At 67.7% G+C, this 115,343-nt stretch carries 94 protein-coding genes and 3 tRNA genes (2 of these 97 running past the window's edge); 57 read left to right on the top strand and 40 right to left on the bottom strand.

Annotated features, from left to right (window positions below; all coding sequences use genetic code 11):
* Together D892_RS0111065 and D892_RS0111060 are read left to right on the top strand one after the other, a co-directional pair.
* On the top strand, positions 1 to 466 hold the 3' portion of the coding sequence (locus tag D892_RS0111065) for a 1-acyl-sn-glycerol-3-phosphate acyltransferase (RefSeq protein ID WP_024801298.1). Its footprint begins 284 nt before the window's first position; 466 of the gene's 750 nt are visible here — the last part of the coding sequence; its start codon lies off the left edge, out of view; the stop codon is at positions 464 to 466.
* Positions 467 to 608: 142 nt separating this feature from the next.
* The gene (locus D892_RS0111060; RefSeq protein ID WP_024801297.1) at positions 609 to 1,625 is read left to right on the top strand and encodes an agmatine deiminase family protein; all 1,017 of its coding nucleotides are present in this window, start codon (positions 609 to 611) and stop codon (positions 1,623 to 1,625) included.
* 4 nt (positions 1,626 to 1,629) lie between these two features.
* Here the strand turns inward: D892_RS0111060 and D892_RS0111055 are convergent, their stop codons facing one another.
* The 5 genes from D892_RS0111055 to D892_RS0111030 all read right to left on the bottom strand — a co-directional run bounded on the left by D892_RS0111055 (position 1,630) and on the right by D892_RS0111030 (position 7,960).
* Entirely contained in the window at positions 1,630 to 2,289 is a 660-nt protein-coding gene (locus tag D892_RS0111055; RefSeq protein WP_024801296.1) for a hypothetical protein, read from the bottom strand.
* Positions 2,286 to 3,959, bottom strand: a complete 1,674-nt coding sequence (locus tag D892_RS0111050) for an ABC transporter family substrate-binding protein (protein WP_024801295.1) — start codon at positions 3,957 to 3,959, stop codon at positions 2,286 to 2,288. Before D892_RS0111050 ends, D892_RS0111055 begins: the two co-directional genes overlap by 4 nt.
* Positions 3,960 to 4,101: 142 nt before the next feature.
* On the bottom strand, positions 4,102 to 5,985 hold the full coding sequence (locus D892_RS0111040; protein ID WP_051499606.1) for an ABC transporter ATP-binding protein: 1,884 nt from the start codon (positions 5,983 to 5,985) through the stop codon (positions 4,102 to 4,104).
* Positions 5,986 to 5,996: 11 nt separating this feature from the next.
* A complete protein-coding gene (locus D892_RS0111035) occupies positions 5,997 to 6,983 on the bottom strand; it encodes an ABC transporter permease (RefSeq protein ID WP_024801293.1) in 987 nt (328 codons plus the stop codon).
* Positions 6,980 to 7,960, bottom strand: a complete 981-nt coding sequence (locus D892_RS0111030) for an ABC transporter permease (RefSeq protein ID WP_024801292.1) — start codon at positions 7,958 to 7,960, stop codon at positions 6,980 to 6,982. Before D892_RS0111030 ends, D892_RS0111035 begins: the two co-directional genes overlap by 4 nt.
* A gap of 259 nt (positions 7,961 to 8,219) precedes the next feature.
* On the opposite strand from D892_RS0111030, the gene D892_RS0111025 reads away from it, so the two are divergent.
* Entirely contained in the window at positions 8,220 to 9,062 is an 843-nt protein-coding gene (locus D892_RS0111025) for a Cof-type HAD-IIB family hydrolase (protein WP_024801291.1), read from the top strand.
* 1 nt (position 9,063) lies between these two features.
* Here the strand turns inward: D892_RS0111025 and D892_RS0111020 are convergent, their stop codons facing one another.
* On the bottom strand, positions 9,064 to 9,531 hold the full coding sequence (locus tag D892_RS0111020) for an AAA family ATPase (RefSeq protein WP_024801290.1): 468 nt from the start codon (positions 9,529 to 9,531) through the stop codon (positions 9,064 to 9,066).
* A 60-nt stretch (positions 9,532 to 9,591) separates the two neighbouring features.
* Positions 9,592 to 11,799: an N-acetylmuramoyl-L-alanine amidase gene (locus D892_RS0111015; RefSeq protein WP_051499043.1), complete on the bottom strand. Its 2,208-nt coding sequence runs from the start codon at positions 11,797 to 11,799 to the stop codon at positions 9,592 to 9,594.
* Between the two features lie 219 nt (positions 11,800 to 12,018).
* On the opposite strand from D892_RS0111015, the gene D892_RS40915 reads away from it, so the two are divergent.
* From D892_RS40915 to D892_RS0110970, 9 genes are all read left to right on the top strand, one after another.
* Entirely contained in the window at positions 12,019 to 13,581 is a 1,563-nt protein-coding gene (locus D892_RS40915) for a SpoIID/LytB domain-containing protein (RefSeq protein ID WP_084161497.1), read from the top strand.
* Positions 13,582 to 14,100: 519 nt separating this feature from the next.
* Positions 14,101 to 14,637: a hypothetical protein gene (locus D892_RS47685; RefSeq protein ID WP_024801287.1), complete on the top strand. Its 537-nt coding sequence runs from the start codon at positions 14,101 to 14,103 to the stop codon at positions 14,635 to 14,637.
* Positions 14,638 to 14,722: 85 nt separating this feature from the next.
* On the top strand, positions 14,723 to 15,268 hold the full coding sequence (locus D892_RS0111000; RefSeq protein ID WP_024801286.1) for a hypothetical protein: 546 nt from the start codon (positions 14,723 to 14,725) through the stop codon (positions 15,266 to 15,268).
* A 66-nt stretch (positions 15,269 to 15,334) separates the two neighbouring features.
* The gene (glf, locus tag D892_RS0110995; protein ID WP_024801285.1) at positions 15,335 to 16,534 is read left to right on the top strand and encodes a UDP-galactopyranose mutase; all 1,200 of its coding nucleotides are present in this window, start codon (positions 15,335 to 15,337) and stop codon (positions 16,532 to 16,534) included.
* A 79-nt stretch (positions 16,535 to 16,613) separates the two neighbouring features.
* On the top strand, positions 16,614 to 18,587 hold the full coding sequence (locus D892_RS0110990; RefSeq protein WP_036568628.1) for a glycosyltransferase: 1,974 nt from the start codon (positions 16,614 to 16,616) through the stop codon (positions 18,585 to 18,587).
* Between the two features lie 44 nt (positions 18,588 to 18,631).
* On the top strand, positions 18,632 to 19,183 hold the full coding sequence (locus tag D892_RS0110985) for a phosphatase PAP2 family protein (RefSeq protein ID WP_036568625.1): 552 nt from the start codon (positions 18,632 to 18,634) through the stop codon (positions 19,181 to 19,183).
* 1 nt (position 19,184) lies between these two features.
* Positions 19,185 to 20,117, top strand: coding sequence for a decaprenyl-phosphate phosphoribosyltransferase (locus D892_RS0110980; protein WP_024801282.1), 933 nt, complete (start codon positions 19,185 to 19,187; stop codon positions 20,115 to 20,117).
* 49 nt (positions 20,118 to 20,166) lie between these two features.
* Positions 20,167 to 22,074, top strand: coding sequence for a flagellar motor control protein ZomB (gene zomB, locus D892_RS0110975; protein WP_036568623.1), 1,908 nt, complete (start codon positions 20,167 to 20,169; stop codon positions 22,072 to 22,074).
* 249 nt (positions 22,075 to 22,323) lie between these two features.
* Positions 22,324 to 23,340, top strand: a complete 1,017-nt coding sequence (locus D892_RS0110970; RefSeq protein ID WP_024801280.1) for an alpha/beta hydrolase family protein — start codon at positions 22,324 to 22,326, stop codon at positions 23,338 to 23,340.
* Positions 23,341 to 23,499: 159 nt separating this feature from the next.
* Here D892_RS0110970 and D892_RS47680 read toward each other — a convergent pair whose 3' ends face one another.
* The gene (locus D892_RS47680) at positions 23,500 to 23,760 is read right to left on the bottom strand and encodes a hypothetical protein (RefSeq protein WP_198037213.1); all 261 of its coding nucleotides are present in this window, start codon (positions 23,758 to 23,760) and stop codon (positions 23,500 to 23,502) included.
* Between D892_RS47680 and D892_RS0110965 the strand changes: the two genes are divergently transcribed.
* The 11 genes from D892_RS0110965 to D892_RS0110915 all read left to right on the top strand — a co-directional run bounded on the left by D892_RS0110965 (position 23,687) and on the right by D892_RS0110915 (position 41,897).
* Entirely contained in the window at positions 23,687 to 24,766 is a 1,080-nt protein-coding gene (locus D892_RS0110965) for an alpha/beta hydrolase family protein (protein ID WP_024801279.1), read from the top strand. The two genes, D892_RS47680 and D892_RS0110965, sit on opposite strands and share 74 nt — an antisense overlap.
* 187 nt (positions 24,767 to 24,953) lie before the next feature.
* On the top strand, positions 24,954 to 25,943 hold the full coding sequence (locus D892_RS0110960) for an alpha/beta hydrolase family protein (protein WP_024801278.1): 990 nt from the start codon (positions 24,954 to 24,956) through the stop codon (positions 25,941 to 25,943).
* A 267-nt stretch (positions 25,944 to 26,210) separates the two neighbouring features.
* Positions 26,211 to 27,272 (top strand): alpha/beta hydrolase family protein, encoded by a 1,062-nt coding sequence (locus D892_RS0110955; protein ID WP_024801277.1) that lies wholly within the window; start codon positions 26,211 to 26,213, stop codon positions 27,270 to 27,272.
* Between the two features lie 323 nt (positions 27,273 to 27,595).
* Positions 27,596 to 29,458 (top strand): alpha/beta hydrolase-fold protein, encoded by a 1,863-nt coding sequence (locus D892_RS0110950; protein ID WP_084161023.1) that lies wholly within the window; start codon positions 27,596 to 27,598, stop codon positions 29,456 to 29,458.
* 124 nt (positions 29,459 to 29,582) lie between these two features.
* On the top strand, positions 29,583 to 30,101 hold the full coding sequence (locus tag D892_RS0110945; protein ID WP_024801275.1) for a DUF732 domain-containing protein: 519 nt from the start codon (positions 29,583 to 29,585) through the stop codon (positions 30,099 to 30,101).
* Positions 30,098 to 31,090 (top strand): cutinase family protein, encoded by a 993-nt coding sequence (locus D892_RS0110940; RefSeq protein WP_024801274.1) that lies wholly within the window; start codon positions 30,098 to 30,100, stop codon positions 31,088 to 31,090. Before D892_RS0110945 ends, D892_RS0110940 begins: the two co-directional genes overlap by 4 nt.
* Before the next feature lie 141 nt (positions 31,091 to 31,231).
* The gene (locus D892_RS0110935; RefSeq protein ID WP_024801273.1) at positions 31,232 to 32,269 is read left to right on the top strand and encodes an LLM class F420-dependent oxidoreductase; all 1,038 of its coding nucleotides are present in this window, start codon (positions 31,232 to 31,234) and stop codon (positions 32,267 to 32,269) included.
* A gap of 257 nt (positions 32,270 to 32,526) precedes the next feature.
* Positions 32,527 to 34,449 carry a long-chain-fatty-acid--AMP ligase FadD32 gene (gene fadD32, locus D892_RS0110930; protein WP_024801272.1) on the top strand — a complete coding sequence of 641 codons (1,923 nt, stop codon included), beginning with the start codon at positions 32,527 to 32,529 and terminating at the stop codon, positions 34,447 to 34,449.
* A gap of 121 nt (positions 34,450 to 34,570) precedes the next feature.
* Positions 34,571 to 40,000 carry a polyketide synthase Pks13 gene (gene pks13 / locus D892_RS0110925; RefSeq protein ID WP_024801271.1) on the top strand — a complete coding sequence of 1,810 codons (5,430 nt, stop codon included), beginning with the start codon at positions 34,571 to 34,573 and terminating at the stop codon, positions 39,998 to 40,000.
* Positions 39,997 to 41,541 carry an acyl-CoA carboxylase subunit beta gene (locus D892_RS0110920; protein WP_024801270.1) on the top strand — a complete coding sequence of 515 codons (1,545 nt, stop codon included), beginning with the start codon at positions 39,997 to 39,999 and terminating at the stop codon, positions 41,539 to 41,541. Before pks13 ends, D892_RS0110920 begins: the two co-directional genes overlap by 4 nt.
* Positions 41,542 to 41,696: 155 nt before the next feature.
* Positions 41,697 to 41,897 carry a DUF5988 family protein gene (locus D892_RS0110915; protein WP_024801269.1) on the top strand — a complete coding sequence of 67 codons (201 nt, stop codon included), beginning with the start codon at positions 41,697 to 41,699 and terminating at the stop codon, positions 41,895 to 41,897.
* Positions 41,898 to 42,135: 238 nt separating this feature from the next.
* Here D892_RS0110915 and D892_RS0110910 read toward each other — a convergent pair whose 3' ends face one another.
* The 6 genes from D892_RS0110910 to D892_RS0110875 form a co-directional block, all read right to left on the bottom strand.
* A complete protein-coding gene (locus D892_RS0110910) occupies positions 42,136 to 45,513 on the bottom strand; it encodes an arabinosyltransferase domain-containing protein (RefSeq protein ID WP_024801268.1) in 3,378 nt (1,125 codons plus the stop codon).
* 273 nt (positions 45,514 to 45,786) lie between these two features.
* Positions 45,787 to 49,092, bottom strand: a complete 3,306-nt coding sequence (locus D892_RS0110900; protein ID WP_024801267.1) for an arabinosyltransferase domain-containing protein — start codon at positions 49,090 to 49,092, stop codon at positions 45,787 to 45,789.
* A 182-nt stretch (positions 49,093 to 49,274) separates the two neighbouring features.
* Positions 49,275 to 51,107, bottom strand: a complete 1,833-nt coding sequence (locus tag D892_RS0110895) for a DUF6541 family protein (protein WP_369801818.1) — start codon at positions 51,105 to 51,107, stop codon at positions 49,275 to 49,277.
* 221 nt (positions 51,108 to 51,328) lie between these two features.
* On the bottom strand, positions 51,329 to 53,290 hold the full coding sequence (locus tag D892_RS0110890; protein WP_051499604.1) for a galactan 5-O-arabinofuranosyltransferase: 1,962 nt from the start codon (positions 53,288 to 53,290) through the stop codon (positions 51,329 to 51,331).
* A gap of 411 nt (positions 53,291 to 53,701) precedes the next feature.
* Positions 53,702 to 54,463 (bottom strand): decaprenylphospho-beta-D-erythro-pentofuranosid-2-ulose 2-reductase, encoded by a 762-nt coding sequence (locus D892_RS0110880; RefSeq protein WP_024801264.1) that lies wholly within the window; start codon positions 54,461 to 54,463, stop codon positions 53,702 to 53,704.
* Positions 54,464 to 54,500: 37 nt separating this feature from the next.
* Entirely contained in the window at positions 54,501 to 56,015 is a 1,515-nt protein-coding gene (locus D892_RS0110875; protein ID WP_024801263.1) for an FAD-binding oxidoreductase, read from the bottom strand.
* 84 nt (positions 56,016 to 56,099) lie between these two features.
* On the opposite strand from D892_RS0110875, the gene D892_RS0110870 reads away from it, so the two are divergent.
* Complete coding sequence (locus D892_RS0110870; protein WP_024801262.1) at positions 56,100 to 56,555, top strand: GtrA family protein; 456 nt, start codon at positions 56,100 to 56,102, stop codon at positions 56,553 to 56,555.
* 694 nt (positions 56,556 to 57,249) lie between these two features.
* Here D892_RS0110870 and D892_RS0110865 read toward each other — a convergent pair.
* Together D892_RS0110865 and D892_RS0110860 are read right to left on the bottom strand one after the other, a co-directional pair.
* Positions 57,250 to 59,496 (bottom strand): molybdopterin oxidoreductase family protein, encoded by a 2,247-nt coding sequence (locus tag D892_RS0110865; protein WP_024801261.1) that lies wholly within the window; start codon positions 59,494 to 59,496, stop codon positions 57,250 to 57,252.
* 123 nt (positions 59,497 to 59,619) lie between these two features.
* The gene (locus D892_RS0110860; protein ID WP_036568611.1) at positions 59,620 to 60,105 is read right to left on the bottom strand and encodes a hypothetical protein; all 486 of its coding nucleotides are present in this window, start codon (positions 60,103 to 60,105) and stop codon (positions 59,620 to 59,622) included.
* A 298-nt stretch (positions 60,106 to 60,403) separates the two neighbouring features.
* Here D892_RS0110860 and D892_RS0110855 point away from each other — a divergent pair, with 298 nt between their 5' ends.
* Positions 60,404 to 60,964: a DUF4282 domain-containing protein gene (locus D892_RS0110855; RefSeq protein WP_024801259.1), complete on the top strand. Its 561-nt coding sequence runs from the start codon at positions 60,404 to 60,406 to the stop codon at positions 60,962 to 60,964.
* A 192-nt stretch (positions 60,965 to 61,156) separates the two neighbouring features.
* On the top strand, positions 61,157 to 62,029 hold the full coding sequence (locus D892_RS0110850) for a helix-turn-helix transcriptional regulator (RefSeq protein ID WP_024801258.1): 873 nt from the start codon (positions 61,157 to 61,159) through the stop codon (positions 62,027 to 62,029).
* A gap of 61 nt (positions 62,030 to 62,090) precedes the next feature.
* On the opposite strand, the gene D892_RS0110845 is transcribed toward D892_RS0110850, so the two are convergent.
* Both D892_RS0110845 and rfbA read right to left on the bottom strand, forming a co-directional pair.
* Positions 62,091 to 62,651, bottom strand: coding sequence for a dTDP-4-dehydrorhamnose 3,5-epimerase family protein (locus D892_RS0110845; protein WP_024801257.1), 561 nt, complete (start codon positions 62,649 to 62,651; stop codon positions 62,091 to 62,093).
* 2 nt (positions 62,652 to 62,653) lie between these two features.
* Positions 62,654 to 63,559, bottom strand: coding sequence for a glucose-1-phosphate thymidylyltransferase RfbA (gene rfbA / locus D892_RS0110840; RefSeq protein ID WP_024801256.1), 906 nt, complete (start codon positions 63,557 to 63,559; stop codon positions 62,654 to 62,656).
* 226 nt (positions 63,560 to 63,785) lie between these two features.
* Between rfbA and D892_RS0110835 the strand changes: the two genes are divergently transcribed.
* Complete coding sequence (locus tag D892_RS0110835) at positions 63,786 to 64,781, top strand: alpha/beta hydrolase (RefSeq protein ID WP_024801255.1); 996 nt, start codon at positions 63,786 to 63,788, stop codon at positions 64,779 to 64,781.
* A gap of 197 nt (positions 64,782 to 64,978) precedes the next feature.
* On the opposite strand, the gene D892_RS0110830 is transcribed toward D892_RS0110835, so the two are convergent.
* Positions 64,979 to 65,686: a hypothetical protein gene (locus D892_RS0110830; RefSeq protein WP_024801254.1), complete on the bottom strand. Its 708-nt coding sequence runs from the start codon at positions 65,684 to 65,686 to the stop codon at positions 64,979 to 64,981.
* A 411-nt stretch (positions 65,687 to 66,097) separates the two neighbouring features.
* Between D892_RS0110830 and rfbB the strand changes: the two genes are divergently transcribed.
* Positions 66,098 to 67,099 carry a dTDP-glucose 4,6-dehydratase gene (rfbB, locus tag D892_RS0110825; protein ID WP_024801253.1) on the top strand — a complete coding sequence of 334 codons (1,002 nt, stop codon included), beginning with the start codon at positions 66,098 to 66,100 and terminating at the stop codon, positions 67,097 to 67,099.
* 3 nt (positions 67,100 to 67,102) lie between these two features.
* On the opposite strand, the gene D892_RS0110820 is transcribed toward rfbB, so the two are convergent.
* Together D892_RS0110820 and D892_RS0110815 are read right to left on the bottom strand one after the other, a co-directional pair.
* Positions 67,103 to 68,656 (bottom strand): DUF2142 domain-containing protein, encoded by a 1,554-nt coding sequence (locus tag D892_RS0110820; RefSeq protein WP_024801252.1) that lies wholly within the window; start codon positions 68,654 to 68,656, stop codon positions 67,103 to 67,105.
* Positions 68,653 to 69,624, bottom strand: coding sequence for a glycosyltransferase (locus tag D892_RS0110815; RefSeq protein ID WP_024801251.1), 972 nt, complete (start codon positions 69,622 to 69,624; stop codon positions 68,653 to 68,655). The genes D892_RS0110820 and D892_RS0110815 overlap by 4 nt, the downstream gene beginning before the upstream one ends.
* A gap of 229 nt (positions 69,625 to 69,853) precedes the next feature.
* Here D892_RS0110815 and D892_RS0110810 point away from each other — a divergent pair, with 229 nt between their 5' ends.
* Both D892_RS0110810 and D892_RS0110805 read left to right on the top strand, forming a co-directional pair.
* The gene (locus D892_RS0110810) at positions 69,854 to 70,363 is read left to right on the top strand and encodes a GtrA family protein (RefSeq protein ID WP_024801250.1); all 510 of its coding nucleotides are present in this window, start codon (positions 69,854 to 69,856) and stop codon (positions 70,361 to 70,363) included.
* Between the two features lie 156 nt (positions 70,364 to 70,519).
* Positions 70,520 to 72,475 carry a glycosyltransferase gene (locus D892_RS0110805; RefSeq protein ID WP_024801249.1) on the top strand — a complete coding sequence of 652 codons (1,956 nt, stop codon included), beginning with the start codon at positions 70,520 to 70,522 and terminating at the stop codon, positions 72,473 to 72,475.
* Positions 72,476 to 72,710: 235 nt separating this feature from the next.
* Here D892_RS0110805 and D892_RS0110800 read toward each other — a convergent pair whose 3' ends face one another.
* From D892_RS0110800 to D892_RS0110765, 7 genes are all read right to left on the bottom strand, one after another.
* Positions 72,711 to 73,559 (bottom strand): NAD(P)-dependent oxidoreductase, encoded by an 849-nt coding sequence (locus D892_RS0110800; RefSeq protein WP_024801248.1) that lies wholly within the window; start codon positions 73,557 to 73,559, stop codon positions 72,711 to 72,713.
* A gap of 718 nt (positions 73,560 to 74,277) precedes the next feature.
* The gene (gene rsgA, locus D892_RS0110795) at positions 74,278 to 75,327 is read right to left on the bottom strand and encodes a ribosome small subunit-dependent GTPase A (RefSeq protein WP_024801247.1); all 1,050 of its coding nucleotides are present in this window, start codon (positions 75,325 to 75,327) and stop codon (positions 74,278 to 74,280) included.
* Positions 75,328 to 75,567: 240 nt separating this feature from the next.
* Positions 75,568 to 76,521 carry a hypothetical protein gene (locus D892_RS48465; protein ID WP_232236436.1) on the bottom strand — a complete coding sequence of 318 codons (954 nt, stop codon included), beginning with the start codon at positions 76,519 to 76,521 and terminating at the stop codon, positions 75,568 to 75,570.
* 32 nt (positions 76,522 to 76,553) lie between these two features.
* Entirely contained in the window at positions 76,554 to 77,480 is a 927-nt protein-coding gene (locus D892_RS0110780; RefSeq protein ID WP_024801245.1) for a glycosyltransferase, read from the bottom strand.
* Complete coding sequence (locus tag D892_RS0110775; protein WP_024801244.1) at positions 77,477 to 78,295, bottom strand: ABC transporter ATP-binding protein; 819 nt, start codon at positions 78,293 to 78,295, stop codon at positions 77,477 to 77,479. Before D892_RS0110775 ends, D892_RS0110780 begins: the two co-directional genes overlap by 4 nt.
* A gap of 7 nt (positions 78,296 to 78,302) precedes the next feature.
* Entirely contained in the window at positions 78,303 to 79,166 is an 864-nt protein-coding gene (locus D892_RS0110770; RefSeq protein ID WP_036568603.1) for an ABC transporter permease, read from the bottom strand.
* 150 nt (positions 79,167 to 79,316) lie between these two features.
* On the bottom strand, positions 79,317 to 79,913 hold the full coding sequence (locus D892_RS0110765; RefSeq protein WP_024801242.1) for a bacterial proteasome activator family protein: 597 nt from the start codon (positions 79,911 to 79,913) through the stop codon (positions 79,317 to 79,319).
* A 352-nt stretch (positions 79,914 to 80,265) separates the two neighbouring features.
* Here D892_RS0110765 and D892_RS0110760 point away from each other — a divergent pair, with 352 nt between their 5' ends.
* Positions 80,266 to 81,468 carry a cysteine desulfurase-like protein gene (locus D892_RS0110760; protein ID WP_024801241.1) on the top strand — a complete coding sequence of 401 codons (1,203 nt, stop codon included), beginning with the start codon at positions 80,266 to 80,268 and terminating at the stop codon, positions 81,466 to 81,468.
* Positions 81,469 to 81,538: 70 nt separating this feature from the next.
* On the opposite strand, the gene D892_RS0110755 is transcribed toward D892_RS0110760, so the two are convergent.
* Entirely contained in the window at positions 81,539 to 82,528 is a 990-nt protein-coding gene (locus D892_RS0110755; protein ID WP_024801240.1) for an NAD(P)H-quinone oxidoreductase, read from the bottom strand.
* A 69-nt stretch (positions 82,529 to 82,597) separates the two neighbouring features.
* Positions 82,598 to 82,780: a hypothetical protein gene (locus D892_RS0110750; protein ID WP_156959465.1), complete on the bottom strand. Its 183-nt coding sequence runs from the start codon at positions 82,778 to 82,780 to the stop codon at positions 82,598 to 82,600.
* A gap of 583 nt (positions 82,781 to 83,363) precedes the next feature.
* Between D892_RS0110750 and D892_RS0110745 the strand changes: the two genes are divergently transcribed.
* The 7 genes from D892_RS0110745 (at position 83,364) to D892_RS46550 (ending at position 90,713) form a co-directional block, all read left to right on the top strand.
* On the top strand, positions 83,364 to 84,539 hold the full coding sequence (locus D892_RS0110745) for an alpha-hydroxy-acid oxidizing protein (protein ID WP_024801238.1): 1,176 nt from the start codon (positions 83,364 to 83,366) through the stop codon (positions 84,537 to 84,539).
* A gap of 41 nt (positions 84,540 to 84,580) precedes the next feature.
* Positions 84,581 to 85,075 carry a MarR family winged helix-turn-helix transcriptional regulator gene (locus D892_RS0110740; RefSeq protein ID WP_024801237.1) on the top strand — a complete coding sequence of 165 codons (495 nt, stop codon included), beginning with the start codon at positions 84,581 to 84,583 and terminating at the stop codon, positions 85,073 to 85,075.
* Positions 85,076 to 85,495: 420 nt separating this feature from the next.
* Positions 85,496 to 86,449 (top strand): DNA-processing protein DprA, encoded by a 954-nt coding sequence (locus tag D892_RS45030; protein ID WP_156959464.1) that lies wholly within the window; start codon positions 85,496 to 85,498, stop codon positions 86,447 to 86,449.
* 608 nt (positions 86,450 to 87,057) lie between these two features.
* Entirely contained in the window at positions 87,058 to 87,375 is a 318-nt protein-coding gene (locus D892_RS46555; protein ID WP_156959463.1) for a phosphoribosyltransferase, read from the top strand.
* Positions 87,376 to 88,077: 702 nt separating this feature from the next.
* Entirely contained in the window at positions 88,078 to 88,284 is a 207-nt protein-coding gene (locus tag D892_RS47675) for a PASTA domain-containing protein (protein ID WP_024801236.1), read from the top strand.
* A 145-nt stretch (positions 88,285 to 88,429) separates the two neighbouring features.
* Positions 88,430 to 88,693 (top strand): type II toxin-antitoxin system Phd/YefM family antitoxin, encoded by a 264-nt coding sequence (locus tag D892_RS0110730; RefSeq protein ID WP_232236055.1) that lies wholly within the window; start codon positions 88,430 to 88,432, stop codon positions 88,691 to 88,693.
* 1,183 nt (positions 88,694 to 89,876) lie between these two features.
* Entirely contained in the window at positions 89,877 to 90,713 is an 837-nt protein-coding gene (locus D892_RS46550; RefSeq protein WP_156959462.1) for a hypothetical protein, read from the top strand.
* A 577-nt stretch (positions 90,714 to 91,290) separates the two neighbouring features.
* Here the strand turns inward: D892_RS46550 and D892_RS0110725 are convergent.
* The 3 genes from D892_RS0110725 to ltrA form a co-directional block, all read right to left on the bottom strand.
* On the bottom strand, positions 91,291 to 91,809 hold the full coding sequence (locus D892_RS0110725) for a GNAT family N-acetyltransferase (RefSeq protein ID WP_036566906.1): 519 nt from the start codon (positions 91,807 to 91,809) through the stop codon (positions 91,291 to 91,293).
* Positions 91,809 to 92,597: a GntR family transcriptional regulator gene (locus tag D892_RS0110720; RefSeq protein WP_024801233.1), complete on the bottom strand. Its 789-nt coding sequence runs from the start codon at positions 92,595 to 92,597 to the stop codon at positions 91,809 to 91,811. The genes D892_RS0110725 and D892_RS0110720 overlap by 1 nt, the downstream gene beginning before the upstream one ends.
* Before the next feature lie 390 nt (positions 92,598 to 92,987).
* Positions 92,988 to 94,475, bottom strand: a complete 1,488-nt coding sequence (gene ltrA, locus D892_RS0110715) for a group II intron reverse transcriptase/maturase (RefSeq protein WP_024801232.1) — start codon at positions 94,473 to 94,475, stop codon at positions 92,988 to 92,990.
* 1,196 nt (positions 94,476 to 95,671) lie between these two features.
* Here ltrA and D892_RS0110710 point away from each other — a divergent pair.
* From D892_RS0110710 to D892_RS0110665, 9 genes are all read left to right on the top strand, one after another.
* Positions 95,672 to 96,145: a hypothetical protein gene (locus D892_RS0110710; RefSeq protein WP_024801231.1), complete on the top strand. Its 474-nt coding sequence runs from the start codon at positions 95,672 to 95,674 to the stop codon at positions 96,143 to 96,145.
* On the top strand, positions 96,142 to 96,441 hold the full coding sequence (locus D892_RS0110705) for a hypothetical protein (RefSeq protein ID WP_024801230.1): 300 nt from the start codon (positions 96,142 to 96,144) through the stop codon (positions 96,439 to 96,441). The genes D892_RS0110710 and D892_RS0110705 overlap by 4 nt, the downstream gene beginning before the upstream one ends.
* On the top strand, positions 96,441 to 97,070 hold the full coding sequence (locus D892_RS43605; protein WP_024801229.1) for a DUF2637 domain-containing protein: 630 nt from the start codon (positions 96,441 to 96,443) through the stop codon (positions 97,068 to 97,070). Before D892_RS0110705 ends, D892_RS43605 begins: the two co-directional genes overlap by 1 nt.
* Before the next feature lie 413 nt (positions 97,071 to 97,483).
* Positions 97,484 to 98,686 (top strand): FtsK/SpoIIIE domain-containing protein, encoded by a 1,203-nt coding sequence (locus D892_RS40900; RefSeq protein WP_198036878.1) that lies wholly within the window; start codon positions 97,484 to 97,486, stop codon positions 98,684 to 98,686.
* Positions 98,683 to 99,000 (top strand): hypothetical protein, encoded by a 318-nt coding sequence (locus tag D892_RS0110685; protein ID WP_024801226.1) that lies wholly within the window; start codon positions 98,683 to 98,685, stop codon positions 98,998 to 99,000. The genes D892_RS40900 and D892_RS0110685 overlap by 4 nt, the downstream gene beginning before the upstream one ends.
* A gap of 2 nt (positions 99,001 to 99,002) precedes the next feature.
* Entirely contained in the window at positions 99,003 to 99,218 is a 216-nt protein-coding gene (locus tag D892_RS0110680; protein WP_024801225.1) for a hypothetical protein, read from the top strand.
* 163 nt (positions 99,219 to 99,381) lie between these two features.
* Positions 99,382 to 100,026, top strand: a complete 645-nt coding sequence (locus D892_RS40895; RefSeq protein WP_156959460.1) for a hypothetical protein — start codon at positions 99,382 to 99,384, stop codon at positions 100,024 to 100,026.
* On the top strand, positions 100,026 to 101,720 hold the full coding sequence (locus D892_RS0110670) for a replication initiator (protein ID WP_024801223.1): 1,695 nt from the start codon (positions 100,026 to 100,028) through the stop codon (positions 101,718 to 101,720). The genes D892_RS40895 and D892_RS0110670 overlap by 1 nt, the downstream gene beginning before the upstream one ends.
* A 217-nt stretch (positions 101,721 to 101,937) precedes the next feature.
* Positions 101,938 to 103,146 (top strand): site-specific integrase, encoded by a 1,209-nt coding sequence (locus D892_RS0110665; protein WP_024801222.1) that lies wholly within the window; start codon positions 101,938 to 101,940, stop codon positions 103,144 to 103,146.
* 32 nt (positions 103,147 to 103,178) lie between these two features.
* On the opposite strand, the gene D892_RS0110660 is transcribed toward D892_RS0110665, so the two are convergent.
* Positions 103,179 to 103,263, bottom strand: a tRNA-Ser gene (locus tag D892_RS0110660).
* A gap of 240 nt (positions 103,264 to 103,503) precedes the next feature.
* Between D892_RS0110660 and D892_RS0110655 the strand changes: the two genes are divergently transcribed.
* Positions 103,504 to 104,535: a HoxN/HupN/NixA family nickel/cobalt transporter gene (locus D892_RS0110655; protein WP_024801221.1), complete on the top strand. Its 1,032-nt coding sequence runs from the start codon at positions 103,504 to 103,506 to the stop codon at positions 104,533 to 104,535.
* A 101-nt stretch (positions 104,536 to 104,636) separates the two neighbouring features.
* Positions 104,637 to 105,707, top strand: coding sequence for an alpha/beta hydrolase family protein (locus tag D892_RS0110650; protein ID WP_024801220.1), 1,071 nt, complete (start codon positions 104,637 to 104,639; stop codon positions 105,705 to 105,707).
* A gap of 2 nt (positions 105,708 to 105,709) precedes the next feature.
* On the opposite strand, the gene hisC is transcribed toward D892_RS0110650, so the two are convergent.
* The gene (gene hisC / locus D892_RS0110645) at positions 105,710 to 106,789 is read right to left on the bottom strand and encodes a histidinol-phosphate transaminase (RefSeq protein ID WP_024801219.1); all 1,080 of its coding nucleotides are present in this window, start codon (positions 106,787 to 106,789) and stop codon (positions 105,710 to 105,712) included.
* A 125-nt stretch (positions 106,790 to 106,914) separates the two neighbouring features.
* On the opposite strand from hisC, the gene D892_RS0110640 reads away from it, so the two are divergent.
* From D892_RS0110640 to D892_RS0110630, 3 genes are all read left to right on the top strand, one after another.
* A complete protein-coding gene (locus D892_RS0110640; protein ID WP_024801218.1) occupies positions 106,915 to 107,640 on the top strand; it encodes a dienelactone hydrolase family protein in 726 nt (241 codons plus the stop codon).
* Positions 107,641 to 107,735: 95 nt separating this feature from the next.
* Positions 107,736 to 107,825: transfer RNA gene (locus D892_RS0110635), tRNA-Ser, on the top strand.
* 36 nt (positions 107,826 to 107,861) lie between these two features.
* A tRNA-Arg gene (locus D892_RS0110630) sits at positions 107,862 to 107,934 on the top strand.
* Between the two features lie 177 nt (positions 107,935 to 108,111).
* On the opposite strand, the gene D892_RS0110625 is transcribed toward D892_RS0110630, so the two are convergent.
* Positions 108,112 to 108,975, bottom strand: coding sequence for a helix-turn-helix transcriptional regulator (locus tag D892_RS0110625; protein ID WP_024801217.1), 864 nt, complete (start codon positions 108,973 to 108,975; stop codon positions 108,112 to 108,114).
* Positions 108,972 to 109,505: a DUF6879 family protein gene (locus tag D892_RS0110620; protein ID WP_024801216.1), complete on the bottom strand. Its 534-nt coding sequence runs from the start codon at positions 109,503 to 109,505 to the stop codon at positions 108,972 to 108,974. Before D892_RS0110620 ends, D892_RS0110625 begins: the two co-directional genes overlap by 4 nt.
* A 638-nt stretch (positions 109,506 to 110,143) precedes the next feature.
* Between D892_RS0110620 and D892_RS0110615 the strand changes: the two genes are divergently transcribed.
* From D892_RS0110615 to D892_RS40890, 5 genes are all read left to right on the top strand, one after another.
* Positions 110,144 to 110,524, top strand: coding sequence for a hypothetical protein (locus D892_RS0110615; RefSeq protein ID WP_024801215.1), 381 nt, complete (start codon positions 110,144 to 110,146; stop codon positions 110,522 to 110,524).
* Between the two features lie 7 nt (positions 110,525 to 110,531).
* Positions 110,532 to 110,660, top strand: coding sequence for a hypothetical protein (locus D892_RS49145; RefSeq protein WP_255360217.1), 129 nt, complete (start codon positions 110,532 to 110,534; stop codon positions 110,658 to 110,660).
* A 32-nt stretch (positions 110,661 to 110,692) separates the two neighbouring features.
* Entirely contained in the window at positions 110,693 to 111,571 is an 879-nt protein-coding gene (locus tag D892_RS0110605; RefSeq protein WP_024801214.1) for a nucleoside hydrolase, read from the top strand.
* Entirely contained in the window at positions 111,555 to 112,022 is a 468-nt protein-coding gene (locus D892_RS0110600; RefSeq protein ID WP_024801213.1) for a hypothetical protein, read from the top strand. Before D892_RS0110605 ends, D892_RS0110600 begins: the two co-directional genes overlap by 17 nt.
* 153 nt (positions 112,023 to 112,175) lie before the next feature.
* A complete protein-coding gene (locus D892_RS40890; protein ID WP_063629953.1) occupies positions 112,176 to 112,808 on the top strand; it encodes a GNAT family N-acetyltransferase in 633 nt (210 codons plus the stop codon).
* A 428-nt stretch (positions 112,809 to 113,236) separates the two neighbouring features.
* Here D892_RS40890 and D892_RS43600 read toward each other — a convergent pair whose 3' ends face one another.
* From D892_RS43600 to D892_RS0110575, 3 genes are all read right to left on the bottom strand, one after another.
* Entirely contained in the window at positions 113,237 to 113,584 is a 348-nt protein-coding gene (locus tag D892_RS43600; RefSeq protein ID WP_198036877.1) for a type II toxin-antitoxin system death-on-curing family toxin, read from the bottom strand.
* 26 nt (positions 113,585 to 113,610) lie between these two features.
* Entirely contained in the window at positions 113,611 to 114,180 is a 570-nt protein-coding gene (locus tag D892_RS0110580) for a Panacea domain-containing protein (protein WP_024801210.1), read from the bottom strand.
* 317 nt (positions 114,181 to 114,497) lie between these two features.
* Positions 114,498 to 115,343: the 3' portion of an IS1380 family transposase gene (locus tag D892_RS0110575; RefSeq protein ID WP_024801209.1), read on the bottom strand. It continues 537 nt past the right edge of the window; only the last 846 of its 1,383 coding nucleotides appear in the window; the start codon falls outside the window, past its right edge — the gene reads right to left on this strand; its stop codon occupies positions 114,498 to 114,500.

The raw sequence follows: 115,343 nt of genomic DNA, 5'->3' as shown, positions 1-115,343 counted from the left end.
CGCACAGTCGTTCGCGCGGGCGGTGACCGCCCTGCGCGACGGCGAGATCGTGGTGGTCTATCCGGAGGCGACCATCAGCCGCAGCTTCGAACTGAAGGAATTCAAGTCGGGCGCGGCCCGGATGTCGATCGAATCGGGCGTGCCGATCGTGCCGATGGTGATCTGGGGCGCGCAGCGGGTCTGGACCAAGGACATCCCGAAACGCCTGGGGCGACACCGGTTCCCGATCGCAATCCGGATCGGCGAGCCCATCCCGGTCCGCGATTCCGCGGACGCGCTCACCGCCGAATTGCGGGTGCGCATGGAGCGCCTGCTCGCCGACGCGCAGCGGGATTACGAGATGCCCGCGGGCGCGCGCTGGGTGCCGGCCCGGCTCGGCGGCGCCGCGCCGACACCGGAACAGGCGGCCGTCCTGGATCAGCGCGAACTCGAGCGCAGGCGGGCCGGGAAGACGAACCGCGAATAACGCGCGCGAAATCGATTCGTACCGCCGTCGGCGGGTAGTTGAAAACTGTCCTTTTTCACTGTCGGTGGCGCGAAAGTGCATCTGCAATGGATGGTCGCATTATTTCTTGGTGCGTCCGGAGAAAGTGGGTAGCGTCGTCCGCATGACGCGCTACGTGATGCCCGCGGAAACCGATCCGCATGCCCGGACCTGGCTGGCGTGGCCCGCCAAGGAATCGGTGTGGGAGGAGTTACTACCGCTGGTGCGCGCGGATGTGGCGCGGTTGGCGCGGGCGATTGCCGAGTACGAGCCGGTGACCCTGGTGGCCCGGCGCGAGCAGGTCGACGACGCGCGCCGGGCCTGCGGACCGGACGTGCAGGTGGTACCGGCGCCGATGGACGATATGTGGATTCGCGATACCGGGCCGATATTCGTCGGCGGTCCGGAGGGCGGCGCCGGCATCGATTTCAACTTCAACGGCTGGGGCCAGAAGTCGGAATACCACATGGATGCGAAGGTTGCTCGAAAGGTTCTCGAGCATGCCGGAATTCCACGGGTGGTCGCCCCGATAGTCGCCGAGGGCGGCGCATTGGAAGTGGACGGCGAAGGCACGCTACTGACAACCGAGAGTGCACTTGTCAATCCGAATCGGAATCCCGGATTCGACCACGGGGAGATCGAGAACGCACTGGCCGACATGCTGGGCGTCACCAAGGTGGTCTGGCTGCGCGGCGTTGCCGGTGAGGATGTCACCGACTGCCACGTCGACGCGGTGGCCCGGTTCGCCGAACCCGGTGTGGTGCTGGTGGATCGGCCGGTGCATCCCGACCCGGGCGACGTATTCGCCCGGGCGGCGGTCGAGGCCCGCGAGATCCTGCGCGAGTCCACGGATGCCGCGGGCCGCGGCTTCGAGATCATCGAGCTCCCGCAGCCCGACGTCACGGCGCTGCCCGGCGAGCGCGGACCCGACTTCCTGTACTCCTACGTGAACTTCTACGTCGGCAACGGCGCGGTGTACATGCCCGCCTACGGTGACCGGCACGGCGACGACCGCGCCGCCGGGATACTGGGCGACGCGTTCCCGGGCCGTGAGGTGGTGCGGGTCGAGTACAACGCCGTCGTGGAGGGCGGCGGCGGAATCCATTGTTCGACGCAGCAGCAGCCGCTGGTGACGGCGTAGCCGGCTAACTGGGGTCCGAGCCGCGGATCGCGGCGAACCAGGTGGCGACGGCGGCGGCGACCGTTGCCGCGCCGAGGAATACGAGGAATCCGCCGCCCGCCAGATAGATCCAGAACAGCGCGGCGAACGGCGCGACGACGGCGAACTGCGCGTCCAGCACCAGCCGTCGGCCGAACCGGGCCGACCGGGCCGCATGCGCCGGCCCGTCCGGATCGGGGCGGGTGGGGTTATCGATGAGGCGCCCGGGCGGTTCCGAATCCCGGAGCGGGCCCGACGGATACAGCCGCAGCTCTCCGACATGTACGGTACCGTGCCCCAGTCGGGCCGTGGCCGCCGGGAGCGTGACCAGGGCGGGATCGAAATACACCGGCAGCCGCCGGATTCGGCCGTCCACCTCCAGCTCCAGCCAGGACCGGCTGATCAGGCGATGCTGCTGCCGCACGCGCTTGCATTCCGCGACCCCGGGCGCTACCCGGCGCACCCGCAGCACCCCGAACGCCACGGTGAGCCGGAAGGCCGTGTACCCCAGCACGATCAGCCCCACCGTCGCCAGCATGCTCAGCTGCTCCAGATCGGCGAACGGCGCCCAGGCGAGGCAGGTCACCAGGGCGCCGATCGTCGTCAGGACCGGATAGGCCAGGGGATGGCCCGGGCCGGAGATCACTTCAGGAAGCCGACCTTCGTCCAGTCGTAGGTGGCCAGGCCGCGCGCGCCGTAGTTGGCGAGGTTGGCGCGCACCGCGACGATGCCCGGGGTCTGCAGCAGCGGCAGCGAGTGCCCCTCCTCGAAGACCTTGCGGTCGACCTGGTTGGCCAGCTGCACCGCCTTGTTCTCGTCCAGTTCGGACACCGTCTGCTCGATCAGGTCGTTGAGCTCCGGCGAGCCGATCCGGCCGTAGTTGCCCTGGATGTCGTTCGGGTTGTAGCCCCAGATCTGGTTGATGCTGCTCAGCGGGAAGGGATCACCCACCCAGCTGAACTGCGCGACATCGAAGTCACCGGGCTGGATCACATCGGTGAAGTAGCCCTTGCCGGGCTTGGTGTCGATGTTGAGCTTGACGCCGATGCGGGCCAGATTCTGCTGCATGATCTGTGCCATCTGCACCCAGGTGTCCTGGTTGTACATGACGTCGCGGATCTCGAGCCTGCGGCCGTCCTTCTCCCGGACGTCGCCGTTGAGCTTCCAGCCCAGCGCATCGAGTTCGCGGGCCGCGGCGTCGGGGTCGAAGCCGAGGCTGTTGTCCTGGTAGCCGGTCTGGCCCTCCAGATAGATGTGGTTGTTCAGGGGCTTGGGATCGGCGACGAGTCCGTTCTGCATGGCCGTGGCGATGCCCTGCCGGTCGATGGCCTTCGAGATCGCCACCCGCACACCGGGATCGGCCAGTATCGATCCGGGCGCGCCGTTGAAGGTCAGGTGCGACCACTGGGTGGCCGGTGAGCGGCGGATCGCCACGTCCGGAATGCTCTGCGCCGTCTTCAGCTCGTCGCGGCTGGCGACTCCGGCGGCGTCGATCTCGTTGTTCTGCAACGCCGGAATGGTCGCCGCGGCGTCGAGAACGCTGAAGGTGACGGTGTCGAGCTTCGGCGTCGCCCCCCACCATTTCGGATCGCGGCCGAGGACGATGCGGCCCTGTGCCCGATCAACGGACTGAATCGTGAACGGTCCGGCGGTCACGGGCAGGCCGTCGACGAGGCTCTTGTTGAATGCCTCCGGGGACGACGTGACCGACTTCGGATACAGCATTCCGTTGCCGGAGAACTGGCCCTTCCACTCGGCGTAGTGCTTGTCGAAGGTGATGACCGCCTGCCGGTCGTCGACGCCACGTTCGACCTTGGTGACGCGGTCGAAGCCCTGGTTGTTCGCGATCAGGTACGACTTGTCCCGACCGCTCAGCGCGTTCGCCTGGGATGCGATGTCCTCCCAGGTGATCGGGGTGCCGTCGGACCACATCGCCTTGGGGTTGATGGTGTAGGTCACCTGCTGCGGCTCGGTGCTGGTCAGCTCGACGCTGGTGAAGTAGTTGGTGTCGACCGCCGGGTTCCCCGCGGCATCGACGGTGAAGGCCTGCGGCATCATCGGGCGCTCGATGTTGGTGATCTGGGCGTCGTTGCCGTCGACGGTCAGCGTGTTCCAGTTCTCCGGCAGCGACGACACCGACACCCGCAGGTTGCCGCCGTCGCGCAGCTCGCTGACGTCGTGCGGGTTGATGTCGTTGGTGGTGCCGATCGAGGACGTCCCGGTGCCGGTGCTATCCGAACCCGCGCAGCCGGACAAGACCAATCCGAGCGCGACCGCGGGAATCGCGAACCGGGACACTGTCGAACGAATCCGCATGGACCGCTCCTTCCGTGGGGGCCGGGTGATCATTTCGTGCCGCCTTCCTCGAAGACCTTACGGTCCACGTCGTTCGCGAGTTCGACGCCTTTCCGGCGGGTCGATCGCCGCACCCGGATTCGCGGCGCCCGGATTCGCACGGTCATCTCCGTCCCGCGGCGATCGGCAGGGGGACCGCGTCGATCAGCGCCCGGGTGTACGCATGCTGCGGATCGGCGAAAATCTGCTCCGCCGGGCCGGATTCGACGATCTTGCCGCGATACATGACACCGATGTCGTGAGCGAGATTGCGGACCACCGAAAGATCGTGGGAGACGAACAGATACGACAGCCCGTGCTCGATCTGCAGATCCCGCAACAGGTTCAGCACACCGGCCTGGATGGAGACGTCGAGCGAGGACGCCGGTTCGTCGAGCACCAGCAGTTCGGGGTCCAGCGCCAGGGCGCGCGCTATGTTGATGCGCTGCTTCTGGCCACCGGAGAAGTCGCCGGGATAGCGGTCGGCGTGGTCGGGACTCAGGCCGACCTGCCTCAGCAGTTCCGGGATCCGGCGGCGGATCTCGTCGCGCGGGCGGCCGTCGATGCGCAGCGGCTCGGCCAGCGCGTCGAAGATCGGCAGCCGCGGATCCAGCGACCCCGAGGGATCCTGGAAGACGATCTGCACCTTGCGGCGGATCTCGCGCCGCCGCGCCTTGGTGAGGGTCGCGACATCGTCGCCGAGCACCTCGATGCTGCCGCCCTCCGGCCGCGCCAGGTCCATGACCTGGGTCAGCGTGGTGGATTTACCCGAACCGGACTCGCCGACCAGCGCGAAGGTGCGTCCCTTGCGCACCTCGAAGCTGATGCCGTCCACCGCCCGCACCTCACCCGTGCGGCGCTTGAAGACCACGCCCGAGGTGAGCGGGAACGTCTTCGTCAGATCCGAGACACGCAGCACCACACCGGGATCCGCGGCCGGCTCGGCGTCGGGTGTCTCGATCTCCCTGCGGTAGGCCGTGAACAGGTCGTCCGTGCCGACCTCCGCGGTGCGGATACAGGCGGCGGGATGCCCCGGACCGGTCTCGCGCAGCGGTGGTTCGGCGGTGCGGCACTCGTCGATCGACACCGGGCAGCGCGGCGCGAACGGGCAGCCCGGCGGCAGCGCGTGCATGATCGGCGGGGCGCCGGTGATCGGGATGAGCGGGGTGCGCGGCGGGCCGTCCATGCGCGGGATGGAGCCGAGCAGGCCGACCGTGTACGGCATCCGGGGAGCGTGGAAAAGGTCTGCGGCACCGGCGGTCTCGACGACCCGACCGGCATACATGACGGCGACCCGGTCGGCGAGGGTGGCCGCGATCCCCATGTCGTGGGTGATCATCACGACGCCGGCGCCGGTGATGTCGCGGGCCTTGCGCAGCAGATCCAGGATCTGCTTCTGCACCGTGACATCCAGTGCGGTGGTGGGCTCGTCGCAGATGATGAGCTCCGGATCGTTGGCGATCGCCGTCGCGATCACCACCCGCTGGCGCATGCCGCCGGAGAACTCGTGCGGAAAGCCCTGCGCGCGCGTCTTCGGATCGGGAATGCCGACCAGATCCAGCAGTTCGACGGCCCGGTCGGCGGCCTGGCGCCTGGTCATCTTCTTGTGCGTCAGCAGGGCTTCCGCGATCTGGTCGCCCACCCGGTAGACCGGCGTCAGCGCCGACAGCGGATCCTGGAAGACCATGCTGATCCGGCTGCCGCGCAGCGCCGACAGCCGCTTGTCGCTCATCCCGAGAAGTTCCTTGCCGCGCAACCGGATCGAGCCGCGCACCCGGGCCTGCTCGGGCAGCAGGCCCATCACGGCGAGCGACGACACCGACTTGCCCGACCCGGATTCGCCGACGATGGCCAGCACCTCGCCGTCGGACACCGTGTAGTTCACGCCGCGCACCGCGTCGACGCGGCCCTCCTCGCTGGGAAAGGACACGCGCAGATCCGAGACCTCCAGCAGCGGTGCGGTGGGCGGTTGCTCGTTCGCCTTCGCTGCCGTGCCCTCGTCGGTCATGCCGGGGCCGTTCATTCCGGGCCCTTTCCTGCTGGGGTCTCTCGTTCGGTCGCGTCGGAGTTCGGCGAGGCGGTGTCTCGGTCGCCCTTGCGCTTTCGCGCCCGCGCTCGCTTGGACGTGGGATCGAAGGCATCGCGCAGGCCGTCGCCGACCAGGTTCGCGCACAGCACCGTGACGATCAGCAGCCCACCGGCGAACAGGAACAACCACGGGTAGGTGAGTGCCGACTTGGTGCCGGTGGCGATCAGCGAGCCGAGCGAGATGTCCGGCGGCTGCACGCCGAAACCCAGGAAGCTCAGGCCGGTTTCGGCCATGATCGCCGCGCCGACCGCGAGCGTGGTGTCGATGATCAGGATGGAGGCGATGTTGGGCACGATGTGGGTGGTGATGATCGTCCACGTCGAGGCGCCCATATAGCGTGCCGCGCGCACGAATTCGCGTTCCTTCAGGCTCAGCGTCAGCCCGCGCACGATCCGGGCGCTGATCATCCAGCTGAACGCGGCGAGCAGGCCGATCAGCAGCAGGGTCGACCCGGTGCCCTTCATCCGCGGCGCGAAGATCGCCACGATGATGAAGCTCGGCACCACGAGCAGCAGGTCCACCAGCCACATGACGGCGCGGTCGGTCCAGCCGCCCAGCAGTCCGGCCACCGAGCCGGCCAGGGCGGCGATGAAGCCGGCGATGAGGGCGACGCTGAATCCGATGATCAGCGATTTCTGTAGCCCGCGCAGGGTCTGGGCGAGGACGTCCTGGCCGATCTGGTTGGTGCCGAACGGATGTGCGGGGCTCGGTGGTTGCAGCAGCGCCGCGTAGTCCAGTTCCTGGTAGTCGTAGGGCAGGAACGCGGGCAGCGCGAACGCCAGCACCAGCATGAGCAGCAGGACGATACCGCCGCCGACGGCCGGCTTGTTGCGGCGGAACCTGCGCCACACCAGTTTCCGGCGCCCGGCGGCCTGCGGCTCGGGAGCGCCCTGGATGATGATTTCGGTTTCGGTCATGCTCCCACTCGCACCCGTGGATCGAGGATCGCGTAGGCGATGTCGGACAATAGTCCCGATACCAGGATCACCAGACCGGCGAATGCCGTTACGGTGACCACGATGTAGAGGTCCTGTGCGTCGATTCCGTTGATCAGCCATTCGCCGACGCCGTGCCAGCCGAAGATCTTCTCGGTGAACGTCGCGCCCGTGATCAGGGCGCCCAGGCTGTAGGCGAACAGCGTCGCCATCGGGATCAACGCGGTCCGCAGGCCGTGCTTGTACAGTGCGCGGCTGCGGGTCAGCCCCTTCGCGCGGGCGGTGCGGATGAAGTCGCTCTGCAGCACGTCGAGCATCGCATTGCGTTGGTAGCGGCTGTAACTGGCCATCGCGGCGAGCGCCAGGCCCAGCGTGGGGACGATCATGTGCTGGACGCGGTCGACGATCTGGTTCCACAACCCGTGTACCGCGGTCGCCGAGGTCTCGCCGGTATAGAGGAATATCTGCTGCCCGGTGGCCGTATTGATTTCCAGCGCACCGTATTTCAACAGGGTCGCGAGCAGGAATACCGGCGTGCTGAGCACCAGCAGCGACACGATGGTGGTGAAGTAGTCGCTGAATCTGTATTGCCGGATCGCGCCCGCCGCGCCGATCAGCACGCCCAGCGCGGTGCCGACCAGCGAACCGATCACCAACAGCCGCAGGCTCACCCCGACCCGGCGGCCCAGTTCCTCGCTGACCGGTTGCCCCGCCAGCGTCTGGCCGAAGTCGCCGTGCGCGATGCCGCTCACCCAGGTGGCGTAGCGCTGTGGAATCGGCTCGTCGAGATGCAGTTCCTTGGCCTTCGCATCGATCACGGCCTGCGGTGGGCGCGGATTGCGCTGCTCCAGGCTGTCCAGCGGGCGGAAGGTGAGCGACGCGAGACTGAAGGTCAGGAAGGTCGCCAGCACCAGCAGCACGACATAGTTGAGCGCGCGTCGCAGCAGAAAGCCGGTCATCGGTCCCCTCGGGTTGGTTGCTAGCCCCCGATCATAAGGACAGGTGGCGAAAGAGGCGTGCCAAGGAGGGGTCGCGACATGCGCGGATCGCCGTCGGGCCGGACGCGGGCCTGGTGTGCGGCGGTCGCGGGCGGTACCCGCAGGTAAGGGGTCTGGATCCCGGACGACCGTCGGTGTGTCGGTCGGCGGACGGCGGCACCGCGGCGCGGGTGACCGCCGATCCGGTCGTGATTACGGCGGGCGACCGGTTTCGGGCAGGATGGACGAGGTGACGCGCCTGCACCTACCCGCACCGAAGATGGTGGCCACCGATGTCGACGGCACCCTGATCGACGAGCGTGAGCGCGTCAGCCCGCGCACCAAGACCGCGGTGGCCGCGCTGATCGCCGACGGTGTGCCGTTCGTGCTCGCCACCGGCCGGCCGCCGCGCTGGATCGATCCCGTCGTGGAGGGTCTCGGCTATGCGCCGCTGTGCGTATGCGGCAACGGCGCGGTGATCTACGACAGCGCCTCGGATCGCATCCTGCACACCAGCACCCTCGACGTCGAGAGCCTGGCCTGGATCGCCGATCTGGCCGAGTGGGTGCTGCCCGGCTGCGGCCTGGCCGCCGAGCGCGTCGGGGCGAGCGCGCAGGACGCGGCGACCCCGCAGTTCGTGAGTTCGCCGGAGTACGAGCACGCCTGGCTGAATCCCGACGACACCCAGGTCGCTCGCCGCGAGGTGACCGCGGCGCCGGCGATCAAGATGCTGATCCGATTGCCCGGCGCGACGAGCGCCGAGATGCGCACCGCACTGGAACCGAAACTGGCGGGACGGGCCGATATCACCTACTCGACCGACAACGGCCTGATCGAGCTGTCGGCCCCCGGCGTCACCAAGGCCTCCGGACTGGCCATCGTCGCCCAGCGGCTCGGGGTCCAGCACGGCACCGTGGTCGCCTTCGGCGATATGCCCAACGATGTCCCGATGCTGCGCATGGCCGGCCACGGCGTCGCCATGGCCAACGGTCACGCCGAGGCCCGCGCCGCCGCCGACGAGGTCACCGCCACCAACACGGCCGACGGCGTCGCCCAGGTTCTGGAACGCTGGTGGGCAAGCTGATTCAGCCCGTTCCCACCCGCTCCAGCACGATGTCGGCGACCCGTTCCACGGGCACGGTCGTCACCACCTCCAGCGTGGCGGACGCGCGCAGCAGCGGTTCCACCGCGGCGAGATTGTCCAGCGTCTCGGTGAGTTCGGCCGGATCCTTGCCGTAGGGGTTGTCGGTGCGGGTGCGCAGCCGTTCGACGAGAACGTCCGCCGGGGCGCTGAGCAGCACGATGTGGTCGAAGCGGGGATAGAACAGCGTCTGGTTGCGCGTGGTGCCCTGGACGAACAGCAACTCCGGTCCGTCCGGCGCGGTGTCCAGCAGGGCCGCGATCCTGTCGATACGCCACAACCGCTCGCCGTCGACGGTTTCGTAGTAGTCGCCGTAGTCGGTGTCGACAGTCCGGTGGCCGCGCCGGGCCAGCTCCCGCAGCAGCGCCGACTTGCCGACGCCGGACATGCCGGTGACCAGTACGCGCGTCATCCCGAAAGCCTATGGCGCGCAGCGGGCTCTGTGTTCGGGTGAACCTGTGCGGGACCGTCGTTACGGAGTTGCCGGGGCGGGCCGGTCGGCAGGCGCCTGCTCGACCGGCGGGACCGGGTCCGTCACGGGGGCGGGGTTCTCGGCGGGTGCCGGTTCCGCGACGGGGTCCGGGACGGTCGGGTGGCTCGGTGCCGGTGCGGTGACCGGGTTCTGCGGATCGGCATTGCTGTAGTTCTGCAGCAGGGTGGTGACGAGGCCCGAGACCTGGTTCAGGAGCAGGGAACCGTACTCGAAGTCGGCGCGCAGGCCGTCCGGAACCGGGTAGGCGGTGCGCAGCGGCAGGCCCAGCAGGCCGGATTCGGCGCCCAGCTGGAGGAAGCGGTCCAGGATGTGGCCGACCACCTCGACCACGTTGCCGTCCGGCGCCGCGTACACGTAGCCGTTGGCGAACTTGGCGTACTGCCCACCGCCCTTGGTGGGTTGCGGTTCGGAGGCGGCGGCGCCGAGATGCCCGTCCGCGCCGCCCTGTCCGGCCCAGTACTGGGCGATGACGTTGTCGCCGACCCGTTGCATCAACCGGCTCGTCTGATCGGCCAGGGCCGCGAGGTCGGTCTGGGGGCGTGGGGTTCCCGGCGCACCGTTGCCCGTCCGGGTGCCGCCCGCACCCGCCCGGGTGTTCGGCGTCCCGGCGGTGCTCGCGGCGATCTCGCGGATGCGATCCATCAGCGCGTACGCGGCGTCGCCCGGGCAGGTGGTGTTGCCGACGTCGCGGTGCGCGAACACGGTCGGCAGCTGCACCGCCTCGCCCTGCGCGTACGGCGTGAACTCGGTGCCCTCGGAATACATCGTGGTCTCGGCCGACGGGTCCAGGTTTCCGGCCCTGGCGCGCCAGCCGATGAACTGGCCGGTCGCCTGGATCGCGGCGTCGGTGGGCGGCTCGGATTCGAAGTCGCCCATCATCGCGACGCCCGAGGTGTTCTCGTTGAACCCGCCCGCGTGCGCGCCCTGCACCGGCCGGTCCAGCCCGCCGTAGCGGCCCTCGAAGATCTGCCCGTACTTGTCGACCAGGGCGTTGTACCCGATGTCGCACCAGCCCAGCGTCTTGGCGTGGTAGGCGTAGACGGCACGGACGATGCCTGCCGACTCGGCCTTCGAGTAGTCGTTGCGACCGGCGGTGTGGTGCACGGTGATACCGCCGAGGCCGTCGTCGTAGTGCGGTTCCTCGCAGCGGATCGATTCGTCGGCGCCCCACTGGGCGCGGGTGATCACCTTGGGCCCGCCGCCGGGCGCCGCCGCGGCCACCCTGGACAGGTTCTCGTCCACCGCGCCGCGGCCCGGGTCGATGAGCACCGCGGACAGGGCCGAGGCGGCCATCTGGGCCGGGTCGTCGGAGCGCCCGGGAATCGGCGCGGCGGCGTCCTTGCGGGTCGTCAGCACCTGGACGGAATTGGTATTCCCGACGTAGACCGGTTCGGTGCCGGTCACGCCGGCGGCGGCGTGGTCGTCGGCACGCGTGTCGACCCGTTCGGTGGAGAACCACGGCCCCCAGCTGCCGTCCGGCGTGCGCGCCCGGACCAGGGCGGTGGTGTCGCCGAGTTCCTTCGCGGTGAACGCCACCATGCTGAACGGGGTCTCGCGGGTGAGTTCCTTGACCTCCGCGCCGACCTGGTCGGCCAGTTCGGGTGCGACGGCGCCGGGCGAGAGGGCGGGGGCCGCGGGGTCGGAACCCGGGACGAGGGCCGGGTCGGCAGTGTCGGCGGGGGCGGGCGCGTCGGCAGTGTCGGCGGGAGCTGGCGCGTCGGAGGTGGGTGCGGGTGTGGCCGGCGCGGTCGCATCGGCCGGAACGGTCTCGTCGAGGGGAGCGTTGATGAATCCGGGCGCGCCGCCGGCGGTCGGCGTCGGCGGGCCGGCGGTCGGGCGATCGAACTGGGGCAGCGGGATCTCGCTGGGTAGTCGCACGCCCGGCGGCGTCGGGAGGCCGGGCGGTACGGGCAGTGCCCGGGGCAGCGGCAGCTTGCGCAGGTCGGACAGGTGCAGATCGGGCAGTTCGAGGCCGGTCAGTTCGCGCAGGGGCAGAACGACGTCGGGGGCGGAGGCGAGTCCCACCTCGGCCAGTTGCGCGGGGATAGCCGTCAGATCGCTCTCGGTGGTCGAATGGTACTCGGGCGTGTCGCGCAGAACGAGGGCCGCGAGTGGCGCGGTGACCGCGAGAGTCGTGACAACCGGGAGGATATACGGGCGTTTCGGTCTGCGGTACGGCACGAGCATCTCCCATTCAGGTAGAACCACCGGCCGTCAGTGCCCGAACGAGGGTTGATTCCTGACGGAACAATGGTCACACTAGTCCCAATCGTCACAAATCTAAACCTTTGGTTGAGGATTAGGGAAGATAACCCGAATGTAGCTTTCGGATAGCCGGACAGCGGGCAGGACATGCCGAGCGGAAATGTCACCGGTGCGTCGCCCGCGAAACCCGTGGGAGTGCACATGACAAGCACGAGAAGACGGCGGGCCGTGGTGGCGCGGCGGGGCGAGCTCGAGCGGCGTCGCCACCGGCGCCGCGCCGCGGTGGCGGGCCTGGCCGTGGCGGCGCTGACCGGCGGCACCGTCGTGGTGTGCCTGACCTGGCCGGAGGGGTCGCGCATCGACTCGTACCGCCCGCTGGCCGGTGTCGGCCACGGTCGCGGTATGAGCCAGGTCGGGGCCTTCGATCAGGCCACCGCGGGAGTCGCCGCCGACGGCATCCTCGCCCACTACTACCCGGGGGCGGTCGCGGGAGCGATCGGGCCCACCGAGGTGCGGGTGCGGCTGACGGTCGACGACAACGAGACCCTCGATGTCTTCTCCGACGCCGGGCTGACCGTCGCCGGACGGCGTGTCGTCCCCGGCCAGGTCGCCCACCTGACGCCGACGCCCGACGGCGGTGCGGACGTCGTGATCACGAACGGGTGCGCCGGCGACGTGCTCTGGCAGGGCGCCACCGACGACCCGTGGGCGTATCCGGTCGCCGCCGGAACCGACCGCCCGCCGGCCGAACATCTGAAGGTGTGCGGCGGCGGCACCTACCGGGGCACGCTGGGCGTCACCCTGGAGAACGGGGAGGCCCGCACCGTCGATCAGGTCGATGTCGACGATTACCTGCTGGGCGTGGTGCCCGCCGAGATGCAGGCCGACTGGGCCGACCGGGGCGGCGCCGAGGCGCTGCGCGCACAGGCGATCACGGCACGTTCCTACGCGCTGGCCGAGCACCGCTACCCCTACGCCCAGACCTGCGACACCACCGACTGCCAGGCCTATCCCGGCACCGAGAAGGAGGACCCCCGGTCCACCGCGGCCGTGCGGGCGACATCCGGCCGGGTACTGCTGCGGGACGGCCGGATCCTGCGCACCGAGTACTCGGCGGCGCCGAACGGCGGGCAACCCATCGACATCGGCACCCTCGAGGTCGGCCCGAGCCCGGACGAACTGGCGCCCTCCACGGCGGTGCCGCCCGGTGGTGCCGCGGCGGTGCCGCCCGATGTTCCTGCGCCGCCGCCCGACAGCGCGCAGCAGCAGGTGCGCGGCACCAGCGTCATCGACGCGAAGTATGCCGAAACCGGCGGACCCGCGGGACCGCTGGGCGAGGCGCTCGGCCCGGAGTCGTGGCTGCCGGGCCGGGGCGGCACGTACCGGATGTTCGGCAACGGCGTCATCATCGCCACCCCGACGCTGGGCGCCCGGGTCGTCGACTTCGGCACGCTGCTCCAGGTCGCACCGGAAACGGCACCCGGCGCCCGCACCGGCGCGGTGCCCGGCGGCACGGCGCTGCCGGGCGGTGGCACGGCCGCGCCCAACACCGCGGCCGTACCGACCCCGCGCGCCACCACCCCACCGGAGTCCCCGACCACTCAGCCGTCACAACCTCCCACGACGGGCCCGACGGAGCCCACTGCCCCGGGACCCACCGCTCCGGAACCCGCCGAGCCATGGTCCGGGCAGCCGTCCGCGGCGACCCCCGTCCCGTCCGGACAGGAACTGCCCACGGAATCGGCACCGCCCGCAACCGGCTGAGCGTGCGGACCACGGTGTATACCCGCCAGGTTTCGATATCCACGGCACTGTTCCTGCGATGTCCACGGCACCGTCGGCGATGAGAGCCCATCGAGCGTTGCCGACCCGATCCGTCGTGCTCGGAATGAGTTACCGGACTCGGTACGTGGTCCCGTGCCGATTCGGAATCCGTCCGGTGCCGCCGTGAGATAGCCCGCGTCGGCACGCATTTCGCAGCGGGAGCGGCACCGCGGACGGTCGGCGCCCTCCGCCGGAAGGAAGATTCGCGCCCGAAAACCGGCCGCGGTGACCAGGATTCGGCACGATTCGACGCCGGGACACCCCACAGCCCGGCGGACGTGCGGGGCACTCGCATTGCCGGATCGGGAGGACCCGGAGCGGGGCCGGACGGCGCACCGCGAACAAAGCGCAAGCGCGCCACGGAGATCGGTGGGTCCGGGCACGTCGTCGGTCGAGCGCGGTGAGACCGATCGGCGCACGGTAGAGTGCGCGGCCGAGCGACAAACAGGGGGAGTACCCATGAGTTACCCGTACGGCCAACCGGAATATCCGCCGCACGGTTATCCGGGCTATCCCCAAGCCGGCTATCCGGTCTACGGCTACCCCGGCTATCCCCAGCCGGGTTATCCGATGCAGCGGGCGAGCGGCGGGGCGGCGATCACCGCCGGCATTCTCGCCGTCCTGCTCTGCCTGGTCGCGGTGTTCGGGATCATCACCTCCGTGAGCCTGGCCGCGCATGCGGATACCGATGATCTCGGCCTCCTCTACGCGGTCACCGGCGTCGAGGGGCTCATCGCGTTTGTGTGGCTGCTCGGCGGCATCATGTTGATGAATCGGAAGAACGCGGGCCGGATCATCCTCATCATTCTGTCGAGCATCGGCCTGCTCGGCGGCCTGGCCGGTACCGTCGCCGGGCTGGCGTCTCCCGTCCCCGCCACCGCCGTTCCGGGGATCGTCGGCGTGCTCGTGGCGCTGCTCATGCTCACCCTGACCCTGGTCGGCTCCACCAAGCGCTGGTGCGAGGAGGGCAACCTGCCGCCGTACCCGTACTACTGAGTTCCGTACTACTGAGTTCCGAACGACCGAGTTCCGGACTACCGAGTTCCGATATCGACCAGGATCGAGCAGACAGGGGCGGGCAGTGGCATATCCGTACGGGCCACCGAATTATGGGCAGCCGGGCTACGGGCAACCGGGCTATGGCTACGGGCCTTCGAAACCCGGTGGGGGAACGGCGATCACGGCGGGCATCCTGGCCCTGCTACACGGTGGGCTGCTCGCGCTGGCCTCGGTGGGTGCGACGGTGTCCACGATCCAGGACGCGCAGCGCGGTGCCGGTAGCCTGCCGGCCGAGATCGCGGCGCTGGTCGCGCTGATCGGTATCACGCTGATGTTCCTGGTCGGATCCGTCCTGCTGCTGTGCCGCCGGCGGATGGGGAGAATTCTCGTCATCGCGGCGACGACTCTCGCCATCGTGGCCTTCACCGTGGCGATGCTGGTGTCGGCGATGGTCGGCGACGGGTGGAAGAGGTCCGATCTCCTGGCCGTGGTCGTGATGCTGGCGATCGCGTACGCGATCGAACTGCTCATTCTCTGCCTTGCGGTAGCGAGCCCCACCGCCCGCTGGATAGCCGCCCGCGGCGCCGGGCGGCCTCCGGCATGGCCGCAGTATCCGTACTACTCGTAGCTGCCGCACAGGATGCGCCGCACGGCCTGAAGACGCCGGGAGAGGGGGCGGCTACGCTGGGCACCCGTGACCGTCGCAACCCCCTTCGATCTCATCGTCGTCGGCTCCGGATTCTACGGGCTGACCATTGCCGAACGTGCCGCCAACCTGCTCGGCAAGCGGGTGCTGGTGGTCGAGCGCCGCTACCACCTCGGCGGCAACGCGTACTCGGAGGCCGATCCGGAAACCGGTATCGAGGTACACAAGTACGGGGCTCACTTATTCCATACGTCGAACCAGCGGGTCTGGGAGTACGTCAACCAGTTCACCGAGTTCACCGGCTATCAGCACCGAGTGTTCGCCATGCACAAGGGGCAGGCCTACCAGTTCCCGATGGGGCTGGGCCTGATCTCGCAGTTCTACGGCCGCTACTTCAGCCCCGCCGAGGCCCGCGCGCTGATCGCGAAGGAGTCCGCGGAGATCGACACCAAGGATGCGAGCAACCTCGAGGAGAAGGCGATCTCGCTGATCGGCCGGCCGCTCTACGAGGCGTTCATCCGCGGTTACAACGCCAAGCAGTGGCAGACCGATCCGAAGAACCTCCCGGCCGGCACCATCACCCGGCTGCCGGTGCGCTACACCTTCGACAACCGCTACTTCAACGACACCTACGAGGGCCTGCCGAGGGACGGTTACACCGCCTGGCTGGCGCGGATGGCCGAATCCGAGCTGATCGAGGTCCGGCTGGACACCGACTGGTTCGAGGTGCGCGAGGAGATCCGCGCCCAGAGCCCGGACGCGCCGGTCGTCTACACCGGCCCGCTGGACCGCTACTTCGACTACGCCGAGGGCGAGCTGGGCTGGCGCACCATCGATTTCGAGACCGAGGTGCTGGAAACCGGCGACTTCCAGGGCACGTCGGTGATGAACTACAACGACGAGGACGCGCCCTACACGCGCATCATCGAGCCGCGGCACTTCCACCCGGAGCGGGACTGGTACCCGGACGACAAGACCGTGATCCAGCGCGAGTTCTCGCGTTTCGCGCAGTCCGGCGACGAGCCGTACTACCCGATCAACACCCCGGCCGACCGCGAGAAGCTGCTCGCCTACCGGGAGCGCGCCAAGAACGAAACCGCCTCGGCGAAGGTGCTTTTCGGCGGGCGTCTGGGTACCTACCAGTATCTGGACATGCACATGGCGATCGGCAGCGCGCTGAGCATGTTCGACAACGTACTGCGACCGCACCTGGAATCCGGTGCGGCGCTGGTGGACGAGGAGGGCTGATGAGCACCCGACGCGAGGCCCGGTCCGCGGGCATCGAGCCGGAGGCGGCGGTACACCGATGACGACGACGCTGGAAGAGATGACGACAACCACCGACACCCGCGCGAAATCCCTGCTGCAGCGCATCATCCTGCCGCGGCCGGGTGAGCCGCTGGACGTGCGCACCCTCTACCTGGAGGAGTCGCCCACCAATGCCCGTCGCGCCCACGCGCCCACGCGCACCTCGCTGTCGGTCGGCGCCGAGTCCGAGGTGTCGTTCTGCACCTACTTCAACGCGGTGCCGGCCAGTTACTGGCGGCGCTGGACGGTCCTGAAGTCGGTGGTGCTGCGGCTGGAGCTGTCCGGCCACGGCCGCGTGGACGTCTACCGGTCCAAGGCCGACGGATCGCGAATTCACGTGCAGGGGCGGGAATTCAGCGGCGTTGTGGATCCCGGCCGAGAGCATGCCGGGACGACGGCCGGCGACTCCCGTCATTCCGGCGCGCTTTCGGCCGGAATCTCGGTCGAGTTCGAGGTGGACCTGGGGCCGTTCGAGGACGGCGGCTGGATCTGGTTCGACATCACCTCCGACTCGCAGGTCGAGCTGCGCAGCGGCGGCTGGTTCGCGCCCGTCGAGGCGCCGGGCGAGGGCAGTATCGCGGTCGGCATGCCGACGTTCAACCGGCCCACCGACTGCGTGAACACCCTGGCGGCGCTGGGCTCGGATCCGTTGGTGCTGGAGAAGATCAAGGCCGTCATCATCCCGGATCAGGGCACCCGCAAGGCCGTCGACGAGCCCGGGTTCGCCGAGGCCGCGGCCGTGCTCGGCGACCGGCTGTCCATCCACGACCAGCCCAATCTGGGCGGTTCCGGCGGCTACAGCCGGGTCATGTACGAGGCGCTGAAGACCACCGACGCCCAGTACATCGTCTACATGGACGACGATATCGAGATCGAGCCCGACTGCATCCTGCGCGCGCTGGCGTTCGCCCGGTTCACCCGCACGCCGACGCTGGTCGGCGGCCAGATGCTCAACCTGCAGGAGCGCTCGCACCTGCACACCATGGGCGAGGTCGTCGACCGCGCCACCTGGATGTGGACCGCGGCCCCGAACGTCGAGTACGACCACGACTTCTCGAAATACCCGCTGCGCGACCGGGACAACTCCAAGCTGCTGCACCGGCGCATCGACGTCGACTTCAACGGCTGGTGGACCTGCGTGATCCCGCGGGTGGTGGCCGAGCAGCTCGGCCAGCCGCTGCCGCTGTTCCTGAAGTGGGACGACGTCGAGTACGGCCTGCGCGCCCGCGCCGCCGGCTACCCGACCGTCACGCTGCCCGGCGCCGCGGTGTGGCATATGGCCTGGAGCGACAAGGACGACGCCATCGACTGGCAGGCCTACTTCCACCTGCGCAACCGCCTGGTGGTCGCGTCGTTGCACCTGCCCAACGACGGCCGCCCGATGGTCCTCAACACGATCAAGGCGACCCTGAAACACCTGCTCTGCCTGGAGTATTCGACGGTCGCCATCCAGAACCAGGCGATCCGCGACTACCTGGCCGGTCCGGATCGGCTGTTCCAGCTGCTGCCCACCGCGCTGGGCAGCGTGGCGCAGATGCGCAAGGATTTCCCGGACGCGGTGACCGTGCCCTCCTCCACCGAACTGCCGCTGCCCAGCGGCGCGGATGTGGGCGCGGTGGGCGAACCGGGCAATCCGATCGCCAAGATCGTCCGGCTGGCCAAGGGCGTGCTGCACAACCTGCGCCCGGCCAGGTCCGAACATCACGACCGGCCGCAGCTGAACGTGCCCACCCTGGACGCCCGCTGGTACCTGCTCTCGCAGGTCGACGGCGTCACGGTGACCACCGCGGACGGCCGCGGCGTGGTCTACCGCAAGCGCGATCCGCGGCAGGCGTGGGGGCTGTTCAAGGAGGCGATGCGGTTGCGCCGCGAACTGGCCGCCCGCTTCCCGTCGATGCGAGAGCAGTATCGTGCCGCGCATCCGCGGTTGACCAGCACCGCGGCCTGGGAGAACGCCTTCGGAATCGGCCGGACGGGAGCAGGAGACCAGTGACAGCGCCGGCATCCGGGCCGGCCGACGCGCCCCACCTGCGCGTCGTGCCCGAGCCCGCGGCGGCCTCGCCCGCGGAAGTCAAGATCATCAACGTCGTTCAGGGGACCATCGGCCGCAATCCGGCGGTCGTCAAGGCCGCCCGCGGCATGTCGCATTTCGGCGAGCATTCGCTCGGCTGGGTGGGCATCGGCGCCGTGGGCGCGCTGCTGGACAAGCCGCGCCGGCGGCAATGGGCCGGCGTCGCCGTCGGCGCCTTCGGTGCCCACGCGGCGTCGGTGATCATCAAGCGCGTCGTCCGCCGCCCCCGGCCGCACGACCCATCGGTGCAGGTCAACGTGTCGACACCGAGCAAGCTGAGCTTCCCGTCGTCCCATGCGACGTCCACGACGGCAGCGGCGGTATTGCTCGGCAGACTCACCGGGCTACCCTGGCCTGCGGCGCTCGTGCCGCCGATGCTGTTGTCCCGGATCGTGCTCGGGGTGCACTACCCCTCGGATGTGCTCGCCGGGTCCGCGCTGGGCGCCGCGTCCGCAGCAGCCGTGCTCGCCGCCGAAAAGAGAACCAGCCGTGACCGCACAGGAAAGAACTCTCGTTGACATGAGTGAAGAGCCGACCAGCGTCGACCTGGACGAGGCCGTCATCAAGGGGCCGCCGAAGACCCTGGTCGGCGGACTCGTCAAGGCCGTGCGCCCGCGCCAGTGGGTGAAGAACATTCTGGTGCTGGCGGCTCCGGCGGCGGCCGGCGCCGAGGCCATCTCCAGCGCGGCGGTGCTCGGCAAGGTCGCCATCGCCTTCGTCGCGTTCTGCCTGGCGGCCTCGAGTATCTACCTGGTCAACGACGCGATGGACGTGGAGGCCGACCGGGCCCATCCGACCAAGCGCTACCGGCCGATCGCGGCGGGGGTCGTTCCCGTCAATCTCGCCTACGCGCTGTCGCTCGTGCTCCTGGTCGGTTCGATCGCGGTGTCGTTCGTGGCCGCCTGGCAGCTGGCCGTGGTGACGGCGGTCTACATCGCCATCCAGCTCGCCTACTGCTTCGGCCTCAAGCACCAGGCCGTGCTCGACATCTGCATCGTGTCGTCGGGCTTCCTGCTGCGTGCGGTCGCCGGCGGCGCGGCGGCGAATATCGTGCTGTCACAGTGGTTCCTGCTGGTCATGGCCTTCGGGTCGCTGTTCATGGCGGCGGGCAAGCGGTACGCCGAGCTGCGGATCGCGCTCGACACCGGCGCCAAGATCCGCAAGTCGCTGCAGTACTACACGCCCACCTACCTGCGCTTCATCTGGACCCTGGCGGCCACCGCGGTGGTGGTGTTCTACGGCCTGTGGGCATTCCAGCAACAGCAGTACAAGGACACCCAGTGGTACGCGATCTCGATGATCCCGTTTACCATCGCAATCCTGCGTTACGCGGTCGACGTCGACGGTGGCGAGGCCGGTGAACCCGAAGAGATTGCGCTGGGGGATCGCATTTTGCAACTCCTGGCCATCGCCTGGATCGGAGCGATAGGTGTCGCTGTCTATCTCGCCTGACGCGAGGGTAGCGGGAGAAGAGCGCGAAGACGGTCCGCCGACCAGCACGCTGGCGGTCGGCGAGCAGGAGCGGGAGGCGGGCGCCTCCCGCTTCGTGCAGTTGTCCCGGGCTACCCTCGCCGGTGGGGTGGTACTCACCGTGGTCCTGTTCGCGGCCGGCGCCTGGCAACGGCGCTGGATAGCCGACGACGGCCTGATCGTGTTGCGCACGGTGCGCAACCTGCTGGCCGGCAACGGGCCGGTGTTCAACGTGGGCGAGCGGGTGGAGACCAACACCAGCGCCGCCTGGACCTACATCGTCTGGTTCTTCAGCTGGATCACCCAGGCCCGGCTCGAGTACGTGGTGCTCGCCGTGGCGCTGGTGCTGTCACTGCTGGCCGTCGTGTTCGCCATGCTGGGTTCGGCCCGGCTGTGGGGCGGCGCCTCGGCCACCCAGCTGCTGTTGCCGGCCGGTGCCCTGGTCTACGTCGCGGTGCCGCCGGCGCGCGACTACGCCACCTCGGGCCTGGAGAACTGCCTGGTCATCTTCTGGCTGGGCGTGCTGTGGTATCTGCTGATCCGCTGGAGCCGGGCCGAGAACCCGGGCCCGGCAAGCTATCTCGGGCTGGTGTTCTGGGCCGGGCTGTCGTGGCTGGTGCGCCCGGAGATGGTCGTACTCGGCGGCCTGGTGCTGCTGCTGGTCTTCTTCGCCCCGATGCCGTCGATGCGGCGGCTGCGGCCGATCGGCATCCGGGCGCTGCTGGTCGCGGTCGGCGGCGCGGTACCGGTCTGCTACCAGATCTGGCGGATGGGCTACTACGGCCTGCCCTATCCGAATACCGCGGTGGCCAAGGAGGCGAGCGGCGCCAAGTGGGGGCAGGGCTTCGTCTATCTGTGGGATCTGCTCGGCCCGTATTTCCTCTGGGTGCCGCTGGTGGTGTTGGCGGTGTTCGCGCTGGGGATCGTGCGCTCGCGCCGCTCGCAGCCCGCAATGGCCGAGGGGGAGGCCGCGAGCCGGCTGCCGCGGTGGCAGCGCCGCCTGCGTACCCCCGGCGCGGTGGTGGCGCTGATGCTCGTCGGCGCGCTGCTGCTGGTGGCGTTCAACCTCCGGGTCGGCGGCGACTTCATGCACGGCCGAATGCTGCTGCCGCAGTTGTTCATTCTGCTGCTGCCGGTCGCGGTGCTGCCCGTGCGGCTGCCCGACCGGGTCGCCGGCCGGGTCCGGTGGGCGCGGCCGTCGTTCGCACTGCCGCTGGTGGCCTGGGCGGGCACGATGATCTGGGCGGGGCTCGTCGCCGGCACCGTGGCCAACACCTCCGGCAGCCAGCTCAGCGCCTCCGGCATCGTCGACGAGCGAATCTATTACGTGCTCAACAGCGGCCACGATCATCCGATCCGGGCCGAGGACTATCTGGACTACCCGCGCATGCGCGCGATGGTGCAGGCCATCGACAACACCCCGGACGGCGGGCTGATCATCAACTCACCGTCGTTCATGATGTGGTACGTCGCACCGCCGCCGCTGCCGATACCGGACGGCGGCGTCGGGCATACCGTCTACTTCCTGAACCTGGGCATGACGAGCATGAACGCGCCGTTGAACGTGCGCGTGATCGATCAGGAGGGCCTGGCGTATCCGCTGGCCGCGCACACCGATCGGCTCGTCGACGGTCGCATCGGCCACGACAAGAATCTCTACCCGGACTGGGTGCTCATCGATACCGGCATGGTGGACAAGCATCCGTGGATGCCGCCGTTCATGGACGAGAAGTGGGTGATGCAGGCCCGCACGGCGCTGAGCTGCCCGGCCACCCAGGATCTGCTGGCGTCCTATCGCGCCCCGCTCACCCGAGCGCGGTTCAAGCACAACATCGTTCAGTCCCTGGACTTCGCGAAGTACCGCCTCGAACGGGTGCCCGAGTACGAGATCCAGCGCTGCCATCTGGTCGATCCGGTTCCCGATCCCGCGCCGAACTGAGTGGGGTTTATGCCACTCTGTCTCAATTCGGTAACGCCGGAGTGGCGCCGAAGCGATAGGCTCCCATGAGTACGTCCGTCGGGGACGCGTGCCGGCATGCGTTGCGACGGGCTATCCGCAGAAGGTAAGCGGCCGGGCCGGCCGCGCAAGGGAAAGGCCGAACAGAGTATGCGAGCCGTGACTGTGCGCTGGGCGCAGGGAAGACGTTGGAGACCGTCGCCGCAGCGAGGCTCGCGCCGGGCCGGTTGGATGAAGCGATCGGTCCTGGGTGTCGCCGTGGCGACGTTGCTGCCGTTCGGGGTGTCGGTGGCAGGAGCCGGGACCGCGAACGCCGCCTTCGACCCGGCGGCGATCGACTTCTGGGTCGACTCACCGACCATGGGCCCCATCAAGAGCCGGGTGTTCCGGGCCGCCGACGGCAACACCAGCCGGGTGGTCTACGCACTCGACGGTATGCGTGCCCAACAGAACATCAGCGGCTGGGAAAACGACACGAACGTCGCCGCCGAGCTGACCAAGGCCAATATCAACGTGGTCATGCCGGTCAGCGGTCAGTCCAGCTTCTACGCGGACTGGAATTCGCCGAGCTCGTTCCTCGGCCTGCCGCCGATCTCCGGGTCGTCCTCCGGATCCGCCTCGGGCTCCGGCGCGACCCAGGTGCTGGCCGACGGCCCGGGCAAGAGCTACCGCTACGAGTGGGAGACCTTCCTGACCCGCGACCTGCGCAACGCGCTGCGCGATCGAATGGGCTTCAGCACCACCCGCAATGGCGTCTTCGGCCTGTCCATGGGTGGCAGCGCGGCGCTGACGCTGGCCGCCTACCACCCCGAGCAGTTCAGCTACGCCGGCTCCTACTCCGGTTATCTCAACGTGTCCGCGCCTGGTATGAGGGAGGCGCTGCGCGTGGCGATGATCGACGCGGGTGGCTACAACATCGATTCGATGGCGCCGCCGTGGGGCCCGCAGTGGCTGCGGATGGATCCGTTCGTGTTCGCGCCGCGGCTGAAGGCCAACAACACCCGGCTGTGGATCTCCGCGGGTAGCGGCCTGCCCGGCCCGACCGACGGCCCGAACTTCAACACGCTCAACGGGATGGGCCTGGAGGCGCTGGCGCTGGCCAACACTCGCGCGTTCCAGGTGCGGATGATGTCGCTGGGCGCCGGCAACGTCACCTACGACTTCCCGAGCGTCGGCGTGCACAACTGGCGCTACTGGGAGACCGAGGTCTACCGGATGCTTCCGGATCTGTCGGCCAATATCGGCTGATCCCGGATCGTCCCGAGGCCCCACGACGGCACCGTCCGTCGTGGGGCTTCGTCTTTCCCATACCGTCTTTTCCCTGTGCCAGATATTTGCTGAACCACGGTCGGTGGGCTCCGTTCGAACCGCTGCAGGGCTATTCTGTGTCTCAGGTCACTGTTTGGCTCATTTCCGAGTTGAATCACTTTGTTGCAACACCGGATCGCCGATACTCGATTCGTAACGCAGTACCAGCAGTACAACGGCGCGCTCGGCGTGCCGACGGTTTTGTCTGTGTTGTCCGAAGGTGAGGACAGGGGACGCGCGGTGAGGGAATGTGCGCGCTCGGTCCTCGAGGGAAAGGTCGAACTCGATGCGATTTGCGCGCAGGAAGCCGAAGCCCGTCGGTTCAGGTGGTTCGTGGCTGAGGCGATCGGTGCTGGGCATGACACTGGCGATGCTGCTTCCCCTGGGGGTGTCCGTGGCGGGCAGCGGCGCGACCGCATCGGCGGCCTTGGATCCGGCGGGCTTCGACTTCTGGGTGGATTCGCCGGTGATGGGTCCGATCAAGTCGCGGGTCTTCCGTGCCAAGGACGGCAACACCGATCGCGTCGTCTACGTTCTCGACGGCATGCGGGCGACACCGACGATCAGCGGCTGGGAGATCGAGACCAACGTCTCCCAGGTCCTGACCGACTGGAACATCAACGTCGTGATGCCGGTGGGCGGCCAGTCCAGCTTCTACGCCGACTGGAACGCGCCGAGTTCGTTCTTCGGCGCCGGGCCGACCGGGGCCGGATCCTCCACCGGTTCGGGTGCGACCGAGACATTCCTGGACGGGCCGGGTAAGAGCTACCGCTACGACTGGGAGACCTTCCTCACCGTGCAGCTGCACGATGCGCTGCGCGACCGGCTCGGCTTCCGGGCCGACCGCAACGGCGTCTTCGGCCTGTCCATGGGCGGCAGCGCGGCGCTGACGCTGGCCGCCTACCACCCGGAGCAGTTCAGCTTCGCCGGTTCCTTCTCCGGCTACCTCAACAACTCCGCACCCGGTATGCGGGAGGCGATCCGGGCGGCGATGATCGATGCCGGCGGCTACAACGTCGATTCGATGGCGCCGCCGTGGGGCCCGCAGTGGCTGCGGATGGATCCGTTCGTGTTCGCACCGCGTTTGGTGGCCAACAACACCCGCGTGTGGATCGCCGCGGGCAGCGGCGTCCCGTCGCCGCAGGATCTGGGCCTGCCGCCGGGAGCCGCCGCCGACCACATCATCCGGGGTGCTCCGCTGGAAACGCTGGCGCTGGCCAATACCCGTGCCTTCCAGGTCCGGATGATGTCGCTGGGCGCGCAGAACGCGGTCTATTCGTTCCCGGCGGTCGGCGTGCACGACTGGTTCAACTGGCAGGACGAGGCGTACCGGATGATCCCGGACCTCTCCGCCAATATCGGCTGACGCCGGTCACGATTCGGTCTCGACGGGCGTTTCACCCGAGGTCGGTCCCGAATACCTGCCTATAGAGGACTCCGAGGAATAACGCCGGAACCCCTCCTTCGCCATCGGAGGCCTTCGGCGCGGGTGTCGATCGTCAGGTATCTCGGGTTGCGGTCAACGCTGACCGCGCGGACGAAAGGTCGGGTCGATGCGGTCTGGGCGGAGTGGGCGCCGGTGGCGGAATCGCCGCCTCGGCCGTGCGCTGGCGGGAATGGCACTGGCGGTGGTGATTCCGGCCGCGGTGACGGTGGCCGGCCCGGCCGGTCCGGCGGCGGCGTCGTTCGATCCGGGCGGCATCGACTTCTGGGTCGACTCCGGCATGGGCCGGATGAAGACCCGGGTCTTCCGCGCCGCCGACGGCAACACCCAGCGGGTGGTGTACGCGCTCGACGGATTGCGGGCGCGAAACGACCTGTCCGGCTGGGAGATCGACACCGATATCTCGCGGGTGCTGACGCAGTGGAATATCAATGTGGTGATGCCGGTCGGCGGGCAGTCCAGCTTCTACAGCGACTGGGCGGCGCCGAGCAATACCAACGGCCAGCAGACCCCGTACGCGTGGGAGACGTTCCTGACCCGCGAGCTGCGTGACGCGCTGCGGGACCAACTGGGCTTCAGCCCGGTCGGCAACGGCATATTCGGCCTGTCCATGGGCGGCGGCGCCGCGCTCACCCTGGCGACCTACCACCCCGACCAATTCCGCTACGCGGCTTCCTATTCCGGATATCTGAACCCGTCGGGGCCGGGCATGCGCGAGTCGCTGCGGGTGGCAATGCTGGATGCCGGAGGCTTCAATATCGACGCGATGTGGGGCCCGCCGTGGGATCCGCGGTGGGCCCGCAACGATCCGACGGTGTCCGCACCGCTGTTGCGCCAGAACGGCACTCGGCTGTGGATTTCCGCGGGCAACGGCCTGCCCGGGCCGCGCGATGCCGTGCGCAGCCCGATCGACGCCTACCACCTGACCAATGCCGAGGGGCTGGAGACCATCGCGCTCGCGAACACCCATGCGTTCCAGGCCCGTCTCGGCGCGGCCAACGCGGTGTTCGACTATCCGCCGGTCGGGGTGCACTTCTGGCATTACTGGACCGACCAGGTCTACAAGATGCTGCCGGATCTGAGCGCCAACCTCGGTTAGCGAAACCGGGGATCGCCGTGCGGTTTTCGTATCGCGCGACAATCACCGGCCGGACGCGATAAAGTCTCCGCACCATCACAAAAGGTGCACGGGCGGATTTCGGTCACGCGGTTCGTCCCATCTTGCTAACGGTTGGACGGTCGAATATCGTCCAGCGAGCGCAAGTGTGACCAGTTCGTAGGCGCGCCGCCTCGCCTCGGCGGTCGGGACCGAGGCGGGAGTGAAGCTACAACAGCAGGCTACAGCAGCAGAAAGAGAGCAAGATCCATGCGTTTCGGCAGATCCGCCGCGCCGGCGTCCGATTCGGCGCTCGCGTCGGGGGCAGTCCAGCCAGGACGGCGAAATGCTCGGCTCGGTTGGCGCGCACGACTTCTCGCGGTGGGTGCCGCGGCCCTGGCTCTCCCGATCGCCGCGGCCGTGGCAGCTCCGACGGTCGCGCAGGCGAATCCGGTGGCGGCCCCGGTGCACCGCACCCCGCCCGGCGGCCAAGAGGAACTGATGGTTCCGTCGAGCATGGGCCCGGTCAAGGTGCAGGTGCAGTGGGCGCGCAACGGCGGTAACGCCGCGATGCTCATGCTCGACGGCCTGCGCGCCCGCGAGGATCGCAACGCCTGGTCCTTCGAGACCAACGCGCAGGAGCAGTTCGGCAACGACGACGTCACCCTCGTGATGCCGGTCGGCGGCCAGTCCAGCTGGTACGCCGACTGGGCGACGCCGAGCAACACCAACGGCCAGAAGTTCACCTACAAGTGGGAGACCTTCCTCACCGACGAGCTCCCCGCCTTCCTCGCCAATTACGGCGTCGCGCGCGACAACTGGGCCGTCGGCGGTCTGTCGATGAGTGGTCCGGCCGCCCTGCGGCTGGCCGCCTTCCACCGCGATCAGTTCAAGTACGCCGCCGCGTTCTCCGGCCCGCTGAACTGGAACGCGCCGGGCATGCGCGAGGCCATCCGCGTCATGATGCTCGACGCCGGCAAGTTCAACGTGGACTCGATGGCGGCGCCGTGGAGCCCGCAGTGGCTGCGGCAGGATCCGATGGTGTTCGCGCCCCAGCTGCGCGGCCTGCCGATGTTCATCTCCTGCGGTAACGGCCTGCCCGGCCCGGCGGACAACAACACCTCCCCGGTCGGCCTGTTCAACACCGGCAACGCCATGGCGCTGGAGGCGATCTCGATGGTGAGCACGCGCTCCTTCCAGTCCCGGCTGAACTCGCTCGGTATCCCGGCCACCTACGACTTCCCGAACCAGGGAACGCACAAGTGGCAGTACTGGCAGGACGAGCTGGCGAAGGCCCGCCCGGGCATCCTCGCCGCGCTGAACGCCGGATAACCCGACACAGCACACCCACTGGGGCGCCGCGTGAGTGATCACGCGGCGCCCCAGTCGTTTACGGGCACCCGTCTTCCCGGGGGTCCGCCGCCGAGGTTCGTCCGAGCATGCCGCGTGCGCTGTGGCGCGCCGCCGATGCGGTGCCGGGCCACATGCGAATGTGCGGGCCGGGTGCGCGGAGAGGGCGAACCGACCCGGTGATTCGGGAGCGGCGCCGACTTTGCGGCGATTCGTACGGTTTCGATCGATACCCGACCGGGTAAGTTGACAGGTTCCCGCGCGTCTTGCGCAGTTACCTCCCCTTGGCGAGGTAGAACACTTCTGTGGCAGGTGTGGCAAACAACAGGCGACGGTGTCGCGGGCGGCTGCGGGCGCTGGCCGCCGCCATCGTATTGCCGCTCGCCGCGGGATTTTCCACCGCATTTTCCACCGCGACAGCCACCGCCCAGCCCGAGGTGGCCCCGGCCGCCGCGGCCGGAGCCCACGTGCAGAAGGCGGTGTGGCTGAGCGACCGGCGGGTCGCGCTGTGGATCGATTCGCCCTCGATGGGTACCCCGGTGCAGGTGCAACTGCTGCTGGCCCGGGACTGGAACATCCGGCCGGACGCGCGGTTTCCGCTGCTGTACATGCTCGACGGATTGCGCGCCACCGACGACGAGAGCGGTTGGACCAAGGACGCCGGCGCGGTCGACTTCTTCGCCGACAAGAACGTGACCGTGGTGCTGCCGATCGGCGGCCAGTCCAGCTTCTACTCCGACTGGGCGCAGCCGAACAACGGCCAGAACTACAAGTGGGAGACGTTCCTCACCAAGGAGCTGCCGCCGCTGCTGGAGGGCCAGTGGCGGGCCACGAACGTGCGTGGCGTGGAGGGCCTTTCGATGGGCGGGACGGCCGCGATGTTCCTGGCCGGCCGCAATCCGGGCTGGGTGAAGCACGCGGCCTCGTACTCCGGCTTCCTCACCACCACCACGCTCGGCATGCCGCAGGCCATCATGTTCGCCATGCGCGATGCCGGCGGCTTCGACGCCAATGCCATGTGGGGCCCGCCGGGCGATCCGCAGTGGGCCGCGCACGATCCGTACGAGCTGGCGGACAAGCTGAAGGGCGTCAGCCTGTACGTCGCGGCCGGCAGCGGCACCAGCGGCGCCTACGACAACCCGAGCGACATCCCCGCGATCAGCACCAACTACGCCGGCATGGGACTCGAGATCCTGTCCCGGCTGACCAGCCAGAACTTCATCGCCAAGCTGGAAGACCTGTCGATCCCGGTGCAGGTGAACTACCGAGCCTCCGGCACGCACACCTGGCCGTACTGGGATTTCGAGATGCGGCAGTCCTGGCCGCAGGCGGCGTCCGCGCTCGGCGTCGACAACACCGCGACCGAATGCCGCACCGACGGGGCGATCGCCGGTGTGGCACAGGCGAACCCGTGGCTGGGCGCCTGCGTCACGCCGGAATACCAGGTGAACGGCGGTACGGCGCAGGACTTCAAGGGCGGGCGGGTGTTCTGGTCGGCCGCCGACGGGGCCCATCCGGTGGCGGGCTTCATCGGCGGCACCTATCAGGCCACCGCCGGCCCCGGCGGCCCGCTCGGCCTGCCGACCTCCGACGAGCAGCCGCTGCCCGACGGCCGCGGCCGGTTCCAGTCCTTCCGGGACGGCTCGATGTACTGGACCCCGCAGACCGGCGCCCAGCTGGTGCGCGGCGCGATCCTGCAGGAGTGGGGTGCGCAGGGCTTCGAGCACGGCCCGGCCGGCTACCCCACCGCACCGGAGCTGAAGACACCGAACCGCGACGGCGTGGTGCAGGGCTTCGAGAACGCCCCGATGTACTTCAGCGGGGCCACGGGCGCACATCGCGTGCAGGGGCTTGTTCTCGGCAAGTACGCGCAGCTGGGATTCGAGAACGGGCCGATGGGTTTCCCGATCGCCGAAGAGCTGCCGCTGAAGGATGCCGGCCGGTTCACCGCGTTCGAGGGCGGCGCCATCTACTGGAGCCCGCTGTCGGGGGCCTGGGCCGTGCGCAACGGTCTGATCATGGAGGCGTGGGGCCGGCAGGGCTTCGAGAACGGCCGGCTCGGCTATCCGATCAGCGACGAGTTCCCGGTTCCGGGCGGCGTCCAGCAGAACTTCCAGACCGGATTCATGGTGGTCCGGGACGGTAAGCCGGAGATTCACGGTATTTAGCGGTGGCATGAGAGTTGGCTGAGGTTTGTCCCTGGTTCCTCCCGCGCTCGCCCCGATTCCCGCGCTTGCGATTATCTTGGACGACGACCCGTTGCCCTGTTGAACAGATCGAGGAAACGAATTCATGCTTCGGACCCGTGGAAAGGTAACCGGCGTGGTGGTGTCGATGGCCGCCGCCGTCGGCCTGCTCGCCGCCTGCGGAGACAACGATTCGACCGCGTCGAGCACGCCCACGCTGAAGACCTCGGCCACGTCCGCCGCCCCCGGGCCCACCATCCCGTCGGTGGTGCAGATTCCCCCGGAGGAGAGCAGTGAGCCGGCGCCCACGACCGAAGAGGCGCCCGAGCGCCCGGCGCCGGTGCAGCCGACGCCCGAGAACGCCTCCGGCCAGCTGTCGGCCAAGGATCAGGCGCTGATCGAGCAGCTGAAGCAGCGCGGGTTGAATCCGACCCCCGACATCGCGGTGACCACGGCGGGCTTCGTCTGTCAGAGCAAGCAGTCGGGGCTGCCCGCTGATCAGGTGACGACCTACGTGAACGCGATGGCCGGGTCCGATCCGGCGTTCGATCCGAACAAGATGCCGGTCGAGCAGGCCGGGCGGATCTACGTGGACGTCGCGAACCAGGGCTACTGCAACCAGTGAGCGCACGGCGTTCGGGTTATCCGGGAGCGCCCGGCCGCAAGCGCGGCCGGGGCCGCGGCTGCCTGCTGTTCCTGCTGGGCATCGTCGTGCTGATCCTCGTGGTGGTGCTGCTGTGGTACCTGCTGGCCGGGCTGTTGCGCCTGCCCGAGCCCAAGCCGCCCAAGCCCGGCCCGCCGACCTCGCAGCCGGCCGACTGCCCGGATGTTCAGTTACTGTCGATTCCCGGCACCTGGGAATCGAGCAGCACCGACGACCCGCACAATCCGACCGCCAACCCGGTCTCGCTGATGCTCAATGTCGGCAATCCGGTCCGGGAGCAGTTCCCGGAAAGCCGGGTCGACGTCTACACCGTCCCGTACGTCGCGCAGTTCTCCAATCCGGTCGCGATACCGCCGGACGGCCAGGAGTCCTACAACAACAGCCGGTCGGAGGGTACGAAGCGGGCGACGGACGCGCTCTCCTCGATGGCCAAGCGCTGCCCGCTGACCAGCTATGTGATTGCCGGTTTCTCGCAGGGCGCGGTGATCGGCGGCGATATCGCGGCCGATATCGGCGCGGGCAAGGGGCCGGTGCCGGCCGACAAGGTGCTGGGCGTGACGCTGATCGCCGACGGCCGGCGTGACTTCGGGCCGGGCCAGGCGACCCAGATCGGGCCCAGCCCGCAGGGCGTGGGCGCCGAGGTCGCGCTGAAGGGGCTCAACGTGCCGGGTATCACGATGACCGGGCCGCGGTCGGGCTTCGGTGATCTGGCCGACCGGACCAACACGATCTGCGCCCCGGGCGACATGATCTGCGATGCCCCGAAGCAGGCGCTGAACCCGTTCAACATCATCCCGAGCGTGCTGAGCCTGGTGCGGGCCGTCGGGAATCCGGTGCACGCCCTCTACAACACGTTCCAGGTCGACGAGAACGGCACAACGGCCACCCAGTGGACGGCGAATTGGGCCGCGGAGCTCATCGACCACGCCCCGCGCCCGCCACATTCGTGACTGTTAACAGGGGTGCACCCCGAGGGCCGCGAGTACCCCTCGGCAGGCTGTAAAGTCCTGCGATGATCGCGACGCCGGAGCCGCTTCCTCTCGGATCGGCCCGGCGTCGCAGCCATTCGGACACCAGGAGCAAAGAGTTCAATGACACAAGCCGCCTCCACGGCGAATCGTGCCCCGGAGACCGCGGAGCCGACCGCGCTGGGCACACCGCCGCGCCGGTTCCGGTTCGCGGCCGCCGGCGAGGGGAATCAGCAGGAGGGCGGGGCACGCAAGTTCGTCAAGCTGGCGCAACAGGCCGAGGAGTACGGCTACGACTCGTTCGCGGTGCCCGATCATCTCGGCCCGCAGGTCGGGCCGATCGCGGCGCTGGGGGCGCTGGCCGTGGCCACCGAGCGGATCCGGATCGGTACGTCGGTGCTGGCCAACGGTTTCCGGCATCCGGTGGTGCTGGCCAAGGACGCCGCCACCATCGACGTGCTGTCCAAGGGCCGGCTGGAGCTGGGTGTGGGCGCGGGCTGGATCAAGGGTGAGTTCGAGGCCGCCGGCATCCCCTACGAGTCGCCCGGCGTGCGGCTGGAGAAGCTGGACGAGACGCTGACGATCCTGGACGTGCTGCTGCGCGGTCAGGAATGTCACTTCGAGGGCAAGCACTACCGCGTGAGCGGTATCAAGGGAACTCCGCGGCCGCGGCAGGGCCCGCGCCCGCCGCTGGTCACCGGCGGTGGCGGCCCGAAGATGCTGCGACTGGCGGCCAAGCACGCCGACATCATCTCGGTGGTCCCGCAGACCACCAAGAACGGCAAGGGTCTGCTGTCGGGAATCACCCTCGACAAGACGGTCGACAAGGTGAACCTGATCAAGCAGGCGGCCGGTGATCGGTTCGCCGACATCGAGCTGAACTGGACGATCACCGCCGTGGTGATCACCGACGATCGAGAACGCACCGCGGAGATGGCGCTGTCCGCGATCGAGAAGGGACTGCATCCCGATCTCGAAGTGGACGTGCAACTCTCGGTCGAGGACATTCTCGCATCGCCCTATGTGGCGATCGGCACATTCGAGGAGATAGCCGAGCAGATTCGTAACGTGCGGAAACTCACCTCGATGTCATATGTCGGAGTGTTTCCGACACAGATGGATGCCTTCGCGCCCGTGATCCCCTTGCTGCGGGAGGCGTAGTGGCCGTTGAGACGGGCGCAGAGGCCGCCATCGAGACAGTGCCATGTTCGCTCGCTCCGGAGACTGCTTCTGGGCCTGCTCTGTAACATGTCCCTGGTTTGAGTACATCTAGCCGATAGGCGGTCACCGCGCAGACCGTTGAAAAGCTGCAGGCATGCTCTCGCACCACCAGAGCGGCCGCGGGCGTAAGAGAGTCGGGGCCTCACAGGTATCAGCGGCCGTGGACGCCGTGCTGCGTGTGCCTCGGAGGAGAAGGAATGACGGACGAGACTTTCGACGACTACCTGGACGAATCCGGGAACATCAGAATTCCCGCGGGACGGACCCTGGTCGATTACGTCGAGAAGCACACCCGCAACGACGCGAACACGCTTGCTTACCGCTACATCGACTACTCCCGTGAGCGCGACGGCGAGTACCAGGACCTGACCTGGCAGGAATTCGGCATTCGGCTGCGCGCGGTGGCCGCTCGCCTGCAACAGGTGACCAAGCCGGGCGATCGGGTGGCGATCCTCGCGCCGCAGGGCCTGGACTACGTGGTGTCCTTCTTCGCCGCGATCTATGCCGGCACCATCGCGGTCCCCCTGTTCGATCCCGAGGAACCCGGCCACACCGACCGGCTGCACGCGGTGCTCGGCGACTGCCGACCGGCGGCCATCCTGACGGCGAGCTCCTCCGCCGCCGGGGTGCGCCAGTTCTTCCGGCCGCTGCCCGCCGCGCAGCGCCCGCGCGTCATCGCCGTCGACGCGGTGCCCGATTCGATGGGCGAGTCCTGGACATATCCCGACATCAGCGTGGACGATATCGCGTACCTGCAGTACACCTCGGGATCGACGCGCACTCCGGCCGGTGTGGAAATTACACACCGCGCGGTGGGCACCAACCTGCTGCAGATGATCAACGCGATCAATCTGGACTGGAACTCCCGCGGCGTCACCTGGCTGCCGCTGTTCCACGACATGGGCCTGCTGTGCGTGATCCTGCCCGCGATCGGCGGCAAGTTCATCACGATCATGTCGCCCAGCGCCTTCGTCCGGCGCCCGGCCCGCTGGATCAAGGAGCTGGCCGCGGTCTCCGATGGCGCCGGAACCTTCGCCGCCGCACCGAATTTCGCGTTCGAGCACGCGGCCGCGCGCGGCCTGCCCCGCAACGGCGAGACGCTGGACCTGTCCAATGTGATCGGGCTGATCAACGGCAGCGAGCCGGTGACCACCGCCTCGATGAAGAAGTTCAACGAGGCGTTCGCTCCCTACGGGCTGCCCAAGACCGCCATCAAGCCCTGCTACGGCATGGCCGAGGCCACCCTGTTCGTCTCGGCGACCCGGGCCGAGGACGAGGCCAAGGTCGTCTACGTCGATCGCGACGCGCTGAACGCCGGCCGGATCGTCAAGGTCGAGCACGAGGCGCCCAATGCCATCGCCCAGGTCAGCTGCGGCTACGTGGCGCTGTCGCAGTGGGCGACCATCGTCGACCCGGAGTCGATAGACGATCCGTCGGGCCCGGTCGAGCAGCCCGAGGGCACGATCGGCGAGGTCTGGTTGCACGGCGACAACATCGGCATCGGCTACTGGGGTCGCGACGATGAGACGCACAAGACCTTCAAGAACGTCCTGGCCAACCGCCTGCCGGAGGGCAGTCATGCCGAGGGCACCGACGCGGACGCGATCTGGATGCGGACCGGTGACTACGGCGTGTACATCGACGGCGAGCTGTACATCACCGGCCGCGTGAAGGATCTGGTGATCGTCGACGGCCGCAACCACTACCCGCAGGATCTGGAGTACTCCGCGCAGGAGGCGAGCAAGCAGCTGCGCCCCGGGTTCGTGGCGGCGTTCTCGGTTCCCGCCAACCAGCTTCCGGCCGAGGTGTTCGAGGCGGACAGTCGTGCGGGACTGAAGTACGACGCCGACAATGCCGCCGAGCAGCTGGTGATCGTCGCCGAGCGTGGTCCGGGCGCGCACAAGGCCGATCCGCAGCCGATCGCCGACGCGGTGCGCGGGGCCCTCTCGCAGCGGCACGGCGTCACCGTGCGCGATGTGCTGCTGGTGCCGGCGGGGTCGATTCCGCGGACCTCCAGCGGCAAGATCGCGCGGCGCGCCTGCCGGGCCGCGTATCTGGAAGGCACGCTGCGGGGCGGTCATACGCAGCAGGCATTCCCCGACGCACCCGACGAAGAGTGACCGATACAGCCCACTCCCGTCGCCCGGGTCGCGGCGCTCGCCGCGGCGCCGGGCGGCCTTGCGATACTGGCTGTCAATCTCTGCCCACCCGACACTCGTACCCAGGTAGCTTGAGGAATTGATGGCTGACAACGAGGGCACCCAGACGACCGACGAAGCGCGGGCATCGGACGCCGACACCGCATCCGAGACTCCGGCCACCGAGACTCCGGCCACCGAGACTCCGGCCACTGAGGCTCCAGCCCCCGAGATGTCGGTGGCCGAGCTGCGAGAGTGGTTGCGGCACTGGGTCGCCGACGCGACCGCGCAGCCGGTCGAGCAGATCACGGTGGACCGGCCGATGGAGGAGTTCGGGCTGGCCTCGCGGGATGCCCTCGCACTCGGTGGCGACATCGAGGAGCTCACCGGGGTGATGCTGAACGCCACGGTGGTGTACCAGCATCCGACCATCGCGTCGCTGGCGGAGGTCATCGCCGCCGGCGGGGTGCCGGAGGAGCCGGAGGACGCGACCGACGACGAGTTCTACACCGCGGGGTATCGGCCCGGCGAGGCGCACGACATCGCGATCGTCGGGTTGTCGACGAGGCTGCCGGGTGCGGGCGAGACACCGGAGTCGACGTGGGAGTTCCTGATCGGCAAGGGGGACGGGATCAGGGAGCTGCCCGAGGGGCGGTGGTCGGAGTTCGCCGCCGAGCCGCAGATGGCCGAGGCCATCGAGAAGGCGACCACCCTGGGCGGCTACCTCGACCAGAGCGTGGTCAAGGGTTTCGATGCCGAGTTCTTCGCGATGTCTCCGATCGAAGTGGAGCGGGTCGACCCGCAGCAGCGGTTGATGATGGAGCTGACCTGGGAAGCGCTGGAGCACGCCCGGATTCCCGCCAGCGACCTCAAGGGGCAGCCGGTCGGTGTGTTCATCGGCTCGTCGGGTAACGACTTCATGTTCCTGGCCGCGATGGCCGCGGGTGCACCGGTCGACGCGAATACGCCGGCGACGGCCGCCGCCTACGGAATCATGGGGAGCGTTTCGTCGATCATCCCCAACCGGGTCTCCTACTTCTACGACTTCCGCGGTCCGTCCGTCTCCGTCGACAGCGCGTGCTCGTCCACGCTGGTCGCGGTGCACGAGGCGGTGCAGGCGCTGCGCAGCGGCGATGCCGATGTCGCGCTCGCCGGCGGCGTCAATATGCTGCTGGCCCCGTTCGCGACGCTCGGTTTCGACGGGGGCGGCGCGCTGGCGAAGGACGGCCACATCAAGGCGTTCTCCTCCGATGCCGACGGCATGATCCGCTCGGAGGGCGGCGGCCTGGTGGTGCTCAAGCGCCTGGCCGATGCCGAGCGCGACGGCGATCGAATCCTGGCCGTCGTCAAGGGGTCGGCGGTCAACAACGACGGCCGGTCCAACGGCCTGCTGGCACCGAACCCGGATGCGCAGGCCGATGTGCTTCGCCGGGCCTACCGCGACGCCGGAATCCTCCCGTCCTCGGTCGACTACATCGAGGCGCACGGCACCGGCACGCTGATCGGCGACCCCATCGAGGCGGAGGCGCTCGGCCGGGTGGTCGGCCGCGGCCGCGAGGCGGACAAGCCCGCACTGCTCGGCTCGGCCAAGACGAATTTCGGGCACCTGGAGTCGGGCGCCGGAGCGGCCAGCCTGGCGAAGAGCGTGATGTCGTTGCAGCGCAACATCATTCCGCCGAATATCCGCTACGCGGGCCCGAACCCCTACATCCCGTTCGAGCAGGCGCGGTTGAAGGTGGTCGACGAGCCGACCGAGTTCCCGCGCTACAGCGGCAGGGCCACCATCGGTGTCTCCGGGTTCGGCTTCGGCGGCACGAACGCGCATGTGGTGATCCAGGAGTATGTGCCGGAAGTAGTTGCGCCGGTGGAGGATTCGGTTGTCTCGGCCGCTGCCGATGCGGATCTGGACGAGCGGCTGGACGACGAGAGCACCGATGTGGTCGCTGATGCCGAGGGCATTCTCGCGGGAATCGGTGCGGAGCAGAGGGATTCCGGCACTGAGCTTTCCGTGGCGGCCGCGGCCGATGATGCCGGTGCGGCCGCGGATGACGGTGGGGTAGCGGCGGTTCCGGAGTGGACCGAGGAGCGCACCGAGCCGTTGCCGGTGATCCTGCCGGTGTCGGCGTACCTGCCGTCGCGTCGCCGCCGGGCGGCGGCCGACCTGGCCGATTGGCTGGAATCCGAAGCGGGACAGGCCGCCTCGCTCGAGGAGGTGGCGCGGTCGCTGGCCAAGCGCAATCACGGCCGGTCGCGCGGCGTGGTGCTGGCGACGACGCGCGAGGAGGCGATCGCGGGGCTGCGTGCCATCGCCGCGGGTAAGCCGGGGCAGGGCGTGTTCACCGCCGACGCTCCCGCCGCCAAGGGCGCCATGTGGGTGCTGTCCGGCTTCGGCTCGCACCACCGCAAGATGGGTAAGCAGCTCTACCTGGAGAATTCGGTCTTCGCCCGGACCGTCGACGAGGTCGACGAGCTGGTGCAGGACGAGGCCGGCTACTCGGTCAAGGAGATGATCCTCGACGACGCCCAGGACTGGGATGTGGGCACGTCGCAGGTCGGCGTGTTCACCATTCAGCTCGGCCTGGCCGCGCTGCTGCGCCACCACGGCGCCGCGCCCGAGGGCGTCGTCGGCCATTCGCAGGGTGAGGCCGCGGGCGCGTACATCTGCGGCGGCATGAACCTCGAGGACGCGGTCCGGGTGATCTGCGCGCGGTCGCGGCTGATGGGCGAGGGCGAGCAGATGCTCGCCGAGGCCGACGTCCGCAATATGGCGCTGGTCGAGTACAGCGCCGAGGATATCGAGAAGGTGCTGTCCGACTATCCGGACCTCGAGGTGGCCGTCTACGCCGCGCCGGTCAACACCGTGATCGGCGGCCCGCCGGAGCAGGTGCAGGCCGTGGTGGCCCGCGCCGAGGCCGAGGGCAAGTTCGCGCGGGTGCTGCAGGTGCGCGGCGCCGGGCACACGTCGCAGATGGATCCGCTGCTGGGTGAGCTCGCGGCCGAGCTGGCCGGTATCGAGCCGACCAGGCTGACCGCCGACCTGTACTCGACCGTGCACAAGGCCACCGTGTACCGCGCGGGTTCGGATCCGGTGCACGACGTGGACTACTGGGTCACCAATATGCGTCACCCGGTGTACTTCACCAATGCCGTGCGGCAGGCGGTGGACGGCGGGATCACCACGTTCCTCGAGCTGGCGCCGAATTCCGTTGCGCTGATGCAGGTCGCGGGCACGACGTTCGCGGCCGGTGCGCACAATGCGGCGCTCATCCCCACGCTCAAGCGCAAGGAGGACGAGTCCGCGGGCGTGCTCTCCGCGCTGGCGCAGCTGTACGTGCAGGGGCACCGGGTCGATCTGTCGTCGCTGCTGCCCGCCGGTGACTACGCCGACGTTCCGCGTACCGCCTTCCTGCGCAAGGAGTACTGGCCGAAGGTCGCCATCGCGTCGGGATCCGGCAGCGGGCGGGTGCCGGGATCGCATGTGGCCCTGCCGGACGGCCGGCACGCCTGGGAGGTGACCGCGGGTGCGGTCACCGATCCGGCCGCGCTGGTGAATGCCGCCGCCGCGCAGGTGCTTTCGGACGTGTCGGTGGGTGCGACCGTCGCGCACTCGCCGCTGCCCGCCTCCGGCACGCTGACCACCACGCTGACGCCGCACCTGGGCGGCGCCTCGGTGCAGGTGCACGCCAAGGACGGTGCCGCGTTCCGGTTGCTGTTCGAGGCGGTCGTCGCGTCCGGTGCCCCCCTGCCGGAATCGGCTGTCGCCCCGTCCGTTCCGGCCGATGCGCCGGCATCGGCCGAGTCCGGGAGCGACGCGGCCGATCTGGAGGTCGTGGAGAGCTTCGGCGAGCGCTGGGACCCGAACGGCACCCAGACGGTCGAGGAGCGGCTGTCGATCATCGTCGCGGAGTCCATGGGTTACGCCGTGGAGGATCTCCCGATGGAGATCCCGCTGATGGAGCTCGGCCTGGACTCGCTGATGGCGGTGCGCATCAAGAACCGGGTGGAGTACGAGTTCGACATCCCGCAGCTGCAGGTCGCGGCCGTGCGCGACGCCAGCCTGAACGAGGTCTCGAAGGTGCTGCGCTACGCCATCGAGCACCGCGACGAGGTGCGCGAACTGGCCGAACAGCAGGCCGCCGAGGGCAGTGCGCTGACCGTCGACGACAACTTCGTCGCCGCCGCCCGCGCCGCCATGGAATCGGGCGAGGATCCGGCCGCCGTGCTGGAACAGAAGATCGCCGAGAACTCCGAGACCACATCGCCGCCGGACGCCGGCGAAAAGTCCGGTGCCACGGCCGGATCCGAGGCGACGACCGAAAAGCCCGGTACCGCAACCGAATCGGCGGAGGCCGCCGCGAAGAGCGAGCAGGCGTCTCCGGTCGCGAAGGCCGCCACTCCCGCCGAGGCCGCCGCGGTCTTCGGTGGGGGTCAGGTCGGTGCGTCCGGTGAGGACAACGTGCCCCCGCGCGATGCCGCCGAGCGTCTGACCTACGCGACCTGGGCGACCATCACGGGCAAGTCGGCGGGCGGCATCTTCAACACCCTGCCGATCCTGGACGAGGACACCGCGCAGAAGCTGGCGGCCCGGCTGTCCGAGCGCGTCGGCGCCGAGATCGACGTGGAGGACGTGCTCGACTGCGAAACCATCGAGCAGCTGTCCGATATCGTCCGGCAGCACCAGGACGACGCCGGCGACGTCGACGGCTTCGTGCGCACCCTGCGGGCCCGGCCCGAGGGGTCGAATGCGGTGCCGGTCTTCGTCTTCCATCCGTCCGGCGGCAATACGCTGGTGTACGAGCCGCTGTTGAAGCGGCTGCCCGGCGACACCCCGATGTACGGCTTCGAGCGCATCGAGGGCTCCATCGAGGAGCGCGCCCGCCGGTACAGCGCGGAGATTCGCAGGATCCAGCCGGAAGGCCCGTACGTCGTGTACGGCTGGTCGCTGGGTGCCGTGTTCGCGTTGCAGATCGCGCAGATCATGCGGGCCGAGGGCGCCGACGTGGGTCTCGTCGGCCTCATCGACCTGGCGATTCCGACCGAGCCCGAGGACAATTCGCCGGCCGGGCGGCGCGACCGGGTCGAGCGCTTTCAGGCCTTCGCCAAGAAGACCTACGGCATCGAGGGCGAGCTGGACGACGACATGCTGCAGCAACTCGCGGAGGCGTCCGACGAGGAGCAGTTCCAGATCGTCACCGACCTGATCAAGTTCGCCGACGTCAAGATTCCGGGCGGCGTGATCGAACATCAGCGCACCTCGTGGCTGGACGGCCGGGATCTGCAGCAGGCGGAGCCATCGCACTACGACGGCGACGTGGTGCTCTACCTGGCCGATCGCTATCACGACGGAATCATCGAGATCGAACCCCGCTACGCCGATCGCCGGCCCAACGGCGGATGGGACGAGTACCTCCCCAACCTGGAGATCATCCACATCCCGGGCGATCACCTCCAGATCATCGACGAGCCGCGCATCGCCACCATCGGTGCCGATCTGACCCAGAAATTGGCAGCGATCGCGAAGGGAAAGCAGTGAGCACCACCGCCGAGAAACTCGCCGACCTGCGAAAGAAGCTCGAACTCGCACAGGAACCGGCGGGCGAAGCGGGTGTGGCCAAGCGCGCCCGCAAGGGCATTCCCTCGGCCCGCGACCGGATCAACATGTTGCTCGACCCGGGCACGTTCGTGGAAATCGGTGCGCTCGTGCGCAATCCGGGCGATAAGAACGCGCTGTACGGCGACGGCGTGGTCATCGGGCACGGGCTGGTCGAGGGCCGGCCGGTGGCGGTGTTCTCGCACGATCAGACGGTGTACGGCGGATCGGTCGGCGAGATGTTCGGCCGCAAGGTCTGCGCGATCATGGAATTCGCGGCCAAGGTGGGCTGCCCGGTGGTGGGCATCCAGGACTCCGGCGGCGCCCGCGTGCAGGAGGCGGTGACGTCGCTGGCCTGGTACGCCAATATCGCGCTCAAGGTCGAGCCGCTGTCGGGGATGGTGCCGCAGATCTCGATGATCCTCGGCAGCTGCGCGGGCGGCGCGGTGTACCAGCCGATCAACACCGACGTCGTGGTCGCCACCGAAGCGGCGTACATGTTCGTCACCGGCCCGAAGGTGATCCGGGAGGTCACCGGCGAGGACGTCAGCCTGGAGGAGCTGGGCGGCGCGCACAGCCAGGCCGAGTACGGCAACGTCCACCATGTCGCGAAGGACGAGAGGGCCGCCTTCGACTGGGTGCGCCGATATCTGGGCTACATGCCGACCAGCTGCCAGGAACAGCCGCCGGTCGTGAACTCCGGGCTGGAGCCGGAACTCACCGATACCGACCGGGAACTGAACGCGATCGTGCCGGATTCCGACAATGCCGCGTACGACATGCACGAGATCCTGCTGCGGATCTTCGACGACGGCGAGTTCCACGAGGTCGGCGCGCAGGCCGGACTCAACGTCATCACCGGTTTCGCCCGGGTGGACGGCCGGTCGGTCGGCGTGGTCGCCAACCAGCCGATGGTCTACGCCGGGGCGCTGGACGCCCGCGCCTCCGACAAGGCCTCGCATTTCGTGCGGCTGTGCGACGCGTTCGAGATCCCGCTGGTGCTCGTGGTGGATACGCCCGGCTTCCTGCCCGGCGTGGAGCAGGAGAAGATCGGCGTCATCAAGCGCGGCGGGCGGTTCCTGTTCGCCTTCGTCGAGGCGTCGGTGCCCAAGGTGACCGTGGTGATCCGCAAGGCGTACGGCGGCGGCTACGCGGTCATGGGCTCCAAGCAGCTCGGCGCCGACGTCAACCTGGCGTGGCCGACCGCGCGCATCGCGGTGATGGGTGCGGAGAGCGCGGTCAGCCTGATCGGGCGCAAGCAGATCGAGGCCGCCCCCGAGGAGCAGCGGCCGGCGATCCGGCAGCAGATGATCGACTTCTACAACGCCACCATGGCCAATCCGTGGGTGGCCGCCGAGCGCGGCTTCATCGACGCGGTCATCGAGCCGGCCACGACGCGGCTGGAGGTCCGCCGGGCGCTGCATCTGTTGCGTGACAAGGCCATGCAGCGCAATCCGCGCAAGCACCATCTGCTGCCGCTGTAACTTCCGGTCCGCGCGGGGACGGTGACTGCGGTCACCCGCTCCGCAATGGTCTTCGGCGGGACGATGCCGGGTGAATTCCGCCGGAACGGCGGGTTGCCGGGGTGTCTTTCGCCGAATCGCTCGGTCGGTATCGCCCGATGTGAGAGCCTTCAGCTATGGGAATCTCACCGAAGGCCGTGCTGGAGGGTGGGCCGGCCGACCTGCCGCAACGCATAGTCCGGATCACGCCACCGGGCATCGAACTGCGGGTGCAGTTCAACGGCGGCTACGAGCGCTTCAAGGTGACCCCACGCTGGCAGGACACCGCCGAGGGCAGCCTGCCGGTCTACGAGTGGACCGGCCGCGTCGAAGTGTGAGCGACGGCCGGGCAGCAGCGGTTACGGCTTGCGGCCGACGGCGCCCCGGTGTGTTCAGGTCGGCGATCGGCCGTGCACCGGCATCGCCGTCGAACTCGGATATGACTCTTCCCCTGCCGGCGCTACCGGCGAGACCGTGGCGGTGCCTCGACGATACGCATGCCCGGCATCGGCGTTCGCCCGGCCGAGCCTCCGGTGCGGGCGCGAATGTGGTGCGCCCGCACCGGAACCCGGATGACTAGAACACCCGCAGCTGTCCCGGCGACCAGAGGCCCGAACGGGTGGCCGTGCCCGTGGTCACCTCGGCCGGTGCGGCCTTGTAGTACTGGTCGTAGCGTTCCAGCGAACCCCAGTCCCGGGCCCAGTCGTTCTTCATATAGGTCGGGACGGTGACCGATTCGGCCAGCATCTGCGAGAAGCCCAGCGGGCCACCGAATTCCTCGGCCTGCCAGGTGTCGGTGGAGCTGACCGCGAGCGGCCGGTCCGGCTTGATCCGGTAGTTCGGCACCTCGGCGACGCCGTTCTCGTGGTCGAACGGACGCTGGCACGGGAACTGCAGGCCCACGGCCCAGTCCAGCAGCACCGGCTGCTGGGTGCCGACGACCTCGTTGAGCGTCTGCAGCTTGGGCACCCGCGGCGCGGTGAACGCCAGCCACTGATCGCCGATCAGGATCGGGTCGTTGGCGACGATGCGCACCGTATCGGCCTCGGGGGAGATCTCGTTCAGCGGCACCCGCAGGTTGCGCCAGGACGGGAACGGGCCGATATCGCGCGGCAGGTAGCTGCCCAGCTTGGTCACCGAACCGTCGGGCTGCTTCTTGCCGTAGTCGACGGTCAGCGACTGGCCGTACTTGACGGCGCCGGTGTCGTCGACCGACAGGATGCGCCCGGCCGCCGAGATCACCACCAGCGGCGTCTGATCCGACCGCGGCGGCAGCTGGTACCAGCTGGAGGTCAGGTGCGCCGGTTGCTGCACGTTCTCCTGGTAGCTGCCCATCACCGGGGTGGTGGCCGGATCGAGCCCGAACGGCAGCTGCACCGTGCTGCCGTTGACGCCGGCCTGCTGGACCCGGCCGCCGCCGGTGCCGGCGTTCTGGCCCTCGGCGAACGCCGCGCCCACCGACTGCGTGGAGGTGTTGCCGGTGCCCGGCTTCACCTCCACCGTGTCGGCCTTCAGATCGGTCGGAACGCCGTTGGGGGAGAAGCCCGCCGGGTCGCCGCCGGCGAGCGGGTCGCCGTTCTGCGGCGGATGCGCCGGATCGATGATCGCGGGCAGGTTGCCGTTGTTGACGTTCTGCTCCACCAGCACGTCGTTGGCGAGCCCGCACGAGTTACCGCTCACCGCATCGACGTTCGAGCGGCCCAGCGAATAGGCCGGGTACTGCCACACCGCGCCCTTGACCAGCGAGAACACCTCGAACATCACCATCAGTGCCGCGACCACGGTGAGCGGTATGGCGGCGAACCGGCGAATTCGCCTGCCGCGCGCGGTCTTCGAACTCGCCGGCGGCTTCGCATACCCCTCGCGCAGCGATTGCCAGGCCACCAGCGCGAGCGCCAGGGCGAACAGCACCAGCATGATGGTGTTGGACTGAATGCCCTTCAGCGACACCGTCTTGTCGAACCACGGCACCCCGAAGCTGGATACGTACCAGTAGCCGTTGATGCCCGAGAACGTCAGCGCCAGCGCGAACAGCAGGGCGGCCAGGAAGATCGACCGGTTCTTGCGGGAGCGCAGCGCCGTCGCCGACACCGCCACCGCGGTCACGGCGGCCAGCGAACCGGCGATGCCCGCGTAGGCGCCGAAGTGGTGGGTCCACTTCGTGGGGTTGAACATCATGAAGAAGATGGTTCCGAAGACCACGCCCATCAGCCGCCACGTCGGGCCGCTGGCGATGCCCGGCACCCGGCGGCGGCGCAGCAGCACCATCATCGTGGTGAACAGGCACAGCAGCATGATCAGGAAGGCGAACCGGCGGGCCAGTGAGCCGTCCACGGTCTCGACGAACAGGTAGTAGTAGCGCAGGTAGTCCTCGTACCAGGCCATATTCGGGCCGGCCAGCTGCCGCACCCGGTTGGCCTCCTGAATGGCGGCGAAGCTCTGGTCGCTGTACACGACGGTGAGCACGACGAAGCCCGCGGCGGCGATCGGGGAGAGCAGGACCAGCGTTGCGGCCCAGCGGCTCCCGCCCCGGCCCGCCTTCGCGCTCGCGGCGAGTTCGCGTCGTCGCCGGACCACGATGTGCACCAGCGGCCGGATGCCCGCGAGCAGTGCCGCCACACACATGAGGCCGGTCGGCGCGGCCGCGAGCGTGAACGCGGCGGCCAGCACCGCGACCGCGGCCGGCAGCAGCCGGGACGTGGCGATGGCCCGCTCGATCGACACCCAGGTCAGCAGGGCGCCCAGCGCGACGATCGGCTCCGAGCGCAGGCCGTTGTCGTAGGGCAGCCAGAACGCGAGGAAGACCAGCCCGCCGGTCCACAGCGCCACCTTGGACGTGCGCACCCCGCGGCCCAGCCGGGGCACCACCTCGCGGCTGATCACCATCCAGCACAGGATCGCGCACAGCAGCGCGGGTATCCGTACCCACGCGCTGGCCGTGGAGACCTGGGCGAACGCCTGGATCACGTAGTAGTACCAGCCGAACGGCGCCTCCGGCACGCCCCACCAGCGGAAGTAGTTGGCCAGATAGCCGGAGTGCGGGGCGACCCGCACCATGCTGAGGATGTAGCCGTCGTCGGACGTGTTGGCGCCGACGAAATGCCACAGCAGCAGCGTGCCGACGACCGCGCCGTCGGCCCAGGTCGGCTTCAGCCAGTGCGCGGGGAAGATCCGGCGGTGGCCGCGGCCGTCGCCGGAGTCGAGGCGGGCGAGCGCGGCGAGTGCGGCGAGCGTGCACAGCACGGCCGCGATCATCGCCACCAGCTTCATGACAGTCGGGGTGGTGGAGAACCGGGAGTCGACCGACATGTGGAACGACAGGCCCTCCGGCGCGGCGCCCTGCAGATCGGTGAACACGCCGACCACCTGCGGCCGCAGGTCACCCTCCAGCGTGCCGTCGATCGGCACGGTCACCATCTCGGTGGCGCCCGGGGCGCCGCCGGCGACCGGCTGCTCGACCTGCTTGGTCGCGCCCTGGAACGCGGCATGGGTGCGGTTGTGATCGGAGGAGATGGCGATCGAGGAGCAGCCGCCCAGCTCGGAGCGCTCCGCCGACGCCACCACCGCGTTGCGGTCCACGACGTCGACCGAGGTGTCCGAGACCCGGACGAACATCGCCTCGAGCGAGGCCCGATCGCCCTGCGGCGGCGCGGTCGCCAGCAGCATGCCGCCCTCCGGCGGTAGCTGGTCGACCAGCGAGCACGGCAGGGTCGCGTTCAGGTCCACCGGAACCTGCGACATCAGCGGTGACTGCACGCTGCCGACCGTCCCGCCCTGCGGCCAGTCCACCGCCGCGGTGGTCTGGTTGACCGGCAGAAACGGGGTGGCGAGCGCGAACAGTGCGCCCAACACGCCGGTTATCAGCGCGACCAGGCGCGCGGTCCGGAAATCGCGGGGTGTCGCCACCGGCGTGGGCGACGGTTTCGTCAAGACAGCAGTTGCAGCGTCGGGCACGGTTGGAGATGTTATCTGCCCACGCTGCGAGTGACTTCCTTCACGTACGTCCCCGCGCTTCCCGCCCACTTACCCCAGCTCGGAAACCCTGCCGGAAATCGGGGACCGAGTGGCCGGGGAAAAAATTAGTAGCGCCACCCGGCCGTGCCGCGTCGGCACTGATTCCGTGCGCCGTAGTAGAGATCGAAGCCGTCGATGTGGACGCCCACCCGGATGGCAGCTCACCATACGGGCGGGCGCCGACAGTTATAGCGGCGGTGGAAGACCGGGTGGCTATTGCACGCGGATCGGGACGCCCTTCGTCAAGCCCCAGCGGTTCGCCTGGGTGACGCCGATCGCCGCCGGGGTGGCGGAGGGGACGTAGGGGGCGAAGCGTTCCAGGGAGCCCCAGTCGCGGCTCCAGTCGTCGGTCAGGTAGCTGGGGACGGCCTGGGCCTCGAGCAGCAGGCCGGTCCAGCCGAGCGGGCCGCCGCCGATATCGTCCTGCCAGGCGTTGGAGGCGTCGGAGCCGACCCGGTCGGGCAGGATGCGCCACCGCGGTACCTCGGCGACTCCGTCGTGGTGGTCGAACGGCCGCTGGCAGGGGAAGGCGAGGCCGACGTGCCAGTCCTCCAGCACCGGATCCCGGTGTCCCACCACGGAATCCAGGGTGGCCAGCCTCGGCAGCCGGGGCGGCGTCACGGCCAGCCACTGGCGCTGGGTGAGGTCCGGGGCGGCCGCGACGATGCGGACCGCGTCGGTGCCGTCCGGGATGCTGTCCAGCGGCACCCGCATATTGCGCCAGGACGGCGCACCGCCGATATCCAGCGGCTGGAACGACCCCCGCGGCTGGAACGAACCGTCGTCCCCGCGATGGCCGAATTCGACGCGCAGGTCCTGGCCGTAGGTCACCACGCCGTCCTTGCTGACCGTCTTGATCCGGCCGGCCGCGCTCACCACCAGCACCCGGTAGGCGGGATCGCTGCGGGCGGCGGCGAGGTCGAGCCGATACCACTGCGAGGTCAGCTCGGCCGGCTGCTTGTCGGCGGAGGTGTAGCTGCCCAGCACCGGGGTGCGGGCGGGATCCAGCCCGAACGGCAGTTTCACGGTGCTGCCGTTGATGCCCGGCTCCTCGACCCGGCCGCCGCCGGTGCCCGACTGGGTGGTGTTGGTGGTCTTGTTCTCGGATTCGGTGTCGACCGAATTGGCGCCGCCGGTGACGGTTTCCTCGGCATCGGCGGTCAAATCGTTGGCCACCCCGTTCGGGGTGAAGCCGGTGTTCTCGGCGGCCAATCCGTCGGCGGGCGCGCCGGTGTAGGGCTGCAGCAGCGAATCGGCGGTGTTGGTCTCCACCAGCACGTCGTCGGCCATCGAGCACGAATTCCCGCCCAGCGAGCGCAGATTCGCCTTGGCGATCGAGTAGGCGGGATACTGCGCGACCGCCGCCTTGCCGAGCGAGGCCACCTCGAACAGCACCATGGCCGCGGCGGCGATGGTCAGCGGCTGGATTGCGAACCGGTCGAAGCGGCGCCGCGAGGGTTCGGCCGCGGGCTCGTCGCCGGGCTTCCGGTACGGCTCGCGGTAGTACTGCCAGGCCGCCAGCAGCAGCGACAGCACGGCCAGGCCGAGGAACAGCGTCGACAGTCCCTTACCGGCCAGCACCGGCGCCTTGTCCCACCACGGTATTCCGAAGCTGGACACGTACCACCAGCCGTTGGATCCGGTGAAAGTTACTGCGAGCAGGAAGAATACGGCGCCGGCGAACAGCGAGCGGTTGTACGGCGCGCGAATCCCGTTGATACCCACGGCCACCGCGGTGAGCGCGGCCAGCGATCCGGCCAGGCCGGCGTACACGCCGAAGTGGTGGGTCCACTTGGTCGGCGTGAACATCATCAGCAGCAGCGACATGAACACGATGCCGAGGATGCGTGCCGACGGGCCGCGCGAGGTGCCCGGAATCCGGCCGTTCTTGCGCAGCATCACCAGCACGCACACGCCCAGGCACAACAGCATGGCGAGAATGCCGAAGCGCCGCGACAGCGAGCCGTCGGGCGACAGCTGCAGCAGCGAATCCCAGCGGGTGCGTTCGTCGAACCACGCGACGTTCGGCCCGACGATCTTGCGCACCCGGGTGGACTCCAGGACGGAGGCCAGGGTCTGATCCGCGAAGACCACCACCAGCACGAGGACGCCGGCGGCGACGCCGGGCGCCAGCAGCGCACCGTAACGCAGGATCGCCGCCCCGAACCCCGAGCGCCGGTTGCCGCCCGGTTCGGAATCCATTCGCCCGCGGGCTCGCTTGATGATCAACTGCAGGACGGGCCGGGAGCCGGCGATCAGCGCGGCGATACAGATCAGCCCGGTCGGCCCGGCCGCCAGCGAGAACGCCGCGATGAGCACCGCCATCGCGGCCGGCAGCAGGCGTCCGGTGGCGATGGCTCGCTCGATCGAGCACCAGGTCAGCAGCGCGCCCAGCGCGATCAGCGGCTCCGGCCGCAGGCCGTTGTCGTAGGGCAGCCACGCGGCCAGGAACACCAGGCCGGCCGTCCAGCGCGCCACGTTGTCCCGGCGCACCCGGGCGCCCAAGCGCGGCAACACCTCTCGGCTGATCACCAGCCAGCAGACGATGCCGGCCAGCAGCGAGGGCAGCCGCATCCACCAACTGGTATCGCTGACCCTGGTCATCCAGGCCAGCACCTCGTACGGCCAGCCGAACGGCGCTTCGGCCACCCCGAACCAGCGGTAGTAGTTGGCCATGTAGCCGGATTCGCGCGAGGCCCGGGCCATGTTCAGGATGTAGCCGTCGTCGGAGGTGTTGGCGCCGATCACCTGCCACAGCAGCAGCGAACCCAGCACCGCCACGTCGGCGAGGCCGAACCGCCACCAGTGCGCAGGCAGGAACCGGCGCGGTCGTCGTCCGTCGGCGGTGTCGATCAGGTGCAGGCAGATCAGCGCGAGAACGGTGAACGCCACGGCGGCGATGATCGCGGCCAGCTTCAGCGGGCTCGGACTGGAGGAGAAGCGCGAGTCGATATCGGCGTGCAGGTGCGCGTCGCCCAGCCGGCCCTGCTCGAGATCGGTGAAGACGCCGACGATCTGCGGGCGGATGTCGCCGCCGACCGTATTGCGGAACGCGCTGCCGTCGGCGCGGTGCACCCCCGTGAATTCGGCGGTGGTGGCCCCGGCGCTCGAGTCGATGGTCAGGGCGCCGCAGTCGGCGATCTCGGCGATCGGCGCGGACAGCACCGGTATGTCGCGCTGCACCACCGACAGCGTCCGCTCGCCGGACTCACCGCCGGTTACCTTGGCCACCAACCCCTTCGCGGTGGCGTCGGAGGATTCGGCGGGCACCGTGGACAGCACCGTCCCGTCCGGCATGTCGCGGAAGGCCGCGCACGGTATCGACGCCTGCATCCCGATCGGCACGTACGACACCAGCGGCGCGTCGACGTTCACCGACTGGGGCTGCGGCCAGTCGAGCGCAGCCCGATCCTCCCGGACCGGCAGCAGCGGGGCGAGCACCGCGCACAGCGCGGCGAGCAGGCCCGAGACGAGAGCGATCAGGCGAACCGGGGAAAACGCTGGGGAGTCTGCGCGCACGGTGCTCGATGCTAGCCACTCCGGCTGTGCGATCGGGCCCCCACCCGATCACTCGCCCCGGACCGTCACGTCTCGGGCTGTGCCGCACGCTTCGGGCTGTGTCGCAGGCCTGGGGCTGTGCTGCGCGCCTCGGACTCTGCCGCAGACCCCGGGCTGTGCCGCACGCCTCAGACCATCACGCTTCAGACCATGCCGCGAACGTCCCAGACCCAGACGCCGTCGACGTACTGTCCGGAGAATCCGAGTAGCTGGTTGAGCGTCGAGCGGATGGCGCCGCCGTTCCGAGTGGGCGGCAGCACGACCACGTCGGCCTTCCAGTAGTTCAGGTCGGCCAGGGCGTGATCGCGGGCGGCGGCGTCGATGACCGGCACCCGGTCGGACTGCTGAACCTGCGCCAGCAGCAGGCCGGTGGGCCGGTCGACGGCGCCGTACATGCCCTTGTTGTCCGCGGTCGGGCCGACGAAATAGCCGCCGGCGAGCGGGAATTCGAAGTCCGAGTCGATCTGCCAGCGCAGCGGGTAGGCGTTCTCGCGAGTGGGTGGCGGCGCGATGACGACCGACCCGTTCTCGACGTAGCTGCGGAGCGTCCCGTCGGTGAAGGCCGACGGGGTCGTGGGGCGGTGCGTCGTCGGCAGGATCGTCGGCACCAGCGGCGTCAGCGCCAGCACCAGCGCGGCGAACCAGGCCAGCGGCCGCAGATCGCCCAGCGACTCCTTCGCGTAGGAGACCGCGCGCTCGGTGCCGAGCGCCAGCACGATCGCGATCGCCGGAATGGCGGCCATCGAGAACCGGGTCTCCAGCACCGTATTCAGCAGCGGCACATGCTCGACCCACTTCCACGGCAGGCTGACGCCGGTGATCCGCTGGCCGAACGTCGCCGTCGGGCCGAGCGACAGCACGATGAACACCGCGATCACGGCCGCGGCCGCCCGCAGCACGCGGCGATGGTCGCGCATCCGCCACAGCGCGATCACCGTGATCGCGACCAGCAACAGCAGCGGCCAGCCGAAGTAGGAGTTGTCCTCGGTCGGGTTGATGCCCACGTTCTGCCCCGGCGCGTACACCCCGCCCAGGGATTCCGGCGGGAACTGCACCAGCGCCTTGAGGTCGTTGCCGGTCGGGCCGTGGTCGATGGATCGGTAGCTCTGCGGCCCGAAGAACTGCCACCACAGCGGAACCGCGGTGAGCGCCAGCGTGATCAGCGCCGCGAGGCCGACCGTCGGTGCGAGGCGGCGCAGCACGCGCAGCCCGCCGCGCGGGTCGTGCAGGTAGTAGACGGCCGCGAACAGCCCGAGGCCCAGCGCGAAGATCAGCAGCGGCTCCTCGCCGAGCGCGATCTGCAACGCCACCAGCAGACCCAGCACGACGGCCTCCCGCACGCGCCGGGCGCGAGTGGGCGCCGGATCGTGCGCGGCGCGGCGCGCCATCCGGATCAGCAGCAGCGCGATCACCGGCAGCAGGGCCAGCATGACGAAGTTCGGGTGCGCGTTCGCATGCGAGATCATCGCCGGCGCGAAGCCGCAGAACACGCCGCCGACGACGGCCGCGAACCGGGACCGCACCAGTTCCCGGGACAGCAGCCAGTACCAGGCGAAGGCGGTCGCCGCCAGCCCGCACGTGAGCACCAGGACGTAGGTGACGGTGGGGCCGAACAGCAGGGTGACCGGTGTCAGCGGCACCCCGACGCCGAACATGGCCGTGTTGGCCATCATGTTCACGCCGTCGGGATAGTTCTGCAGCGTGGTGCCGAGCGGGCTCTCCAGATGGGTGACCGAGTGGGCGGTCACGGCGAAGAACCACTCCCACATGTTCTGGTCCTGGCCGCTCTTGAGCAGGTAGCCGTTGTCGGTGTCGCGCCACTGCCCCGACAGCACCGTGACGGCGAGTGCCAGGTAGGCGGCGGCGACCAGCAGGTCGGCGCGGGCCGACCAGAGCCGTTCGGGAACCACGGCACGCAGGGAGAACTGGCTGGATCCGGCGGTCGGTGCCCCACCGGCGTGCTCCGGTGGGTCCAGGACGACTGTCGCGGTTCCCCCCGATCGCGTCTCATCTCGCGTCTCATCGATGCGATCCGGCTCCCCGACGGATACCACAGGTAGAACTCCCTCGCGCTGGACAAACTCAGCGGCCCAGGCTACCGCCGGACCCTGAGAGGATGCGCGCCGACCCGGGAGTTATCCACAGAAAATGCGGAATTCCACAGTTTTATCCACAGTTTGGGCTCGCTGTCCACAGTTCAGCGCCGGACGATCAGCGTGAACGGACCGATCTGAGTGGTCCGGAAATGTGGGTCCTCGAACAGCGACTTCGGGAACGACACCGAGTACCGGCGGACGTTCGGATCGTTCGGATAGGCGTCCGCGGCCAGCCGCAGCGTGTAGTTCTCGCCGGTGCTGCGGAACAGGAAGGCGTCCGGTGCCCGCCAGGGGCTGTGCGCGAGCGCGTCGAGCAGCTCGGCCGGGGACTCCAGGCCGCTCCAGCGCTCGATCTCGGCGGAGCGACCGGCGAAGTCGGCCAGCGGGTTGGCGTAGTGCGAGGTGAGTCCCTGGAAGCCGTAGTACGGGTAGTAGGCCAGGAAGCTGGTGTCGGCGGTGAGCAGCACCGACTCGTCGCGGGGCCGCCCGGTCTGCGCGGTGAGGGCCGCATCGACCTCCCGGTAGTACGAGACCGCCGACGGACTGCGCTCGTCGGCGCGGTGACCGTCGCCGTCGGTATCGGTGTAGGCGGTGGTGATCTCGGTGTTCAGGATGCTCGGGATGCTCTGTCCGAAGGCCAGCGCGCCGATCACCGCGATCGCCGCGGCCACCGCCCGGAACCGCGGCGGCTCGTTGATCGCCTGGTAGATCGCGCGCGCGCCCTCCACGAACCCGAACGTCCCGGCGGCGGCCAGCAGCACCTGCAGGATCGGGTCGAGCCGGAACGACAGCCCGGTCGTGCCGATCGCGGTGGCCGCCATCGAGGCCAGCGACCACAGATAGATGGCCACCACGGCGATCGCCAGCGCCTGCGCCCGCCGCGAGCTCCCCGCCCGCAGCACCAGCCACACGGTGCCGATCAGGCACAGTACGCCGAGCAGCGGCTGATCGAAGTCGAACATCGGGAACGACAGCCGCGCCCCCGCCTCGGGCAGGTAGTGCAGCGCCGTGCCCGACTCCGACCGCGCTCCGGTCAGCGCCCGCACCAGCCACGGCCCCCAGGTGATCAGCGCCAGGACGGCGGTGATCACGCCCATGACGATCAGCCGGATCAGAATCGGCCACAGCAGCCGCAGCGCGCCGGGGCCGGCCGCCGCGCCGCGGGGCCGATGCACGGCGTCGGCCCGGCGCTGCCACAGCGCGGCCACCCAGGCCACGATCGCCATCAGCACCACCGTGAATATCGCCGCGGCCGCGAACAATTGATAGAACATGACCGAGACGCCGAGGAACAGCCCGGCGCCCAGCACCGCGCCCCAACCGCCCGCGGTCGGCGCCGCGGTGTCGTCGGCGGGCGGTTCCGCCGGTCGATACAGCGCCCCCCAGGCCAGCAGCATCGCCGGCGCGAACAGCACCACCAGCACGGCGCTGTAGGGCTCCGGCGCCGCGTAGGCCACCGCCACGGCCGTGGTCGCCGCCGCCACCGCGACGGCCCAGTCGGCGCGAATCAGTTTGGACCACAGCACGAGCGCCACCGTCGCCGCCACCGCCAGCCCGGCGATCGCATACGGCTTGAAGGTCTCCCAGCCGGACATGCCGAGCAGGTTCGCCACCCGGCCGCCGACCCAGAACCACCCGGCCGGGTAGTACGGCGGCAGGTCGATGTAGGTCATATCGTGCAGGGCCGCGCTGTCGGTCAGCCGCGTCAGGTATTCGGTCCGGAACTCCTGATCGACCGAGATGCCGAGCAGATACAGCTTGGTGGCCGCCAGCGGCATGCCGAGCGTGACCGTCACGAAGCCCGAAATCCCGGCCCAGGACAGCACTTTCGCCAGCCACGGCCAGCGGCGCACCCGGATCAGCAGCACCGCGGCGACCAGCACGGCCACCGCGGCGACCTGACCGACCGTGGTCAGCGCCCGGGTCACGTGGGAGGAGTTGAACGCCGGCCACTGCACGGTCGCGAACGCGACCAGCCCGACGGCGGCCACCGCCGCCGCGACCGCCGCCGCGAGCACCGCCTCACCTAGACCGCCGCCGACCCGCCGGACAAGTACTCGCACGCTGCCTCCGGAATCCTTTGTCGCCTGCACTGGACCGCGTCGTTCGCACGGGACCAACAGCCGTGCGACAGCCTAGTCAGTAGGGGCGGCCCGGCCGCATCGTGACGGGTGGTGGTGCCGGACGGCCGATGAGGCTGGACGGCCGATGGTGCCGGACGGCGGACGTGCTGGATGGCGGACGGTGCTGGATGGCCGGTGGTGCCGGACGGGGACGGGCAGTGGTATCGGACGGGCAGTGGTGCCGGACGGGCAGTGGCGCCGGACGGTCGACGGTGCCGCGGGCCCCGTGAACGACGAACGGCCGGTAGCGATCAACGAGGATCGCTACCGGCCGTCGGTGCCGGATGCCTGAACGGAGGCGCCGGATGCTCGGGCGAGCGTGCCGGATGCCTCGATCAGCGAGGCAGTCGATCAGAGGGGCAGCAGGCGGAAGATCGGGCGCGGAATGTGGCGCAGGATCATCATGACCCAGCGGAAGGTGCCGGGCGCCCAGACGATCTCCTTACCCTTCTGCGAGGCCGAGACCGCCAGGGCGGCAACGTCTTCCTTGTTCACCGTCAGCGGGGCCTCGTCCACGTGCGCGGAGAACCGGGTGCGCACCTGGCCGGGCCGGATCACCGTCACGCGCGGCCCGTACGGGCGCAGCGCCTCGCCGAGGCCCAGATAGAAGCCGTCCAGGCCGGCCTTGGTGGAGCCGTAGACGAAGTTGCTGCGGCGCACCCGCTCCCCGGCCACCGAGGACATCACGAGCACCCGCCCGTAGCCCTGCGCCTTCATCTTCTCGCCGACCAGGACGCCGACCGATACCGACGCGGTGTAGTTGACCTCGGCCACCCGGACGGCCTTCTGCTGGTTCTGCCACAGCTCCTCGGCGTCGTCGTCGAGCGCGAAAGCGACGATCGCGACGTCGATGTCACCGTCGGCCCACGCCTGCTCGACGACCTTCGGGTGGCTTCCGGTGTCCAGCGCGTCGAAGTCGACGACCTCCACCTTCGATGCACCGGCGGCCTCCATCTGGGCCACCGCGTCCTCGCGCAGCGGGTCGTTCGGGAGCGCCGCGAGGACGACCCGGGCCGGGCCCTTCTTCAGGTACTCCGCGCAGATCGTCAGGCCGATCTCGGAGGTGCCGCCCAGCAGCAGGATGTTCTGCGGGTTACCTACAGCGTTGATCATTTCTCGTAACCGCCGCTCGTCTTGTGGTGCTCGCCGCTCACTGCAGCTCCAGCCTCCTCGCCATATCGGACATGAAAACGCCTGTGGGATCGACGTTTCGGCGGACCTTGATCCAGTCGTCGATCCGGGGGTACATCTTGTGGAAGGCCTCCGCCGTCGTGCGGGAGTCCTTCGCGGTATACAGCCGGCCACCGAATTCCAGGACCCGCCGGTCCAGTTCGCTGACAAGATCGTTGAGGCCCGGCCGGATCGGGAAGTCCACGCAGATGTTCCAGCCCGGCATCGGGAAGCTCAACGGGGCCTGATTACCCGGGCCGAACAGTTTGAACACATTCAGCGCCGAGTAGTGCCCGGACGCCTGGATGTCGCGGATGATGTTCTTGAATTCCTCCACGGCCTCCGGCGGCACCACGAACTGATACTGCAGGAACCCGGCCGATCCGTACCCGCGATTCCACTCCGCGATCATGTCCAGCGGGTGATAGAACTGCGTCAGGTTCTGGACCTTGCCGGTGTAGTTGCCGCCCATCGTGTAGTAGGCCTCGCCGATGGCCTGCAGGGTCAGCTTGTTCATCGTCCAGCTCGGGAAGATGTCGGGCACCGTCATCAGTTGCGGCGCATCGAAATTCAGCGGCTTGCGCCGCAGCCGCTTCGGCAGCTCGTCCACGGTGGCCAGCCGTCCCCGGGTGATGGTGGCGCGGCCGAGCTTGGGCGGCGGGTTGATCACGTCGAACCACGCGCTGGAATAGACGTAGTTCTCCTCGCTGCCGTCGCTGTGCGCGGCAATCGTCTCCTCCAGGGTGGCCGTCTTGACCCCGTCGTTGATGAAGTACGCGGTCTCGGTCGGCGTCATCTCGATCTGCGCGCGCAGGATGATGCCCGTGAGCCCGTTACCGCCGACGGTCGCCCAGAACAGCTTGGCGTTGCGCTTCGGCGTGATGTGCTGCACCTGGCCGTCGGCGGTGAGCAGCTCGATCGAGCGCACGTGGTTGCCGAAGCTGCCTTCGCTGTGGTGGTTCTTGCCGTGAATATCGGAGGCGATGGCACCACCGATCGTCACCTGGCGGGTGCCGGGCAGCACGGGGACCCACAGCCCGAACGGCAACGCCGCCTTCATCAACTGGTCGAGGCTGACGCCGCCGTCGACATCGACCATCCGGGTGTCGCGGTCGATGCGGTGGATCCTGTTCATCGGCGTCATGTCGATGACCAAGCCGCCCGCGTTCTGCGAGTGGTCGCCGTACGAGCGGCCCAGCCCGCGCGCGATCACTCCACGCCGTAGGTGCGCCGGCTTGGACTCGTTGTCCTCGGCGACCATGGCGACGGCCCGCGCGATCAGTTCCGGATCGCCGGTCGAGAGCACCTCGGCCGTGGTGGGCGCGGTGCGGCCCCAACCGGTCAGCCGACGGGGGTACGTCGGCAGGTCGTAGCGGTCCGTCGACTCTGTGCTGTCATTCGACCCTGTGCTGTCATTCTGCGACGCAGCGCCGTTGCCTGCGGTTTTCGCGGGAGCCCCGGCGGTGGAGGTCTGAGCTTTCGTGGACATCGGCATAGAGGCTACAGGTATGGAGGGACATCGGTCCTGGTGTCGAGGCGGTCGTGCGCCCCCGCCGCGCCCACCCGCTACGCTCGTGCCGTGTCCGCGGAACCCCCTCTTCCCCTGCCACCCGAGCTGCCCCTGGTCGACGAGCCCGGCGGCACGGAGGTCGATCTGAAGACGCAGATCGTCCGCTTCGCGCTGTCCGGCGGTTTCTCGGCGATCATCGACTTCGGCCTGTATACGCTGCTGCTGCAGGTTGTCGGGCTGCCGGTGGCGGTGGCGAAGTCGATCGGCTTCATCGCGGGCACCACGACGGCATACCTGATCAACCGGCGTTGGACGTTCCAGGCGCCGCCCAGCCGCATTCGCTTCCTGGCGGTGGTGGCGCTGTACGGGATCACCTTCGCCGTGCAGGTCGGCATCAATCAGATCCTCTATCACGTGCTGCCGGGTGAATGGTGGCGGATGCCGCTGGCCTTCGTCATCGCGCAGGGCACGGCAACGGTGATCAACTTCGTGGTGCAGCGGGCCGTGATCTTCAAACTCTCGTGAGGGTGCGCGGTCCGGCGCGAGGGTGAACCCGCCGATCCCGGTCCGCGCCGTTGCGGTCGGAATCGGCGGGTTCGGTATTCGGCGACCAGTGCTGGGGATTTCGCCTTCGCGCCGAAGTCGTAGCCGCCGTGGGTGATCGGGTTGTCGGTGCCCCACCTTCGGGCGGCCGGGGGCGGTGATTCGGCGCGTGGGTACTCCAGCGGGTTGCCGACGCTCGTCGGGCGCGGATCCTGCACTCCCGGGTATGCAAGAGTGCGTCGATACCTGACGTGCGGAACGTCGAATTCGCCGGTGCGGGAGCCGGCGTCGCCCTCACCGGACACCAGCGCCGTCGCGCCGGGTACCGGTATGTCGGCCTCCTCGGGTTGCTGGCATCCCGCATCTGGAAGGCTCGACGTTGAACCTCGATTGTCGTCGAACCGGGTAGCGCTCAACGATATTCGGTTCGGCTGGGCGAGATCCGGCCGGTGCCGGATTCGTCGTTCCGGTCCGACGATCCCCCAACTGCCGACCCGCCGCAAGGCCCCGGACCGGCGGCGGTCCGGACGGCATTGATCTTCGTCGGCGGCCGGTCGGACCGGATTCGGCTGGCACCCGGTTCAATTCGCAATAGTGCGTTAGCTATCTTGCTCGGTTGCCCGATCTTTGTCGCGCCGATCGATCCGTTATCCCCCTTGCACAAGCCGACCGGTCCTCAGGCGGGGGTCAGGGTGACCGGCACCCCGTTGAAGACCGCATTGCCCGACGGGGCGTCGACCAGCGAATCATCGGTCAGCGCATTGGCATTCACGCCGGCGTGTGCGCGGGCCACCGACTGGGTGCTGCCGGTATGGCCCCAGCCGTGCGGCAGGCTCACGACGCCCGGCATGATCTCCTCGGTCGGCTCCACGGATACCGTCAGGGCGCCCGCCGCGGACTTCACCACGGCCTCGGCGCCCAGCCCCAGCCGGGCGGCATCCTGGGGATGGATGTGCAGGGTGCAGGTGTTGGACCCGCCGACCAGCGTCGGCACGTTGTGCATCCAGCTGTTGTTGGAGCGCAGCTGGCGCCGGCCGATCAGCACCATGTCCGGCGCCGGGTCGTCGAGCCGGGCACGCAACCGGGTGACGTCGTCGAGCAGCGGTCGCGGCGCCAGCTCGACCCGCTTCGACTCGGTGCGCAGCACGCCGGGCAGGCGGGGCCGCAGCGGACCGAGGTCGATACCGTGCGGATTGTCCAGCAGCACCCGCAGATTCAGCGCCCCGGCCGCCTCGGCGCTCTCGATTTCGGCATCACCGATTTCGGCACCGTCGATCGGCAAGGCCTGCGGATTCCACTCCCCATACGGGCCGAGCCGCAGCATCATGTCGATCCGCTGCTCGGTGCTGTTCTCGCCGAGCAGTGCGGCCCGGCGATCCGAGAGGCCCGCCTTCTCCAGGGTGCCGGCGATGATCAGCTCGTCGACCGTCTCGACCGGATCGCGGCCGGGTCCGGGCTGCTGTCCGGAGATCGCGAGGGCCAGGCGAGCCAGGATCTCCGATTCCGACGGCCGGTCGCCCAGCGGCACCAGCGGCCGCGAGTAGCGCGCGTAGTTGCGGACCGCGAAGTTGAGCAGCGCGAAATCGTAATGCGGCGATTGCACGGTGCGCGGGGGCGGCAGGATGACGTCGGCGTGCCGCGTGGTCTCGTTCAGGTAGCGGTCGACACTCACCATGAATTCCAGCCGGGGCAGCGCCTCGGCGAGCCGGGTGCCGCTGGGCGCCGACAGCGCCGGATTGCCCGCGACCGTCACCAGGGCACGGACCTGCCCCTCGCCCGGCGTGCGGATCTCGTCGGCGAGTGTGGCGATCGGGAACTCGCCCATCGCCTCGGGCAGGCCGCGCACCCGGCTGGTCCAGCGGCCGAGCCGGAACGGGCGGCTGCGGACGAGGCCGAGCGCGGCGGCGGTGGCGAACATGGCCCCGCCGGGACGATCCAGGTTGCCGGTCAGCACGTTCAGCACGTCCACCAGCCACTGCGTCAGCGTGCCGAATTCGGCCGTGCAGGTGCCGATGCGGGCGTAGACCGCGGCCGTCGGCGCCGCGGCCAGCTCGCGGGCCAGCCGCACGACGGTGCCGGCCGGAACGCCGGTGCGCTCGGCGACCCGCTCCGGCGGGAAGGCCGCCGCGGCCGCGCGGACCTCGTCGAGCCCGGCCGCCTCGACGCGGACCTCGGTGAGATTCTCGGCGAACAGCGTGTGCACGATCCCGAACAGCAGATACGCATCGCTGCCGGGGCGGATGAACAGGTGTTCACCGGCCTGCCTCGCGGTGCGGGTGCGGCGCGGGTCCACCACCACCAGCCGGCCGCCGCGCTTGCGCAGCGCCTTCAGCCGGCCGGGGAAATCCGGTGCCGTGCACAGCGATCCGTTCGATTCGAGCGGATTGGCGCCGAGCATGAGCAGGTAGTCGGTGCGGTCCAGATCCGGCACGGGGACGGTGAGCGGATCGCCGAACATCAGCCCGCTGGCCACCTGCTTGGGCATCTGGTCGGCGGTGCTGGCGGAATAGATGTTGCGGGTGCTCAGCGCCCGGATCAGCGCCGGCAGATACAGCCCGCCGGCGACGGTGTGCGCGTTGGGATTGCCCAGATACAGCGCCGCCGACGGCCGGCCGTGCGCGGATATCAGCTCCGGCAGGCGGTCGGCGATCAGGTCGAACGCCTCCTGCCAGGTGGCGGTGTGCCAGGTGTCGGTGGCCCGGTCGCGAACCATCGGCTCGGTCAGCCGGTCGGGGTCGTCGTCGAGCTGCCCGAGGCCGGCGCCCTTCGGGCAGAGGAATCCGCGGCTGAACGGATCCTCCCGGTCGCCGCGGACGCCCACGATCCGGTCGGCCGTGTCGATCGTCAGTTCGAGCCCGCATACCGCCTCGCACAGCGGGCAGGTGCGGTGCATGGTGCGGGTGTTGCCGGTGACGTGCGTCATACCACCATCATCACCCCGGGCACCGACACGTGCGCCGTACACGCGAAAACCGCGGGAACCGTTCGGTTCCCGCGGTCTCCGGTTCCTTCGTTCCGGCGGTGCCCCCGCTCGGACGACTCTCGTTCAGCTGGCCAAACGGGCGATCCCCGACCTGCGCCGCCGCGACCGCGCCGCGCGCACGGCGGCGGCGATCGCGACCACCGGCGGCACCCAGCGGGCCTCGCCCGGCGCGACACCCCAGCACGCCGATCCGGCCGACAGCTGCGTGGGCGGCAGCGGAATGCCGGCCCCGTCGGTGTAGACGGTGACACCGGACGCGCGCAGCGCCTCGAGTGCCCGCTCCGCCTTGCGGACGCCGGTGACCAGGTGGATCTCGCGGCGCTCGGCGCCCGGGATCTCGATCACCGGACCGGACAGGTTGTTCGCCCGCAGGAATCGGCGCACAGTCGCCGCGAGCTCACCGGTCACCTCGATGCCGGATACGTTCTCGTCGGTGATCAGGCAGATGCCGTTGGCCGTTTCAGCGACCGTCCAACCGCGCCGGATGTAGTCCTGCGCGCTGGCGGCCACGTCGGCCGCCGAGACGGAAGTCGGAAACGTCGTACGCACTGTCTTCTCCATTCCCCGGGTAGATCTGGGTCCTGCTTCGGTGTTCATGGGACGTATCGGGCCTCGTGGGACGAGGTGTTACACGTTCGCGAAACTTTCTTGCCCTCCGTCGAATTCATCACAAGATCACCTTTTGATTACGTCCGGCTATTGTCTGTGGTCCTCGGTTCCGTTGCCGGCCCGGGCCCCACGATCGGATTCGCACTCGTCCATCGAAGATGTTGCGGCTGAAAGTTTCCCAAGAAAACCCTTGGGATTCGCCGTTGCCGGTGGGCCGCGGGCGGGAGAGGATCGGCGTATGACCGACGAGCCTGCCGGGCGCGGGCCGAATGATATCGGGGCCGCGCCCCACCCGATCACCTGGGACGATTCCGCTCGGGGGCTGCCGCGCTCGCTCGGCGAGCACCGTGCGGACGCCGAGCCCGCCGAGCCGTTCGGTAGTCCGGGCGCATTCGGTGCGTGGGCCGTCGCGGCCCTGCGGGCCCTGCTGGACGTGCGGTTCCGCCGCCGGTCGACGCGCACCCTGCTCCCGCTGGCGTACATTCTCGGCCTGGCGTTCGCCTGTGGCGTGCCGACGGCGCTGACCGTGCTGCTCTGGCACGTCTCGATGCCGCTGGGGCTGGTGTTCGCGGTGCTGGTGGCGGTGCCGCTGGGTCTGACCATCGCGGCCTCGGTGCGGCTGGCGCTGGAGTTCCTGGTGAACGCCTCGCGGCTGGCCGATCGGGTCGAGCACATCAACGATCTGGCCGACGACCTGTTCCAGGCGCTGTCGGATGTGGCCGAGCCGGTCAATCAACTCTCCGAAGACGTTCGCGCCGTGCAGTTCTGGCGGTTCCGGCGACGGCCGGCGCGGAAATGAGCCGAGGGGTTGCCCGGGTGGCGGCTCAACCGTACCCGTCGGTAATACGTTGGCGGAACCCGCTTCCCGGGGTGGTTCGGTTGTGCAACAATCCGATCGCGTGTCCAGTTTCGATCCGGGCGTGCGTGAGTCGTGCCGCTCGGCGGGCTGTGGTGAGCGAATACGATCGGCGCACGGGACGGGAGGGGGAAAATGTCTCTACCGCACGGGATCACCGGCTCGACCATGCCCCGTCGGCAGCTCGGGCGGCGGCTTCGTGAGCTGCGCAATCGCGCCCGCATGACGACGCGCGTGGCGGCGCAGCGGCTGGAGTGGTCGGAGGCCAAGATCTGGCGGATCGAGACCGGGCAGACCTCGCTGCGTGGCCTGGACGTCGAGGCCATGTGCAAGATCTACGGCGCGCCGCAGGAGCTCGTCGAACCGCTCACCGCGCTGGCCCGGGAAACCAAGGCGCGCGGCTGGTGGACCGAGTACAACGACGTGATCGGCGAGGGCTTCGAGGTCTACATCGGCCTGGAGGAGGCGGCCGAGCGGCTGTCGACCTTCGAGAACGAGCTGGTTCCCGGCCTGCTGCAGACCGAGGAGTACACCCGGGCGGTGCTGGCCGGGGCGCGGCCGGAGATGTCGCCGCGGGAGCTGGATCGCCGGGTGGCGTTCCGGGCGGCCCGGCAGGCCGTGCTCACCCGCGCGCAGGCGCCGCCCCGGCTGCTGGCGGTGCTCGGCGAGGCGCTGCTGCGGCATCGGATCGGCGGTGCCGAGGTGCACGCCGCCCAGCTCGATCACCTGCGCCGCATGGGCGAGCTGCCGAACGTCGACCTCCGGGTGGTGCCCGCCGACTGCGCCTATCACGACGGGATGGAGTCCGGCCGGTTCGTTCTGCTCGAATTCCCCGATGCCGCAAGCGATCTGCGGGAGCCGCCGGTGGTGTACGTCGAAACCTTCACCGGCTCCACATTTTTCGACAAGGACCACGAGATCGACCGGTACCGTACGGCTTTCGCCAACATCACGGCGGCGTCGTCGGATGCGCGGGCGGCGATCGACGACGCACTGGCCGCGCTCTGAGCCCGTTGCCGCGCTGTGAGTCGTTGCCGCGCCTGCGGGCGCTGTGAGTCGCTGCCCCGGATCAGCCGTGCAGGTCGCGCAGGGTGGGCGCCGCGGCATCCTTCGCCGAGCGGGCGAACGTCAACGGCCGGCCGTCGCGCCCCACCGTCGGCCAGTCGATGCTCAGCTCGGGGTCGAAAGCGTCCAGGTCCCGGTCGAATTCGGGCGCGTATTCCAGCGAGCACAGGTACATGGCGGTGGATTCGTCCGCCAGCGACAGCAGCGCGTGCCCCAGCCCCTCGGAGACGAATACCGAGCGCCGGTGCACATCGTCGATGAGCACGGTGTCCCAGGCGCCGAAGGTCGGCGAACCGGGGCGCAGATCCACCACGACATCGAGGAATGCGCCGCGCGCGCAGGTCACGTACTTGGCCTGGCCGGGCGGGTCCTCGGTGTAGTGGATCCCGCGCAGCACGCCGGCGGCGGACGTGGAGGTGTTCACCTGCAACAGGTCGAACGGGCGGCCGACCGCCTTCTCGAACTCCGAGGCCTTGAACGATTCGGCGAACACCCCGCGCTCGTCGCCGCGCAGCGTGGGCGTGAACTCCCATGCGCCGGGGACGGACAACTCCCGGATCCGCATGCTCATCGGTGGTCGGTCCCGCCCCGCTCGGCCCCGTCGTAGTCGAGCCCGTGCTCGAGCAGCCCGAGCAGGTATCTCCCGTAACCGGACCGGACGAGCGGCTCGGCCAGCCGGCACAGCTGCTCGTCATCGATGAAGCCCATGCGCCAGGCCACCTCCTCCGGCGCGCCGATCTTCAGGCCCTGCCGCTCCTCGACCGTGCGCACGTAGTTGGCGGCGTCCAGCAGCGAGTCGAAGGTGCCGGTGTCCAGCCACGCGGTGCCGCGGGCCAGCACCTCCACCGACAGCCGGCCCTGCTCCAGGTAGGTCCGGTTGATATCGGTGATCTCGTATTCGCCGCGCGCCGACGGCCGCAGGTCGCGGGCGATCTCGACGACGTCGTTGTCGTAGAAGTACAGGCCCGGGATGGCGTAGTTGGACCGCGGCAGCTTCGGCTTCTCCTCGATGGAGATCGCCCTGCCGTCGGCGAATTCGATGACGCCGTAGGCGCTCGGGTCGGAGACTCGGTAGGCGAACACCGCGCCGCCGCGCACACCGTCGAAGCGGCGCAGCCGGGTGCCCAGGCCGGGACCGTGAAAGATGTTGTCGCCCAGCACCAGTGCCGCCGTATCGGTGCCGATGTGGCCGGCCCCGAGCACGAAGGCGCGCGCCAGCCCGTCCGGTTCGGGTTGCACCACGTAGTCGATCGACAGCCCGAACTGCGAGCCGTCGCCCAGCAGCCGCCCGAACGCGCCGGCGTCCTCGGGCGTGGTGATGACGAGGACGTCCCGGATGCCGGCCAGCATGAGCGTCGACAGCGGGTAGTACACCATCGGCTTGTCGTACACCGGAACCAGCTGTTTGCTCACCCCGCGCGTGATCGGATGCAGCCGTGACCCGGTGCCGCCGGCCAGGATGATTCCGCGCATGGCAGGCAGTCTGCCATCCGTGCGCCGCCCGGGCGCGGCGAGGTTCCGGGCCCGGCCGGGGAAACGATCACGAGCGTGCACCCGATATTCGACCGAGCGACAAATAGTTGCGCAGGTGAGGTTCACGTGGTGTTCTGAAATGACACCGTGTGGGATGTCAGCGCCGACAGCTCGCCGCCGGATCTCGGCTGTCAGCACGGCGCGCCCGGAGTGAGGTAGGTGCGCGATGGTGGCGATCCGAGTCGGCGAACCCGCGAGCGGGCCGGGCGTTGTCGTGAATCCCGGCGGCGGCAGCCTGCCGTCCCGGGCGCTGTGGCTGGCGTGCCGCGGTGTGGTCCGGCCGGTCGTCCGGCACTATCCGATCACCCCGCTGACCATGCCGGTCGCGAGCACCGTCGTCGACGGTCTGGCGCGGTTGCGCCCGGGCCCGTCCGGTGTGGAGCGGGAGCAGGTGCGGCTCAGCGGATTTCGCATGGAGATCATCCGCCCGGCCGGCGCCCGGCGGGCGTTGCGCGACGGTGTCGTCATGTACATGCACGGCGGCGCCTTCTTCCTGTGCGGCCTGGACTCGCACCGCCCCGTCGCCGCCGCCCTGGCCCGCCGCACCGGCCTGCCGGTGCTGAACGTGGACTACCGGCAACTGCCGGACACCCCGATAGACGGCTCGATCGACGACTGCCTGACCGCCTACCGGTGGCTGCTGGGCCACGGCGTCGATCCGTCCCGGATCGTCTTCGGCGGCGATTCCGCCGGCGGCTTCCTCACCTTCGCGACCGCGCTGCGGGCGGTCGAGGCCGGACTGCGCGCGCCCGCCGGCCTGGTCGGGCTGTCCGCGGCGCTGGACCTCGACCGCGCGGCCAAGCTGGACTACATGAACGTCGATCGCGACGCCTACATCGGGCTGGCGGCGCTGGGCCGGATGGCCCGGTACGGCGCCGCCGACCGCGCCGACGAACTCTCCCCGGTCAACGGCGCGCTGGCCGGTCTGCCGCCGGCCCTGCTGGTCGTCGGCGAGGACGAGGTGCTGCGCTACGACAGCGAACTCATGGCACGCCGGCTGACCGCGGCCGGGGTGCCGAACACCCTGGAGCTGTGGCGCGGCCAGGTGCACGCGTTCACGAGCATCCTGCCGAACCTGCCGGAGAGCCGCGCGGCGCTCGGCCGGGTGGCCCGCTTCGTGCGGTCCCGCATCGCGGCCGAGCCGGTGGCGCGCTCGGCCTGACCGGCCGGCCCGGGGTGAGCTGTCGAGGCGGGTGCCGACTGCCCCGGGTGGCTTGTGCCCGAACACGACTGGCGGCCAAGGGGTCGAACACGACCGGCGTGAAGACCCAATGCCGTGAGGACCCGGATACGACGACACCCCCGTCCAGTGCCGGCTGGACGAGGGTGTCCGGCGAGAACCGCGCGGTGCCTACCGGTTTACTTGGCCGGCGGGTTGAACGGCTGGTTGATGGTCGTGAAGTACTGGGCCGCGGCCGCGATCGCGACGGGCGCGGTGATCAGCAACTGACCGGCCAGGGTGCCGAGCGCACCGATGGCGATGATGCCGCCGAGGCAGCCGATCGCGGCGGCCGGGATGAAGGCGCCGAACAGGCCGATGATGGCCGCCGAGGCGACCGTCGCGCCCGCGATACCGCCGAGGACGCAGCCGATCGCGCCGCCGCCGAGGCCGCCGACCAGGGTGCCGATGGAGGCGCCGGTGGAGATGGTGTCCTTCAGACGGTTGAAGGCGGCCTGCTCACGGTCGTACGGGGTCTTCCAGGGGGCCTGGTCCTCGAACGGCAGCGCGACCGGGCTGTAGGTCGCGTGGGCCAGATCGAACTGCGGGGTCAGGGTGGCGGTGCGGCCGTTGATGTCGGCGGCGATCGGGAACACGTAGTCGTCGACGCGGAAGTTCAGTTCCTGTCCGGCCAGGGTGGTTCCGTTGGCAGCCTTGATCTTGAAGACGCCATTCTCCACGTCCATCGAACCGGCATCGGTGGAGATGATGGTCGCGTCCTGGGTGGGGGTGGCCTGGTAGTTGACGACGCCCTCGTCGGCGGCCGGGGCGGCATTGACCGCACCGGCGGTGATGCCGAGCGCGGCGATCAACAGAGCCGACGTCGCGGCGAATTTCCTCATCAGCATTTTTACTGGAACCTCGGTAGAGAGAAGTGATTCGGTGGGGACAAGAGGTATAGAAATGGAGCGCAGCTAACGAGCGGTGAACCTGCTGTGACCGTTCGTTCAAATTCTGTTCACCACCGTGGCCTTGTGATTGGTAGTGTTTCGGAAACATCCAGTCCGGATGTGGTTTTCGCAGGTGAGACGGGTTGTAGGAATTCGGCCGAAACCGACGTCATGTGATGAACATCACACCAATAGGGAGCCCCTGGTAATAAAGTATTTATTTGCGTTCAGGAGTAATTCCCGCCCATACGGAAATGTTCGACCGGCCGGTCGGTGGAGGCGTGGGTAATTCTGTCCGGAGGACCCTGCGCGGCGTCCCGGGGCGAGCCGTTGCCGGCGTCCGGGACGCGGCCGATAGTGTTGACCATCGTGCGATTGCTCGTAACCGGTGGCGCCGGATTCATCGGCGCCAACTTCGTCCACCAGACCCTCGCCGAGCGGCCCGGCACCCACGTGGTGGTGCTGGACAAGCTCACCTACGCCGGCAACCGGACCTCGCTGGAACCGGTCGCCGACCGCATCGACTTCGTGCACGGCGACGTGGCCGACGCCGACCTGGTGGACCGGCTGGTCGGCGGGGTGGACGCGGTCGTGCACTTCGCCGCCGAATCGCACAACGACAACTCGCTGACGCAGCCCTGGCCGTTCCTGCAGACCAATATCATCGGCACGTATGCGCTGCTGCAGGCGGCGCGGCGGCACGACGTCCGCTACCACCACATCTCGACCGACGAGGTCTACGGCGACCTCGACGCCGCCGCGCCGGCGTTCAGCGAGGACGCGCCGTACCAGCCGTCGAGCCCGTACTCGGCCACCAAGGCCGCCAGCGACATGCTGGTGCGGGCCTGGGTGCGTTCGTTCGGGGTGCGCGCGACGCTGTCCAACTGCAGCAACAACTACGGCCCGTATCAGCACGTGGAAAAGTTCATTCCGCGTCAGATCACCAATCTGATCGATGGCGTGCGGCCGCGGTTGTACGGCGCGGGGCATCAGGTGCGCGACTGGATCCACGTCGAGGACCACAATCGTGCCGTGTGGTCGGTCCTCGAGCACGGCCGGATCGGGCAGACCTATCTGATCGGTGCGAACGGCGAGCTGGACAACAAGGCCGTGGTGCGGCTGATCCTCGCCGAATTCGGCCGGGACCCCGACGATTTCGACCATGTCACCGACCGGCCGGGCCACGATCAGCGCTACGCCATCGACGCCACCCTGCTGCGCACCGAACTCGGCTGGGAGCCACGGTATTCGGATTTCCGCACCGGGCTGGCGGACACCATTCGCTGGTACCGCGAGCACGAGAACTGGTGGCGCCCACAGAAGGAGATCACCGAGCGCGCCTACGTGGCGGCCGGGGAACAGGTGCTCTGACCGTCAGCCCCAGACCGCGAAGTCGTACTTGGCGACCGCGGCGGCCAGCGCGACGGTCGTCGCCACCACGATCACGATCGCCGGGCCGCGCGACGGTGTCGTCCCGCGACTGTTGGTCAGCCGCAACGGCATCCACCGCAGCAGCACCGCGAACGCGGCGATCGCCAGCGGTACGAAATAGCGGCCCTGCACGCCGTCGATGAAGTAGTAGCCGACCGGCGTGAACGACATGTACAGCGTCACATAGATCATCGCCACGCTCGCCAGCACGGTGAGCGCGACGACCCAGGTGCGCAGCCGATCCGCGCTCATCCGCTCGGCGATTCCCAGGCCCACCGTGAAGGCCAGCAGGCAGGCCAGCACCGAGACCGCCGGCACGTCGATGTAGGCGAAACCGAGTTCACCGAAGAACTGCGTGAACCAGCGCTGATCCCGGAACCAGATGCTCTCGACGAAGATGTTCAGGAAATCGGGGGGGTGGCTCAGGATTTGTTCCAGCTGATCGCCGGGGCGCACCGCATGCCACTGCTCGGGCGGGCGCATCAGGCCCATGCCCTCGCCGGTCGGTGCTGCGGTCTTCATCCAGGCCGCGAACAGGCCGGCGCCGAGTGCCGCGAAACACCACGGAATCCAGCGCAGCCGGTTCGAGAAGCCGTACTGCCGGGCCGGGATCAGCACCGTCAGCATGGCCAGCAGCACGTAGGTCGGCTTGCACAGCGGGAGCAGGATGGTCGCGGCGAGGGTCACCGCGACCTCCACGCGCGACAGCTTGGCGCCCAGGAACAATCCCTTCACCAGCAGGCAGGACACCAGTACGGCCAGCGCGTTGGTCAGGGTGTCCGCGGTAACCGTGCCGGCCTGGAACAGCCCGATCGGCAGCAGCGCCACCGCGAATGCCAGCCATTGCACCCGGTAGCCGCGCAGCGACCACAGCGCGAATCCGACGACGGCCAGATAGCCGGCCAGCCCCGCCAGCCGGGTGAGCAGCACCATGCCGCCCACGTCGAGGTCGAACACCTCGGCCAGCCGGATGCCCGCGGCCGCGGGCAGATACGGGATCGGTGAGTAGGCGGCGGTGTTGGTGAACCACATCTTCTTGGTGGCGTCGGTGGTCACCGGCGCCGACTCGAGCAGCTCGTAGGAGATGCGGTCGGCGGCCATGGGTTCCGGCTCGGCGGGCCGGCGGTTGTAGTCGTAGAACGCATAGCCCATCAGCCCGTCGACGCTCAGCGGTATATCGCCGCCGTAGGCGACGCCGCGATCGTCGGGGATCTGTTCGGGCAGAAAGCCGCCGTGCGCGACCTGGTAGGACCGGCCGAACTGGGTGATCTCGTCGTGACCCCAGAACGGCGGTGTCACCGTCGCCCACGCGACGCCGAAAATACCGGCGAGAACGAGGAATACGGTCGTGGCCGCGCCGATTCGGCGCCCTGTCCAGTGCTCCACTCGGCGCAGCCGGCTCGGTCTCGGGGTCGGCTCCGGCGCGTCGGCGGCCGGCTCGTGCCCGTTACCGGAGTGCCGCTCGGCAGCGGTCTCCGGCCGGGCCTCGGTTGTCATCGAGTGGCCTCGTCGGGCTCCGTGCCCACCGCCGAGTACCGCAGGTACATCAGGCGCGCGGCCTCGTGCCGGGAGCGGCGGATGCCGTCCAGGATCAGCCCCGCGGTCCAGGCCAGGCTGCCCAGCATCAGCAGGGTGAAGCCGAGGAACAGCGTCGGGAAGCGCGGCACCTGGTGGATCTCGTAGAACTCGATCACGATCGGGGTGATCAGGACGATCGACAGCACCCAGGCCAGCGCGCCGAACAGGCCGTAGAACGCGACCGGCCGCTCGTGCCGGGCCAGCCCGATGATCAGCGCCAGGATTTTGAAGCCGTCGTGATAGGTGCGCAACTTGCTCTCGCTGCCGGCCGGGCGATCGCGGAAGCCGACCGGTACCTGCGTCTGCGGTACCCGCAGGTGCAGCGAGTGCACGGTCAGCTCGGTCTCGATCTCGAACTCGCGCGAGACGGCCGGGAAGCTCTTGACGAACCGGCGCGAGAAGACCCGGTAGCCCGACAGCATGTCCTCGACGTTCTCGCCGAACACCTTGCCGACGACGCCGTTCAGGATGCGGTTGCCGGATTCGTGCCCGGTCCGGTAGGCCGATTCCGCGCGGACACCGGCGCCCTCCTCCACCTTCCGCACGCCCAGGACGTGGTCGTAGGGGCCGTCGAGCAGGGTCTTGATCAGCAGCGGGGCGGCGAAGGCGTCGTAGGTGTCGTCGCCGTCGATCATCACGTAGATATCGGCGTCGATATCGGCGAAGGCCCGCCGCACCACATTGCCCTTGCCCTTGGTGTGCTCGGTGCGCACGATCGCCCCGGCCTGGCGGGCGCGATCGGCGGTGGCGTCGGTGCTCAGGTTGTCGTAGACGTAGACGACGATGCCCGGCACGGCGGTCCTGAGGTCGGTCACGACCTTGGCGACCGCGGCCTCCTCGTTGTGGCAGGGCACTACTGCCGCGATGCGAAGCTCGGTGGGGTCCACCCCGTCAATTCCTCGTGTGATCGGACGGCGAAATACGGAACACCGGGAGGGTACAGGGGAGTCGGCCCAACTCGCCCGGTAACCCTCACTGTGTCACATACCCCGTCGGGGGTTCCCGCCGCTCCGCTCGGACGGCGGTGTCGCCGGGTCCCCGGAGGGGAGTGCCGCCGGTCCCCGGAGGGATGTCGCCCCGGACCCGGACCGTCGCGGATGCGGTACCGTACGCCTCGTGCCCACCAGCGAAACCGTGCCGGAGCAGGCGGATCGAATCGGTGCGCCACTGCTCGCGAAGGTGGTGACCGCGCTCCGGCAGGGCGGCGCGTTCCTCGCCGTCGGCGCGATCGGCTTCCTCGTCGATGCCGGCACCTACAACCTGCTGGTGTTCTGGGGTGGCGAAGGCCCGCTGTACCACGCGCCGCTGTCGGCGAAGATCATCGCGATCGTGGTGGCGTCGGTGGTCACCTATTTCGGCAACAAGTGGTGGACGTTCGCGCACAAGAAGGGCGGCAGCCCGGCCCGCGAGTATCTGCTGTACGCGCTGTTCAACGTGGTCGCCATCGGGCTGCAACTGGGCTGTCTCGGCTTCTCCCGGTACGTGCTGGACCTGTCGTCGCCGCTGGCCGACAACATCTCCGGCACCCTGATCGGCCAGATCGTGGCGGTGGCCTTCCGGTACTGGGCCTACGACAAGTTCGTGTTCACCGGCGAGAAGGTGGCCCGATCCGCCGCCGACGGGTGAGATGGAGATAATGGGTGCTGCTCGCACCGAGCGCGCGCACGGCCGTGCACACGCCGGTGACCTGAACAGCTCGCGCCATCAACGGCTCGTGCACCCGCGACACCGCGGGCCACGGCCGCATCGAGAACGACCACAAGCACACAAAGGGACTGTGATATGGACCAGTCGGCTGGGCAGGCCGTGACGGACACCGAGAACGACCGGCTTCTCGCCGACTCCGCGGCCGCCGCGATGCGGATCGATCACCGGGCTCCGGAGCGGCTCGTGCTGCAACGGGGTGTGTTCGTGGGGCCCGCGCCCAAGATCAGTGCCGAGATGTATTCGGTGAGCAAGGGCAAGGTGTCGCGGGAGCGGAGGGCGCTACGCCTGGAGAAGGGCGCGACCGCGCACACCAACACCTACTTCGGCCGGTTCGCCGCCAGCTATTGGCAGCGCTGGACCACGGTGACCGAGGTCGAGGTCGGCATGACGCTGACCGTCGGCGAGCGCGCGCGGGTGCGGCTGGCCGCCTCCGACATCGCCGGGCACCGCCGCATCATCGACACCGCCGACGTGCGCGCCGACGCCCGCTCGAACGGCCGGGGTCCGGAGCAGGCGGGCGGCGCGGAGCACCGCGTGGTGTTGCGGGCGCCGCTGGACCAGTACATCGACGGCGGCGCGCTGTGGCTCGAATTCGACGCTGTCGGAGGCGAACTCACCGTCGCCGAGCTGGAGTGGTCCGCGGTGGCGCCGGAGCGCATCCGGCCCGTGGCCATCGCGATCTGCACGTTCAACCGCGCCGAGGACTGCGCGCAGACCGTGGCGGCGCTGGCCTCGGATCAGACCGTGCTGTCGGCCATCAATGCGGTATACGTGGTGGATCAGGGCACCGATCTGGTCGAGGACCGTCCGCTGTACCAGCAGACCAAGCCGAAGTTCGGCGATAAGCTGCGCTACCTGCGCCAGCCGAATCTCGGTGGTGCGGGCGGATTCACGCGCGGGCTGTACGAGGTGTCGGCGGCCGGCAGCTTCGAGGGTTCGGAGCACGCCGACGTCATCCTGATGGACGACGACATCCTCTGCGAGCCGGAAACGGTGTTGCGGCTCAACGCCTTCGCGAACCTGACGACCGAGCCGACGCTGGTGGGCGCGCAGATGCTGTTCCTGCTCAACCCCGACTACCTCAACGTCGGCGCCGAGGAGACGGATCTGCCGAAGCTGCGGCACGGCCAGAAGGTGCCGAAGGCGTTGCGCAACACCAGCATGCTCAAGCGCAACCAGGAGCGGCGGGTGGACGCCGGGTACAACGCCTGGTGGACCTGTCTCATACCGGCCGAGGTGGTGGCCACCATCGGGCTGCCGATCCCGATCTTCTTCCAGTGGGACGACGTCGAATACGGCCTGCGCGCCCGCGAGCACGGGTTCGTCACCGTGACGCTGCCGAATGCGGCGGTGTGGCACGCCGACTTCTACTGGAAGGACTTCGACGACTGGGCGCGCTACTTCTCCTCGCGCAACTCGCTCATCGTCTCCTCCCTGCACGCCGACCTGGATCCGAAGCTGGTCACCCGCAGGCTGTTCCGGGAGATCTCCGAGTATCTGGTCGGCATGCAGTACGGGCTGGCGCACACCACGCTGCAGGGCATCGAGGATTTCCTGCGCGGGCCGCGGTTCCTGCAGGACGGTGGTCAGGCCGCCCTCACCACCGCGCGCAAGAGCCGCGGGGAGTACTCGGAGACGATCAAGCATCCCGCCGCCACCGCGCCGATCCGCAATGCCGACATCCAGGTGCGGCGCGCCGGCGGTGAGCCGAGCCGTCCGGTGCTGGTGCTGATCAAGCGGGCCATCCAGCAGTGGACCGGTCGCACCGAACCCGGGCTGAAGGCCGTCACCCGCGAGGACGCGCACTGGTGGCACATCGCGCTGTTCGAGCACGTGATGGTGACCGACGCCTCCCAGTCGGGGGTGCGAATCCGCAAGCGGGACAAGGCGAAGGCCCGTGCCCTGCTGCTGCGGACCTTCCGCGTCCTGCGCCGCCTGCGCCGCGACCTGCCGACGGTGTCCCGGCAGTACCGCGACGCCGTGCCCGAACTCACCAGCCGGGAGAACTGGGAACGCCTCTACGGCATCTGAATTCGCCCGGGGTACGTCGATCTCCGAGCGAGGCACCACGGCCACGTCGAGGATTGAGCCGGTGTCGTGTTTCGGGGTGGCGCTTCTGTCTGTCCGATATAACTCGCTGCCTGTCCGATAGCCCGGCATCCCAGCGCGGCGATTGCCGACAGCGGACGTACTTGGGCCGCCCGGCCCCGATCGATGGTCTATCGATCACCCGATCGGGGGCGGCGATGTCCGGTGGCGACTCGGCTCAGAGGAACAGGTCGGTGGTCAGCGGTTCGTCGCCCGGGACCACGCGGTACTTGTCCAGATCGGTGATGCCGTGTGCCGCAAGGACTTCGTCGTCGAGGAAGAAGTTGCCGGTGGTGTCCTTCGCGGGTGAGGTGAGCACCAGGTAGGCGGCATCGGCGTAGATGTCGGGGGTGCGGGAGGTGCGGACCCTCTCCTCGCCGCCGAGCAGGTTGCGCACCGCCGCCGTGCCGATGGTGGTGCGCGGCCACAGCGAGTTGACGCCGATGCCGTCGGCACGCAGTTCCTCGGCCAAACCCAGTGTGGTGAGCGACATTCCGTACTTGGCGATGGTGTAGCCCAGCGAGGAACCGGCCCACTTCGGATCCAGGTTCAACGGCGGTGACAGCGTCAGGATGTGCGGATCGCGCCCGGCCCGCGCGGATTCCCGCAGCGCCGGAATGCTCAGCTTGGACAGCAGGAAACTGCCGCGGCAGTTGATGTCCTGCATCAGGTCGTACTTCTTCATCGGTAACTGCTCGGTGGTCGACAGGTCGATCGCCGAGGCGTTGTTGACCACGATGTCGATGCCGCCGAACCGCTCGACGGTCTGCTGGACGGCCCGGGCGACCGCCTCGTCGTCGCGGATGTCACCGACGAACTTCAGCACCGCGCCGCCGGCCTGCTCGAGTTCGGCGCCGGCGGTGTGGATGGTGCCGGGCAGCTTCGGGTGCGGCTGATCGGTCTTCGCGATCAGGGTGATGTTCGCCCCGTCGGCCGCCGCCCGCTTGGCGATCTCCAGCCCGATGCCGCGGCTGCCGCCGGACATGATCACGGTCCGGCCCGCCAGCGGCTTGCCTGCTTGCGTCATTCGCCTGCTCCAATCTGTCGCGCCCCCGATTCGAGGATCCCCTAGATGATCTCTGCCGAACGACGGCCGGGGGCGGTTCTGCCCGATTTGCACAGTAAAGGAGCGCCCGATTTCTATGCAACCAGTTGCATAGAGAGATAGGCGACAGCGGGCCCCGCCGGACGTCCGGACCGGAGCAGCCCATCGGTGCTCCGGTCCGGATGTGCTCGGCGATGAAGGCTGCGGGTCGATGCCGTCTACCTCGTCGCTCGCCGAGCCGGTGGCTGCATGGGTGCGGAGCTGTCGGCTGCCTAGGCGGCGAGCCGCGGGCCGCCTGCGCGCAGAGCTGACTGCCCGCGCGCCGAGCGGCGGGCCCGCTTGGGCGTCGAGCTGCCTGCGCGCCGAGCCGCCGACCGCCCGCGGTCACCGGGCGTGACTCGACGCCGTATTCCGCATGCTTTCGGCCGGGGAATGTTGTGACCGCATAGCCGAAAATGGCACGGCGGAACCACCGGTACGGCTCCGGCATGCGCTGCAACGGGACCGCTGGTATGCCCCGCACGCACGCCAAGCCGCCGACCGTCCGGCGCTCAGCTGTCGGCTGACCGGGCGTCGCGCTGTCGGGCTCTGCACGCTGAGCCGTCAACCGACCACAGGCTGAGCTGTCGGCCGCCTGCACGCCGAGCCGTCAACCGACCGCAGGTTGAGCTGTCGGCATACCGCACGCTGAGCTGGGGACTCAGCGCCCGCGCGAGTGCCGGTCCCGATACGCCTGGCGCTGCGACTTGGTGACGTTCTTCCACATCCGCTGGCGCTCCGCGCGCAGGCGGGCGTCGGAGCGGGCGGCCAGCCACTCGTTCTCGCGTTGCAGCTTCCGGTAACTGTCCAGGCGACGGCGGGGAAGCGCACCGGATTCGATCGCCGCCAGCACCGCGCAACCGGGCTCGCTCGAGTGTGAGCAGTCGGTGAAGCGGCATTCCGCGGCGAGGGTCTCGATATCGCTGAAGGTGCGGCTCAGGCCCTCCGCGGCGTCCCACAGGCCCACCGCGCGGAGACCGGGGGTATCGATGAGCGTGCCCCCGCCGGGCAGCGGCCGCAGTTCGCGGTGCACGGTGGTGTGCCGTCCGCGCTGGTCCGAGGCGCGCACCTCGCTGGTGGCGAAGACCTCCTCGCCCAGCAGCGCATTCGCCAGCGTCGACTTGCCCGCGCCGGACGGTCCGATCAGCGCGACCGTGCCGTCCAGCACCGCGGTGAGCACGTCCATGCCCGTTCCGGTGGTGGCGCTGACGGCCAGCACCATCGCACCGGGCGCCGCGGCACGCACGTCGTCCAGCGGAACCTCCACGGCCAGATCGGCTTTCGTCAGCACGACCACCGGCTGCGCGCCGGATTCCCAGGCCAGCGCCAACATTCGCTCGATGCGGCCCAGGTCGACGTCGCCGTCGGCGGCCGAGCACACCAGCACCGTATCGACGTTCGCGGCCAGTACCTGCGCCTCCGACCGCCCGGAGGCCGTCGCGCGCACGATCGCGGTTCGGCGCGGAAGGTGTTGCCGCACCAGGAGATCGGAGTCCAGGCCGACCCAATCGCCGGTACACAGGCCGTCGACGTTGGTATCCGCCCGAGGGCAGCGCGCACGCGCGAGCCCTTCGGGTGTCGCGACGTCGCACTCGCTGCGATCCATGCGGATCACGCGGGCCGGTATCCAGCCGGTATCGAGCAGCCGTGTGTACTCGGCGGAAACGGCCGGAGTCCAGCCGTATGCGATGAGACGGTCGTAATCGACCATGATGAGAAGCGTCCTTCGTCGGGCACCGAGCCCGACCTCAGGGCTCAGTGCATCGGGGAGAGGGTGAAAGTACGTGCGGCGGTGCGGCTTTCGAAACCCAGCCGCTGCCCGGCCGCGACAACCCGATAGTTGGCGTTCACGTCTTCCACCTCCTCGACCCTTCGACGATGCCGTCCGTTGTGGACGGGTACAACGATGACAGGCGCCCCCGCTGGGGCGCAAGGTATTTTCCCGCCGTGCCTACATGGCCGCGATCAGCACGATGTTCAGCAGGATGACGAGGGCCACGAACCCCCACATCACGTAGATGAACGCTATGCCCGGTGTGGACTGTGGCACGGGCCCGATGGCCCCGCGGATGAACGCGATCGCCGGCGAGCGGTAGTAGACCCGGGTGCTCTGGCCCTCGGCGACGGGCACGACGGCGTCGGCCGGGCCCATATCCCACATCCAGCGGGTGGCGACCCGGACCTGATGCTGGCCCGGGCCGACCGGGATGTGGGTTCGGCCCCAGCGCGCGTTCGGCACCGGATACCCGTCGACGATGATCTTCGGGCCGGTCAGCGCGAGCATGAAGGCCATCGGGAAGTACGAACTGTCGACGACGATGCCCGGCGGGCCCGGCTCGGGCTGGTACTGCTGCATCGGGGCGTGGGGCGGCGCGCCGTAGTTCGGGGCCGCGTAGGGATTGGGTTGCCCGCCATAGGGATTGGCCGGTGCGCCGGGGAACGGTTGTCCGGGGGCCGGTGCGCCGGGCGGCGGAGGCTGCATGCCGGGCGGTTGCATGCCGGGCTGCTGCGGCGGATACCCGGGCTGCGGAGCGCCGAACGGCTGCGGCGCACCGTATCCGGGCTGCGGGACCTGTGGTGGCGCGGCGTTCGGCGGATATCCGGGTTGCGGCATCTGTGGCGCGGAGGCGCTGTGTGGCTGCGGCGCACCGGGTTGCGGGATCTGGGGTGCCGAGGCACTGTGTGGCTGCGGCGCACCGGGCTGCGGGATCTGCGGTGCCGAGGCACTGTGCGGTTGCGGTGGGTATCCGGGCTGTGGGACCTGCGGCGCGGACGTGCTGTGCGGTTGCGGTGCGCCGTAGGTGCCGACTCCGTTCGGCGGTTGCGGAACTCCGGGATAGGGCGCCTGCCCGTTCGGTGAGGGGGATTGTCCGTTGGGTGGCTGCCCGCCCCAGGGATTACTCACAGCCATACCTCCGTGTTCGACTTACGTGTGAATCAATCAGGCTTGTGGAACTGCTCGCGCCGCCCCAGGCGCCGCAGCCGCAGCCATTCTTTCAGTCCGGCCGGATCGCGTTGCTGCACCAGGAAGAACCAGGAGAACCGGGCCCATTCCTGGGGTAGCAGTTTGCGCATCCCGGGCTGTGCCATCAGGTAACCCCGATTGCGATAGGTGAAGTACCGCTTGACCGGATCGTCCGGATACTGGGTGTGCATGCGCCCGCCCAGAATCGGCTTGAATTCGGCGGAGCCGTTGGGATGCAGGTACGCCGCCTGCAAACAGGTGCCGAACGGCAGGCCCGAGCGCACCAGCCGGCGATGGATCTCCACCTCGTCACCGCGCACGAACAATCGCAGATCGGGCACGCCGATCACCTCGACGGCCTGCGCGGAAATCAGGGCGCCGTTGAACAGCGAGGCGATTCCGGGGAGGAAATCGTCGTCGCCCAGTTCGGAGCGCAGCCGCCGCCACACCACCCCGCGGCGCAACGGGAAGGCCAGCCGGTCGGGGTCGTCGATATCGGCAACCACCGGCGAGACCTCGGAAAGCCGGTGCCGCCGGGCGCAATCCACGAGAGTTCCGAGCACCTCCGGGCCCTCGGGCCGGCCGTCGTCGTCGGCCAGCCAGACCCAGTCGGCGCCCAGCGACAGCGCGTGCAGAATGCCCAGTGCGAAACCGCCGGCGCCGCCCAGGTTGTGCTCCGAACCCAGATAGGTGGCCGGCACCGGCTGCTCCCGCACCAGCTCACCGACCTCGGGCTCGTTCGCGTTGTCCACCACGATCAGGTGATCGACCGGACGCGTCTGCGTACCGACCACCTTCAGCGATTCGGCCAGCAACTCCCGGCGCTTATGGGTGACGACCACCGCGACGATGCGGGCGCCGTCCCATGTCGGATCGGGCGGTGCCGCCTGTTCACTCATGTGGGATTCCGCTCCAGTTCCCGTTCTCGTTCCAGTTCGCGTTGAATCTGGGCGACGTGCTCACCGGCATCGGGCCCCTCGTAGGCCCGCACCACTTCCTCGATGCCGCCGCGCATCCGCATCTCGCCGTGATCGATCCAGATCGCGGTGTCGCACAGTTGCGCGAGGAACTCGTTGGAGTGGCTGCAAAATACCAGGATTCCGGAGCGAGCGACGAGATCGCGCAGGCGATTTCGCGCCTTCTTCAGGAAATCGGCATCCACCGCGCCGATTCCCTCGTCCAGCAGCAGGATTTCGGGGTCGATCGAGGTCACCACGCCCATCGCCAGGCGTACCCGCATACCGGCCGAGTAGGTGCGCAGCGGCATGTTGAGATACTCACCGAGCTCGGTGAATTCGGCGATCTCGTCCACCTTGTCCAGCATCTGCTTGCGGGTCTGCCCGAGGAACAGGCCGCGGATGATGATGTTCTCGTAGCCGGAGATCTCGGGGTCCATGCCGACGCCGAGATCGAATACCGGCGCCACCCGGCCGCGCACCCGCGCGCTGCCCCGGGTGGGCTCGTAGATACCCGCGAGCAGGCGCAGCAGCGTCGATTTGCCGGCGCCGTTGTGGCCGACCAGGCCGACGCGGTCGCCCTCGCTGAACGACACCGTGATGTCGCGCAGGGCCTCGACGACGACCACATCGGACTTGTTGCGCCCGATCGAACCGCCCGCCTTGCCGAGAAACGCCTTCTTCAACGACCGCGATTTGGCATCGAAGATCGGGAATTCCACCCAGGCACTCTGGGTTTCGATACTCACATCGGACATATCGCCTTCACACCCAGTAGGGGACGCGGGATCGGTACTGCTTCATGGCCAGGATTGCCAGCGCCCAGCCGACAACGGTGAACGCGGCCACCACCAGCCAGCTGCGGAGCGCGATCGGATCGCCCAGCATCGGGGCGCGCACGATCTCCAGGTAATGGTAGGTCGGGTTCAACTCGACCAGGCGCGCCCGCTCGCTCACCGAACCGCCCTGGGCGTGCAGCACTTTCGCCGACCACATCACCGGGGTGAGCACGAACAGCATGCGCGTGAGGCTGCCGAGAATCGGCGCGATATCGCGGTACCGGGTGCTGAAGATGCCGAATACGATCGACACCCACATGCAATTGAGGAACACCAGCACGATGGCGGGCAGAGCCAGCACCACCGTCCATTCCAGATCCCGCCACACCATGAACCCGACCAGCAGCAGCGCGTAGATGATCAGGTTGTGGGCGAAGAACAGGAACTGCTTCCACACCATCCGGTAGATATGGACGCTCAATGCCGAGGGCAGCTGCTTTATCAGCCCCTCGTTGGCGATGAACACCTCCGCGCCCTCGAGGATGCTGGCCTCGATCACGTTCCACACGATGATGCCGACCGTCACGTACGGCAGATATTCGCGCAGCGGCTGGCCGAACAGGGTGGCATACAGGATTCCGATGGCGGCGGCCTGCACGGCGGTCGAGATGGTGATCCAGAACGGACCCAGCACCGACCGCCGGTACCGCTGCTTGATGTCCTGCCAGCCCAGCGACAGCCAGAGCTCACGTTGCGCCAGCCCGTCGCGTAGGTCCTTGAAGGCGCGTCCGAACGATTGGGAATCCGACACTATCGGCACCGGGGTGTCGGCCGGGCGCTGCTCGGCGATCGCCGATTCGGCGGGGGCTGCTGCGGGCACAGTGACCGACTGTAGCGGTGCGTCACGACCGTCGCTGCGTGCGGGCCGTAAACCACGCGTGGTCGCTGTTCAGAGCCGTTGACCGTGCAGATCCCGACGTCGGGGAGGGAGATCCCGGCCTCAGAGATACTGTCCGCCGCCGGTCGCGTGCCCGCCGCCCTGGCCACGATCGCCGGGGATCTGCGCGCTCGGCGGGAGCGCGTGCCGCATCTGCTCGAGCTGGGCGCGCGCGGCCATCTGCTGGGCGAACAGCGCGGTCTGGATGCCGTGGAACAGGCCCTCCAGCCAGCCGACCAGCTGGGCCTGCGCGATGCGCAGCTCGGCGTCGGACGGTATCGAGCCCTCGCTGAACGGCAGCGCCAGCCGTTCCAGCTCGTCGCGCAGGTCCGGCGACAGCCCCTGCTCCAGCTCGCGGATGGAGGTCTGGTGTATCTCCTTGAGCCGGGTGCGGCTGGCGTCGTCCAGGGGAGCGGCCCGCACCTCCTCCAGCAGCTGCTTGATCATGGTCCCGATGCGCATCACCTTCGCCGGCTGCTCGACCATGTCGGCCAGCGATTCGTCCTTGCCGTCCGGGTCCAGGTCGGCGGCGGCCTCGGCATCGCCGACGACCTGGCCGGCGAACGGCATCTCGCCTTGGGCGCTCGCCGGGATAACCAACGGCTTGCCTTCGGGGCCGATCACCACAATGGAATCCGGTGCTCCGTCCGAGTGCGTCATGATCTCCATCATGTCTTGTCGCGCCGCGGCGCGCTAAGGGGCGGGGTCCATCGAGGGTACGCACTGCGGGTATGTCCGTCCGCGGCGGTCAGTATTCTGTTGCGGTCGTGTCCGCTTCGTGTGTGGTTCGGTCTTGTTGAAAGTCGGTTGCCATGTCGCGTGATCTCTCATCGGGTTGCCTCCGTCGTGCCGGTCGTCCGGTGCCGATCGCGTCGTGCGCGGCGCCCCGCATGGTGACCCGGGCGATCGCGGCGACGACCCGTACCCGCCGCTGCGCTGCGGCCGAGCGGGGCTCGATGGTTGCCGCCGACACGGTTACATCCACTCGCCTGCTGCCCTTAGAGTGGCCCACATGACTTACGACGTCGCGCGGGTTCGGGGGTTGATACCGTCCCTGGGCGACGGCTGGATCCATCTCGACACGCAAGCGGGGATGCTTGTTCCCGATTCGGTATCGCGCGCCGTGTCAACGGGTTTCCGCACCTCCGGGTTCACGCACGGCAGCCGCTACACCGCGACCAGGCGCAGCGCGGCCATCCTGGACGCCGCGCGCGAGGCGGTCGCGGATCTGGTCGGCGCCGATCCGGCGGGCGTCGTACTCGGCCCGGACCGCGCGGTGCTGCTCGCCTGGCTGGCCGAGTCGCTCAGTTCCAGGCTCGGCCTGGGCACCGGGATCGTGCTGTCGCGTCTGGACGACGAGGCCAACGTCGCGCCGTGGCTGCGCATCGCCAATCGCTATGGCGCCCATGTGCGCTGGGCCGAGGTGGAGATCGAGACCTGCGAGATGCCGGCCTGGCAGTTCGAGGAGCTGATCGGGCCCACCGCTCGTTTAGTCGCCTTGACGGCGGCGTCCCCGATCGTCGGCTCCGCGCCGGCCGTGCGGGTCGCGGCGGACCGGGTGCATGAGGTCGGCGGTTTACTGGTCGCGGACTGCTTCGGCGCGGCGCCGTACGCGCTGCTCGACATAGAGGAGCTGAACGCCGACGTGGTGGCGCTGTCGGCCCCCGCGTGGGGCGGGCCGCAGGTCGGTGCGCTGGTGTTCCGGGATCCGGCGTTCCTGGACCGGATTCCGTCGATGTCGCTGAATCCCTATGCCAAGGGCGCCGAGCGGCTGGAGGTCGGCCATCATCAGTACGCGCTGCTGGCCGGGCTCACCACCTCGATCGACTACCTCGCCGGACTCGACGAGCAGGCGCGGGGGACGCGGCGGGAGCGCCTGGAGATCTCGATAACCTCGCTGCAGGACTATCACGACCAGCTGTTCGAGCACCTGATGGACGTGCTGGACCGCGTCCCGAGCCTGACGGTGATCGGCCGCGCCTCCACCCGCATCCCCACGGTCAGCTTCACCGTCGCCGGTATGCAGGCCGAGAAGGTCTCCGCGAAGCTCGCCGACCACCGCGTCGGCACGCTCAGCGGGGTGCACGGCGGCAGCCGACTACTCGACGCCCTCGGCGTCAACGACGAGGGCGGTGCGGTCACCATCGGGTTGGCGCCGTACACAACGAAATTCGAGATAGATCAGCTGGGCCGCGCGCTGGCCGCGCTGGACTGAACGCGGCGCGGGAGCCGAACTCCGGGCGGGGGCGAATACCCAGAGTTCGGTCGCTCAGAGGTCGCGGATCTCAGAGGTCGCGAATACGGAGCACGACCTTGCCGACGGTCTCGGGGGAGTCCAGTAGGCGGTGCGCCTCGGCCGCTTCGGCGACCGGGAGTTCTTTGTGCACCACCGGGGCGACGGTGCCGTTGGCGATCAGCGGCCACAGGTGGGTGCGCAGCTCGGCGATGATCTCCGCCTTGCTCGAACGGCCGGTGGCGGAGCGGCGGCGCAGGTTGGTGGCGTGGATCGTGCCGCGCTTACCCAGCAGGGCGCCGAGATTCAGCTCCGCGCTGGCGCCGCCCTGCATGCCGATCACACACAGCTGACCGTCGTCGGCGAGCGCCGCGACGTTGCGCTCCAGGTATTTCGCGCCCATATTGTCGAGAACGACGTCGGCGCCGCCGAATTCGGCCACCGCGGCGACGAAGTCGTCTTCGCGATAATTGACCAGGATGCTCGCGCCCAATTCCTTGCAGCGGTCGAGTTTGTACTGCGAACCGGCCGTCACGGCGATCCGCGCGCCCCGGCTGCGCGCCACTTGGATGGCGTGCGTCCCGATGCCGCTGCCGCCGCCGTGGATCAGCAGCAGCTGCCCCTCGCGCAGCCCCGCCCGCATCACCAGATTCGACCAGACGGTGGCCGCCACCTCCGGAAGTGCCGCCGCCCCGGCCAGATCCACGCCCTCGGGTACCGGCAGCACCTGTGTCGCGGGCACCACCACCCGCTCGGCGTACCCACCGCCGGACAGCAGCGCGCACACCCGATCGCCGGCCCGGAAATCGTCCACTCCCGTGCCGACCTCCGCGATCACGCCCGAGCACTCGAGCCCGATGGTCTCGCTGGCCCCGGGCGGCGGCGGGTAGAAACCCTTCCGCTGCATCACATCCGCGCGGTTCACACCCGCGACCGCGACATCGATCAGCACCTCGCCGGCCCCCGGCCCCGCGGGATCGGGCACCTGCGCCCACCGCATCACCTCGGGTTCACCGAACTCCTCGAGCGTCACCGCATCCATACCCGCGACCTTACGACGCCGCCCACCCCGGCTCGACGCCCCGCGCCGTCGCCGGGGGATCGGCCGTGGTCAACCAGGGTTTTCCGCATCCTCGTTCTCGACGACCGCCTGCTTCGCGGTCTCGGCGTCGATACCCTTGGCCATCTTGCCGAGCGTCCGGCTCAGCTCGTCGGCGGTCATCGCGGAACTGTCCGGGATCCCGGCCGCCTCGCCCCGCCGACGCAGGTCCAGCACACGGTTGTCTTCGGCCATCTCGCTCACCTCTTCCAGTCGTCGCACCGGATACCCGCTCGCTGCCGAGGCATGCCCGCTCGCGCCTCCTCGTTCGGAGCGCATCCGTCGATCGATGGGGCGCGGGCTGGGGGAGGCATCGGTGGCGGACCCGGCGGGTCGACAGCGGCGGAATCCTTGCTCGCCTGGGCAGATCGGAGCAACCGTCGTCGCGGTCGTTCCTGGGTGCGGTCCGTATCTCGACGGGAGCCTGGGAAGGCTCGGGTGGATGGCACGGAGAGACGTGCCGGAGAGTGTTCAGTCGGTTGTTCCGGCGGGTATTCACCGTCGAGCGTGTGCGGCGTTTGTCCTTGTGGCGCACTCCCGCTCGGGTCGGCACGCTCTGCTCCCGTTTCCGGGTATGCACCTCTCGTCGTTCAGGGCGCGCACTGTTCGTCATCCCGGGCGCGCATTGTTCGTCGGTCCGGGCGTGCACTCCTCGTCATTCCGGCATGCTTCCGGCCGGAATCCAGCCGCGCGGTGCACACCCCTCCGACGGCAGGTATCGCACTGTGGGCGCCGATTCGGTGCCGCGGTTTCCGGACAAGCGGCTAGCGTTCCCGGAATGAGCAGTTTCGCCGACTTCCAGAACGAGATCTATCTCGCCGGGCTCGCCGGGGTGTGCCCCGAATTGCCGATGACGGCAGCCGGATTGGCCGAGCGTGCCCGCGAATTACTGGATGCGGTGGCCTATGCCTACGTGGCGGGGAGCGCGTCGGCCGAGCGCACGGCGGCGGCGAACGAGGCGGCATTCGATCGCTACCGGTTGATCCCGCGGATGTGGCGCGGCACCAGCGCGTCCGACGCGCGGGACCTGTCGGTGGAGGTGCTCGGCACCCGGCTGGCGGCGCCGGTGCTGACCGCGCCGGTCGGCGTGCTCGGCCTGCTGCACGAGCGCGGCGAGGCCATCGTCGCGGAGGTGACCCGGGAGCTGGGCCTGGGAATGGTGCTGTCCACCGCCGCGTCGACCCCGATCGAGGAGGCGGCCGCGCCGGCCGGTGCCTGGTGGTACCAGCTGTACTGGCCGAACGACGACGAACTGGCGCGCTCGTTCGTCGAGCGCGCGGTCGAGGCGGGCGCCCGTGCCATCGTGGTCACCGTCGACACCCCCGGACTGGGCTGGCGCCCGCGCGATCTGGAACTCGCCCACCTCCCTTTCCTGCACGGCAAGGGCATCGCGAACTACCTGTCCGATCCGGTCTTTCGCGCGCGGCTGTCCGCCCCGCCGGAGGAGAGCGAGGAGGCGCTGCGGATGGCGGTGCTGACCTGGGTCGGGCTGTTCGGCAACCACGGCCTGCGGCCCGCCGACATCGGCCGGCTGCGGGCGTGGACCGACCTGCCGATCGCCGTGAAGGGTGTGCTGCACCCCGACGACGCTCGGCAGATGGTCGACGCCGGCGCCGACGCGGTGATCGTCAGCAACCACGGCGGCCGCCAGGTCGACGGTTCGATCGCCGCGCTCGATGCGCTTCCGGCGGTCGTCGCCACCGTCGGCGACCGGACGGACGTGCTGTTCGATTCCGGCATCCGCACCGGCACCGACGTGATGATCGCCCTGTCGCTGGGTGCCAAGGCGGTCCTCTACGGGCGTCCGTGGGCCTACGGTCTGGGCCTCGCCGGGGCCGCCGGAGTCCGGCACGCGCTGCGGATCCTGCTGGCGGATCTCGATGTCGCCATGGGACTTTCGGGCTGCGCCGCGGTGTCGGACCTGAGCCGGGCGATGCTCGCGACAGCCCGCTGACCGGCAGGACCGGTCCCGATCGCGCCTAATAGAATGCCTGCATGGCTTACGAACCGAGCGGTCGCCCGGCCCCGGAGCCGAGGTGGCTCAGCTCGGCTCAGCAGCGGGCCTGGCGCGCCTACATGGACGGCGGCCAGCGTCTGCTGGCGGAACTGAACCGCCAACTCCAACGCGACAGCGACCTGAGCCTGGACGAATACCGAATCCTGGTCCTCCTGTCCGAATCCCCCACCCGCTCCCTCCGCATGAGCGACCTGGCCGACGGCGTCCTCTCCTCCCGAAGCCGCCTCACCCACCAGATCCGCCGCATGGAAGCCCAGGGCACCGTCCGCCGCACCAGCGTCAAGGAAGACGGCCGAGGCGTCCTGGCCCACCTCACCGAAGAGGGCATGCACCGCCTCCGCACCGCAGCCCCCGCCCACGTCACCGAGGTCCGCCGCAACTTCATCGACCTCCTGACCCCCGACCAGATAGCGGTCCTGGCCGAGGTCTTCGAACGAGTCGACAAGGAAATCATCGCCCGCGAAGGGCGGTGACTCTTGCGCTGGCCCAGACAGATGCCGGGCAGACTGATCGAGCCGCGCCGGCAGTTGATCGATGGCCGGTCGTGCACGGGTCTGGCTGCTCGGGCTGTGTAGTCCCTCTGACGAATCGCTGATTACAAGGTCGCCGTGGTTGCCTCCATTGATGACAAGATCTAGGTAGGTAGGTGGCGATGGTCGTACGTTCTCGGTGGCAGCAAGAGCAAGCGAGGGACGACGAGGCCCGTTGGGCGTCGGAGGGCGCGAGCGTCGTGCATCGGACGATCAGGCTCAGCGTACGTCGAGGTGCCAGCGCGTCGGTGGTGGCCATCGTGGCGCCAAGAACGTTCCGCGATGCGAGAATGTGTCGGTGGCCACTGTCATAGTTCGAATGAGAGTTCTATTTGGGAAGTTTGAGGAGGTAGGTGACACACGGTGAGCGCCACCAGCGGTTGGGATGAGCGAGAGGCGACTGGTGACACGCCTTCTTGGAATGAAGATGACCGTTCGGCCTTGGTAGCGATGATGCGGTTGACGCCGAAACGCGCTGAATGGTCCGAATTAACCAGACGTGTGGCCGAGCGCGGGAGCGCGCGATCGCTGTGGGACGACGAGCATCCCAGCGCTCTGTTCGAAGACGACGATGAGGCGTCTACGGTGTTGTACCAAGCCGAGAAAGATCTGAAAGCGTGGGAACAAGCACCGTTCAGCTTCCACACCTTTATGGATGACAGCTACCCAGAGCGACTGCGTTCGGTTCGGCAAGTTCCCCCGGTGGTATTCACTGACGGGGAATTGGTGCATCGAGATGTCGGTGTCTGTGTAGTCGGATCGCGGGACGCATCGGATGCTGCGATTCGATTCGCCGGGACAGTGGCGAAGGGCCTAGCGGGTCAGAAAATTACCGTGATCGCCGGACTTGCGCGGGGAATCGACACGATTGCTCATCGTGCTGCGTTGGATTCGGGCGGCCGGACTGTCGCAGTGCTGGGAAACGGCCTGAACCATGTTTATCCACGTGAAAACCGTGACCTTCAATCTGAGATCGCTACCAAGGGCATGCTTTTGTCGCATTTCCTACCGGAGTACGGGCCAACGCGGTACTCGTTTCCAGCCCGCAATGTAACCATGAGTGCGTACGGCTCCGCGACGGTCATAGTCGAAGCAAGTGAGAAAAGCGGTACACGGATACAGGCACGAGAAGCAGTCGCGCACGGTCGACCGGTAATTTTGAACAGAAGCGTGGTCCAATCAACTAGCTGGGGTCTGGCGATGCGCAATGAGCCGGGTGTATATGTGGCGGACTCGGCGCAGGAAGCTATTGATCAGGCGATGGCGATAATTGATAAGCCTGCGACGATATCCCAGTTCTTGAGCACCTTCCAGTGAATTCTGCACCCGTGCCAGGTCGACAGCTGCAGGAATTATTGGTACGTGAGCGTGCGCGAGCTCGCAAGGAGAACATCAGCGCCTCCGTGCATGCGCTGTTATTTCGCGGGATGGTCCGGGACAGGGTGGGCGGCTTCTTCAGCAACACTTATACGCCGGGCTCACCTGGAATCTGTACTGTCTGTCGGGGTCCAGCGGATTGTGACCTGTGCAAGGTGTGCCAAGGTCATCGTGAAACTTTTCCAGGACTTCTTGCTGATCGCACCATCCTGCTCACATACGCAATTGCTAGGTCTCCCGGTGGACTCCATCAGTCTGCACACCACATGCTGGCTTATAAGGGGTATCGGGGAACACCACTTGTGCCAGAGTGCTCCCACGATTTGGAGTTCATGGTTCAGGCGACGGTAGAAATGCATCGCCCGTGTTTCCATCAATGGACGGGCGGTACCTGGGACTCTCTAACCTTTGTACCGTCCCCCGAACGGCCTGACGCCACCCATCCGGTAGTGGCACTTGCCAGGGCTGCCCTGCCACTATCCGGTACGGCCCCTGCCATGCACAGATTTCTACTGGATCCCGGGCCGGGCAGCGGCACCAAACATGCGATGACCGAAGACCGGTACATTGTCGAAGACAAGTGGCGCAAACATGTCTATGGCAAGAACATACTGATTGTTGACGATACCTGGACTACCGGTGCAAGTGCTCAAGGGGCGGCAATTGCGGTGAAAAAGGCGGGAGCTGCCACCGCCACCATTCTGTGTGTCGATCGCTGGTTGCGTTGGGACTGGTCCGACCATAAGCGGATCATCGACTCTTTGGCCGATAGCACTTATGACGTGCTGCGCTGTCCGGTCAACGGGCAGGTTTGCAATTATGCAACAGATTTCACCATGATCGAACCAGGCCCGAAACGCATCTGATGAGCGTCTTCGACGCCGTCGGCAAACAACACGGCCACCCCGGATCGCGACCTATGGGCACCTGATCTCCGATTAAAAGGATAGTTGCCGACGTTGCCTCTGCTGCCTATTGACGCGGGGCCCCGACTCTCCGTGGTCCGCGACGGAGTCTCACCTGGTCAGCGGGCCCTCGTCAGTGATGCTGACTCGAGTGACAGCCTCGGTGCAGTTCCGTCGTCAGCTGTTCGGGTGTTATGTCCAGTTCTACCGCTGCACTGCGGACATCGGCCAGACTGAACCACTTCTCGACGCCAAGGGTCAAAATCCTCTATCTCCAGCCCGATCTTTCCGGAACACTCCCTGATCCGGGGAAAAAAGTTCGTCAGGTTAGAAGATTTTGCAATCGAGGTTTCTGTGAAGTTATCCGCCGCTAATTCAGTTTCGGCATATGGTGCAGGGGGTGGGCGAAACCAGCCGAGAATTCTTCCGATCGTGCTGTTGACGGTCGGCATCGTAGGCACCTCGGTAGGGTGTGGTACGAGCTCCAATTCAGCTGTTTCGCAAGGTACTTCGACAAGTGCGAGGGCCGCGGTGTCGACTCCTGTCATGCCCACCTCTACATCGGCATCTGCACCCGCACCCATCCCCGGCGCAGCGACACCAACGAGCACGCCATCCGCCGGGGCCGTCGGCGACACGCGGCTGATGCCCTACGTCGTGTGCATGAATCTGCAAGATGCACAGAACGCGATGCAAGCCGACGGAGTCTTCTTCTCCCGTTCAAAGGACGCCACCGGGGCCGGCCGGAGCCAGATCGTCGATCGCAACTGGATCGTGGTCGCCCAGTCGCCAGGCCCGGGTACCCCGATCGGTGAAGGCGACGCGGTTCTTTCGGTCGTCAAGTACGGCGAACCGAACTCGTGTGGCTGACGGCGACAACAGCAACCATGGACTGATGTAACTCTGGCTCGGTGTCTTGATGAGACCGCCGACCAGGACGTCGTGGTGGCTCCGCCGATTGTCGTTGATCCTTGTCCAAAATTGGTCATATCCAAAATTGGTCATAATTCTGACTATGAAGCTCGCCGATGTGAAAGTGACCCTGTCCGAGGTTGTGAGTCGTGTTCACAACCAGCACGAGCGCGTCACCATCACCGTGCACGGCGAGCCCGCCGCGATCCTCATCGCACCCGATGATCTGGAGGCGCTCGAGGAGACGATCGCGGTTCACACCGATAACGAGACGGTAGGTCGGCTCGTCTCTTCCGACGCCGAACTGGCGCGCGGTGAGCTCGTCACCGGCGACGAGCTGGCCAAGGCGATGGCGCACCGGCGGTGACCTCCTACCGCCTGGAGACCACCCCAACCGTGCCGCGCATGTTGACCGCGCGGCTACCAGAGTCGGTTGCCGCCGCCTACGAGTTCATGACCGGGCCGCTACTCGACAACCCGTACAGGGTCGGCAAGCGACTCCTGCCACCCCTGGACGACAGATTCTCGGCCCGACGCGGCACCTACGAACCATCTACCGCGCGTGGACGACAAGCGGATGATCGTCACGGTGGTAGATGTCGGACCTCGCGGGCGTATCGGACATGAGCCCTCCACCGCCAGGTCGTTGCGGCGGACCTCGGTTACGTGGCGGAAGTATCAGCGCACGTCCTGACGCGTTCTGCGAACCCCATCGTTGGCCGGGCCGACCATGTTTGCGGACGAGGTACTTCGTCTCCGGGGACTTGCGCCGCGGTGCCGATGCAGCGACTGTCTACGGCTCACGATCACCAAGGCCGAACGGGTCCTCGACCTGGACGATTTGCGGGCGGATCACGGGTCGGCCGAGGTGCTCGGGTCGGCCGGCACGGTGCCCGCGCCGATCGCAGTGGCGTCGATACCCGGCTGGGCGGCTGACTACCAGGAAGTTTTGGGCGGAGTTGTGCGAGAGGCGAACGCCCGCAGTTCCTGGGCGGCGTCGTTACAGATCCCCGGGCCAAGAGCTTGCTGACCTGCGGTGGGTGTGGGATTTGAACCCACGGTGGCGTGAACCACGACGGTTTTCAAGCTTGTCGCTCTTGATATTTGCCTGAATCGGGCTTCGTTGGTGTCGGTGGCAGTACGCGGCTGACCTGCGCGTTCGTTAGTTGGTTTCGTTGGTGATCGTTGGGGGTGTTGTGCGCTGCTGCGGACCAACTGCGGACCAAGCAGCCAGCGCAGAACAGCAGCTTGGGAATCAGGGGATTGATCATGTAAACCAGGGCTTACCCAGGTCGGCAAGTGCGCGGAACGGGCCGCGATTTACCGCTGTTGACCTGGGTATCTGGCGCGTCCGTGGCACGGAATAGGTTGGTGCGCGGTCCGGCCTCGGTCTCGTCCCGGGGCATGTCCGCTCTCACCGGATGCCGGTATGTAGGCTACCGCCGTTTCACAGAGGCAGGCTGGAAACGGAATGCTCCAGATATTCGGTACCGCGGCCCGTGGAAATGGCGCATACTTGATAGCAACCGTGGGGGCTACTGGAGAGACTGATGGACACGATCGCCTACAAGCATCCGAAGTGCTACGCGAATGTAGATGGCGGGTGTTCCACGAAAATCTCCGGAGAGCACTACATTTCGCATGGCCTGATAAAGCTCTACACATTCGGGGATCCTAACGTTAGTATCGCCCACGATAACGGGTACGGCATCCCGCAACCTGTCCAGCCGAGGCGATTCGTCGCAAATGTGCTTTGCACGGCGCACAACAATGGACTCTCGGATCTGGATAGTGCTGCAATCGATCTCGCGACCTTTCTGCACACCATCGCTCTAGCATTGCGTGGTGGCACCGGAGACTGGGGCGCCGACGAGATTGTTCAGATCTCGGGCGATAACTTCCAGCGGTGGGGACTGAAGCTCCTCCTGACGCACGCCGCAGTCAATGCATTCACCGGCAACGGGTCTCGGGTCGTCAGTCCGATCCCGGAAGATGCAGTTCGCCTTCTTCTCGGTAAGAAGCCATGGCCAACCAATGGTGGCTTGTGTGTGGCGGCACATCCAAATCACGCGTATCTGAAGTTCGATCCGATTACCACAATCGAAGCGGTCATCGAAAAGTGGTGTGGTGCAACCCCATTTCTCAGCCACGTGGACAACTCTTTATGCGGCGGTATTGTCGATCTCGCAGGCATCAGCTTTGGTCTGAGCCTCGATGAGAGGACACGCAGCTACCCTGCACTCCTTTACTCGGATAACCCACTTCGTCAGACCCTTCGGCAGCCCGGCTATATGGCATGGAGGTGTGGCGGCGCTGAGAAAAGGATCGAGTTCTCGTGGTCTGATGGCAATGAGCATGAGGGAATCACCTACACATTGCTGCGATGAGGCCCGGTCGCGTATCTCCCTGATTCTTCTCCGTCCTTCCCTCATACTGGCTATCCCTCAGCGGAAGTCGGGCGGGTCAAGGATGCGGAGCACCGCGTAGCGGACACCGAAGGTGGTCCTTGATGCGTCCGACTGGAGCGAGACAATCGGGCCATGAGGAAGGCGGAGATCCAGCGGGAACGTCCTTCCCAACTCCATCCTGGATCGGGGCCACAGCTGGTTGCTTTGGCTGTGGCCCGGCCGATTCGTGATCGGCTGCGGGAGGTAGGTCGGGTACGGCTGGCGTCGTGCCCAGCACTGCTCGGTGATGCAGAAGGCGGTCAGATAGGAATGGTTGGCGTTCTACCCCGTCGCCAAAGCGGCGCCGACGCGCCCGACGTGCCCGCCTGCCGGAGCTTGCGTAGGCCGGCGGTTGCGCGGCGCCGCGTGGCGGCGCCGCTCGGCGGCGCGCCAGCGCCGCCCTTGATCCTGTATGGCTGAATTCGGCAGTACTCCGCGGTATCCGTGAGGAGCGATCGAAACCCGGAAGCGATAAGGCCCATGCCGTCGAGTTGCGGTACCGGTCGGCGTTCGCAGATCAGTCCGGTTGGCTCGGCGCGACATATACGGCGGCGGGCTCGGCCTGGTTGTCGCTGTGGGTATGGGTGACTGTGCCGATCCGCTGGCATCCCATCTTCTCGTACAGGCGGATTGCGTTGCGGTCCTTGAGCATTACGTCGAACGCTATCGCGAGGCCGTGGGCTGTGGCGTATTCGTACGCGGTGGTCATGAGGAGGGTTCCGGCACCGGAGCCGCGGTAGTCGGGGTGAACGAATAGACGGACCAAGATGGCTAGCTCGGTGAGGCTGCGTCCTGTGGTCTGTTGCCACAGGTTGGCGGCGTCGTCGTCTTCGCTGGCCTGGGTTAGCGAGATATGGCCGATGGGCCGATCATCGATTAAGGCGGTCCAGGCCGCGAGTTCGTGGGGTGGGGTGAGCCAAGCCTGGGGGGCGGAGACCCCTTCGACTGGATAGCCGTCCTGGGCGTGTACGCGAACGAGCACCTTGGCGAGTTCGGTGAGGTCGGTGCCTTCACGCGGGCGGACGGCTGGGTTCATCAGTCGTCGACCCGCATGGTGTAGTCGAGGCCCATGTAATCGGCTCGCATGGTGAACTCCGTGACTTCGAACGGGTGAAGGTCCTGGTCCAAGCCAGTATGCAGGACCACGAGGACCGGTACACCGTCAGGCAGCATCAAACCGCGGGCTTCCTTGAGTGTCGGCATCCTGGCGGTGACTTCCTCACGGGTGTACGTGATGAGATGCCCTTTGTCCTCGAACCGCGCGTACAGGTCCCCAGGTCCGAGGTCGTCGCTGACTGCCAGTACGGAGTCCTTGGCGATCTCCCAGGGGATGAAGGTGACTCCGATCTGCATCGGTTCCGAGTCGGCGAAGTACCAGTTTTCTCGGCGTACGACACTCTCGCTGTCGGGGTCGACGTGTAGACGCTCGGCAATGTGAGGTGGCGGGACCACTCGCTCGATTTCCGTGAGGACGGCGTTAGGGGTGCGTTTCTGGGCCTGCACTTCGGCGTGGAACGGTGAAATGCCGGTCTCTTCTCGGAGCTTCTTGGAGTAGCGGCTTTGGCCGAAACGCATCAGCCGCGGCTTGCTCCGAACGAAAACGCCACGTCCATGTTTCGCGGTTACCAGACCGGATTCGGCGAGCTGGCGAATGGCTTCTCTCGCCGTATTTCGCGCGACTTTATGTGAAGCGGCAAGTTCTCGTTCGGAGGGGAGCTTGGCTCCGGGCAGTATTTCGCCGGATTCGATGGCGGCGCGGAGTGCGGCGGCGATTTGCCGACTGGCCGTATTGCTTCCTTGCGGTGTCCTGGGTGGCTGTGTCATGCCCCCACCCTACTACTGGTCCAAGCCAGTGTTGAGGCTGGCTCAAGCCAGCGCTACACTGAGGTGGCTTAAGCCACATGATGCGACTACGGCAGGAGTGACATGGCCCGATTCGACTGGTGGAGGGAGGCTGAGCCGGACGAGACATCGGCCCAAGCGATCGTGGACCGAGTGCAGGCCGAGTGGCGCGCGGAGCGGGATCGTCAGCGCCGCGTGGGCATGCGGTACTGGCCGGACGGGTGGCCGCATGAGGCTCCTGAACATCCGCTGAGTATTGATGAAGGTAGGGTCGATCACGGGCGCGGTAATTGCGTTGCCGCAGTTCCGTTTCCCGTGACCGCCCTCCGAACCGGACGTGCGGCTTTCACCGCATCCGGCTCTCCATGGAATTCATGCTGGCGTGGTTGTCGCCAGACGTTGTGCCGCGTTGCTCCAGGGTGTCGGGATGGTGTAGCCACGCCACCGGTAGCGTTCGATTCCGGTGTCGGTCGGGTTATAGAGCACGATCCCGTTCTCTGCTGGGCGGCGCATCGGAGCCGGGGTGCAATACCGGCGAAGCACTTTGCGCCAGCTCAGGCGCGAGTGTCTCTTGTAGAGCCACCTCATGGCGCGAACCCACGTGTAGTGCTGCAGGTAGCGGTAGGTAGCAAACGAGACACCGTGTCGGAAATAGAGACACCAGCCCCGGACCGTTCGGTTCAGGTGAAAGAGCATGTCGGCCAACGTCTTGTAGGGTGCGGATCTGCGCGTGTGAAACTTCACCTTCCGCATGATCGAAGCCAGCGACTTCTTCGACGGATAGGTGTGAATCACTGCCTTGTTCACCGTGCCCGGCTTCGTCCGGCGCTGGATGCGCCAGCCGAGGAAGTCGAACCCGGTATCCATGTGCACCACATGGGTTTTCGGCTCCGACAGGGTCAAACCCATCGGGGCCAGAATGTCCGCGACCTCGGTCCTGGCTTGTTCGGCGTGGTGTCTCTCGCCGTTGACCAGGACCACGAAATCGTCCGCGTAGCGGACGAGCCGGTAGGTCGCGCCCCCGTTGCGGCGCTCTCGTTGCCGTCCCTGCCAGCCCGCGTTCGGCGAGGGCTTCCCGGCAGAGAAGGCATCCCACTTGTGTTGATAGTGGTCATCGAGCACCGACAGGGCGATATTCGCCAGCAAAGGCGACAGAATCCCGCCCTGCGGGGTTCCGGTGAGCGCTTCCCGGTCGATGCCGTCCTCGCTGAGGATTCCTGCTTTGAGAAACGACTTGACCAGGGCGAGAACGCGTTTGTCCCTGATCCGGTGACGCATCCGGTCCATCAGGGCCGTGTGGTCGATCCGGTCGAAACACGCCTCGATATCGGCCTCCAGCACCCAGGTGTAACCCCGGTTGCCGAACAAGTGAATCTCGGCGATCGCGTCCTGAGCGCGACGATTCGGGCGGAACCCGTAGGAACCGGGCTGGAAATCCGCCTCGAAGATCGGCTCGAGTACCAACTTCAACGCCGCCTGAACAATGCGGTCGCCTGCGGTCGGTATCCCCAACCGGCGCTTCTTGTCCGTGCTGCCCGGTTTCGGAATCGACTTCTCCCGGACCCGGTCCGGACGGAAGCTCCGGTCCTTCAACTCCGTTCGCAGCCGCGACAACAAGACCATCGAGTTCCTCGGGATCGAGGCAGGCTTCACCCCATCAACCCCGGCGGTTCGGCCACCTTTGTTGCTACGCACCCGTTCCCAGGCATGCACCAGAAACGCCGGATCACTCACCAGATTGTGCAGATCCTCGAACACGCGACCCGGATCCCGGATCGCCCACCAGTGCAGTTTGGCCTGCATCCGCCGTACTCGCGACCAGGCTTCGTCGAAGTCCGGCCACGATTCACCCGTATTCACAAGCGCCTCCGGCCATTACAGCCCCTCTCCGCTGAAATCCACTGGGGTCCTTCGCCCTGTGACCGGCTCTCCCGGCCTCCGACTACTACGACCCCTCCGCCCCACCCACGCCCCACCAGCCGACGACGGGCCTGCCCACCGCACACCGCTGGCAGCGGTGTGCGGTGGGCGAGACGGGATGGTTCCCACGTTCACTGTCATCCATTCGGGACAGGAGGCAGCCAGCTCTACCCCTGCGGCATCGTCACGGCTACGCCGCAGACCTTCACCGTGACCTCCCCGCCGGACTATGAGACACCGACGGAAAAGTTCCCCGCCGCCCTCACAGGCGACGGGTGCGCACCGCTATCCGGCCCATATCCACCGAGTTCGAGCCGGCGCATAACCTCGAGGGGCTTCTACCACTGGTTTCTCGCGTCTACCTTTGTCCCACGCTTGCCGGACCCACACCATTCGGCAGTACTGACGCGTCCCGGCTTTGTCAGGGCTGCTCCCACCCTCCCCGGCGTCTCCCGGACCAGGCTGCCCTCAGCTACAGCAATCGTGCTGCGACACAATCACTTCGGAGTCATTCCACCTCCAATATGGATAACAGCGCCTCGTGGCGCACCTCACAAGATCATGCAGCGCCATCGCGGATGCAGAACTGACGAGTGCCCACGCAAGGATTCGGCGTGGCGGACTTTGATCGAGGCGGGTCACGTGAAGCCGGACCCTCGGCGTAGCTACTGAATTGCTTGTCTGGTCAGCTAATGAGAGGCGGTTGGTCATTGCAAATTGATGAATGGAAAGAAATGTACACTCAATGGGCCATTGTGACATTGGGCGGAAGTTGCGGTGAGCATGGTGGGCCATGTCCCAATGGCGTGTGGGGGCCGTATGGAAGTTTGCTAGAAGCGCGTTCGGCGTCGCGGTTTGTGTCGGCGGGTCATAAATCGCATGTCGTCCCATACTGGGCACGTAAGGCTAAACCTGCTGGCTGACAACATCTCTGGAATTCAATGGGTCTCCGCATCTGCGCGGAGGCCCATTTTCTTTTGCGCTACACGTCTCCTCCTTCGTCCTCCGGGCTCGGTCGGGGGTGTCGCTGGTCCTGGCCGCCGTTCGACTGGCTCAAGCCAGCATTGCAACTGGCTTGAGCCACTGCTACTCTGGCTTAAGCCAGTTGGAACCAACGTCAGAAGGAGTACGAGAACATGGCGATCAACAGGGGTTTCCGGTTCCCGATCGAGTTCAACCAGGCGTTCCCGAAGGGGCTGGTGTTGAACAGCGAGATCGTGCCGTTGACGAAGTACAACCCGGATCCGCGGTCGATCCCGGAGCAAGAGTTCGACATCGACAAGAAGACCGGCGAGGGCACGGGCAACCCGTTGTGGAAGGCGACGGTGACCGATCCGCACGAGGACAAGGCGAAGCGGAAAAGCTTCGAAGTCATCTTCATCGCACCGGTGCAGCCGGTTCCGTCGACGGAGGAGATCGTTCCGGGTACGGGCTGGCGGATGGTCGAGTTGGAGGGCCTGACCGCGGAGCCGAAGGTGATGGGTCAGGGCGAGTTCAAGTACCTGGGCTATCAGTACCGCGCGACCGGCATCAAGGGCGACAACTCGGGGGCGAAGCAGCCTCCGAACAACATCGGCGCGTCGCGTCCGCGTGATGACAAGGCCGCGTGATCGCCATGGCCTCATACATCAGCTCGATGAGCACGGGCTTCGCCGGTGTCGAGGTGGAGTACCGGCCGGAGCGGCGTTCCGACTGGGGCAGTGTGGTCGATCCGGGTGTGCTGGTCCGGCTCAAGACCGACTCCGGTAACGCGACGATGGGCTTGTCGATCGAGGACGCGCGCTCTATCGCTGAGGCGCTCCCGCAAGTCCTGATGCTGCATGACGCCGCGGTGCGTCTGGCTGCCGATTGTGCAGTGGACGAGGCGGTTTCGGCTGCGGTCGATGAGGTGGGGAAGGCTGCGTGATGTTCACGCCTGAGCGGGGAATGCTGGCAGCGCGGGTGTTCGCGGTCGTGGTGATCGTGGGCGTCGGCGCTGCCGCGTTCCGCTTGTCCTTCGCCACGTTGCGGGACCTCGCCGTGCTGGCGCATATCCCGGCGTCGGATGCGTGGCTGTTCCCGGTGATCATCGACGGCACCATAGTGCAAGCGACTGCCGGCGCTTTGGTGCTGGCGAAGTCGGCGGAGCGGCGGTTCTTCACCTGGGTTCTGGTGGTCGGGGCGCTGGTGTCGGTGGCGGGCAACAGCATTCATGCCGCGATGGCGGGTAAGCCGCTTCCGCCGTGGGCGTGCGCGCTCGTCGCGGCTATCGCCCCGATTTCGCTGCTGGTCGACACACATGGGCTCGCGGTGTTGTTCCGGGCCGCACAACAGCGGCGTTCCACCCCGCCTCCCGATCCGGTCACAGAGCCGGTGAAAGAGCCTGCACCCGAACCGGCTCCGGTTCCCGCGCCTGCCCCGGAGTCTCGTCCGGTGGCCCACGTGCCTGCTGTGGTGCCGATGCCGCGGCCTCGCCCGGTGGCTCCGGTGCGGCCTATTCGTCCTCCGCGTCCGGTGCAGCAAGAGGCACTGTTCTCGTCTCCCGCTGGGGGTTGATCTTCGATGAAACCACTGTCCGATGACACGAAGAGTGTCTTGATCACTGCCGGTGCCATGACCGTGGCCGGACTCGGTACCGCCGGGTTCCTGATGTTCGGCCCGGACCATGAGTCCCGCAAGGAACCGGTCCGCCCGGCCGTGGTGTCTGCTCCGGTGGAAACTACTGTGCCGCAACGGGTTCCGGAATGTTTGATGTTCTGCCACGAGCCTTCGGCTCCGCCCGTTGCCACCGATGGCTGCCGTCTGTTCTGCGAGCTGGGCAACGGCTCGTTCGAGGGGGTCGTGCGATGACCGTGGTCGATATGGTGCCTTACGCCGTTGCTGCGGCCGGTGCGGCTGGCTTGTTCACTCGGATGTGTCTGTGGCGTCGCCTGCCTGCGCACAGCACGCCGCGGCCGATCGCCGAAATCATGGCTGAGGCTCCGGAAGCGCTGCGCACAGCGGTCCTGCATATCGCCGTGACGGGCTACACGTGGCGGATGTTCGCCGACCTGCGTCTCGGGTCGGTCGACAAGGGTTTCCCGACTGTCGAGTGGTGGGACTACGACCGGCACGGCTTGACGGTGGATCTGCTGATGCTGGGCGGCCAGTCCCTCTCGGATTGGACGCAGGACAAGACCTTGGATGCGTTGGCCGCGTATCTGGGGGTGCCGCGGGTGACTGCCTCGTCACCTGCTCCGGGCTGGGTCCGTCTTCAAGTGCGAGTGCATGACACTCTCGCGGCGTCGACAACGCGGTCGACCGCTGTCCCCAACGAGGTGGACTTGGAGGCGGTCCCGGTCGGGTTCCGCGAAGACGGCGAACTCTGGCAGTTGCGCATCCTCTACGCCCACATCCTGCTCGCCGGTGCTACCGGATCGGGCAAGGGCTCGGTGTTGTGGTCGATCCTGGCCGGTCTGGGTCCTGCGATCCGGGCGAAGCTGGTGGATGTCCGCATGGCTGACCCGAAGGGTGGTGCGGAGTTCGGCCGCGGTGAGGACAAGCTGTTCACCCGGTTCGCCACCACCGCGCCCACCATTCTCGCGCTGCTGGAAGAGGCCGTGTCGGAGATGGATGAGCGGCTGGTGCGGATGCGCCGCAACGGAATTCGCAAGCTCGTCCCGACCGCCGATGAGCCGCTGATCCTGATCATCATCGATGAGGCGGCGTCGCTGTCGTCGTACGCGGAACGCGCCGATCAGGAGAACTTCCGGCAACTGACCGGGCTGTTGCTGTCCAAGGGCCGCGCGGCGGGGGTCTCGGTGGTGGCGGCGTTGCAGGACCCGTCCAAGGAGACCATGCCCAACCGGCAGTTGTTTCCGGTCCGGATCGGGCTGCGGCTGGACGAGCCGACCCAGACCACGATGGTGCACGGGCAGGGCTCCCGTGCTCGGGGTGCGCGCTGCGACGAGATCTCCGAGCACACACCCGGTGTCGGCTATGTGGGGGAGGACGGCACGACGGCGTTCGTGCGGGTGCGCGCGTTCTGGATCAGCGACGACCAGGCCGACGACATCGTGGACACCTACTCTCCGGCACCGGAAATCACGGGACCCAGCGAGGATTACACGGGCTTCGATCCCGATGACCTGGGCGACGAGTCGGCCGGTGGCGACCTGGGGGAGGCGGCATGAACTCCGGGTTCATCACGCAAGCGCATGTGGTGGTCCTCTGCGACGGCTGCGGGGACCGCTACAGCGAAACTGCCTACGACCAGCTGTGCTTCGCCTCGGTCAACGAAGCCATCACCTACATCACCCGTCGTGGTGCCGGGGTCGGGTGGGTCTACGACGGGGACAAGGTGCTCTGCGACGGCTGCGTCGCGCTCGCCGAATGCGCCGAACACGGGCACCGGTTCCCGGAACCTCGGCGGCGGCTGCTGGCCGGTAAGGACCGCTCGGGCGTCTGCTCGGTGTGCGGCATCAACGACTCAGAGATCGAGGAGTAGCTATGTCTCGCAACGATATTCACGACTACCACGATGCAGCTCTGCGGATGGAAGAGGACGTGATCGACGCTGTGGTCGATATCCGTTCCCGCCGCCGCTGCCACTACGAACGCTCCGGCCTGGACCCGATCACCACCGCAGTGCATCTGTGGGCGGAAACCGGAGAGATGCCGGGCTGGGATGCCGGTCTCGATGGCGGCGGGGACTGGGCGGCATGACCGGTGCGAGTAGGGGCCAGGCGCAGCGGCCGGTGAATCCGATTGTCGCGAAGGCGGCTGCCCAGGTACGCGAAGCGAAGGTCCGTCGCCGGAAGCTGCCCGATGTGCCGCGGTGGGACTGCGCCGGACAGCTGAGCTTGTTCGTCGCGGAGGGGGAGAGCAGATGAACCGTGAACGAAACACGTTGCATTACAACGAACCTCGCGACCCTTGCGATGTGATCGTGAGTGCGCTGCTCGAGCTGGTGTGGCAGGTCGTTCGCGTGGCGTTGGTCGCGGTGTGGTGGGCGGCGTTGTTCCCGGTGATCACGCTGCCTTTCGTGCTTGCGGTGGCGGTGGGTGTGGTGTGGGGCTGGGGTGTGGGTGTCGTGGTGGTCGGGGTGTTCATCGCGGGGATCATGCTCTGGCGTCGGCGGCGTCCGGAGATGTTCGAGCGGTGGGTTACCTCGCGGGCACGCGCCCGGTTCCTGGCCTGGTGGCGCTACCGCCGACTGTGGACCAAACGCCTGCACGCTTGTCACCTGACTATGCGCGATGACGAGTCGGTGCGGGTGCCGCGCCTGGTCGGGGTGGAGATCGGGGAAACGCTGGATCGGTTGCGGGTGCGGATGCTGCCCGGCCAGTGCCCCGACGACTACAACAACCGCGTCGAGCGGATCGCGCACACCTTCGGCGCCCACGCCTGCCGCGCCACCGTCGCCGGTCCCAGTGTCATGGAACTGGTTCTGCGCCAGTCGGACTCGCTCACAGAAACCATCACCCTGCCCGATATCGAAGGTCCCGACCGGACCGGGAGGGAGGCTGCTTGATGACCACCGAACCCACCACTGACGACATTCCGGCTCGGGAGACTGCTGCGCAGCGGCGGGCCATGCCGAACCTGTTCGAGATCGCGCAAGCCACCGCCGAGAAGTTCGACGTGTGCCAACGCCCGATCCCGATGCGGGTGGAGGACCCGCGCACGGGCACCGTCACCTACGAGGGCGCACCGTGCAAGTCCACCATCGAATCGGTGTGCTCGGCCTGCGCCAAAGCTCATCGCGCCCTGCGGATCGCGCAGTGCCGGGAGGGCTGGCATGCTGCCGCTGAGCCGGTGGAGTACAAGACCGATCCGACCGAACGGCAAACCGAGCTGCTCGCCGAACGGGCGGACCTGGCGGCGGACTACCGGACCGCAGTCGAGGACGGCAACGACGATATGGCCGCGACCCTCCGCGAGGCAGTGGCGGGTCTGGATGAGGAACTGCGGGAAACCGGTCTGCGTGGCCGTCTCCCGGCTCTGGATGCGGTGGGGAAGGATCGGCGTCGGCGGTCGACTCGTCGCCGTCAGGACGTGCCGGATCTGCCTCGTAAGAAGGTGGAGAAGCGCAGCATCGGCAAGGTGTTCGACGGCAAGCACCAACCGTCGATGTTCGTCACGCTCACCATGCCGTCCTACGGTCGGATCAACTCCGATGGCGCGACCAGCGACCAGGGCGAGCCGTGCTCGGACGGCTCTCCGGTCAACCCTGGCAGCTACGACTACGCCGGGCAGGCGCGCGATATCGTGCACTTCTCCAAGCTGGTGGACCGGTGGATTCAGAACCTGCGGCGCGCGATCGGCTGGGACGCACAGTATTTCGCGACCGTGGAACCGCAGAAGCGCGGTGCGCCGCACCTGCACATTCTGATCCGGGGCGCGATCTCCCGCGACATCCTCAAACAGGTCACTGCGGCGACGTATCACCAGGTGTGGTGGCCTCGGTTCGATCCGGCGAACCGCGTCTACGGCGGACAGCACCAACCGATCTGGGACCACAAGCGCGCCACCTTCATCGATCCCGGTGACGGCCGGCCGTTGACCTATTGGGATGACGCGCTGGACATCCTGGATTCGGTCGATGACCTCGAGCCTGCGCACACGGTCCGGTTCGGCGTGCAGATGGACCGCAAACACATCAAAGGCGTAGTGCCGGAGAAGGCGGGCAAGACCATCGGCTACGTCACCAAGTACCTGGTGAAGTCCATCAGCGAAATCGTGGAGCCGCGTTCGGACCGCGCCGCGGAGCACTACGACCGCTTGCACCGCGAACTTCAGAACGTGCCCTGCTCGCCCCGCTGCCCGATCTGGCTCGAGTACGGCATCGTCCCGCGCGGAGCCACCGACAAGACCGTTCCGGGTCGCTGCAAGGGCAAGGCGCATCGCCGGGACACTCTCGGGTTGCCGGGTCGTCGGGTGTTGGTGTCGCGGCGCTGGTCTGGCAAGACGCTCCCGGACCACAAGGCCGACCGAGCCGAATTCGTTCGGCAACTCCTCGCCGAAGTCGGCATCGTCAAGCCCGACACCTCGCACCTGAAGGTGACGCCGGTCGAGCCAGGCGACAAGGACCGGCCCCTTCGTGAGCACCTGATCATGGGCGCGATCTCCAAGCGGTCCCGCTGGCGCGCGGAATACCTCAAAGCTCGGATGGCGGCCAATCCGTCACGGGCGCAAGAAACTTCGGCAATCCATGATGCGGCATAGGAGTCGATGTGACTGACAACGAGATCTATCTACGGGCAAAGCAGCTAGAAGAACGGACCGGGATCCCCGAAGCTACCTGGCGGTGGTGGGCGCATGTCGGCTACGGCCCGGAAAGCTTTCTAATGGGTCCGCGGCGGCGAGTGTGGAAGTGGTCGGTAGTGGCCGAGTGGATCGCTGAGCAGGAGCGGTGCACCGCCCGGGGCGGAAAGGCGGCGTAATGGCTGGCCGTCGCAATCCGCGCTCCGGGGTCGAAGATCGCTGGTACAAGACGGTCACCGTGGTCGATCCGGTCACGGGTGCGAAGTCTCGGCAGCGGGCGAAGTCGGAGCTGTACGGCAAGGGCAAGCGCTGGCGTGCTCGCTACGTCGACCCGAACGGCGTGGAACGGGCGCGAGCGTTCGCGACGAAGGTGGAGGCTCAGAAGTTCCTGGACGGTGATGTCACGACGAAAGTGGTCACGGGAACTTGGGTCGATCCGGACCGTAGCGGCGTGCTGTTCCAGGTGGTAGCTGAAAAGTGGTACGCGACCAAGAAACTTCGTAAGCCGAAGACGGTAGGCGGGTACCGGTCGCTGCTGGATACGCTCGTGTTGCCGCGGTGGGGTGAGGTGCCGCTGCGGGATATCGAGTTCGAAGACATTCAAGAGTGGATCGTCACCCTGTCGGAGTCGGGCAGTGTCCGTTTCGAGGGACGTGGCCTGTCGGCGTCGCGGGTGCTCCAGTGCTACCAGGTGTTCACCCAGGTCCTTCGGTTCGCGATCAAGTCCAAGCGACTCGCGACCAACCCGGCGGCGGATGTCGAGTTGCCCACGATGGTCTCCGGTGAACGCTGCTACCTCACCCACCTCGAGGTGTTGAAGCTGGCGATGGCCGCCGGTCGTTTCCGGCCTCTCGTGTTGACGCTCGCCTACACCGGAATCCGGTTCGGGGAGGCGACAGCGCTGCGGACATCGGATGTGGACTTCACTAGGCGGCGTATCCGCATCGCGCGTTCGGCAACCTTCGTGCGGGGCCAGGGCACCGTGGAGTCCGACACGAAGAACCACACCACTCGCGAGGTACCGGTTCCGAGCGTGCTCGTTAAGGAACTCGGCAATCTGCTGGAGGGTCGTGAACCTTCGGCGCTGGTGTTTCCGAGTCGCAAGGGCGGATATCTGGAGTCGACCGAATTCCGGTGGGTGTTCGACCAGGCCGTCGAGGCGGCGGGATTGAAGGGCGTCGTGCCGCACGGACTCCGGCACACCGCGGCGTCCCTCGCGATCAGCGCCGGGGGAAATATCAAGGTCGTGCAGAAGATGCTGGGCCACAAGACGGCGACCCTGACCCTCGATCGTTACGGGCATCTGTTCCCGGACGACCTGGATGCGGTGGCTGAGGGAATGGACGCTGGCGCGCGGACTGCTGCGGACGAACTGCGGACTGCCTGAGTCCCATGAGCGCCGAGAGCCTTGCTGACCTGCGGTGGGTGTGGGATTTGAACCCACGGTGGCGTGAACCACGACGGTTTTCAAGACCGTTCCCTTAGGCCGCTCGGGCAACCCACCCTGCTCCGTGTGGAGCGATCCCAGACTACTGGGGATCGGGGTGGGACGCCGAATCGGTTGTTCGGCGGGGGCCCTTGGCCGGTGGTGTGGGGCGGGCCGGTCGGTGGTGTGGAGCGCCGCGCAAAGGGTGGTCACGGCTCGATCGGCCGATGTACCCGGCGTGCCTGGGGAAGGCGGACCTGTACCTTTGATCAGTTCGATCGGTACGGAGCGAGGTGTCGGGTGCGCAGCGTTGTCGGAATGGCGATCACCATCGCTGTACTGCATGTTGTCGGTTGGGGTGTGCTGCTGTTGCTGGTCGTGCCGCAGCATCATCCGGTTGACGGGGCCGTGTTCGGGGTGGGGCTGGGAGTCACTGCTTACACGCTCGGGATGCGGCATGCGTTCGATGCCGATCACATCGCGGCTATCGACAACACCACGCGAAAGTTGGTGGCCGACAACGGTAGGGCTCGGTCACAGTCGGTCGGGTTCTGGTTCTCGCTCGGGCATTCCTCCGTGGTGTTCATCCTGGTCGGCCTTCTCGCTCTGGGTGTGCGGGCTCTCGCCGGCAATCTCGAGGACTCCGATTCAGGGCTGCAACAGTGGACCGGGCTGTGGGGCACCAGCATCTCGGGCACCTTCCTGATCCTGATCGGTCTGTTGAACCTGGCGTCGCTGATCGCGATCTGGCGGGTGTTCCGGCGGATGCGCCGCGGCGATCTGGATGAGAACCAACTGGAGCAGGCGCTCGACTCACGGGGAGCCCTGAATCGGGTGCTGGGCCCGGCGGTGCGGATGGTGCGTAAGCCGGTGCACATGTATCCGGTCGGGCTGCTGTTCGGGCTGGGCTTCGACACCGTCACCGAGGTGGGCCTGCTGGTGATCGCCGGTGGTGCGGCCGCGACCGGGCTCCCTTGGTACGCGATTCTGGTGCTGCCCGTGCTGTTCTCGGCCGGCATGTCGCTGTTCGACTCGCTGGACGGCTCGTTCATGAGCTACGCCTACGACTGGGCCTTCGCCCGGCCGATCCGCAAGATCTACTACAACCTCGTGATCACCGGGCTGTCGGTCGCGGTGGCGCTGCTGATCGGCGGGCAGGAGCTGATCTCGATCTTCGTCGAGAAGCTGGGCGTGGAGTCGGGCGTCGTGGCCTGGATCGGCAACCTCGACCTCGGCGAGCTGGGCTTCATCATCGTCGGGCTGTTCGTGCTGACCTGGGTGGTGGCCGTGGTGGTCTGGCGATTCACCGGGGTCGAGCGGCGCTGGCAGCGCGACCTGGCCTCGGAGTGACTCGCGAGGATAACTCGAACCCCTATGGCCGTGTCACGATTCACGCAACTTGGGCATGACGAACTTCGACGTCGCCCCCAAGCTCTGGCAGGATAACGGCCATGGTTCGTCGCCGGAGACGGCGTCGGCTGACCGGCGCCGCCATCGCCTGCGCTGCACTGATCCTCGGTGCGGTCGGTTCTGTGGCGCCCGGTGCCGCCGATCCGCCGCCGCCCGCGCACCAGCCGCCGGCCGAATCGGGATCGGCCGAGGGGCCGCAGCCTCAGGCCGAGCCCCAGCCGCCCAAGGTGGCGGAGATCGATCGCATCGAGCCGATCACCGACCGCTTTCTTCGGGTGTTCGTGAAGTCGCCCTCGATGGGCCGCACCGTTCCGGTGCAGGTTCTCCTGCCCGCCGATCGGCGCGCCCCACGCCCCACCCTCTACATGCTCGACGGTCGCAGCGCCAGCAACGACTACAACAACTGGGTCGAGCGCGGCCATGCGCTGCCGTTCTTCGGCGACAAGAACGTCAACGTGGTCTTCACCCTCGGCGGTCCGGCCGGGTACTACACCGACTGGCAGCGCCCGGATCCGGTGCTGGGCACCAACAAGTGGGAAACGTTCCTGACCCGCGAACTTCCGCCGCTGATCGACAACGAGTTCGACGGCAACGGGCGCAATGCCGTCGAGGGCGTGTCGATGGGCGCCGAGGCTGCGATGATGCTGGTCATGCGCAACACCAAGCTGTACCGCGCGGTGGCGGCGCACAGCGGTTGCTACGCCATGGGTTCCGATCTCGGGCAGGCGCAGGCGCGGGCGGTCGTGCGCACCTACGGCGGCGAACCGGACAACATGTACGGCAAACAGGACGACCCCGACTGGCTGGCGCACGACGTGATGGTCAACGCCGAGGGCCTGCGCGGCGAGTCGATCTACCTGTCCGCGGGCAGCGGCATGCCGGGCCCGCACGACACCTCGACCAATCCCGAGTCCTCCACGTCCGTCCCGTTCGGCGGACCGCTGGAGGCCGCCGCCAACGTGTGCACGATGGCGCTGGCCGACCGGCTGTCGCGGATGCAGATCCCGGCCGAGGTGAACCTGCACAACGTCGGTACCCACTCCTGGCCGTACTGGGCCGACGAACTGCCGAAGGCCTGGCCGACCATCGCCAAGGCGCTGGGTATCCGCTGAACTCAGCGCGCGAAGCGGGCGACGACTTCCGGGTCGGTGGCGAAGGTCAGGAACAGGTCGTTCTCGTGCGGGTCGCCCGCCGTCACCCGGACGCCGTCGGCGCCGTAGGGGCGCACCAGCACTCCCGCCTCCGCGCTCGCCTCACCGAATTCGACATTGCGCTCGCCCAGCGGCAGCCAGAGGAAATTCGCGTCGCTCGGCGGCACCGTATAGCCGGCGTTCAGCAGTGCCTCGCGCATCCGATTCCGTTCGGCGACAACGTGATCGGTGCGTTCCAGCAGTTCGTGCCGGGCGTCCAGGGACGCGATCGCGGCGGCCTGCGCCAGGCGGTTCACGCTGAACGGGATGTGCACCTTCATCAGCGCGGTGATCACCTCCGGGTCGCCCACCGCGTAGCCGACCCGCAGGCCGGCCAGCCCGTACGCCTTCGAGAAGGTCCGCAGCACCAGGACGTTCGGCCGGTCGCGACCGATCTCCACGCCGTTCGGGTGATCGTCGGCCGGCAGCCGCAGGTACTCGTAGTAGGCCTCGTCCAGCACCACCAGGACGTGCTCGGGCACGGCGTCCAAGAAGCGGACCAGCTCGGCGTGACCGTATGCGGTGCCGGTGGGGTTGTTGGGGTTGCAGACGAAGATCAGCCGGGTGTGCTCGGTGACGCCCGCCGCCATCGCGTCGAGATCGTGCGCGTACCCATCGGTCAGCGGCACCTGTACCGCCCGGGCGTTGCCCACCTGGGTGACGATCGGATACGCCTCGAACGACCGCCATGCGAACAGCACCTCGTCCGTCGGCGCGGAGCAGGTGATCTGCACCAATTCCTGGCACAGCGCGACGCTGCCGCAGCCGATCGCCACGTTCGCCACCTCCACGCCGTGAAACTCGGCAACGGCCGCGCGAAGTTCGCTGGACGTGTTGTCCGGGTAGCGGTTGGCGAGTTCGGCCGCCTCCGCGATGGCTTTGGCGACGGTCGGCAGCGGACCCAGCGTGGTCTCGTTGCTGGCCAGCTTCACCGCGCCGGGGCGGCTGCGGCCCGGAGCGTAGGCGGGGATGGACTCGAGGTCCGGACGAATTCGAGCGGTCACCCTACTACCCTAGAGCGTGCCGGACGGGCTCGGTTACAGTGCCGACTCAGCCGGAAAATATTCGGGTAGGCGGTTCTCACGTGCGAGTTCTCCCGAAGTTTAAGAATGCGAACTACCCTGGTTTCATGTCGGGCATTTATCGGGACATCGCTTCGTTGCGCATCGGCGACCTGCCGGCGGACGACGATGAGCAGCGGGCGGCACCGACTCGCGTGCCCATCACCGTGATCGAGCCGGAGGGCAATGCGCGGGGCGGCATCGTCCTGCTGCACGAGTCGCGCGAGTTCGCCGATGCGTTGCTGGAGCTGATGCGGTCACTGGCGGGCGAGGGCTGGATCGTGGTGGCGCCGAACCTGTTTCACCGCAATGGAACCACCGACACGGTCTTCGGCGACGACCTGTTCGACGACTTCGACGCGTGTTTCGACTGGTTGACCGGGCACGGCGTGTTCGGCGACTGCATCGGGGTGCTCGGCTTCGACTCCGCTGGGACCGCCGCCCTGCTGGTGGCGACCAACCGGCCGATCGGCGCCGCGGTCAGTGTGGCCGCGCCCGGCATCGTGGCCGCACTGGACGACCGGGCCGCCCCGCTCGTCCGGGCCGCTCCCCGACTACAGGCGCCGTGGCTGGGCGTATACGGCGACGACGATCCCGCCACCCCGTCCGGTCACGTCGACCAACTCCGCGACGCCGCCGCCCGCGCGGTCGTCGCCACCCTGCTCGTCAGCTATCCGGGCCTGCACCACCGCCCCGACCATCCCGGCTTCGCCCCCTCGGACTCCGACGATGCGGAAACTCTCGTCGCCGCCCAGACCCGAATCTTCGACTGGTTCGACAGCCACCTCCGCTGATCGCTCGACCAGCCGTTTTGCGTCCTGAGCTGACGCTCTGTACTCTTTCCTCTCGGCGGTTCGAAAGGACCGGGCCCTCGTACGAGAAGGCTCCAGGAGGCGTGCCAGAGCGGCCGAATGGGACTCACTGCTAATGAGTTGTCCCTTCACGGGGACCGGAGGTTCAAATCCTCTCGCCTCCGCCAAGCCCGGTCCGCCGGGCTGACAACTGGATAGACCATGCGCCCGTAGCTCAATGGATAGAGCATCTGACTACGGATCAGAAGGTTGGGAGTTCGAGTCTCTCCGGGCGCGCATCGGGTAGAAGGCCCTTTCGCTCACTGCGGAAGGGCCTTTTCGTGTCGTTGGCGACGCCAGCTGACGACAACGCTGTTCCATCCAGCAACCGATCCATTCCGGAGACTGCTTCCCGTTGCTCCCGGTTGATCGCGTCAGCTTGCTCGCCTCCATCACCTTGGGTCGGCCATCTGCTTACGGCGTGCCGTCCGATCCTGACGTGTCAGTGTCGTTGTGGCGGCTATCGAGAGCGGCGGCGATGATGCTTCGTGCCGCGGCACCGTAGATTGCTTGCTCGGCGAGGACGGCGAATGTCTTCTCGTACAGTGCGATTTCCCGTGGCTGAGCAATCGTCAGCTCGGCTGTGATCGTCTCGACGAGCACTCTACGGCGATCGAACATACAGAAGTTCGACTGCGGTACAACGTATTCGGTGTGGGCTGGAATAACACCGAGTACGACGCGCGGTAACGACATCGCGACCAGGAGCCGATCCAGTTGACCGATCATGGTGCCGTTGTCGCCGACCGTGCTGTGCAGAACTTGCTCGGCGATCAGGAAATGGAACCGGTGATTGCCTCGATAGAGAACGTGCTGACGCTCCAGCCGGGCCGCGAGCATCGCTTCGAGATCGTCCGTCGACTCGTGGTAGAACTCCAGCACTTTCGTGAGCAGGGCTTCCGCGTAGTCCGGGGTCTGGAGAAGACCTGGCACCACCCAAGGTTCGTACCAGCGCATGAGCCTGGTGTCGGCCTCCCAATTGATCGACTGCCGTTGTCGAACCGGTAGGCGCATCCGCTTCATCTCCAGGTATGCCGCCTGGACGTTACGGAGCGACGCGATCAGATCTGGCGCCTGGTTTTCCGCACCGCAGGATCGACACCACGCACGGATGTCGTCTTCGGTGGGACTCTGTTGTCCCAGTTCGATTTTCGACATCTTCGACCGTGGCCAACCATGTAGCTCGGCCAAGGCCCGGGCGGTCAGTCCGGCGTCCTTGCGGATTTCCCGCAACTGCTCACCGAGCGCTTGCCTTGCTCGGCCGGCCGGGTCGGTCACCGCTGAACATCAGCCGTAGCGTATTCGGCATAGGGAATCCCGGTCGGCCACAATCGGTCTCGGACGGCCCGGATGTGCGAAACGATCGCAGGATCGCTCGTGGTCGCGAACCCTCCACCGGCCCCGGTTGGCGTAAAGACGCTGAATGCCACCAGATCGTCGTCGAAGATCCACCAGTCGTCCCCGCTGAGCTGTTCAGGGTCGACGCCGTGCCGGGGGATGTATCGGATGTCTTCCCCGGCTTCCGCGTTGAGCCGGGCGATTGCCAGCGCGAACCGGGTGTAGTCGGTATGGGGTTCGGTGACGACGCGAAGTCGGCGGATGGTCTTGCCTTCGTCGGTCAGTTCCCGGACGAGGTCTCCCCAACCGGCGAACCACCAGGCATAGTCGTCCGGTTCGCCGGTCAGGAACTTCCGCAGCGGTTCGTCTTCCTCCGGGGTCGTGTAGGTGTCCTGGAGTTCGAGATGGACCGCTACGGCCCAGTTCTCACGGAAGAGGCGAAGGGCATCCTCACCGTGATAGAGCAACATCTGGTCGGATCTCCTGTCCTACGGGGACTTCCACGCTCAGCTCATGAGCGGGTATGTCCATCTGTGCTAGTGCCGACGGGTCCGTCACCGGCTTTCCGCTGAGGATGAACGTGCCGTGACCGGTGTCCCTGAGGAGGGTACCCAGGCACGTCCCCGGCTCCAGGTATTGAAGAAGCCGATGCGGTATCTCGATCTCGTTCGGCACATCCGTCCTCCAGCCCTGGCAGACGTAGATTCCGTGATCACTCAGCCACAACGTCGGCGACTGACCACCCGTTGTGCTCTTACCGAGGAACTTTAGAGGCATCGCTACTCTCCCTGTCCAATGTGTTTCCTTAGGTTTCTTCCAACCACGATCGTCCATCAACCTGTCGGTACAGGTCAATCGTCGCACTGATTCAGAGAAACTTTGAGAAACTTTGTAGCGCTGGTGAATCGATCGCCCATAGCGTCGCCCTTGGCCCCGCCGCCGGGTGGACTCAGACGAACTCCCATTCCGGCTCCCCGGTGGCGGGTGCCTTGCCAACAACGAGAGGCAACGCATGGATCCGCCGGCACCAACCGGATTGCCCCAGCGAGCAGTCCGATGGCACCTCCAGCGGGCCGCCCATCAACCGGACCAGCCACCGGAGGAACCGATGACGATCCAGACTCGCGATATCTCGGTAACGACCGGCCGACTGCTGATCCGATGCATCAGGCCCGATCTGACCGACGACCGCGTTCGCGATGAGCACGAAATGATGGCACTCGGTCTGCGGCTCGGCCGTGCCGTCGACGAAACGGTCGTCCTGCTCGACCCGGCCGCCCTGTGGCCGTTGAGCACGATACGGCTCGCGCTGCGCCGCACCAGGGCAAACGGAGTGATCGTGCCGGACCTGCGTCACGTCGAGGGCATCGACGACGCGATCAGGCTCGAGGCCGAGTTGATCACCACCGAAGGCGAGCAGGTACTGATACAAGCCCGCTCGCGCGTTGAAGTCACCGGCCTCGGCATAAACACAGGTCGGTCGGCATGAGGCCGCTGTGAATGGCCCCGCGCTGGTGGTCACAACCGTCGTCGTCGCGATCTGTCTAGCCGTCGTAGGGATAGTCATCGTCGCCGACCTCGCCTATCCGCGCGGTGGCATGCCGACCGCCGAGAACCGGCCCTGACGACCCGCCCGAGACATGAATCCGGAGCCATCGTGCAACACGTAGTCATCGACACCGACGCCTTCTGGGATGCCGACGACGCGGTATCCCTCGCTATCGCCGGTATCACCGTCGACCATCTCACCGTGATCACCTCCGACGAAACCGGAGGCAGGCGTGCCCGCGGCGTCCGGCTGCTCATGAATGCCCTGGGCCGCACCGACGTTGAGGTCGTCGCCGGTCACGAACTCGGCAACCACGAAAAGTTCCTACTCGACGACTTGATCGACGGCGTACCCGCCCAACCGTCCGATGTCGTCGGCGTCATCACCCAAATCTGTGACGCGAGCACCGGCCGGGTTCGCTGGGTCGGGCAGGGACCGATGTCGAACCTCGCCCGAATCCTCACCGCCCGCCCGCATCTCGCCGAACAAATCCAGGTCACCCAACAGGGCGGATGGCTCGACAGATACCGAGACAAGACCCGGGCATCGACAAATCTCCGGCGCGATCAGGTCTCAGCAGGGCTGGCGCTGCGGACGTCATGTGAGCCGCGGCTGTTGCTGTCGGACTGGACCCACACCGACGAACTCCAGATCACTCGTGACTCCGAGTTGTTCCGTATGTTTTCGGCCCCAGGTGTTCCGGAATGGGCGCGCATCGTCGCGGCGAACCTCGAACGCTGGCTCGCGCGCGGGAAACCGAGCAAGATGCATGACCCTCTCGCCCTGTCGGCGGCACTGGGACATGAGTTCGTGGCATTCGTCCCGGAGCGGGTTCGGATCGCGGCTGATGCTCGCATGACTCGCGATCGTGCCGGCCGGATGATCTGGACCGCAACAGGTGTCGACTACCCCGCATTCGTGCAATGGCTGCACGCGATGATCTTCACCGGACTCCAGCGGGAGGTGACCGATGCTGCCCACCGTTGAGGAACTGTTCACCGCGATGCGAGGCCACTTCGACCCACAACATCCCCGCGCCGACATCCTGCGTGTTACATGGCTTCTGGCCACCTTCGGCGAATGGTTCCATCCCCGCACGGTCCTTGCCGTGCATCGAGCGGGTACCTCCGGCGGCCTGAATGTCGAGAACGGCGAGAACGCACTGACAAAGCTCGACGTCGACCTGCCCACCATTACCAGTGACGCGCTGATCGACCGCATCATCGAAACCGTCGACGGTGACTGGCAGGACGCGCGAGAGTACGCCTGGGTAATCGACGAACTGGTCGGCCGTTGGAAGGCCGTAACCGACGCACGAACCAAGCTCAGGCACAGCAAACGAGCCGAGGACGCGCTGTCGGAGAGCATCGCCGAGTATGAGGCAGCCACCGTGCGTTTGACGGCTCTCCGCCTGATTTCGGGACACAGATGCCGATAAACGCCACAGCAACAACCAGGCCACCGACAGTGTGCCTGCACTGGTTGTTCTTCGTACTGGCCTGGATCAGAACCTTCAACCGTTCGAAGTCACGGAGTTCACCATGAGAGCCGACTACATGGGGCTCGACTACACGATGCGGGTCGACGACTGATGGACCCGGTTGTCCGCCCGCGCGAAGACAGCGACCTGACCGAACTCGCAACGGTCCTCGTTCGCGTCCACGTCCGAGACGGCTACCCGGTCGAAGGAGTCTCCGACCCACAGGCGTGGCTCACCCCACCGCACGAACTCGCAGCCTGGACAGCCCTACTCGACGGCCGGCCGATCGGCCACATCGCGCTGACCCAGGCTGCCGAGGACGACGACGCCGCCCAACTGTGGCACCAAACCACAGGACGCAACATCACCGAATTAGTCATCCTGCTCCGACTGTTCGTCGACCCCGACCACCGCCAGTTCGGTGCCGGAACCCTGCTCATGGCCGCCGCCTACGAACACGCCACAACACACGGCCGCGCAGTCGCGTTCGACGTGATGCTGAAAGACCGCGCCGCCATCCGGCTGTACGAGAAAATGGGATGCCAGCGCATCGGCACAATCACCCACACCCACAGCGGCGACCAGGCCGAGCCCGCCGCTGTATACGTCGCGCCGAGCCCACCAGCCTGTCTCGCTCTCCCAGAGTCGGCACCGGCCAGCTTCCAGCCGAACAGGCAGCAGACACCATCCGCCCGCCTTCGATCGTCGAAGCTCCCTACGCCAGCCGCCGACCAGACTCTTTGAACCCCAGCTGATTCCCCGTGCCTCGGACACCGCGACGCACCGATTCGGCGGTCAGCCCGGTAGGTCCGTCGTTCCCGACCTCCTGCCGTGCCTCATGGATGCTGCATCTTACTGCCGAATTCAGCCATACAGGATCAAGGGCGGCGCTGGCGCGCCGCCGAGCGGCGCCGCCACGCGGTGCCGCGCAACCGCCGGCCTACGCAAGCTCCGGCAGGCGGGCACGTCGGGCGCGTCGGCGCCGCTTTGGCGACGTGGCAGAACGCCGACCATTCCTGTCTGAGCGCTTCTTGCATCACCGAGCAGTGCTGGGCACGACGCCAGCCGTACCCGGCTTGCTCTCCCGTAGCTCGAGCGCGAACGTCGGCCGATGTGCCAGTCAACCTGCCGTGGTCACCACGAACAGTCGACCAAGCTCGTAACGGTACCGCTTAGGCGAGCCGGTCAGTCAGCCATGCAGCGATGACGTCGTTCTCATAGTGATTTACGACGACACCCTCAACGAAGTCCGCAGCCTCGTTCGGGGGGATCTGACACAGTCGCGACTCAAAGGCGTTCAGATAAATGTTGCACGACAACCAAGCAGTCCGCTTGTTGCCATCCAAGAACGCGTGAGCCATGGCCAATGCATCAAGGAGTGCCGCGGCGCGTTGTACGACTGTCGGATACCAGAGCTGCCCGTCCCAGGTCGACATGGGACGGGCTAACGCAGCTTCAAGTTTGCCTCGATCGAGCAGGAGATGGACAGTGTTTGGAAGCCTCCGGTTGGTAGCGATCACGCCACCAACCGGAAGGGCGAAGGGGTTCATCGCTCAGCAAGAAGCCGAAGCGTTTCCTCCCATCGACTGATCTCCACGTCAACGGCCACTTCGTATCCGACCTCAGCGACTCCGACAGGCTGGATATGCGGTTGATCAGGGATGTCCTTCTCCCCTCTAAGCACTTTCGCTGTGTACCAACGCTTGATGTCACTCTCGGACAGCTCAGCCGTGCACTTCGCGTCCGCCGGAACATCGCCGCGCGCACGTTGCCAGGGCAGTTCGTGGCTGAGTTCCACCAGGGTCGGCTTATCAAGGTGAGCGTAGTGCTCAAGCACCGCGTCAACGATGGCCTTGGTAGCTCCAGGCAGGGCGTCTGGATCCGCGCCTGGCAACTGGGTTGACCACGGAGAAGGACGGTCGTACTTGTTCACTCGGTACACCGTCGGTTGAACCGGTCCGTCAAGCCACGCTTCGAACTTGTCCTCGAACAGCGGCCGACCATCCCAGGTCAGGTGCCATGCCTGGGCAAAGTAGATCAACTTCTCCAGCTTCCAAGCGTCCACCCACCCCCGCTGCCGGTAGACGTATCCGGCAACGTCCAGAGCGGTAACCATCATGCGCTCCTTTCGTTACCTATCCACAGGATATCAAGACTTATGCACAGTGACTGCATAGGTAATCAACATGGTATAAGGATGAACGATTCCTGGCATCACTTATGGCGATCCTCACCAACCCGCGCGAGTCGGACTACTAACCCAGATCTTTCGCGGGGCTGACGTGCGGTCCTGATCGGGTTCGGATTGGTGTTTTGCGGCCGTTCCGGCCGCAAAACGGCGTGATGGGTTGGGCCCGTTCAGCGGGTTGGCTGCCGGGTTCCACGTGCCCGGAGTGGTTGGTCCTTTCGTCTCGCAGGGATGGTTTGTGCTGGTCAGCCCGGCTGCAGTCGGGACAGTGCGGTCAGGATCAGCCCGGTATGCGGCCAGTGGGCCGAGAATCGGAGGTGGGTTCGGCGGGCGTGGCAGGCGATGCGGGCCGCGGCCGAGAACAGGCGCAGGCGCAGCCGTTTGGGTTCCCACCGGCGGGCGGGGTGGTCGGTCAGTGCGAGCATCTGCAGCCAGGCAGTGAGTTCTGTTGCCAGGCAGACGATCTCGATCCAGATCCGGTTCTGGTCGAATCCCCGCAAAGGAAGGTTGGCCAGACCGGTGTCCTTCGCTGTGCGGATGCGGTCTTCGCAGCGGGCGCGGCGGCGATGGCGAAGCTCGAGATCCGGCAGCTGGCCGGTGCGGGTGTTGGTGGCGAACGCGGTCAACCGCAGCCCGTCACGGTCGGTGAACCGCAGCTGCGCACCGGGGTGCGGGCGCTCCTTCCGCACGATAACGCGCATGCCCGGCGGCCAGCCGGTCAAGTCGACCAGCCCGGTCAGCTCGGCCACCCACGCCCCCTCGCGGACGTTCCCGTCGGCGTCGTAGGCTTCGGCCCACGCCTGGTCGGGGATGAGATCAGCTGCGGCTGCGGTGGTTTCGGTAAGGAGAAAACCGACCGAGTACTGCAGATGCCGGGCGGTGAGATAGTCGAGGAATTCGTGGGTGCCTCCGCCGGAGTCGGTGCGTACCAGCACCTTGCGGCCGACTCGGTAGCCGGGCTGCCACGGCAACTGCCGCAACGCCTGGCCCAGCACTCGTTTGTGGTCGGCGGCGGTATTGGAGCCGGCATTGCCCGGCCGTAGGTCCATCACCAGGGGTTCACCGGTCCCGGCGGTGCCGTGGTCGACCCA

Origin of the sequence: Nocardia sp. BMG51109 (assembly GCF_000526215.1) — a bacterium.
In the GTDB taxonomy this organism is placed as follows: domain Bacteria; phylum Actinomycetota; class Actinomycetes; order Mycobacteriales; family Mycobacteriaceae; genus Nocardia.
This window is presented reverse-complemented; position numbering and strand designations above follow the sequence as displayed.

What these genes read in the sequence shown, in the direction of transcription:
- D892_RS46555 (WP_156959463.1), top strand. Translation starts at nt 87,058, where the DNA reads ATGACCGAAGACCGGTACATTGTCGAAGACAAGTGGCGCAAACATGTC.
- D892_RS0110945 (WP_024801275.1), top strand. Translation starts at nt 29,583, where the DNA reads ATGCTTCGGACCCGTGGAAAGGTAACCGGCGTGGTGGTGTCGATGGCC.
- D892_RS0110845 (WP_024801257.1), bottom strand. Translation starts at nt 62,651, where the DNA reads ATGCGGATCCGGGAGTTGTCCGTCCCCGGCGCATGGGAGTTCACGCCC.
- D892_RS0110765 (WP_024801242.1), bottom strand. Translation starts at nt 79,913, where the DNA reads ATGACGCACTCGGACGGAGCACCGGATTCCATTGTGGTGATCGGCCCC.
- D892_RS0111050 (WP_024801295.1), bottom strand. Translation starts at nt 3,959, where the DNA reads ATGCGGATTCGTTCGACAGTGTCCCGGTTCGCGATTCCCGCGGTCGCG.
- D892_RS0110680 (WP_024801225.1), top strand. Translation starts at nt 99,003, where the DNA reads ATGTCTCGCAACGATATTCACGACTACCACGATGCAGCTCTGCGGATG.
- D892_RS0110805 (WP_024801249.1), top strand. Translation starts at nt 70,520, where the DNA reads ATGGACCAGTCGGCTGGGCAGGCCGTGACGGACACCGAGAACGACCGG.
- D892_RS46550 (WP_156959462.1), top strand. Translation starts at nt 89,877, where the DNA reads ATGGACACGATCGCCTACAAGCATCCGAAGTGCTACGCGAATGTAGAT.
- D892_RS0110730 (WP_232236055.1), top strand. Translation starts at nt 88,430, where the DNA reads ATGAAGCTCGCCGATGTGAAAGTGACCCTGTCCGAGGTTGTGAGTCGT.
- D892_RS0110970 (WP_024801280.1), top strand. Translation starts at nt 22,324, where the DNA reads ATGAAGCGATCGGTCCTGGGTGTCGCCGTGGCGACGTTGCTGCCGTTC.
- D892_RS0110855 (WP_024801259.1), top strand. Translation starts at nt 60,404, where the DNA reads ATGACCGACGAGCCTGCCGGGCGCGGGCCGAATGATATCGGGGCCGCG.
- D892_RS0110620 (WP_024801216.1), bottom strand. Translation starts at nt 109,505, where the DNA reads ATGTTGCTCTATCACGGTGAGGATGCCCTTCGCCTCTTCCGTGAGAAC.
- D892_RS40900 (WP_198036878.1), top strand. Translation starts at nt 97,484, where the DNA reads ATGGCTGAGGCTCCGGAAGCGCTGCGCACAGCGGTCCTGCATATCGCC.
- D892_RS0111060 (WP_024801297.1), top strand. Translation starts at nt 609, where the DNA reads ATGACGCGCTACGTGATGCCCGCGGAAACCGATCCGCATGCCCGGACC.
- rsgA (WP_024801247.1), bottom strand. Translation starts at nt 75,327, where the DNA reads ATGGTCGATTACGACCGTCTCATCGCATACGGCTGGACTCCGGCCGTT.
- D892_RS0111030 (WP_024801292.1), bottom strand. Translation starts at nt 7,960, where the DNA reads ATGACCGGCTTTCTGCTGCGACGCGCGCTCAACTATGTCGTGCTGCTG.
- D892_RS43605 (WP_024801229.1), top strand. Translation starts at nt 96,441, where the DNA reads ATGTTCACGCCTGAGCGGGGAATGCTGGCAGCGCGGGTGTTCGCGGTC.
- D892_RS40915 (WP_084161497.1), top strand. Translation starts at nt 12,019, where the DNA reads ATGACAAGCACGAGAAGACGGCGGGCCGTGGTGGCGCGGCGGGGCGAG.
- D892_RS0110820 (WP_024801252.1), bottom strand. Translation starts at nt 68,656, where the DNA reads ATGACAACCGAGGCCCGGCCGGAGACCGCTGCCGAGCGGCACTCCGGT.
- D892_RS0110980 (WP_024801282.1), top strand. Translation starts at nt 19,185, where the DNA reads ATGAGTGAAGAGCCGACCAGCGTCGACCTGGACGAGGCCGTCATCAAG.
- D892_RS0110935 (WP_024801273.1), top strand. Translation starts at nt 31,232, where the DNA reads ATGACACAAGCCGCCTCCACGGCGAATCGTGCCCCGGAGACCGCGGAG.
- D892_RS0110650 (WP_024801220.1), top strand. Translation starts at nt 104,637, where the DNA reads ATGGTTCGTCGCCGGAGACGGCGTCGGCTGACCGGCGCCGCCATCGCC.
- D892_RS0110710 (WP_024801231.1), top strand. Translation starts at nt 95,672, where the DNA reads ATGGCGATCAACAGGGGTTTCCGGTTCCCGATCGAGTTCAACCAGGCG.
- D892_RS0110640 (WP_024801218.1), top strand. Translation starts at nt 106,915, where the DNA reads ATGTCGGGCATTTATCGGGACATCGCTTCGTTGCGCATCGGCGACCTG.
- D892_RS0110880 (WP_024801264.1), bottom strand. Translation starts at nt 54,463, where the DNA reads ATGATCAACGCTGTAGGTAACCCGCAGAACATCCTGCTGCTGGGCGGC.
- D892_RS0110775 (WP_024801244.1), bottom strand. Translation starts at nt 78,295, where the DNA reads ATGTCCGATGTGAGTATCGAAACCCAGAGTGCCTGGGTGGAATTCCCG.
- D892_RS0110600 (WP_024801213.1), top strand. Translation starts at nt 111,555, where the DNA reads ATGCTGCCCACCGTTGAGGAACTGTTCACCGCGATGCGAGGCCACTTC.
- D892_RS47680 (WP_198037213.1), bottom strand. Translation starts at nt 23,760, where the DNA reads ATGCCCAGCACCGATCGCCTCAGCCACGAACCACCTGAACCGACGGGC.
- D892_RS0110800 (WP_024801248.1), bottom strand. Translation starts at nt 73,559, where the DNA reads ATGACGCAAGCAGGCAAGCCGCTGGCGGGCCGGACCGTGATCATGTCC.
- D892_RS40890 (WP_063629953.1), top strand. Translation starts at nt 112,176, where the DNA reads ATGGACCCGGTTGTCCGCCCGCGCGAAGACAGCGACCTGACCGAACTC.
- D892_RS0110750 (WP_156959465.1), bottom strand. Translation starts at nt 82,780, where the DNA reads ATGGCCGAAGACAACCGTGTGCTGGACCTGCGTCGGCGGGGCGAGGCG.
- D892_RS0110850 (WP_024801258.1), top strand. Translation starts at nt 61,157, where the DNA reads ATGTCTCTACCGCACGGGATCACCGGCTCGACCATGCCCCGTCGGCAG.
- D892_RS0110875 (WP_024801263.1), bottom strand. Translation starts at nt 56,015, where the DNA reads ATGCCGATGTCCACGAAAGCTCAGACCTCCACCGCCGGGGCTCCCGCG.
- D892_RS0111020 (WP_024801290.1), bottom strand. Translation starts at nt 9,531, where the DNA reads ATGACGCGCGTACTGGTCACCGGCATGTCCGGCGTCGGCAAGTCGGCG.
- D892_RS0110685 (WP_024801226.1), top strand. Translation starts at nt 98,683, where the DNA reads ATGAACTCCGGGTTCATCACGCAAGCGCATGTGGTGGTCCTCTGCGAC.
- D892_RS0111040 (WP_051499606.1), bottom strand. Translation starts at nt 5,985, where the DNA reads ATGACCGACGAGGGCACGGCAGCGAAGGCGAACGAGCAACCGCCCACC.
- D892_RS0110670 (WP_024801223.1), top strand. Translation starts at nt 100,026, where the DNA reads ATGACCACCGAACCCACCACTGACGACATTCCGGCTCGGGAGACTGCT.
- D892_RS0110965 (WP_024801279.1), top strand. Translation starts at nt 23,687, where the DNA reads ATGCGATTTGCGCGCAGGAAGCCGAAGCCCGTCGGTTCAGGTGGTTCG.
- D892_RS0110720 (WP_024801233.1), bottom strand. Translation starts at nt 92,597, where the DNA reads ATGACACAGCCACCCAGGACACCGCAAGGAAGCAATACGGCCAGTCGG.
- D892_RS0110755 (WP_024801240.1), bottom strand. Translation starts at nt 82,528, where the DNA reads ATGGATGCGGTGACGCTCGAGGAGTTCGGTGAACCCGAGGTGATGCGG.
- D892_RS0110740 (WP_024801237.1), top strand. Translation starts at nt 84,581, where the DNA reads ATGGCTTACGAACCGAGCGGTCGCCCGGCCCCGGAGCCGAGGTGGCTC.
- fadD32 (WP_024801272.1), top strand. Translation starts at nt 32,527, where the DNA reads ATGACGGACGAGACTTTCGACGACTACCTGGACGAATCCGGGAACATC.
- D892_RS0110725 (WP_036566906.1), bottom strand. Translation starts at nt 91,809, where the DNA reads ATGAACCCAGCCGTCCGCCCGCGTGAAGGCACCGACCTCACCGAACTC.
- D892_RS0110915 (WP_024801269.1), top strand. Translation starts at nt 41,697, where the DNA reads ATGGGAATCTCACCGAAGGCCGTGCTGGAGGGTGGGCCGGCCGACCTG.
- D892_RS0110960 (WP_024801278.1), top strand. Translation starts at nt 24,954, where the DNA reads ATGCGGTCTGGGCGGAGTGGGCGCCGGTGGCGGAATCGCCGCCTCGGC.
- D892_RS0110615 (WP_024801215.1), top strand. Translation starts at nt 110,144, where the DNA reads ATGACGATCCAGACTCGCGATATCTCGGTAACGACCGGCCGACTGCTG.
- D892_RS0110745 (WP_024801238.1), top strand. Translation starts at nt 83,364, where the DNA reads ATGAGCAGTTTCGCCGACTTCCAGAACGAGATCTATCTCGCCGGGCTC.
- D892_RS0110955 (WP_024801277.1), top strand. Translation starts at nt 26,211, where the DNA reads ATGCGTTTCGGCAGATCCGCCGCGCCGGCGTCCGATTCGGCGCTCGCG.
- D892_RS0110990 (WP_036568628.1), top strand. Translation starts at nt 16,614, where the DNA reads ATGACGACAACCACCGACACCCGCGCGAAATCCCTGCTGCAGCGCATC.
- D892_RS40895 (WP_156959460.1), top strand. Translation starts at nt 99,382, where the DNA reads ATGAACCGTGAACGAAACACGTTGCATTACAACGAACCTCGCGACCCT.
- D892_RS0111015 (WP_051499043.1), bottom strand. Translation starts at nt 11,799, where the DNA reads ATGCTCGTGCCGTACCGCAGACCGAAACGCCCGTATATCCTCCCGGTT.
- D892_RS0110830 (WP_024801254.1), bottom strand. Translation starts at nt 65,686, where the DNA reads ATGCTGATGAGGAAATTCGCCGCGACGTCGGCTCTGTTGATCGCCGCG.
- rfbA (WP_024801256.1), bottom strand. Translation starts at nt 63,559, where the DNA reads ATGCGCGGAATCATCCTGGCCGGCGGCACCGGGTCACGGCTGCATCCG.
- D892_RS47675 (WP_024801236.1), top strand. Translation starts at nt 88,078, where the DNA reads ATGAATCTGCAAGATGCACAGAACGCGATGCAAGCCGACGGAGTCTTC.
- pks13 (WP_024801271.1), top strand. Translation starts at nt 34,571, where the DNA reads ATGGCTGACAACGAGGGCACCCAGACGACCGACGAAGCGCGGGCATCG.
- D892_RS0110835 (WP_024801255.1), top strand. Translation starts at nt 63,786, where the DNA reads ATGGTGGCGATCCGAGTCGGCGAACCCGCGAGCGGGCCGGGCGTTGTC.
- D892_RS0110760 (WP_024801241.1), top strand. Translation starts at nt 80,266, where the DNA reads ATGACTTACGACGTCGCGCGGGTTCGGGGGTTGATACCGTCCCTGGGC.
- D892_RS0110580 (WP_024801210.1), bottom strand. Translation starts at nt 114,180, where the DNA reads ATGGTTACCGCTCTGGACGTTGCCGGATACGTCTACCGGCAGCGGGGG.
- D892_RS47685 (WP_024801287.1), top strand. Translation starts at nt 14,101, where the DNA reads ATGAGTTACCCGTACGGCCAACCGGAATATCCGCCGCACGGTTATCCG.
- D892_RS0111025 (WP_024801291.1), top strand. Translation starts at nt 8,220, where the DNA reads ATGGACGAGGTGACGCGCCTGCACCTACCCGCACCGAAGATGGTGGCC.
- D892_RS0110780 (WP_024801245.1), bottom strand. Translation starts at nt 77,480, where the DNA reads ATGAGTGAACAGGCGGCACCGCCCGATCCGACATGGGACGGCGCCCGC.
- D892_RS0111035 (WP_024801293.1), bottom strand. Translation starts at nt 6,983, where the DNA reads ATGACCGAAACCGAAATCATCATCCAGGGCGCTCCCGAGCCGCAGGCC.
- D892_RS0110665 (WP_024801222.1), top strand. Translation starts at nt 101,938, where the DNA reads ATGGCTGGCCGTCGCAATCCGCGCTCCGGGGTCGAAGATCGCTGGTAC.
- D892_RS0110865 (WP_024801261.1), bottom strand. Translation starts at nt 59,496, where the DNA reads ATGACGCACGTCACCGGCAACACCCGCACCATGCACCGCACCTGCCCG.
- D892_RS0110655 (WP_024801221.1), top strand. Translation starts at nt 103,504, where the DNA reads ATGGCGATCACCATCGCTGTACTGCATGTTGTCGGTTGGGGTGTGCTG.